The following is an 88,228-nucleotide window of genomic DNA, read 5'->3' as shown; positions in this document are numbered from 1 at the left end:
GCCATGAAGTCTGCACCGATTCGTCCGGCGTGGAAGAAAATCTGCCTGACCTGTCCTCTTGCGTCAAGTCAGGGCAGGATGTCCGACGGTTTCGGCCCCCAAGAGGTCAGGATGGAACTTCACCCCCAAACGACAAAACACAAGGAAGTACGCCGAGTCGCATTTCAAAGCGATCTGATCCTCGCAAACGGCCGCGCGGAGGGCGAAGAACGTCCCTGACGAGCGATATGACGAGCGAATCGCGCCCAACAGAGCCTGGCCCCCATGCGGTCAGGAAAGCCCCAACCGGTCAGGTTGCATCCCCCGATCGGTCAGGAATTAGCCCCCACAAGGGCAGGCAAAATCCCCCGTCAGGTCAGGATAGGCTTGCTCAAGCCCGCAGAAACGCTGGGCTTTCGGCTTCCCGAATCTGAATCCTTTTGAATCGGAAAAGCTTCCGCTGCGAGCAGCGGCGTTTTGATATTTTTATTTTGAGAAAGAGATTGGCGCTGCGCTTGAAGCAAACATTCAATCCCCCTGTCTGGAGGGATACGCGAAGTTGGCCCTCCACGATAGGCTTCCTCGCCAAAGGACGTCACGAATGGAGGGTGCATGATCAACTTCGCGAAGTTCGAGATCATCGGCCGGATCGGCGAAATCGATGCGCGACCGAAAGTCACCCTGCTGTCGGTCTGCGCGAATCACCGCCGCAAGGGTGACGATGACGAATGGCAGGAAGACAGTCACTGGAACCGCGTGAGCGTCTTCAGCGAGGGCCAGCGCAAGCATATCGCCGACCGAGCCCAAGTCGGGGATCTGGTGCGGATTGCCGGGCGGCTCAAGGACAGCTCCTATGAACGCGACGGCGTGACCCATTACACAACCGATCGCATCGTCGAGGAATTCGGTATCCTCGCAGCCAAGGGCATGCCTGGCTGAATTGGCGGAGAGGGGAGGGCGCAACCGGCAGCGGCGCTCCACCACTTTGCAAGGATTAGTTGATGCCCCTAGCTGTTTCCCATCGCGCCAAAGCCATTGTCGAAGCCCTCGGCGGAACGTGGCGCGGGACGCGCGGCGAATGCCGTTGCCCGGCTCATGACGATCATGGCCCCAGCCTGTCAGTGCGCCTGGGCGAACGGGCGATCTTGTTCCACTGCTTTGCTGGCTGCGATACGCGCGACGTTCTGACTGCCCTGCGCCGGCGCAAACTTCACGATGCGGTGCCGCTCACCATGCCGCGCCCGAAGGCGATGGCCGACCATCGCGCTCTCGCGCTTCGGCTATGGAAGGCAAGCCAGCCCATAGCCGGCTCGCCAGCGGCCGATTACCTTGCCGCACGCGGTCTTGCTCCTCCTTATCCGCGTTGTCTGCGCTACAATCCCCGCACCATTGTCGGGGCAGGTGACCAGCGCCGGTTCTTTCCGGCGATGATCGCTGCGGTCGAGAACGATCTGGGCGTCGTGGCCGTCCAGCGGACCTGCCTCGATCTCGCTGACATCTTGCACAAGCCCCTGTCAAAGCCGAAGATTGCCCTTGGCCTGCTTGGCAACGCGGCCATCCGTCTGGCGCCGGCCGGAGAGGAGCTTGGCCTTGCTGAGGGCATCGAGGACGCCCTTTCGGCAATGGCCTGGTTCGGAACGCCAACCTGGGCGCTGGGCGGCGTCGAACGCCTTGGACTCGTCGCCATCCCCGAACGGGTCAAACGCATCATCGTCTATGGTGATCGCGGTGCCGCCGCTGCCGCCATGCTCAAAAAAGCTCGGCCGCATCTCACAGCCCATGGACGCGAACTGGTGCTCCGCCTCCCGGAACGGCACGCGGATTGGAATGATGCTTGGCGTGTCCGCCGGGCCGCCGAGGCGGCCTGAGAGGGGAGGGGGCCTTCAGGCTGATGACCTGGCGCTGATGCCAGGTGTCAGACCCGGAGATACCCCATGGCCACACAACCCCTCGCGCTCACGCTGCCGCTCGATGATCCCGCCCGGACCGCTGCTCAAGGCATAGCCGACCGGCTGTCCGAAGGCCGTTCGGTTGCACGTAACGACCTCCTTGCCGGGATGACCTCCGCCTTCGGTGGCTCGAGCGCGGATGGCTCATGGTCATTGCGCGACGCCTATGATGTGCTCGAACTCGCGCAGATCCTCCATCTGAAGAACACAACACTCCCGGCAGATGCGAATGTGCGGCTCGCCCAGCTGATCGCCATGACGGCGGCGCTTCCGACGCACAGCGTGCGTAGCGAAACGCAGGTCGCGTTCCAGCAATTCTCGACACCGGCACCGATCGGCTTCCTTGCCGCCAGGGCAGCCGCGATCACGGCACGCGATATCGTGCTCGAGCCCTCGGCCGGGACCGGGCTCTTGGCCGTACACGGTCATTTTGCCGGCGCTCGCCTTCTCCTCAATGAGATCGATGCCTGGCGCGCGCGTTTGCTGCGTCATGCCCTTCCCGAGGGCACATTGAGCACGCATGACGGCGAATTGATCGACGACATGCTCGATCCGCAACTGGTGCCGAGCGTCGTGCTCATCAACCCGCCCTTCTCGCGGAGCCAGGGACGGGGGCGCGACCGCCACGCTGCGCTTCGCCACCTGCGCTCCGCGCTCTTGCGCCTCGCACCAGGCGGGCGCTGCGCCGTCATTCTTCCCGATCGCATCGAGACAGGGGACGCGGATTGGCTGCACGCCACCGCGGGCGCGCATCTCCGGCTGCATCTCGACCTGCCGCCCCATGCTTATGCCAAGCACGGCACCGGGCAAGCGGTTCAGCTCATTCTCCTCGAAAAGGGCGGGGCAGGGGATTGCGTCCCACGCCAGACCTGTACGACGTTCGGCGCTGCGCTCGCGGCCATCGATGCGATGGCGACCCCGTGCGCCCCCACGCCGCAACCGATCTCCCGCCCCAGCGGATTGTTCCGGAGCCTCACGCGGCGGACCCGCCCCGTAAGCTCGCGTGTGGCGGTGACCCTGCCCACGACCCGCGCGGTCGTCTATCACCGTCTCGACGCGCCGGCGCCCGCGGGCGAACCGCAAGGGATTTACCTGCCCTATCGGCCGAGCCGTCTGCTAATTGCCGATGCCCGTGAGCACCCAAGCGCGCTGGTCGAATCGCAGGCAATGGGATCGATTCCCGCACCCCCGGTCGCTTATGAACCCGTGCTGCCGGCCAGGATCTTGGACGACGGCCTGCTCTCGGACGCGCAGCTCGAAACGCTGATCTACGCTGGCGCGGCGTTCGAGCGCGACCTTCCGGGCCGGTTCGTATCTAGCGAGGAGGGTCTTTCGCTGTCGCCGGCAGAGGCCGGTAACGCCTATCGGACCGGCTTTTTCCTTGGCGATGGCACGGGCGCCGGCAAGGGGCGGCAGGTGGCGGGCGTCATCCTCGACCAGTGGTTGCGCGGCAACCGCCGCCACCTCTGGATATCCAAGAGCGAGACGCTGATCGAAGACGCTCGCCGCGACTGGTCGGCGCTTGGCGGCTTGCCGCTCGACATCCAGCATCTCAACCAGTGGAAGCTCGGCACCCCGATCGCGCTGGGCGATGGGATCCTCTTCCTGACCTATGCCACCCTGCGCTCCAACCGCGGTGACAGGGGCACGCGGCTGCGCCAGCTGATCGAATGGATGGGTGAGGATTTCAGCGGCGTCATCGTCTTCGACGAGGCGCATGAGATGGCCGGGGTGGCCGGTGGCGAGGGCCGGTTCGGCGCCACGAAAGGGTCGGAACAGGGCATCGCCGGCGTCCGCCTGCAAAATCTCGCTCCGCGCGCCCGGATTCTCTACGCCTCGGCGACGGGCGCCTCGGACGTCAACAACCTCGCTTATGCGACACGCCTCGGATTGTGGGGACCGCAGACGGCCTTCGCCGACCGGCGGGCCTTCGTGGAATCGCTTCGCCGCGGCGGCATCGCAGCGATGGAGTTGATCGCCCGCGACCTCAAGGCGCAGGGCCTCTATGCCGCGCGGGCGCTCAGCTTCGCCGGCGTCGAATATGACATCCTCGAGCATCGGCTCAGCGAAGAACAGATCGCCGTCTACAATGCCTATGCCGATGCCTGGGCGATCATTCACAACAATCTGCAGGCCGCGCTCGCCGCCACGCGCGTCACCGACGGCTTCAGCGGTGCCACCTATAATAGCGGCGCGAAGGCCGCGGCATTGTCGATCTTCGAATCGACCAAGCAACGCTTCTTCGGCCAGATCCTGCTGTCGATGAAGCTGCCGTCGCTGATCCCGGCGATCGCCGCCGATCTCGCGCGCGGCGACTGCGCCGTCGTCCAGCTCGTGTCGACGGCGGAAGCCATGCTCGACCGTGCCCTTGCCAACCTGTCCCCCGAGGAGCGCGCCTGGCTCGACATCGAGCTGTCTCCGCGCGAATTCCTGGTCGACTATCTGACAGCGGCCTTTCCGGTGCGCCAGATGCGCATCTATACCGACGATAGCGGCACGGTGCGCTCGGAACCGATGATTGACGAGGCGGGACAGCCTGTGCTGTGCCGGGAAGCGATCGCCATGCGCGACCAGCTCCTCGAGCAGCTTTGTGCGCTACCGGTGATCGGCTCGGCGCTCGATCACATCATCGGGCATTTCGGGACGGAGGCAGTGGCCGAGGTTACGGGTCGCAGCCGGCGGATCATCGTCGATGCCGACGGCCGTCAGCGGATCGAACGGCGCAGCGCGCGCACGAACCTCGCGGAGACCGACATCTTCATGCGCGGCGAAAAGCGCATTCTGATCTTTTCCGACGCCGGCGGGACGGGGCGGAGCTACCACGCCAGCCTCGACACGCCCAATCAGAGCCGCCGCATCCACTATCTGCTCGAGCCCGGTTGGCGCGCGGACGCGGCGATCCAGGGGCTAGGCCGCACGCATCGAACCCACCAAGCCTGCCCGCCCCTGTTTCGGCCCGTTTCCACCGATTGCCGCGGCGAACGGCGGTTCATCTCGACCATCGCCCGGCGCCTCGACAGCTTGGGCGCCCTGACCCGCGGCCAACGCCAGACCGGCGGGCAGGGACTTTTCGACCCCCGCGACAATCTGGAGTCCGACTTCGCGCGGGAATCGCTCGACCAGTGGTTTCGCCTACTGTTCCAGGGAAAGCTCCAATCGGTGCGCTTTGATCAATTCCAGTCGCTCACCGGTTTGAACCTGGCCGGGGAGGGTGGGGGGCTCACTGAGACCTTGCCCACGATCCAGCGGTGGTTGAACCGCATCCTGGCACTGCGCATCGACCTGCAGAACGCGATCTTCGACGAATATCTGGGCTTGATCGAAGCACGGGTGGAAAAGGCCCGCGAGGCTGGCACCCTCGATCTTGGCGTCGAAACGATCGCGGCCGACCGAATTTCGATCCTCGACCGCACGGTGATCCGGCGCGATCCCGTGAGCGGCGCCGAAACCGAGATCCTGCGTATCGAAACCGAGGAACGATATCGGCCGCTGACCCTGGAACGAGCGCATTGGCTTCTGGCCGACCCGGAAGCGCGCGGGTTGATCAACCCGCGTTCCGGCAAGGCCGCCATTTGCCGGCCGACCTTCTCGCTGACGGACGAAGAGGGGCGGACCGTGCGCCGCTACGAGCTGGTGCGTCCAACGCGCACCGAACGGCACCGGCAGGACCTCTTCGCCGAAACCCATTGGACCGACGTGGACCGCGCGAGCTTCGACGAAGCCTGGCAGGCCGAATGCGACGCGATGGCCGCGCAGACGCGTACGCAGATCATCTATCTGGTCACGGGCCTGCTGCTCCCGGTCTGGGGAAAGCTGCCCGACGATCATGTCCAGGTCTGGCGGTTGACGAGCGATGACGGCCAGTCGCTTCTCGGGCGTCTTATTCCGGCGCCGCTGGTGGAGCGGATCGCCAGCGCATTCGGCATCGCCGCCCATGTCGCGATCGATCTAGGCGCGCGGGTCGAGCACGTTCGCACCTCGGGCGAGATCATGCCGATCGGGTCGCTCCGGCTGAAGCGGGCCTTGGTCGCCGGCGACCAACGCCTCGAATTGCTCGACTGGAAGTCCGACGCCCTTCCTCGTCTCAAGGCGGCGGGCTGCTTCACCGAGATCATCCAACACCGCACGCGGCTCTTCGTCCCACCGAGCCGCGCCGTCGAGATCCTTGGCGAGATAGCAGGCTGAGCAGCGGCAGCGTCAAGCGATCGAAGAGAGGGGAGGGGGCCTTCGGCCGGGTGGGCCTGAGTGGCTCAAGCCGGCCGACGACGTCGGCGCAACCCTCGAAGGAGACAACCGATGATCCAGTCCGTGAAGGTCAAGAACCTCTCGCTCTCCAAGGATAATGTCCGCAAATCCAATCGCGATGCCGACCTCGACAGTCTGGCCGAGAATATCGCTGCGCATGGCCTGTTGCAGAATCTCGTGGTCACGCCGCTAAAAAAAGCGGGGCACTTCACCGTCAAGGCGGGCGGCCGCCGCTTGCGGGCGCTCCAACGCCTGATTGAGACGAACCGGCTTGCCGCGGACCATGAGGTTCAGGTGCTGGTGCTCGAGGATGATGCCGGATCGGCCGAAGCGAGCCTTGCCGAGAATTTCCATCGCGTCGCGATGAACCCGGCGGATGAATGCTCGGCCTTCAAGCACTTCCTCGACCGGGGGGCGAGCGGCGAGGATGTGGCGAAACGCTTCGGGGTCACGACCCGCTTCGTCGAGCAGCGGGTCCGGCTTGCCGAACTGGCTCCCGTCGTCTTCGCGGCGCTTGCCGCAGGCGAGATCACGCTCGGGGTCGCGCAGGCTTATGCCGTCACGCCCGATGTCGACCGCCAGGCGCGTGTGTTCGAGAGCATGAGCCGGTCCTATTATGGTGACAATCCCGACAATGTCCGTCGTGCGCTCCTCAACGGGACGGTGAAGGCGACCGATGCGAAGGCGCGGTTCGTTGGCCGCGATGCCTATGTCGGTGCGGGCGGCCGGATCGAGCGCGACCTGTTCGGCGATGATGCGGACGAGAGCTGGATCGACGTGGAGATCATCGAGCAGCTTGCCGCCCAGAAGCTCGAAGCAGCGGCACAAACACTCGCTGCCGAGCAGAAGCTGGCATTCGTGACACCGGTCCTCGCGACCCACGTGCCCTATGACATGGAGTGCCAGCTCTACGAATATCATCCGGCGCTGCGCGAATTGCGCGAGGACGAGCAGGATCGCGTCGACAGTCTTTCCGATGAGGGCGATGCGCTCATCCGTGAACTGGAAACCGAACTTGAGGACGGCACACCAGAGGCCGAGGCGGCTTCGGTGCGGCTCGCCGACATCGAGCGGGAACTCGATGCGATCGAGGCGGCGCGCACGATGGTCGACGATGCGGTCAAGGACCAGCTGGGCACCTTCATCTATCTTGCCCCTGACGGCACCCCGCGGGTGCACAGCCGCATGTTCAGCGAGCGCGCCATTCGTCAGGCGGGAGAGGACGGCGAACCCGAGGCGCCGTCCGGCAAGGTCGCGACCTCCCGGCTCAGCGCGACGCTGGTCGACGAACTCGCGACGCAGCGGCGGCAGATCCTGGCGTCCCATGTCGCCTCGGACGCGGGGTTCGCGCTCGACCTCGCGATATTCCTGATCGCGCACCGGACCGTGTTCGCCAGCGGCTATGTCCGGGACCACTCGACGCTGCAAGCGGCCGCCGCGAGCTTCCCGATCGTCGGCTTCCGCGACGAAGGCAGCGCGGCCAGCAACGTCCTGGCCGAACAGCGCCAGGGGCTCGATGTGAGCTGGGCAGGCGGGAACACGCTGTCGTCGCGTTTCGATGCCTTCCGGCAACTGGATGAACAGGCGCGCGCCGATTGGCTTGCCCATGTCGTGGCGCAGACGCTCGAACCGACGCTCAACGTCGACGATGGCGGGCGCCGCAACGGCTTCCACGATCATCTCGGACGTCTGCTCGACATTGATGTCGCGCAATGGTGGCGGCCCGATGCCCAGAACTTTTTCGGACGCGTGAAGAAGGACGTCATGCTCGAAGCGCTTGAAGAGATCGGCGGGCCAGTACTGCGCGGCCGCTACAAGGACGCCAAGAAGGGTGACCTTGCCAATGCCTGCGCGGCGCTCTGTTCCGGGCAGGGCATCGTCGAGGCCGAAGTCCGGGAAAAGGCGCTCTGCTGGCTGCCCGATGAGATGCGGTTTGGCGCGGTGGAGAAGCCCGAAAGCTTCCGTAGCTATTCCGCCTTCCTCAGCGACGAAGACGACAGCGACGGCGGGGCAGGGGAGATCGCCCCCGATGGCGATGCTGATGACCTCGACGAGGCGGCCTGAGACCAACGCGTAATGGCGGGCGGCGCTCTTGCGTCGCCCGCAGTCCTTCATCGGCGGCGCTGGCCGCCGCTCTTTCGTGGAGTATCCACCATGACTCGATGACTCGATCATCGGGCCGGCCCTCGCCGGCCGAGACCATCACGTGCGCCATCATCGACCGGCTCGATGCCGGTGTGCGACCCTGGGTGCGGCCCTGGCGTTCGTGTGCGGCGCAGGGGCGTCCGCTGCGGGCCAATGGCGAGCCGTATCGCGGCATGAACACCTTTTGGCTGTGGCTGGCTGCCGAGCAATGCGGCTATCGGTCACGGCATTGGATGACCTACCGCCAGGCGCAGACCCTTGGCGGGCAGGTCCGTGCCGGTGAGCAGGCGCAATTTGCAATCTTCTACAAGGCCTATTCGAAGAAGGTCGATTCCAGCGAACGTCCCGGCGAGCTGGTCGATGAGCATCGCCGGGTGATGCGGTCCTATGCGGTCTTCAATGCAGACCAGATCGACGCGCTGCCGTCCGATTTCTATCCAGAACCGCTATCGCTCGTCCCACCGGGCGACCGGCTCGGTGCGCGGGCACAACGCTTCGTCGATCGCCTGCCGGCGCGGCTGCGGACTGGAGGCGATCGCGCCTATTATAACCTGCGCGCAGACCTCATCACGATGGCGCCCGTCGAACAGTTCGACACGCGTGCTGCATGGGCGGCCACGCTCGCGCATGAGGCTGGTCATTGGACGGGTCATCCAGACCGGCTTGCCCGATCCTTCGGCAAGCGCTTCGGCGATCAGGCCTATGCGTTCGAGGAGTTGGTCGCCGAACTGTCGGCAGTGAAGCGCCCCGGCTTTTCAGGAGGCAGTTTCCATTGGGCTATGCAGCCATATCGAGGTTCTCGAGGGCTGCATAGTAATTGTCTTCAGCCTCAGCGGGCGGGATGTGCCCGATAGGGCCGAAGAGCCGGTGATTGTTGTACCAATCGACCCAGCGCAGCGTTGCCATTTCCACGGCCGAAACGCTTGGCCATGACCGCTGCCGCCAGATGACCTCGGCCTTGTAAAGGCCGTTGATCGTCTCGGCCAAGGCGTTGTCGTAGCTGTCGCCGACGCTACCAACCGAGGGAACGAGCTTGGCCTCGGCCAAGCGCTGAGTATAGTTCATCGCGAGGTATTGAACTCCCCTGTCGCTATGGTGGATCAGCCCGTCATCGGGGCCTGGCCTGCGGGCATGAATTGCCTGCTCCAGGGCATCCAGAACGAAGCCTGCAGTGGCTGATGTGCTGACCTTCCACCCCACAATCCGCCGAGCAAAAGCGTCAATCACGAAGGCGACGTAGACGAAGCCCGCCCAGGTATGCACGTAGGTGAAATCGACAACCCACAGAGCGTTGGGCCGGCTGACGCGAAACTCCCGATTGACCTTGTCCAGCGGACACTGCGCCTTCGGGTTGCTGATGGTGGTGATCGTCTTCTTTCCACGCCGGACGCCCGCCAGCCCCATGGCGCGCATCAGCCGTTCCACCGTGCATTTCGCCACCATGATGCCTTCACGCCGCATCTGGTGCCAGACCTTGCGTGCGCCATAAAGGCCGAAGCTGGCCTCATGGACCCGCTTGATCTGTTCCCTGATCTCCTCATCGCGCCGGGCACGTGCCGGACGCCTTCCGGGATCGGCACGGCGCGCGGCATGTTCACGATAAGAGGAAGGGGCGATTGCCAGCTCGCGGCAGATCGGCTCGATCCCCAAATCCTCGCGATGGGCGTCGATAAACGCCATCATCATCTCCCGGGGCGGTCGAGCTCCGCCATCGCAAAATATGCTGATGCCTTGCGCAAAATCTCGTTGGCCCTGCGCAGTTCCTTCACTTCGCGCTCAAGCAATCTCAGGCGTTCCCGGTCATCAGCGGCAAGCGCCGCTGGCCCCGCTCGTCGGCTCGCCTCCTCGCGGCACCAGCGGCGCAGCGTCTCCAGCGAGCAGCCGATCTTCGCCGCGATCGACTTCATCACTTCCCACTCCGAGCCATACTCAGCTCGCTGCTCCGCCACCATACGAACCGCCCGCTCGCGAACTTCAGGTGAAAATTTGTTGGTCGTCTTGCTCATATCGGATGCTCCTTCTCACAAGTTGGAGCCTCCGGAAAAGCCGGGGCGCTTCACAGCGCTGGTTGGCGCCGATGTGGGTCTCCCAACCACCCATCTCGACGATCATGCGGCCTATATCGGTTCCTGGCTTTCGATCCTGCGCAGGGATAATCGTGCTCTGCTCACGGCGGCGGCGCGGGCAGAGGAGGCCGCAGGCTACTTGCTGCGCGCAACGGGTCTTGCCCGCGAGGATGTGGATGAGCAGGCCGCCGCTTGAGCCGGTCGATAGTATTGCCTGTTCATGTGATCATCGCGATGACGGATCCAATGACCACAGTCCGCGTCTTTCCGGGAGGGGTCGGCAAACGCCAGATGTCTGCTCCCGACCAAACTCAGTCATCCACTCGAACCGGCGCGAACGCCTGAGTCGGAGCGGAGCCGCCATTCGGCGAAAGCATGCCCATGCGCGGAAATAAGCGATGGCGCGGTGGGCGATAGGGAGAGGCAGCGTTCTGTTTTGGGATGAGCGAGTCAGAACTGCGTTTTGGAGAAACGGTGCAATCTGTCTCAATCGCGTTGGGTGGTCCCGCTGATCGACCACACGGCGAGCACATCGCCCGTCTTTGGATTTTCGACGCGCAACTCAGCAAAGTCGCCGACGATCATACATTGTGGTCTTTGCTGCCATCCCGTTCGCTGAAGACATTGTACCGGCCCGCCCGCCTCGACCGACTGCATGCGTCCGATGATCCTCAGCGCAAAGCCGCGCGCCGGATCAAAATCACCCGGCTCCATCCGCTTGACGATCTCGAGCCTGCGCGCACTTTTATCCGCGTCGCCTTCAATGAAGCGCGCGATCGCAACCTCGCCTTGAGACTGGCTGGGTACGGCGACGTGCGCCGCACCGCCCGGCGCGGACGCCGGACAATGTGTTGCCTTCGACCAGGGCCTGGCGATCCAGAAGCCTTCGAGCGCGGCCTTGTCTGCCTCGGTCTCTGCCGAGAACCATGCGCTGCGTGCCCATCGCGTGGGATTAATCCACACGCGTAGCGTGGTCTTTGCTGCGTCATATTGCCATCCGAACGGCGCCGTCCGGTCGCTATCGACGAGCCCCTCGCAGCCGAACGGGAGCACCAGATCGAAGCGCCGGCCCGCCGCTGATCGTACTGCCTCCGGCAGAGGACGTGAAGCACTGGCAGCATCTACTGCGTCGGCGACTAGGTCGATCAAGCCTGCGCGTTCCAGAGTCGGTGGCGGCGCTATGGCTGCTGGCGGCGGCGGCGGCGGCGGTGCGGGCTGGGGCGTCGTAGCGGTCGACGTTGGAGCGGGGGGCTTAGGCGCCGTTGTGCGGCCGATCAAAAAGCCACCGCCGCCCACGAGCAGCAGCGCGATGAGCCCGCCGGCCAACGCCAATCGACTGGAATGAGGGGTCGGCTCCTGCATAGGACCCTCCTAGCAAAGCATCCGCTGCTCTCCCACCCCGAAGACCTGTTGGCGCGTCTTCCGTTGACAGACGGCGACCTTGGACCGAGGCAGAGACGCAATGACGCTCGATCAACTTCTTACTCTCCTGGTTCTGGCCACGGTCGTTGCCGCGCTCATCTGGGACAAGGTGCGTGCGGACGTAGTAGCGCTGAGCGGCGCGGCCTTTTTGCTGATTACCGGGGTGGTGAGGCCGGTCGAGGTGCAGAGCGCTTTCGCCAGCCCAGCAATCATGGCGCTCGCCTCGCTCTTTGTCATCGCTTACGCGCTGGAGCTTAGCGGCCTGCTCGACCGGGCGATCGCTTTAGGGGTGAGCCTGTGCAAGCGCATGGGGTCTAAGGGGATCTGGCTGCTCCTGAGCATGATTGGCTGCGCCTCATGCTTTCTTAACTCGACGCCCATTGTTGTGCTGGGCGCTCCTGTTATCCGCGATATCGCCCAGTCGCTGGGTCAGTCGCCCAAGCGCTATCTGATGCCGCTTTCCTATATCACCGTGCTGACCGGTTGCTGCACGTTGATTGGTACCTCCACCAACCTGCTTGTCGACGACATGGCGCGCGTCGCGGGACAGCCGCGCTTCGGCTTCTTCGAGATCACCCCTGTGGGACTGCCCGTTGCGATCGTCGGCGGTCTCTATCTTCTCCTGGTGAGCGGGCGCATGCTTGCCCGGCCCGAAGAGGAAACGCCGATACGCCCCAAGGCGATCGACCCGCATGCGATCCACAGCGCGCAGATCGGAGACGCCACTCTATTCGCAGAGCCGCGCGCCTTGCAACCACGCAAGGCCGCACTGGCGGCCGGTATATTCGTAGCCGTGATCACGCTTGCGGCCGTCAACATTGCACCGATCGCCGCAACGGCGCTTACAGGCGCTGTCGCGCTCATCCTGCTTCGCGTGATCAGCCCGGATGAAGCCTATGCTGGTCTCAAACCGGAAATCCTTATCCTGATCGCCGGGATGGTCGTGCTGGGCATAGCCATGGACCAGAGCGGATTGGCATCGCAGGCCTCGCGACTGCTTATCGCCAGCGTTGAGGGGCTGAGCCCGCTCGTTGCACTCATCGTGCTCTACGGCGTCACCATGGTGCTGACCGAACTGCTCTCCAACGCCACGGTCGCGGTGTTGGTGACGCCTGTTGCTGTTGCGCTGGCCGACAGTCTGGGGGTCAGTCCACGTCCGTTTCTTATTGCCGTCATGATGGCGGCCAGCGCGGCGTTCGCGACACCCTTTGGTTATCAGACCAATGTCATCGTCTACCAGATGGCGGGCTACCGCTATATGGACTTCGTCCGCGTCGGGCTACCGCTCAATCTGATCACGTTTGCAGTGGCGATCCTAGCGATCCAGGCGGCCTTTCCTTTTTAATGCCGCTCTCTTGAGCCGCTTAGGCTTCGAAAGGCCAAGCAGCTCAACTTGTGCGCTCACGCCATGGATGCAATAGCGTCCCTGGGTGTTCGCCCCCGATAAGGGACGGGCAGGACTTCGTGCTGGTCGGGCCGCCAGCACGATAGCTGTGCCTGGAGCCCCGTCTCATGAAGACTTTCCGTGTCTTACACCCCAGCGCCATTCGCGCCTTTCTCAACAGCCAGTCTTCTGCGGGCCTGGTGTTGATGGCGGCCGCTGCGCTGGCACTCATCATCGCGAACTCGCCCTTGCGCTCCGGATATGAGGCGGTCCTTCATTCAAACCTCGGTCCGCTTTCGCTGGCGCACTGGATCAACGATGGCCTGATGGCCCTCTTCTTCCTGCTCGTCGGGCTGGAAATTAAGCGTGAGATGCTGGACGGCCAGCTATCCACCTGGCCGAGGCGCGTCCTGCCGGGCATCGCTGCCGCCGGCGGCATGGCCGTGCCCGCGCTCGTCTACCTTGCTTTCAACCAGGGGCCAACTGCGGCAGGCTGGGCGATCCCTGCCGCTACCGACATCGCTTTCGCGCTCGGCGTGATCGCGCTCCTGGGCAATCGCGTCCCCGCATCGCTCAGGATATTCCTCGCGGCGCTGGCGATCATCGATGACCTGGGTGCTGTCCTTATCATCGCGCTTTTCTATACCGCTGACCTGTCTCTGCCTGACCTTGCCGGTGCCGGCATATTCACCGGCATGCTTTACGGCCTGAATCGCCTCCGTGTGCGTCGCCTCCTACCCTATCTGATCCTGGGCGGAGCCCTGTGGTTCTTCGTCTATCGCTCGGGCATCCATGCCACGCTCGCCGGGGTTATTCTCGCGTTCACCATCCTTATGGACCGCACACCCGCGCGGCCTGATGGCGACGCGCGCAGTCCACTTCATCGTCTCGAACATGGGCTTCATTTGCCGGTTGGCTACCTGGTCGTGCCGATCTTCGGCTTCGCCAATGCCGGTGTGCCGGTGCTAGCACTCCCGGCGGGCGCCTTTGCCGCACCGGTGACGCTTGGGGCAGCGCTGGGTCTGCTGCTTGGCAAGGTCGCTGGCGTGCTCGGGGTTTCGATACTCGCGATCCGGCTTGGCATCGCGCATATGCCAGCCCATGCGACCCGTTTGCATATGCTCGGCGTCGCTCTCTTATGCGGGATTGGCTTTACGATGAGCATTTTCATCACGCTCCTGGCCTTTCCGGGCGCGCCGATGCTTCAGGCGGAGGCGAAGCTTGGCGTTCTCATTGGATCACTTGTCTCCGGACTCCTGGGGTATGGCGTGCTGGCCCTCGCCATCCGCCGGCAAAAATCCGACGCGGTCTGAGCAGCCCCACCGCATCGCACGCCGCCCGCAGAGGGCATGGGATCGATCTGAAGCCGAGAGGCACCACCAGCGATCACTGGATCGATGAACTCATCGGGTGGTGCAATCTCGCGGCTTGGTGCGGTATTTGAAGGGCCGATGGGCTTGGATCGCTAAGTTGGAAATGACGGGTTTCGGCAAAACCTGTCATCCAAGGACGCGCTTGGGAACGGCAGAAACGTCCCAAGCTCTGCCTGTTCGGGAGGCGTCGATCATGATGCGACGAGATCCAGCATCCGAGATTTGACACGATCGCTGGAAAATCGCTGCTCCTTGATTCCATGAAGCCTCAGCCCCTCGCCAGAGGATGCGCATGCTTGGGCCATCGCGCTGGCTGCCGCAATCCGGGGCCAATCCGGCCGTGTTGGCGCTTGCGCGCCTGCCCGCTCCACCCGGCATTGTCCCGGGTTTCCCTTGGGCTTTGCCCGGCGGTGCTGCCGCCGCTTCCTTCGATGGCCCGGAGGCTGCGCATCCGGCGGATGGGCCGCCGGCCCCAAGTGGAACGAAAGGCAAAGCTCATGACCAGCACTCTCTCGGCGATACTCTCCGCCCTCGAACTTGGTCATCTTGATCACACTGGCGACCTGCGCACCCTGGAGGCGCCGCCCCCCGCCGAAGCCATGGAACAAACCGTCAGCGCTGTCTGGAGCGATCTTTTCGCGCTTTTCCCCTTTAGTGCGCTCGAGCGCGACATCGAGGATCTGGGCTGGGGCCTGGTCAATCTCTTCCACCGCGCCGCCGCCAAGAAGCACCAGATGATCGACCGGCTGACGGACGAGATTCGGCTTCTGCTAGCCGAGCAGGATGGCTCGGAAGTCGCGACCGCCGACCTTGAGGACAAGATCGATCTCGCCCGCAAGATCGAACAGTCCGCCGAGGCCTATGAGACCATGCGCGACACGGCGGCCCGCCATTATCTCCACGAGACGGGCCGTTCCTGGGTGCCGGCGTCGGGCAACCGCATTTCTCTCGGCACGACCGCGGCGATAGTCGATGGCCGGTCCTATCTCCAGGCGCGGCGAGAACGGGTGCGCGATGCCAATATGGTCCATGGTACGCCCGTGATCTTCGCCGGCGGGCGGCTGCGTTTCGCCAGCGACGACGAGGCCAAGCAGTTTGCGGATAACCTGCTGCGAACGCTCAATGCCGTCCGCGAGCGGGTGGGCGACATGTATCTCGTCCATGGCGGTGACATGAAAGGCATTGAGCGCCTGGCCGCGTCCTGGGCCGAGCAGAACGGCATCCAGCAGCTGCGGTTCGGGCTCGATCGCAAGCTCGGCGATCGCGCCGGGTTCCGCCGCAATGAGCAGATGCTATCGGTCAAGCCGCGCTACGTTATCGCCTTCCAAGGCAATGGTGTCACCGAAAGGCTGGTGATCGAGGCCAAGGCGCGGGGCATCCACGTCGTTGATCGCCGCGGACCGCTTGGCACACCGCCAGCGTCGCGACCCTGCGGCTGATCCGCCGCGCCGGCCGCTTTGGCGGCCGGCTTACCCCGTTTCGAAATGCTGCGAATGCCGGAGGGGAGGAGGGCAGGGCGGGTGCGTCCCGTTTCCCGGAGGTTTGCATCATGTTCATGCCCGATCACCCCACGGCGCGCGCGCTCCTTGCCTTTCGCGCGGCGCATGGCCGCCGCTGGAAAGCGAAGCTGCTATTTTTGTGGTCGACCGGCCGCGACGTCGAAGAGGCCAATGGCGCCTGCCTGCGCCAGTTGCGCAACCAAGGCGGCCCGGCATGGCTCGGCCAGCTGTCGCCACGCCGCTGGCGCGCGATCGAGAGATTGGCGGAGCCCGGCGATCGACAGACCGCCTCGATCTTCCTTGATCGCGCGCGCGAGTTTCACGAAGGGGCACGCTTTGGAGCCACCGTTGCTCTTGCTCCCGCGCTGCACCTGCTGGCGATATCCTGCGAGCTGGGGCTCAAAGCCTATCTTATGAGCCGGGGCTGGTCGCACGATGAGGTCGCGCGCGATATTCGTCACGACCTCATCGCCGCCTTCGACGAAGCGCGGCGGCTTGGCCTGCCCACCCGAGGCCGTATTCTCGTCGATTTGCTTACAAGCCTCGGTCCCGCCTATGCCGGGCATCGTATCGACGCGCTGGTGGCGGATGGTTATGTTTGCGATTTCGCGGCCGTGCTGCGCGCGACTGGCTCGTTCCTCGATGCCGTGGCGGCCGGACTGAGCCTGCCGATGCCGACGCCGTAACTGCGCCTTCTTGCCCGTCCCCTAGCATGAGCATGCCATGGTTTGGGTTCCGCCGGACGGCGGCGCGGGATATGGTCCGTTTCGCCGCGCGGCTTGGGCGGCGGGCGGGGCAAAGTCGAGCTTGAGGTTCGCCAAGGCATTGGACCGGCGTGGCCCTATAGGTCGGGGATGCCCGTGATTACCATGAGGGGTTCCTGGCACGGCCAAGCGACGAGCCGTCTTTCTCCTCATCTGACCCCTAAGTCGGCCGTCCGGTCCATCCAACCCGCGATCCTTCGGGCCGAGTTGCCGTGTACCACGGCTGCCCGCACCACCCCTTGTCTCGGGGTTTCCCGGCGCTGCGCCTGCCGGTGGATGATCCGTCCTGTCCGCCTTGGCCGGGGATCAGTCGAAGGGACGGTCCCTTGGACCCAGTTCGAAGGAACTCCAGCCATGCACAATCTCGTCATCCTCGCCGGCAATGTCGGCGCCACGCCCGAAGCCCGCACCACCCAGGGCGGCACCCGCATCACGCATTTCAGCCTCGCCACCTCGCGTCCGAAGCGCGACAGCAACGGCAAGATCCTCCGCGACGACAACAACCGCCGGCTCGAGGATACCGAATGGCACCGGATCACCTGCTTCAACGGGGTCGGCAAGACGGTCGAGCAGTATGTCGACAAAGGCATGAAGGTCATGGTCCGTGGCCGCATTCACTACACCCGCTGGACCGACAACGAGAATATCGAGCGCTACGGCGTCGAGATCATCGCCGATGAGGTGACCTTCCTCACCCGCGCCAAGGCGAACGACAATGCGGGCGGCGGCCACGAGCCCGAGGATGATGAAATCCCATTCTGAAATCGGTCCCATCAGGCCCGGCGGCCTCGCCGCCGGGCCTATTTCCCTGCTCGGGCGGGAAAGGAGGCAAGCGGATCAGCGGGATCGGCATCGCCCTTGGGCATAGCGATCCCAGCGCAGCACGGTGCCGGTGCGGATCATGGCGCAGCTCAGGTCGCCGATAGAGGGCGCGGCGCACCAGGCACCGGTCCTGTTGCCGCGTGCGTTGCCGGTTGAAAGGCAGCGCATGGTGGGACCATCGACCAGAATGTGGCCCGTGCTGGTCCGCCCCTGAGCGCCGCCGAGCAGATTAACAAGAGCGTCACGGGCGGCGAGGGCGCTCGCCTCGGGGCAGGGCTGACCTGGCCGGCAACTGCCGTCCATCTCGCGGGCCGCAATTCCGGCGAGACGGACATGCACACCTTCGCGGCACCAGATCGGCCCGTCTCCATCCCAGACGCGCGTCGGTGTGCAGGTGAAGACTTGGCCATCGGGAATGACGGTGGCGGCAAGCAGGAGTGCGAACAGCATCGCGGCGACGCTAGCCCAGCGGCGCGTGCTTGTCATGCCACCACCGCTCACGGCAGGGATCGTCACCCTAATGGGCTGAGACTTGGAAATCCAAGTCTCAGGGCGAAGCCTAGAGCCCGATCCGGGTTCGCCGGAGCCGCCCGTTCAGCTCTTCACGGTTCTCCGGAAATTGCCGAGAACAGAGCACAGCTTCTGGCTTTTACGCTTCAGATCAGCGAGCCTTTCTTCCGCTTCGGCTTGCTCGCAAAGCAGCATAAGGCGTTCAGCCTGCTGTCCGCGGATCGAGACATGGCGCAAGATCACGATCCATTTGCCGGTTCGCTCAAGCGCGATCTTCGCCTGACCATGGGCAAGAAACGACCGTAGGCCCTCGAGTGTGCGGAGATCCGAAAGGGCCTTGGCGGCCGCCTTTCCTTCTTGAGCGAAAGCGCCTTCTGCCTCGATAAGTTTGCTGAGGTCATCGAACCGCTGACCGATCAAATGCCGCAGCCGTACTGTCTCCCCTCGACCCGGAATGGCCTTGAGAAGGAGCAGCGTTTCGGTGACGGCCGCTTCAGCCGCCGAGAAATGCTGCAAACACGCGCCTCGCCACGCGTTCACATCTTGGATCGCCTGGTTCCACAAGGGATCATCGTTGGCAATTTCGATTGGCGCACCTTCATCCATGCCAAACGCCTAGCGCTGCCGCCTTTATTTTCCTTGAATCAATGACACGCCCTCCATGGCAAAGCCGGGAGCCGTAGGCTCCCGGAGGAGCCATCAGGCGAATGGATCATATTCGGCCACCAGGGCAACGCTGCCGTCCGCATCCTCTGCGGTGATGACCCCATATTGCTGCCCGATCGCGATGACGAAGGTGACCACCATGAGGCTGCGCGAGAGACTGAAGGCGTGACGACGAGCGGTTGCAATGTCGGTGAACATGTCGGGGTTCCTTTGCGCGCCGGCGGGTCCGTCCCGCTCGACTGGCGCCCGATGTGTCCAGCCGGCGGCCGCGATCACTTTTTTGGCGCAGCCCAAAAAGCCGTAGCGCAGCGACCGGACCCCTTGCGGGTTGATCGCAATAGGCCGCCGGTCGGACCAAGGATCGCGCCTGATTGAGAGCGGGTGGACCCGCCGGCCATGACCCCCATGATCCCGCCGACTTTTGCCCCGGCGGTCACCCCGCCCCGCCGGTCCGACGATGGCATACCCATCATTTGCCTGCTGCTTCGGCATTCCCACCGATCTCGAACTTCGGCTTGAGATGGGCGTAATCGAGAGGGTGAGTCTCCTGCAGTCCGAGAGCGCCAATCACACGGGTGCGACACCGGACAGGTGTCCACGCCATTGGGTCCTTTTCCGTTGTCGGCTTCCTGGTCGGCGCGCGGGGCCGAGCAAGCCCGCATAGGCGGGCTTCTCCACTGCGTTGCGACCCTCCGGGTGCACGACCCCGCTATGACGCCGCCCTTTGGGGCGCCTGTCGGAAGGCCCCGATGGGCGGGGCTGATCCAGACCGGAGTCACAGCCATGTCGCAGCCTTCTCAACAATCGGCAGACCGAGCCGAGCGGATCGACCGCATCGCCGCACTGAATGACAGCCTGCGGAGATCTATTTGCAGCCCTGGCCGAAACCAGATCGTCATGACCGCGGGCGTTGCCGCGCTGGTCGGGGATGTGTCCCTCTTCCGCGGATTTCGCAGACGCGCTGAGATCCTGCGCACGGTGCGAAATTATGACAGCTTCAATTCCGACAACGATCCATTGGGCGAGCATGATTTTGGTCGCTTCGAATATGACAGCGCCATTCTCTACTGGAAGATCGATTATTATGATCTCGAGCTTGCCTGGGGCTCACCCGATCCAGCCAATCCCGACGTCACCACTCGGGTTCTGACGATCCTACTCGCCGAAGAATACTGATCGGCACGGCCATCCCCCTGACCGGGGGGATGGCCGTGAAAAGTCTGCTTGAGCAGACTGCGCGCAAAGGATGTCCACGCACCAAGTGCGCTCGGGGAGGGGAGGGTGCACCGGAGCATCGCCCCCGGGCCGGTGCAAAGCCGTGAACCGCCGCGGGATCAGACCATTTGAGGAGTTAACGCCATGTCCGCTTATTTCGCCGCCCATCCCGATCACGCGATCCTCTTTGCGTTCGGCTGTTTTGCGCTCACCGTCTACCTGTTCCGCTATGTCGGTCCGGGCATTGGCGGTGGCGGCGACTGGTCATCGCGTGACCATTATGAGCGCAATCTGCGCGACGGTCCGGAAGACTATTGTTGAGCTGGCCGCCCCGATGAGGACGATCGCTGTGAGCCTTCTCAAGGGCGGGGTAGGCAAGACCTTCCTCGCCACGCATCTCGCCTGGTATCTGGCCGAAGCGGCGGGACGCAGGGTTGTGTTCGTTGACCTGGACCCGCAAGGTAGTTCCTCGCGCCGTCTGGCCGGCGAGCGGCCGGGTGGCTTCGCGGCCGATCTCTTCGATCCATCGGCGGCGCTTGCCGCCGATGGCCAGGTCGGGCTCACTTTGCTCGCTGCCGACCAGCGTTTGCAGATGATCAAGGCGGCACAGGATGTGCGCGACTTTCTCGGCCGCTTTCCTGCGCTCGCGCCTCATTTCGACCTGTGCGTGATCGATACCGGTCCCAAATGGGACGAGCTTACCCTGAGCGCTCTCGCGGTCGCCGACGCAGTGATCGCGCCGGTCCAGGTCGCCGAAGATTCAGTCGAATGCGCCAAGATGCTGCTGACCGCGCTGCGCAAGGCCGAGGCGGCGAGGGCAGGGCGCAAGATCGATTTCCTCGGATTGCTGCCATCAATGGTCAACCCGTTCGACCGGCGCGAAATAGACAATGCCGTCAAGCTCGCCCACGCGGTGGGCGAGCGGCTGATGTTCCCTGCCTTCATCAAGGCGCGACCGACCTATAAGCATGCCGCGGAAAATCATCGACCGGTCTGGATGGAAGGGGGTGGCGGCGCCAAGGCGGCGGCCGAGGAAATTCGGCCGATCCTCGCCGAGATCGAACGGCGACTGGGTTCAGCGCCAGCGGCCGCCGCCTGATGGGTAAGTTCGATGAACGCATCGAGGAGTTTGGCCTGTTGGTCGGCGCGCATGAAATGGCGCGCCGGGTCGAGGATATTCCTTTGGAGCGGGTCATCCCCGACCCCGGCAATCCCCGGCGCAGTTTCGACGACGACGCCCTGGCCGAGCTTGCGGCGTCCATAGCGGCCCGCGGGGTCTTGCAGCCGATCACGGTTGCTCCCGCCGACGCCGCTGGCCTGTATCGCATCCGGTTGGGCGAGCGGCGCTTTCGTGCCTCCGAGCTCGCGGGCCGGGTGACGATCCCGGCGATTATCGTGGCCGAGGGCGAGGGAACCCATCTGCTGGCCGATCAGATCGTTGAAAACGATCAGCGTGCGAACCTGTCTTCGGTCGAGCTCGCTCATGCGATTGCCCGTATGCTCAAGGGCGGCATGAGCCAGGTCGAAATCGCTGCTGCGCTGGGACGCTCCAAGCAGTTCGTCTCGCTCTATGCGGCCTATGGTGACATGCCTGCCTATCTCAGGGAGGCGCTCCCGCGCGCGCCGATCCGGCTGCTCTATGACCTGCATCGCACAGCCAGGGATTATCCTGCGGAAGTCGAGGCCTATGTGGGCGCCTGGGATGAGAGCGGCGCGACATTGGCGGAAGGCGCGCGGTTCATTGCCGGGCTGAAGGGTAAGGCGGACATTCCCAGCATCGAGGCAACGCCGATGCAGGCCGCGGCAGTGACCGTCGCTCGTCCGGAACCGCGGGGAGGGACTGAGCCAGTCGCGCGACCAGGGGAGCAAACGCCAGAGGCCAGCCTTGCCGTTGAAGTTGATGGCCGTCCCGCGCGTCTTGTCCTTGGCCCGCGTGTCGTCGTGATCTTCGGCGATGGTTCTCGGCAAGAGGTGGCGACCGAACGACTTTGCTCCGCGTCTGAGGGACGCCCCGACGCCGCGATGCTCTGACCCTCTTCCTCCGCGTTCGCATATCCTGTTCGTGTGTATGTCGGCCGTGCCCCTTTCGGGGTGCGGCCTTTTGCGCAGGTCCGAGCTGGGGCGGCGCCGTTGGCGCCGCCCTTCGTGGATCAGGCGTGAATGATAGGCGCATTTTCCCAAATATGGTCGAAGTCTGCTCAAGCAGACTATCAGATGAGTTGAGTGAAGGTGAGGGCCGGATAGGCGTGACGCCGGGGATGTATGACAATAGCCTTTGATGCATGCCCGTCTTCACCTTCCGTCTCGACGATGACATCGCCCAGCGCTTCGATGCTGTGGCGGAGAGCGCCGGTGGCCGCTCGGTTTTGCTGCGGCGCCTCGTCATGAATGCAGTGGACGCGGAGGAGGGCGAGAGGTCGGGGCCAGTCCGTCGGCGGGAGCGAGCAACACGGCGGTTTGAGATCCGGCTGACCGATGCGGAAATTGCCGCGCTGGATGCCAAGGCCGATGCTTTGGGTATGAAGCGAACCGACTGGGTGACGAGGCTGGTGCGCTGCCGGCTGCATTCGGCGGCACCGCTGCCGCTTGAAGAACGGGCGGCAGTGGCCCAGGCGTGGCGCGAGCTCAACCGGATCGGCATCAATCTCAATCAGGCGACGCGGGCGCTCAACGCATCGGTGATGGTCGAATCCGGGCTCGATGTCGCGCGCGAGGCGGCGCGGGTGGCAAGCTTTCGCACGGAAATCCGGATGGCGCTTGCCGGTCTCGGCACCGCGCTCAACGGCGATCTTGCCTATTGGGATAGCCTCGATGCTTGAGGAGGAGGGCATCCTGCCGCTGCCCAGCCTCATGGAGGCATGGCGGCCGCCCACCGGCGGTAAACGGACACTGCGGGGGGCCTATGTCCGCATCGGACGCGGCGCACCGGGCCGGGGAGGGCAGGGGCGGTCCGTGCCGCTGAGCCAGGCCGAGGCTCGGGCCAAGCTCGAGCGGATCGTGCGCAAGGCCCCGGAGGTCATGGTCAAGGTCTCGGGCAAGCAATATGGCGCGCATCATCTATCGGAGCATTTCGGCTATGTTGCGCGGCACGGGAAGCTTGCGGTGCGCTCGAGCGAGGGCGAGATCATCGATGATCCCAAACGGCTGAAGGAGATCGCGCAGGACTGGGCCATGCTCGACGAGGCGATGAACGAGCATGGCCGCGACCGGCCGACCTCGCTGTCGCTGGTCCTTTCCATGCCCGGCGGTTCGACCGATCCCGAGACGCTGCAGGATGCCGCCCAGGCGTTCGCCCGCATCCTGTTCGAGGACAATCACGCCTATATGCTGGCGCTCCACACCGATACCGATCATCCGCATATCCATCTGACGGTGGCCACCGAAGGTGCGGACGGTAGGCGGTTCAACCCGCGCAAGGCCGACCTCCATCATATGAGAGAGACATTCGCGCATGAGCTACGGGCGCGCGGCATCGCGGCTGAGGCGACGCCCAGACGCGCACGCGGTCACGTTCAAAAGCGTGTGCGCTCTGCAGCGCTGCATCTCGATGCTCGGATCGGTCAGGAGGGGCGCCGGCTCAATATGGATGAACTCAACGTGCTGCGCGCCCGGGCCTTTGCGCACGCGCGCGATGAGGAACGGCGGCCGCAGGACGTGATGGCGCTGGTTCGCCAGAAGCAGATACGCGGTGCTTATGCGGAGGCGGCGGTGGCGCTTGCACGTACCGGCGAGGCCGACGACCAGGCGCTTTCCGACGAAATTGCGGGTTTCCTGGCGGCTATGCCGCCGGCGGTCTCCCGACGTCTGGCCCTGGCCCGCGAGATGATGCAGGGGCGGCAAGCGACACAGCCGGCGCGCGAGCTGGAGGGTGGAGCTGGTCCCGAGCAGCCAGCGCCGGAGCGTGGGCGGGAGCGTTGATTCGCATGGGGCGGTTGATCTTGCGAAGGGATGCTCCCACTACCATGTGCTAGAATGTCTTGGAAAGTCGAGGGAACTGGCGCTTTCTGTGGTCATAGCTTGTTAGAAAAAACCATCCTATTATCTAACAGACAGGAGCTTGGACATGTCTGCGGTGGCTGATCGGATTATGAAGCGTGTGCGCGGCAAGGGCCGTGGCTGGGTGTTTACGCCCAAGCAGTTCGTTGACTTCGGTACGCGCGGCTCGGTCGACATGGCGCTGTCGCGTCTCGCGCATGCCGGTGACATCCGCCGGATCGGCCGCGGTCTCTACGACTATCCCCGCCAGCATGACAAGCTTGGTGCCCTGAGCCCGGATCTCGGGCAGGTGGCCCAAGCGCTCTCCGCGCAGAGCGGCGATGCGCTCGCGCCGTCGGGAGCGGCGGCGGCCAATAGCCTTGGTCTCTCGACACAGGTGCCCGCCCGGGCGAGCTACGCCACCAGCGGTCGCACCCGCACCGCCAAGGCTGGCGGCCGCAGCGTTACCTTGAAGCACAGCCGCGCGCCGGTGCTCGACGCGCCGGAGTCTGTGAATGCGATCGTCCAGGCGCTCGCGCATCTGGGGAAGGGCAATATCGACGCGGATGCGATCGGGCGCTTCGCCGCGCGCCTCGACGATGCCGATACGCGCGCGCTCGTCGCGGCCCGCTCGGCCATGCCGGGCTGGATGGGCGACATTGTCCTCAAGATCCAGGCGTCGCGGAGAGATAGGTCATGCAGGGAGAAAGGGTAGCGCTGCTGGCGCCACCAGCAAATCTCCAGATGCAGGGTCGGGCACAAGGATGGGTACGGCCGGATAAAGTGTCGGCCATGTCGAATACTTGGCGATCCATGTCGCGGCGCTTGGAGACAGCCAACCCGTCAAGGTCGTGATACTCGCATAGCGCTGCGCGAGCGGAAGCGCGATGATGGGTTCATAGTGGGCGACGCGGTTGCGCAATATACGCAGGTCGCGCAAGTCCCGCGCGATCACACCGCGCTGTACGCCTTTGGCCTGAAAGATGGGTCGCAGGCTTTGCCAGAGGTGGTGTGACTTGGGGCCGAAGAGTGACGCCCAGAAGCCGAAGTTCAACTCCGCTACGATCTGCGGACGGGTCGCTGCCTTCCCGTCTTTCTGCAGCGTTTGCCGTGCTTTTGCGATTGCGCCCGTCTGATAGTTCGTCACAAGGATCGCAGGATCGTCGATCCAGGCGGCGCCATGTTGGGCCGCAAGCCGCGCGTCCGCCATGTTACGCAGCACGACCTCGAGCATGTGTAGAGGGCCATAGAGGGCTGCGGAAAGCTGCACATTATAGGTGTACAGGCGCTCTGCGAGCGTCTGATCGGCTCCGGCCCACTTCAGATAAGTGTCGAAGCGGTCAGCGGACAAGGCATGAACGAATGTTGGCACGGGAACCTTTTCACTTGATTTTTAGGCACCCTTGCGCCATATGAACTGGGTATCCCCCGGCGGTCCCTGCTTTGCAAACCGTCGGGGCACTTTATTTCTAGACATCGTCGATTCGATCTTCAATGCCGTTGCTGGAGCAGCGCAGCGTGAATGAACTCGCGCGCCGCCGGCATGCGAGGAGATTTTGCGTGATCACAGCGAAATACATCCCGTGGGACCCGATTGGCGCGATGCCCGACGACCGAAAAGACCGTCGCCTCATGCTGCTCTGGGAAGGAGATCGCCCCGTAATCGGCCGATGGGATGACGGGCGTAAGGGATGGGAAGATCCGGAAGGCATGCACCTTTTCGAGGAGATCACCTATTGGGCGGATATCAATTCACCGGAATGACCCTTGCTCTTTCAGATGATAAATGATTGATATAAAACGATAAAAGTTTGATAATATATCTTATGTTAAATGGCGCCGAGTCATGTGCTCAGGATCAGTCAGTGTCGATTCCCGAAGATCGGTGGACTCCGACTGTTTCGAGATTGATTTACCCGAGATCACTGGACAAAAATTACCCAAGATCGGTGGATATTTCCCTGAGATCGGTGGACTCGTCTGGCCTGCTGTTCCTTTATTCATGAGAGGACTCGCACTGCTACATTACCACGAACTCCCGGTTTCCGGCCATAGCGTAAGAGCGTGACCGGTGAATTCGACACAGCGCCTGATCACTGAAATTCAACTGTCCAGCAGATAGATGAAAGTGCCGCCTGACTGAAAACCGGTTTTTGCTTCAGTACAGGCCTGTGACCCCAGCGCGATATCGGGCGCGCAGCCGCGGTGGCCAATGCGTTGCTCGCCGATACAATCCATGCCGATAGGCTGGGCGGATGAAATGGATCAGCCATTCCAGTGACCCGCTCCATTGCCGAAATTCTTCGAGGATCGGTCTTTCTTCCAGGCGTTGATCACTCGCCATAACGGCGCAGACATTTGCGTCCCCAATCACCGCCAGAACCGCCGCGATGACCTGTCTGCGCCAATCGGCTGAGAGGCCGCACAGTTTGTGGTGCACGTTCGGAAGATGGAGCCGGGGTCGATAATGGGAGCATGTATCAAAGGCATCGAGCGGAACGTCGCCCCTATGACCGGACGCCGCGCAAAGAACATCGGCAATGTCGCTGACCGCAGCCAGCAATTCAGCCGGCTTGGCCGCGCCGCACCACCTGACGCCCACCGGCTGCCCGGATAGCGCCGCCATTAAATCCTGTTCGAAGGAAAGCTGGACACTCGCGGCAGCGAATGTCCGCAGCGGCTCTTGCCTCGACCGCCGCCTCCCCTGTCCAGCCAGGAGGAGTCCGCATTGGCTGCAGCAAAGTGAGAACGGCGGTGCAAAATTAGACCACGGTGGCGGCGGCGAAGTGCTGCTGCGGGCGGCGTAAAAGTCGTCCACTTTGCCTTCTTTGCGCGAGCAGGGAGGGCGTGGAGATATATACCGTGGATCTTTACCTGAAGGTGCGTCTTGCTTGCGCGGGCGGCATGAGCCAGCGTGAGGCGGCGAAGCATTTCAACGTATCGCGCGACACGGTCCGCAAGATGCTGTCGTATTCGGAGCCCCCCGGTTACCGCCGGACGGCGGCGGTGCGGCGGCCCAAGCTGGAAGCGTTCGTTCCGATCATCGATGCATGGCTTGATGGTGACCGTCAGGTTCCGCGCAAGCAGCGTCATACGGCGAAGCGGGTATTTGACCGCCTTCGCGAAGAGCACGGTTTCACCGGCGGCTACACGATCATCAAGGATTACATCCGACAGCGCGAGCAGCGCAGCCGGGAGATGTTCGTGCCGCTGGCGCATGCGCCCGGCCATGCCCAGGCAGATTTTGGTGAGGCCATGGTCGAGATCGGCGGTGTTGTGCAGAAGGCGCATTTCTTCGTGCTCGATCTACCGCACAGCGACGCCTGCTACGTGCGCGCCTATCCCGCTGCCGTTGCCGAGGCATGGATGGACGGCCACGTGCACGCCTTCGCGTTTTTCGGCGCGGTGCCGCTGTCGATCGTCTACGATAACGACCGCTGCCTGGTCTCGAAGATCCTGCCCGACGGCACGAGGCAGCGCGCCCGGCTGTTCAGCGGCTTCCTGTCGCATTACCTGATCCGCGATCGTTACGGCCGTCCCGGCAGGGGGAACGACAAAGGCAGTGTTGAAGGGCTGGTCGGTTATGCTCGCCGCAACTTCATGGTGCCGATCCCCCGGTTCGCGACGTGGGAGGCGTTCAACCTGTGGCTCGAGGAGCAATGCCGCAAGCGTCAGAACGACCGGCTGCGGGGCGAGAGCGAGACGATCGGCGAGAGGCTGAAGCGCGATCTGGCGGCGATGCAGGAACTGCCGGCTGCCCCGTTCGAGGCTTGTGACCAGACCAGCGGCCAGGTCTCGTCGCAGGCGCTGGTGCGTTACCGGACCAATGATTACTCGGTGCCGGTGCGCTTCGGCCATCAGGAGGTATGGATCCGGGGCTATGTCGGCGAGGTGGTGATCGGCTGCCGGGGCGAGGTCATTGCCCGTCATGTGCGCAGCTACGAGCGCGAGGACGTGATCTTCGATCCCATCCATTACCTTCCCCTGATCGAACAGAAGATCAATGCGCTCGATCAGGCAGCGCCCCTGCAAGGCTGGCACCTGCCCGAAGCGTTTGCAACGCTGCGCCGCCTCATGGAAGCTCGTATGGGCAAGCATGGTCGGCGCGAGTATGTGCAGGTGCTGCGTCTGCTGGAGAGCTTCACGCTTGCCGATCTGCATGCGGCCGTAAAGCAGGCTCTCGATATCGGGGCGATCGGCTTTGATGCCGTGAAGCATCTCCTGCTGTGCCGGGTGGAGCGCCGACCACCCCGATTGGACATGGCGATCTATCCCTATCTGCCCAGAGCCAGGGTGGAGACGACATCGGCGCGCTCCTACATGCAGTTGCTCTCGGGCGATGCGAAGGATGCGGCATGAGCAGTCCGTCCCCCGAGCTGTTACTGGCCAGCCACCTCAAGACGCTCAAGCTACCAACCTTCCTGCGCGAGCATGACAAGCTGGCCCGGCGATGCGCGGCCGAGGGCGCAGATCACGTCCGCTACCTTGCCCGGCTTGTCGAACTGGAGCTGATCGACCGGGAACGCCTGTCAACGGGCACCGAAGATTCCGCAAAAGTGGGCATCTAAAATTCCCTAGTTTGGCGGGAGGGTTTGTGTCGGTGATCAGCCGTGATGGAGATCGGGCTTTTCCTTTGCTGGCGGGCGGCCGCGCCGCTTTGGCAAGGGCGGCGGGTTGTTGGACGGTGCCATGCGCGCATGCTCGGGCAGCAGGTCGGCGTGCTGTCGCATGCGATAGCTGGAGCCCTCGATCTGGATGACCACAGCGTGGTGAAGAAGGCGGTCGAGCAGCGCGGTGGCCACCACCGGATCGCCAAAGACATCACCCCATTCGGCGAAGCCGCGGTTTGACGTCAGGATCATGGCACCCTTTTCATATCGGGCGTTGACGAGCTGGAAGAAGAGATTGCCGCCGCCGGGCGTGACGGGAAGATACCCGATCTCGTCGACGACGAGCAGGGAGGATCGGCATAGGAAGCGGATCTTCTCGCGCAACGTGCCCTCGCGTTCAGCCTTGGTCAGTGAAGCGATCAGATCGGCGAGCGGGATGAAGTAGACGCTCTTGCCCGCCTTCACGGCCTCGACGGCAAGGGCCGTGGCGATATGGCTTTTCCCGGTACCGGGCGGGCCCAGCAGATGCACCACCTCGGCCCGGTTGATGAAGTCCAGGCCAGCGAGCGCCAGGATGCGGTTCCGGTCGAGCGATGGCTGGAAGGAGAAGTCATATCCGTCCAGCGTCTTGATGATCGGCAGCCTTGCCATGCGCAGGGCTGCCTTGATCCTGCGGTTCTCCCGGAGCGACAGTTCTTCGTTCAGCAATATGTCGATGGCCTCGATGCCATCGATTTTGCCCTGCTCTATGCCGCGCAGGGTGGCGTCGAGCATCTCCAGGGCGCGTGGCATTTTGAGATGGACCAGGCTGCGGCGGATATTATCGACGCGGGATGCGGCACCCCCATGGTTCATGGCCGTTCTCCCCGCGCCAGTTGGCTGCCGATCGCTTGATAGATGGCCAGGGAGCGCACGGTGACATGCTCGCCTACACGACCGATGGCGATTACCTCTTTACCATGGATACGGCGCTTGGCGCCGCTGCTGCCTGTCCGGTGCGCAGGATCGATCCTGCACTGCCGGCGCCCCTCAAGAACCGGGTGCTCGGCAATGACCTGGCCCCGGTCTACGATCCGGATCTTGTCGGGCAACTGCTGGATTTCGACGACGCGCCGGGTGCGATCGGGAACGCTGTAGTAATTGCCGCCGACCGAGACCATCCCATCGTGGCTGACGCGGCGCTCCAGCTTCAGAACAGCGTCAAAGCGGCCCGCCGGAAGCAGCTGCAACTCAGGCTGCTCGGCGGCGAAGGCTTCAGCAATAATCCGCTGCGTCGTGCCGTGGACACGGACGTTGGCGACGGTATCGAGCCAGTCGATCAGCTGGACATTGAGATCGTCCAGATTGCGGAAGCTCCGGCCCAGGAAGAAGTCCTTGCGGATATAGCTGAACGGCCGCTCGACCTTTCCCTTGGTCTTGGCCCGATAGGGACGGCAGGCGCGTGGCACGAAGCGATAATGCCCGGCCAGAGCCAGCAATGATCGATTGTAGATGATATGGCCCTGATCATCTTCCCCGGTCACGGCGGTTTTCATGCGATCGTAGAGGATTTCGATCGGGACGCCGCCGAGCGCTTCAAAGGCCTGCATATGACAGCGCAACAGGCTTTGGAGATCCTGATGCATGACGTAGCGCGCAAACAGGAAGCGCGAATGGCCCAGCACCAGGCTGAACAGCCAGACGATCCGGCTGACGCCGGGCTCATCGGTAAATTCGACGACGAACCGGGCAAAGTCGACCTGTGCCTGCACGCCAGGCGGCGTCTCGAAGCGAACCTCGAAGGGCTTGGGGCCGTTTTCCGGTCGGATCGCTGCCAGGAACCGCTTTACCGCGGTATAGGCGCCCATATACCCCAGCTCACGGATTTCCCGCGTCAGACGCGCCGCCGTCAGATCGGGAAAGGCCGTCACTCGTTCACGCAAAAATTCTAGATAGGGTGCCAGTTTGTTCGGTCGGCCAAGCATGCGCGGGCCGTAAACCGGGGCCTCGATGCCCCGTTCGATATATTTTCGGATGGTCTTGGGGTCGCGACCAGTGCGTCGGGCAATGGCGGATATCGATACGCCCTGTCGATGTAGTTCGAGGATCATCATCAATTCTCCAAGTCGGATCATCGGCCCCGTCTCCGCGTCTGCAAAGGAGATGAGGACAATGTCGGCTCATCTCATTCTGCCGGGGCTAGCCCCGGCAGAATGAGATGAAGGGGCCACCAACTAGGGAATTTTCAAAGCCCACTTTTGCGGAGAATTGCACGACCGATGACAACGCCGGATGGTCGAGCGCCGGATCAAGGCTGCGAAGTTCCCGGCCGCCAAGAGCCTCGACAGCTTCGACTTTGCCGCGATCCCCAAGCTCAACAAGATGCAGGTGCTGGAACTGGCACGCTGCGACTGGATCAACCGCCGCGAGAACGTCATAGCCCTTGGTCCCTCGGGAACCGGCAAGACCCATGTGGCGATCGGCCTCGGCCTTGCCGCCTGCCAGAAGGGCCTGACGGTCGGCTTCACCACCGCGTCCGCGCTGGTCAGCGCGATGATGGAGGCACGCGACGAACGCCGCCTTCTGCGCCTCCACAAGCAAATGGCCGGATACAAGCTCCTCATCATCGATGAACTGGGGTTCGTGCCGCTCTCGAAAACCGGCGCGGAACTGCTGTTCGAGCTGATCTCGCAGCGTTACGAGCGCGGCTCGACGCTGATCACCAGCAACTTGCCGTTCGACGAGTGGACCGAAACGTTCGGCTCCGAGCGCCTGACAGGCGCGCTCCTCGACCGGCTTACCCACCACGTCTCCATACTCGAGATGAACGGAGAGAGCTATCGTCTGGCCCAAAGCCAGGCGCGCAAGGCACGCTCCAACCCCTGACAGAAAAGACCATCCGTGTGTTGGCGACCCCCACTCGGGCTACGCCCTCGCGGCGCTCGCCAGCACACGGATCACCCGGCCTGATTTTGCGCCGCCCAATGGCCGACTTTTACTCCGCCGTTGACAGTCGCCACATCGTCGAACACGCGAACCTGCGTTTCTTCGCCATACCGCTCGGTGATACCGGACGAGGTCGAGCTTTCCGGTGTCGCCTGGTCGAAGGCATCGACGCTCGCATTCTCGATCATGGCATCGGTGTAGGGCACCCCCGCGGCCCGCAGCGCCTTGAGGTGCAAGGGCAGATCAGCGAGGCGCAAGGGCGTCCGCGCCAGCCAGGGATAGGCCGGCATATTGGAATCGGGCACCACATCGCGCGGATTGGTCAGATGGGCGACGTGCCAGAAATCGGAATATTTGCCGCCAACGCGGGCGAGGTCGGGTCCGGTGCGCTTCGAACCCCAGAGCATCGGATGGTCATATTTGGATTCGACCGCGAGCGAATAGGGACCATAGCGCTCAACTTCGTCCTGCAGCGTCCGGATCATCTGGCTGTGACAGGCATAGCATCCTTCGCGCACATAGATGTTTCGCCCCGCCAGTTCGAGCGGCGTGTAGAGCCGCATGTCTGGCGCCTCCTCGACCGTCTCGTCGATCGTGAAAAGCGGAGCGATCTCGACGAGGCCGCCGACACTGGCAGCCGCGATGATGGCGAGCACGAAGCCGATCGCCGAACGTTCGAGCTTGCGATGAAACAGTTCCGCCACGGCTCAGGCCCTCCCCGCCGCCGTCGCGGCCTGTAGCGGGACGTCGCCTTCGAACGGCGCCTGGGCCGAGGCGGCGCGAATGGTCCTCCACATATTGTAGGCGCCGATCACAGCACCGATCAGGAACAGGAGGCCGCCGAGCGTACGCGCGATGTAATAGGGATACATGGCTCTGAGCGAATCCAGGAAGGAGTAGGCTAGCGTGCCTTCCTCCGTATAGGTCCGCCACATCAGGCCCTGGATGATGCCCGAGTTCCACATGGCAAAAATGTAGACAAGAGTGCCGGCAAGCGAGAGCCAGAAGTGCCACTCGACCAAGGCGGGCGAATACATCGCCTCGCGCTTCCACAAGGACGGCACCAGCGTGTAGAGCGAGCCGAAGGTGATGAGCGCCACCCAGCCGAGCGCGCCGGCGTGAACATGGCCAACCGTCCAGTCGGTGTAATGCGAAAGCGAATTGACGGGCCGGATGGCGAGGAACGAACCTTCAAAGGTCGAGATGCCATAAAACACCGCCGCGACCATCATGAAGCGGAGCGTCGCATCATCGCGCACGCGGTGCCAGGCGCCGTTCAATGTTAGCAAGGCGTTGCCAGCCGAAGCCCATGACGGCACGAGGAGCATCACCGAGAAGGTCATGCCCAGCGTCTGAACCCAGTGCGGTAGGGCGGTATAATGAAGGTGGTGGGAACCCGCCCACATGTAGAAGAAGGTAATGCCCCAAAAGCTCAGGATCGAGAGACGGTAGGAGAAGATCGGCCGCTGGGCCCGGATGGGCAGGTAGTAATAGAGCATGCCCAGGAAGCCCGCCGTCAGGAAGAAGGCGACGGCGTTATGACCATACCACCACTGCACCATAGCATCCTGGACGCCCGACCAGATGGTGTAGCTCTTCGCATGGCCCAGCGAGACCGGAATCGCGAGATTGTTGATGATATGGAGTATCGCGACGACGAGAATGAAGGCCATGAAGTACCAGTTGGCCACATAAATGTGTGGTTCCTTGCGGCGTGCGAGCGTCCGGATGTAGAGGATGAAGTAGGTCACCCAGACGATCACCAGCCAGATGTCGGCATACCATTCGGCCTCGGCATATTCCTTCGATTGGGTAACCCCGAGCAGATAACCGCTGGCCGCGAGGATGCAGAACAGGTTGTAGCCCACCAGCACGAACCAGGCCGAAAGCTGATCGGGAAGACGCGCCCGCGAGGTCCGCTGCACGACATGCAGCGAGGTGGCGATGAGCGCGTTGCCGCCAAAGCCGAAGATCACGCCGCTGGTGTGCACCGGTCGCAAGCGGCCGAAGCTCGCCCAGGCACTGTCAAACGTCAGGTCAGGGAATGCCAGCAGCGCGGCGACCCAGACCCCCACGAACATCGCCACCACCGCCCAAGCCATGCTGGCGATGATGCCGGCCTTGATGGGCTCGTCATAGTAGCTTTGCAAACGGGATTTTGGCGGTTCCGGTCCCCAGATGCCGCGGATTACGATGATGGCGCAAATGGCGGCAATGGCCAGGATCAGCCAGCCGTGGATTTCCATTGTGTCCTGATTGCCTGCCGCTGCGAGAACGAGGCCGCACAGACCGACGGCAACGGAAATGGCGAGCGCGATCTGGCGTTCGGTCTCGGTCAAGGTCAGTATCATGGCCGATCTATTTCCCCCCTCATCGGTCATCGCCACGGGCTGACAGCGCAGCAGCAGGTTCGCTCCCGATGGGAACACAGCTCGCGCCGAACCAGCAACACGCGGGTCGGACGGAAGTTCCCAACTATTGCCCTGCCGTCTCCCGCGGTAAACACCAAAAAATCAGTGGTCAGCGTCGCTCGCCACGCATCGCGGCCGAATTTGAACCTGTGTTTGGCGACGGCGCAATGGACTTTTGCCGATCAAGCTCTTGGACCGTTAAGCCTGTGTCCAAGACTGGCTCGACCTCCGTCTCCGATCGGTCAGGACTGAGCGGCAGCCGCTCTTCAGCATACTGCGGTCGAATCAGCGTATCGCCGCCAGGTATCGTCCGTCGTCGGCACGGAAGAGCACTGACCCATTGCTGTTGACGGACCATGAGGTCACATCCTGCAGAATGGCCAGGAACCTGGTTTCCTGGTTTCCGAGCGTCGGCACGCAAGCCCGCCGCGTCACGGCGAGCGGCCCAATCCGAAGCGACTGTCCCTCGATCGAGTAGTCGCCGGTGAACCTGTTGCAGCCGGCCGATCCGCTCACTCGGCCGTCTTGCGAAAACTGCACCGTCACATTGGATCTGTCGATCAGACCCGTCTGATTGATATCCTCCACCTTGAATTGCGGGCCGATCAAGCCTGAAGCCGCCGGGCGGTCACCAACGCGAACCATATTGAGCGTCCCGAGATCCTGCTCGAACCGCGTGGGATCGACCGAATGGACCGTATCTGTGGTCCATATCAGCTTGCCCTCGGGATCGGTAATCGTCGCGCGGACTGCGTAACGCATGTTGGTCTTCAAGTCCTGTGTTCCTTCACCCTTATCGAAAATGGCAAAGGAACCTGCTGCCCTGCTATCTCGCGCGTTTCCTCGGCGATGATCGCCGATCTCGCATCGGCGCGCGAAACGTCCAGCAGTCTTACGTTGAATGTCGCGCGGGCAGGCAGAGCGATGCGCTGACGATAGGATGCGTTGCCGGTTACGACCTTGTCTCTCAGCTCGGCGACAGGGGCTTGGCGATCGACGTATCGCGCGTCTGTCGCGCAGCCACCGAGCGTGAGCATGGTCGCCGCCAGTACGGCAATGAAGGGCTTGTTGAACATGGCGTTTTCACTTTGCTGTGCGATTGGAGCGGAAGAGAGCGGGTCAGGCGGATCCCATGGCGTCAGCATAATGGGGGACTTCAAGCGGCTGTCCTGTAGGAATCGACTTCGCATAGGATGGTTCCGAACCATGAAAGTCCGATGGCGGGCGGAAGATTGGGCTGGATTGGCGCGGGCCGCCGGGCGGATATCTGATCCCGTCCTTGGGAGGACAGGCACGAATTTTGGAACCATACGAAAAGCGCAGTCTAGAAACCGTGGCTTCCCGCCACTGCGCCGAGAACCGTGACAACCGCGATACCCAGCAATATTCGGTGAAGGGCCTCCATTCGGGCAAAATCTGCGGCGGGCTTGACCGATGTCATCATTCGGCGGTGGAGAAACAGCGGCTCGATCACGAAAAGCATCGCGGCGAAAATGGCCCACAGCCCAACCATCGCATGCATCCACCAGAACCGAAGATCGAAAATGCGGTCCCACATCTGCGCGCGATAGATCATCCAGAAACCGCTCAGTCCTGCCAACAGCACCCAGAGGCGCGCCTGCGCCGCAAAGCGCCCCTCCAGTCGATGAAAGGCCGCCAGCCGCTCCGCCGGCGGATTGGCGGCGCGCACGGACGGCATCACCACAAGCGTCACGAACGCCACGCCGCCGATCCAGACAAGGACCGCCAGGACATGAATGGCTCGGGCCAGGATGATGTCGTCCATGCCTCCGCTCCCTCAAGCCGCGAGCAGTTCGTCAGCCGGGCCGAAGAACTCATAGTGGATCCTGTCCGACGGCACACCCGCCAGCGACAGGGTCGAGACCGCATGACGCAAGAACGGACGCGGCCCGCAGATGTAATAGTCCGCTTGTGCGACCGGTGTGCTGGCGACCAGCCATTCATCGGTAATTATGCCGGCCACATCGTAGTCGCTGCCCTCTGTTTCATCCTCGAGCGGGGTCTGGTGAAAATCGGTGATCGCGATCGATTGGCCATGGCTCGCCACAGCGCGGACATGGTCGCGCATCGCATGGGTGTCGCGGTCATGCGTGCCGTGGATGTAATGAACCGGCACTTCGGCGCCGTTCTGAACGAGGGCTTCGAGCATCGCCACCATCGGCGTCAGGCCCACGCCGCCCGACAGCAGTACGACCGGCCGTTCGACATGATCGGCAAGGAAGAATTCGCCGGCGGGAGCGGCCACCTTCAGGATCGTCCCGGGTTTCGCCTCGTCGTGCAACCAGCCCGAAGCGAGCCCTTGCGGCTCGCGCTTGACCGAAATGCGGTAGGTTTCGCCATTGGCGGCGGCCGAAATCGAGTAGTTGCGCTTGACCGGCGGATGTCCGGGAATTTCGAGCCAGAAGGTAAGATACTGGCCCGGCTTGTGGCGCATGACGGGGCCGCCGTCGACGGGGCGAAGGACAAAGGAATTGATGACGCTGCTTTCGCGCACAACGTCTTCGACGCGGAAATCGCGCCAGCCGTTCCAGCCGCCGGCCGCGTCCTTCTGTTCGGTATAGACGCGCTGTTCCCGCGCGATCAGGATATTGGCGAGAAACCAATAGGCTTCCCCCCAGGCACCCAAGATTTCATCGGTCGCCGCATCGCCCAGCACCGCCTTGATCGCGCCGAGCAGTGCTTCGGCGACGTGCGGATAGTGCTCCGGCAGTATCTGGAGACCGACATGTTTTTGCGCGATGCGCTCGACCGCCGGCGCAAGCGCGCCGAGATTATCGATATTGCTGGCATAGGCGAGAATGGCGCCAGTGAGCGCCCGCGGCTGCGACCCGGCGTCACCATGATGCGACTGGTTGAAAAGGTCGCGGATCTCCGGGTTCTGGAACATCCTGGAATACATTTCATGCACGATATCCAGGCCATGCGCTTCAAGTGCAGGGACCGTCGCCTTGACGAGCGCGATGGTCTGATCGCTGAGAGGCTGCGACATAAACTTCTCCTTGTTGGAAGGGGTTCGAGTTTCCCGACGATCAGTCGCCGGGCGGCTGATCATAGAAATCGACCCGCATTTTCATGGCGCCGACGGGCGTCACGAAGTGCGGCTGCTGCGGAAGGATCAATCCGGGCCGTTCGGGCGTCAGGACAACCTCCGACGGTGGATCGAGATAGGTCAGCCGAAGTTCACCCTCCAGAACACGGATCAAACCCCAGACACCCGCCTTGGTATCATGGCGTGCCCGCAGGGCGGCCGGGAGCGTGTCCTGATCGAACACCGGCGTCGAACGATAGGGTAGAATGTCAGGCATGGGTGGGTACTCGCCGTTCGCAATGAATGGACCCGGCCTCGCCGTCAGCGACGCTTGGCCGATCGAGCCGAAAAAACATGGCAAGCTGCAGGCTCTCGGCAATCCGCTTCGCTTTCGCCTGCAGAGCCGCAGCTGCGTCGGGCGCCATCATCTCGTTTGTCGTACAGTCCCACAGCGCGAGCCAGCGGTCGAAAAGCGCTGGCGTTATCCTCGACCTGTGCTTCAGGTGCGCTGGCACGGGCTGGCCCTTGTATCGGCCACTGGCGAGCATGACGGATGACCAGAACGCCGCCAGCTTTTCGAGATGTTCCGGCCAGTCATCGATCGCGTCGTTGAAAATCGGCCCCAGGTCGGCATCTGCGCGAACGCGCGCGTAGAAGGCGTCGACAAGCTGCTTGAGCGCCTCATCCTTCAGTTCCAGCTCGGTCATTCGCCCGACTCCAATCATGTATCACGAATGCATCTATACTTTTCCCTGAAAACATGCAAGGTGAATACATCTTAATGCGACGAGCTGAGGAAGAGAGTGGGAACGCCCCATGAAACTGACCCTGTTCACCGACTATTCGATGCGCGTGCTGCTCTATCTGGGCGCGCGGCCTGACCGCCTGTGCTCGATCGGTGAGGTCGCGCAGGCCTACGGAATCTCGCAGAATCACTTGATGAAGGTGGTGAACCAACTCGCACGCAGTGGTGATGTGGAGAGTGTGCGTGGACGGTCGGGCGGCATCCGCCTGGGGCGGCCGCCCGAAGAGATCAACATCGGCGCACTCATACGCCAGACCGAGGACGGCTTCGATCTCGTTGACTGCGGCGGATGCGTGGTCGCGCCTGCATGTGGGCTGACGGGCGTGCTGAAGGAGGCGCTCGGCGCGTTCCTGGCGGTACTTGACCGCTATACGCTTGCAGACCTGCTGACGAAGCGGCGAGATCTCGCGTCGCTCTTCGAGCGTAACGCGGCCGATCGGTTCGAAACCCCTGCGGCGCCAGATGGATGATTGACGTCTTGGCGCATCGAAGCCGAAAAGGAGGAACGTGACATGTTCTGTCCAGAATGTGGTGAACCGGTCGATCCCGCTCCCTTTGACGGTCGTCGCCGCGCGTCGCGGTCATGGATCGCCGCAGGACTCCAAATCGGCGCGCGATGGGTAAAGCTATTGCGCGCTGGACGCTCCAAGCCGGACCGCACGCGGCAGTCCGCTTGCCCGTCTTGCTCCAATCATAAAACCACGAACACGGAAAGGAATTGAACGATATGGCCCTTCACCACGCAGCGCCCGGAGAAGTCGTCGATCTCTTGCCCGAGAACGTGACGACACATGAAGAACATTCCACAGCGATCGTGAAGGCGGACCATTTCGAAACCATCCGGCTGGTGATCCCGAGCGGCACCGAAATGCGCCAGCATCAGGTGCCGGGCAGCATCATGCTGCATTGCCTCGAGGGCCATGTGAAAGTCGAGCTCAGCGCAAGCTCGATCGAACTGCGGCGTAACCAGTGGGTCTATCTCGAAGGAGGCGCGCCGCACTCGGTCAAGGGCGCGGAAAACTCTGTGCTGCTTCTGACGATCCTCTTTCCGCCTGTAGAAGGATCACAGGCAAAAGCCGGCACCGAGACCTTGGCGGTCGAGGCCTATGACGATTGCGACTGTGTCGACCGGTGGGAAGCGGAAGGCGGTCCGGTCGTTCAATCGGATCAGCCTGCCCCCAGGAAGAATTGATCACGGGCGGCATGATGGCACGGCGCGCAGCGCGCTAGTCGCTTTGCTGTACCGCCTCGTAGCCCATAGGGGAGAACCATGGATCGAACACGTCAGCTCTGGATTTGGCTTCTATCATTGCTGGCAGTCTCTTTTGCCGTCCTGCTTCTGGTTGGCCGCGACATCAGCATTCAGGCGCCGCCGCTTCCCGCCAAGGTCGTGACCGCAAACGGCGAAACCGTCTTCACCCGTGCCGAGATGCAGCGTGGCCGCCAGGTCTGGCAATCTATGGGCGGCATGCAACTGGGCTCGATCTGGGGACACGGCGGCTACGTAGCGCCCGATTGGTCAGCCGACTGGTTGCACCGGGAATCACTGGCACTTCTCGATCTCTGGGCACAGCGGGATCTGGGCGGCGCCTTTGAGAGTTTAAACGAGGAACACAAGGCGCTCCTCCAGCGGCGGCTGCAAACGGAAATGCGCCGAAACACGTTTGAAGCGAGCACGGATACCATCACGATCAGCAACGATCGCGCGGTGGCAATCGAGCGGGTGGCAAAGCACTACGTCAATCTGTTCGGCAACGACCCCGCCACCGCCGAGCTGCGCGAAAACTATGCCATGAAGAACGATACGGTCCCCGACGCAGGGCACCGAGCCGCCATGACCTCCTTCTTCTGGTGGACGGCCTGGGCGGCCACAACGGAACGACAAGGGCGGACGACAACGTATACGAACAACTGGCCGAGCGAGCCGCTGGTCGGGAATCGCCCACCATCAAGTACATTCATCTGGTCGGCCTTCAGCGTCACCTTCCTGCTTGCCGGCATCGCGCTGTTGGGTTGGCACCATGCGGTGACGCACGGACGAAGGGAGAAGGAGCACGACCTCCCCGCGAAAGATCCGCTGCGCGAGATCGCGGTGACGCCTTCGATGCGGGCGACAGCCAAATATTTCTGGGTCGTTCTCGCACTGTTTCTCGCGCAGATCATGCTGGGTGCAATGACGGCCCACTATCAGGTCGAGGGGCAGCTGGTTTATAGCTATGAAGCGGCCGAGATCCTGCCCTATTCGATCACCCGCACCTGGCACACGCAGCTTGCCGTGCTGTGGATCGCGACAGCCTGGCTGGGAACGGGCCTCTACATAGCTCCTGCGATCTCGGGCCATGAACCGAGGTTCCAGGCTCTGGGTGCCAACATCCTCTGGGCCTGCCTCCTGATTATCGTCGTGGGCTCCTTTGCCGGGCAATGGCTCGCGGTGATGCAGAAACTGGGACTGGAGAGGAACTTCTGGTTCGGACACCAGGGCTGGGAATATGTCGATATGGGGCGCTTCTGGCAGTGGTTTCTCTTCATCGGCCTGATGCTCTGGCTTGTGCTCGTCGGCCGGGCGCTCTGGCCTGCGCTCAAAGAGAAGTCCGAATCCCGCCACATCACGATGCTGTTTTTCCTATCCGCCGTAGCCATCGGACTCTTCTACGGTGCCGGGCTGTTCTGGAATGAGCATACAGCGCTCTCCATGATTGAATATTGGCGTTGGTGGGTGGTCCATCTGTGGGTCGAAGGCTTTTTCGAGGTGTTCGCCACCGCGGTCATCGCCTTCCTCTTCACGCGCCTCGGCCTCATTCCGACACCCACCGCCACGGTCGCCGTCTTGTTTGCCACGATCATCTTCATGGCAGGCGGAGTGCTGGGAACGTTGCACCATCTCTACTTCGCGGGAACCTCGATCGCGGTGCTGGCGCTTGGCGCGAGCTTCTCAGCGCTCGAGGTCGTGCCGCTCGCCTATATTGGCTTCGAAGCTTATGAACACTGGAAGCTGAGCAGCGCGACACCCTGGATGCAGCGTTATAAATGGCCCGTCATGTTCTTCCTCGCGGTATCCTTCTGGAATCTCGTCGGAGCAGGCCTGTTCGGCTTCCTCATCAATCCGCCGCTGTCGCTCTATTACATGCAGGGTCTCAATCTGACGCCGCTGCACGGACACACCGCATTGTTCGGCGTATACGGCATGTTGGGCGTCGGGCTCGTCCTGTTCTGCCTGCGTGGCATGTTGCCGAACCTGATCTGGAACGAAGGCGTGCTGAAGACGAGCTTTTGGTGCTTCAACATCGGCCTTGCGTTGATGGCGCTCCTGACCTTGCTGCCACTTGGTACGCTTCAGCTGATCGCCGCGATTGACAAGGGCTACTGGTACGCTCGCTCGGCCGAGTTCATGCAGCAACCGGTGGTCGATCTGCTGGTGTGGCTGAGGGTTCCTGGAGATATCGTCTTTTCTGCCGGGGCGGTAGCGCTCGCCTGGTTTGTCGCCAGTCTTTGGCTCAGACCCCGGTCTGACGACAGCGAGGCGCAAATTGCACAGTGATCGATCGAGGAGTCCGATGCCGCACAGTCCCAGCCAACCCTTGCTCGTGGGCTAGCCACGTTCTGTCGACAAACGCCACACTTGGATGCGAGTTTCGGTGAACCTTTTGTCCATGCGCACCAAACTTCTGTTCGCAGGTCTGGCAGCCGGGTCGATGGCTGCTCTATCCTCGCCCGCGATTGCTCAGATGCCGCCCGGCTCACGGGACTGTTCATTCCAGTCGCTATCGCCGGAGGAAAAGTCTCGGTACCAATCCCGTTACCGGCGCCGCGTGCGCGTCGATGGGCAAGCTTTTGCCGATAAATGGCTGTATGAACAGGTGTGCATGACAGCCTCTGAGCGCAAAGCCCTCCGGCGTCCCCGCAAGGGCAAAAACTGCCGCGCCGTTTCGCGCCCCGTCACCAGCTTGGACGGATCCATGACAGTTGGCATCGGGCGCAAATGCGACTGACGCGCTCGATGCCGCACATGGCGATCATGGTGCGTTTCCAGGAGGGGACCAAATCCTACGCTAAGAATTTTGGCCAGCGATATTCTTCGCCGGTCAGGGTTATGTGCTCCGACCTGCCCCCCGAAAGGTCCCTTATTCTGATGTAGAGTCTGCCCACGAGAAGGAGCAGACGCATGAGGAAGAGCCGTTTCACCGAGGCGCAGATCATCGGGATGATCAAGGAACAGGAGGCAGGGCTTCCAACGGTCGAGGTTTGCCGTAAGCACGGCCTGAGCACGGCGACCTTTTACAAGCTGAAGGCGAAGTACGGCGGCATGGAGGTTTCCGATGCCCATCGGTTGCGGCAATTGGAGGACGAGAACGGCAAGCTGAAGCGGCTCCTGGCCGACAGCATGCTGGACAATGCGATCCTGAAAGACCTGCTGGGAAAAGGCTGACGACGCCGGGCCAGCGGCGCGACGTGGCGCTCGGTGTGATGCGGGACTACCAGGTCTCACAGCGCCGGGCCTGCGTGCTGATTGGCGTCGATCCCAAGACGGTCAGGCGTGAACGCCCGCCGGACCACGGAGCCATCCGCGAAGCGATGCGAGAAATCGCAGGGCAGCGCCGTCGGTTCGGCTATCGTCGGATCGGCGTCATGCTGGAGCGCAAGGGCATGAGCATGAACCACAAGAAGCTCTACCGGCTATATCGGGAGGAAGGCTTGTCTGTGCGCCGACGTCGCGGCCGCAAGCGCGCCCGGGGCAGTCGGACACCGGTGCCGGGGGCACTTCGCCCAGGTGACCGCTGGTCGATGGACTTTGTCGCCGATACGTTTGGCGCGTCGCGCAAGTTCAGGATTCTGGCGATCAACGATGATTGCTGCCGGGAGAACCTGTGCTTGGCAGCGGACACCAGCATCTCGGGGGCTCGAGTGGCGCGCGAACTGGATGCGCTGGTTCGCCTCCATGGGAAACCTGCTTGCATCGTCAGTGACAATGGCACTGAATTTACGAGCCGGGCGATCCTGCAGTGGGCCAGCAAGAACAAGGTCGAGTGGCATTACATCGATCCCGCCCAGCCAGGATCGAAGCGCTGCGACTGTCATTGGCCGACGTCACGCAGCCGCAGAAGCGTTCGAGCACGACCTCTTCGACAAGCAGATCAAGCGGTCGATCCTCGACGCGGTGACGTTCGGCGATGCGCCGCGCGGCGGCGGCGACCGCTTCGGGATTGATTGGATCATCATATTCATGCGTCATCGGCCCGCTCCGTATTCGCCTAAACCAAAGCCATCCTGGCCGCAGCGATCAGAACATCGAGCCTCAATCCCGACTACTCATCGCGCCAGATTGAACAAGGTCAGCATACCGCCAATCGCGATACCGAAGACCATCATCATGACGCCGGCGATCCGCAGAATATAGGTAAGCGGATCCTCATCCTCATTTCCCGCTCGCAACCGGCTTGCGGGCGGTTTCGGGCGTCCGATAGCTCGCCTGAAGCTGGCCTGCCGGAACGCCATGTTGAAACCGAGCAACACAAGAAGCAGTCCGAAAAAATCCACGAGCCATACATAACCGGGCACATTTCTCTCCTGAAGTTTCCAGGATTGCCGCGCGCGTTCATCCCGCGCATGCCGCCAATCCCTGATCGAGGCCGGCGATCAGATCTTGTTCGGCTTCGAGGCCAATCGAAAGCCGCAGCAGGCTGTCGCTGATGCCCGCTCTTGAGCGCGCCTCCTCGCCCATATCGGCATGGGTCATGGTCGCCGGATGCGCGACCAGGCTCTCGATCCCACCCAGCGATTCCGCGAGCGTGAAATAGCCGACCGCAGCGACAAACCGCCGAACCGCTTCCACCCCTCCTGCGAGTTCAAAGCTCAACATCGCCCCGAAACCGCGCTGCTGGCGTGAGGCGATCCGGTGGCCGGGATGGGCGACGAGACCTGGATAGTGGACTTGGGACACCGCCGTATGTCGGTCGAGATATTGCGCGACGATCATCGCGTTGCGCTGCTGCTGCTCCATCCGGGCAAATAGCGTGCGAAGGCCCCGTAAGGTTAGCCAGGCATCAAACGGCGCGCCTGTGCTCCCCACGACATTTGCCCAATTACGCAAATCATCGACCTGCACCGGATCAGCCGCGACAACTGCGCCGCCGATCACGTCGGAATGGCCGTTGAGATATTTGGTCGTGGAATGGATGACATAGTCCGCGCCCAGCGCGATCGGTTGCTGGATAGCCGGTGAAAGAAACGTGTTATCGACGGCAACCGCAGCCCCCGCCGAGCGCGATTTTGCGGCAAGCTCTGCGATATCGACGACCCGCATCAAGGGATTGCTCGGCGTCTCGATAAGCACCAGTGCCGGAATATCCTCCAGCGCGGCGGCAAAGGCGCTCTCGTCCCCCTGATCAACGAACCGGACGACGCAATGCCCTCGGTTCGCGCGCGCCTTCAACAGGCGCATCGTACCGCCGTAGCAATCATGCGGTGCGAGGATAAGATCGCCCGGCCCGATTCTCCCGACGAGAAGATCGAGCGCGGCCATGCCGCTCGCCGTGATGACCGCGCCTGCGCCACCTTCAAGCTTCGCCAGTGCCTGCCCGAGAAGATCGCGGGTGGGATTACCCGCCCGACCATAGTCATAGGAGCGCGGTTGATCGTAGCCGGCAAACTCATAGGTGCTCGAAAGATAAAGCGGCGGAGCGACAGCTCCAAAGGCCACATCGCTGGCAACGCCGTGCGCGGCGGCGACTGTCTGAAGGCGAGATGCCTGATCTTTGGGTTCAGTCATTGAAGCAACGCCCCTCTGTTACTTGAAGTACGATGCCAGATCGGCTGAGTGGCCAGTTTGCGGCCCAAATATTTTGTAAGTGACCGGCCTGACCGAACTTCGGAAAGACGCCGGCTGCGGCAGGGGGGGCCGCGAGCCGGCGTCTAACCTGGTGAAGTAGCCGCTAAACCGAGACGCCTGCGCCGCCGTCCAGCGATGCGGCCACATCCTGCACCGATCGCCATACTCCGTCTGCGTCATGCACTTATCCTCGGTTTCTGGCTCCCTTCCCGCGCTCCGGCCTGCTTTCGCAGGATCCTCTCCGGGCGCTGTTGTCGTGAAGCAACTCCACTCTGCAGATCGCGTTGTGCCGGTTAGAATACCATAAGACAAATGAATGTTATTTCTGTTTCAATGCATCATAATTGCATTAAATGCTGCTTGCTCATCCCAATTGTTCGAAAATGCCGGTGAAGACCGGCCGCAAGCGCTGAATTTCCTCGCGATGGACAGCCGACAGGGCGTCGAGCAAGGCATAAGCCTTGGGGGTAAGGCGTAGCAGCGCCCGCCTGCGATCGGTAGCAGCCGCCTCGCGCGTAATAAGCGCCAAGGCTTCGAGGCGATTGATCAGGCCCGTGGCGCTATGCGGCTTTAATATCAGACGTTCGGCGACATGGCCGACGGTGGCTTCATCCGGCGGACAGCCCCGGATCGCGAGGAGAGCCTGGTGCTGTTGCGGCGTCAGCCCGACTTCGATGGCCTTTTCCTCGCTGAACGCCTGGAAGCGGCGAATGGCGTGGCGAAATGAGGCCAGCGCCACATAGTCGGCATCCCCCAGCAATTTATCCTTTTGCCTCAATTGATCCTCACTGATTGAAATACATCGCAATGCGATATAATGGGCTCGAGCTACTTTTGCAGGATAATATCGATTCATGTCGCAGACACCCCCACGTTCCGTTGAAGGCCACCAACTCGCCGACCATAGTGTCGATCGCCGCATGGTCATGCTGGCGGTCATGGCCGTCGTGGTCGGGACGGGCGGTGCCTTCGGCGCATGGGTGCTGGTCAAACTCATTGCGATTGCCACCAATCTCTTCTGGTTCGGTCGACTCTCCGCCGATCACTCCGTGATAACCGACGCATCGGTGGGCTGGCTGGTGGTCGTGATTCCGATCATCGGCAGCCTTATCGTGGGTCTGATGGCGCGTTTCGGATCGGACAAGATTCGCGGCCATGGCATTCCCGAGGCGATCGAAACGATCCTCTTCGGCGAGAGCCGACTGTCGCTCAAGGTGGCGCTGCTCAAACCCCTGTCCTCAGCGATCTCGATCGGCAGTGGCGGACCCTTCGGCGCGGAAGGACCGATCATCATGACGGGCGGGGCCATTGGTTCGCTGTTCGCCCAATGCTTCCATCTCAGCGCGGCCGAGCGCAAGACGCTCCTCGTGGCCGGTGCGGCAGCCGGCATGACCGCCATCTTCGGTACGCCGCTCGCGGCGATCTTGCTGGCCGTCGAAGTGCTCCTGTTCGAGTGGAAACCGCGCAGCTTCGTCCCCGTCCTCGTTGCAGCACTTGTTTCCTTCGCCTGGCGTCCGCTTCTGCTCGGGTCGGGACCGATGTTTCCAATGGCGGCGATGGCTCCGCAGGAAAGCTGGGCCCTGCTCGCTTCCGGCGGGATCGGCCTCGTCGTCGGTCTTGAAGCCGCTCTACTATCGACATCCCTCTACCGTATCGAGGATCTCTTCCATCGCCTGCCATTCCACTGGATGTGGTGGCCGGCGATCGGTGCGGTGGTCGTTGGTCTGGGTGGTCTCATCGATGCACATGTGCTTGGCGCCGGTTATGCGAGCATCGAGGCTCTCCTCAATGGCTCGTTATCGCTCCGGGTCGTTGCTGCGCTCCTCGTCGTGAAGGCCATCGTCTGGTTGGTCGCGCTGGGGTCGGGCACGTCTGGCGGCGTTCTTGCCCCGCTCCTCATCCTGGGCGGCGCAGCCGGCTTCCTGCTCGGGCAGTTCCTGCCCGGTGATCCGGGGTTCTGGGCCATGATCGGCATGGCGGGAATCATGAGCGGCGCGATGCGTGCGCCGATGACCGGCGCGATCTTCGCGGTCGAACTCACCGGGCACTTCAGCGCCATCCCATGCACGATCGCGGCTGCGGGCGGCGCCTATGCCATCAGCGTGCTGCTGATGCGGCGATCGATCCTCACCGAGAAAATCGCGCGGCGCGGACGGCATATCCTGCAGGAATATACGGTCGATCCGCTCGACCTCATCCAGGCCGGTCAGATCATGACGCGCGATCCGGCGACCCTACCGGGCACGATGACCGTGGAGGCGGCGGTATCCTTCTTCGCAACCAAAGCCGTGCATCGCAGCTATCCGGTGACCGACCCGCAAGGAAGATTGCTGGGTCTCGTCTCTCGCACCGATGCCCTGCGCTGGCAGGGCGAGCGCGACGACGATCAAACGCCGCTCATCGACGCCATCTCGGACGCAGCACAGCCCGTTGCCTATCCCGATACGCCCACCGGCGTCGTCGCCGATCTCATCGTCGAATCCGGCATCGGTCGCATTCCGATCATCGAGCCCGGAACCAGGCGCGTGCTCGGCATCCTTTCGCGCCAGGATCTGCTCAAGACCCGCAGCGCAAACCGCCATGCCGAACTTGGTCGCTCACGCCATCTCGGAACAAAACTCCAACCACGCACGCAGTAGAACGGCCTAGGATCGGTCGGTTACGACGTGCAAGGACGGGACCGGGGAACCAACCCGCACCTATTTTCGTTCGTATTGCGATACAAACTCCTGCCGCGGCATCGGAAAAGGAGGAACGGGGGGACGTCGCATGTCGGACGCCAAGGTGCTGCTGCTGGTTGAGGACGAGCGGCTTATCCTGTGGACGCTGCAGGAGATGCTAGAATTCGGCGGATACGTGGTCATCGCCGCGACCTGTGGAGTGGATGCCATCACCATTCTCGATAGCCGTCATCCTGAAATCGCCGGAGTGGTCACCGATGTGAGGCTTGGGGTGGGTCCCAACGGATGGGAGGTATCGTGGCGCGCCCGAGAACTGCAACCGGATATTCCTGTGGTGTATGCATCAGGAGATAGCGCCGCAGAATGGCCGGTTTATGGTGTTCCCAAAAGTATCATGGTTCCCAAGCCATACGGAACGTCGCAAATGCTGACGGCGATCTCGTCCATTCTTATATCGTCGACGCCCTGAGCGTCTCGTCGCCAGTCTTTACAAACGACCTGCGTTTTCGAGATCGAGAGAGCTGAGAAGCGCGGCGGCATCACAACAGATTTCTTGATGGAAAACTTCAATATCTTGCGGTTTTGCGTTGGCTCGATCCCGCTAGAAGGCACAATATGTGTAAACCTCTTCTCGCGCTCGTCGCGCTGCTTTTGATCCCGTCTGAACTCGAGGCGAAGGACGAGGCAAAGCCGTCATTGCAATTCACCGTTCTCGAAGACGACTATCAGTGGAACAATGACATCGAGAAGGCACGCACCACTCTTGCCCGGGAGATTCCGCCAGGCACGTCCTTCTGGAGCGCGCTCGACGTCCTTGAAGAGGCTGGCGCGCATTGCACGGGCGATCGGCAAGATCCCGAGATCGCGCGTTGTGTCTATTCCGACTGGATGATGGTGCATGACTACTACCGAGCCAATTTTTACTGGGCGGCGGTCGTCCACCTCGACGATGGCAAGGTGGGGAGCCTCACGCTCGATCGCACCGTCGAGGAGAAATGAGCGGGAACCGGGTTCGGCATCACCGAATTTGTACTGCGGTCGTCGGTCAGCGAATCCTGGAAGGCTGCGCGCACGCGCCAGCAGCAAACGTGGCAGCCCAGGTTCTGACGGCAGAGGAAATCACATCGCGTTTCAGTTGGTCCAGCCTCCGCCAAGTGTGAGGAACAGCGTAATCTGATCGTCATTGATCGCCGCGCGCGCCTCGGCCGCCGCCTGATCCGCCGCGATCCGATCACGTTCAGCCTCGAGCGCGGGCAACGCGGCGATCTTGCCTCCACGCCGCAACTGACTTATCCGCATCGCTGCTCGCATGGCATCTTCGGATGCACGATCCAGGCTTTCCTGCTGCTCAAGCCCAGCTTGATAATTGGTCAGCGCCGTCTCAACCTCTCGCAACGCCTTGATCACCGCGCCGTCAAACGCGGCGAGGTCGCCGCGACTTTGGGCCTCAGTTGCCACAATGCGGGCGCGAACGGCATGTCGGTTGAGCGTCCAACTGATCAGCGGCCCGAGACCAAAACGGTTGGTAAGCGGTGACAGGAAATCGGCGGCAGCCCCCGTGGAGCCGATCGATGCCCCCAGGCGGATGTCTGGATAGAGATCCGCCGTGGCGACGCCGATCCGCGCCGTCGCCGCGGCGAGCCGGCGCTCGGCCATGCGGATGTCGGGCCGACGCTTGAGCAGCGCGGCACCGTCGCCAACGGGGATCATGCGTGTCAGCGCAAGCGGGGCATGGCACGCCAACAGGCCGGGGTCCGCGTCGCTCGGCATGCGACCGGCCAGCGCTGTGGCACGGAAAAGGGCGTTGCGTTGGCGCGCCACCAATTGTGGGAGCCGGGCCTGGCTCGCTTCGAGCAACGCTTGTCGCCGGTCCAGTTCATAGGGTGCCGCGCGTCCATGCGACACCATGATCCGGGTTAATCGAACACTTTGCTCTAGGACAGCAATCGCACGACCCAACACATCGCGCTGATAGCCCGCGTTACAGATGTCGGCATAGGCGCGCGCCGTCTCGGCCGCGACGGTCACACGCACCAGATCGCGCGCCGCCACGGCAGCGTCGGCATCGGCACTTGCTGCCTCGATCCCGCGCTTTATTCCGCCGAACAGATCGAGATCATAGCTGGCCCCGATGCCCATATTGTAGATTTGCCGCGTCGGCGGCTTCACATGGCTCAACTCGGCTTCCGCCGAGCGCTGGGCCCAGCTTGTTTCGGCGTTCGCGCTGCCCTGAATTTCCCGGCCCGCATTGCGCTGGTCGAGCAAGGCCAGACTGCGTTCGAGATTGGCCTCGGCCACTCGCAGATCCGTATTGGCGGCGAATGCCTGTTCGATCAGCCGGTCGAGGGTCGGGTTCTCGTAGAGCCGCCACCAATGATCGGGCAGCGGTTCCTGCGTCGTGGCCGCGCCTATCGACTGAAACGCGCCTTGCGCCGCAGGTGCCTTCACCATCGCGGCGTCAGGCACATGATAATCGGGTCCGACCACCGTGCAGCCGCCCAGCGCGGCTGCAGCCGCCAGCACCAGCGCGCGCCTTACCATGGCAGGCTCCGGTGTACGCTGCGCCCATCATCGCGCGGATGAACGACAACCGTGGCCGTCTGGCCCGGAATCATCCGTACATTAGGCGGTATTCTATCAATCGTGACACGCACGGGAATGCGCTGCGCGAGGCGAACCCAGGTGAAGGACGGGTTTACATTAGCCAGTTGCCCGTCGGTTCCGGCCCGCTCGCGATCCTCGACACCGCCCGCAATGCTCTGAACATGCCCCTCGATCTCGTCAGCAACGCCCATCAGGTAGATGCTTGCACGGTCGCCGACGCGGATCGCCGGCAATTTTGTTTCCTCAAAATAACCTTCCACCCGGAGCGAGTGGTCATAGACGAGCGCTAACGCGGCTTTGCCGGCCGTCAGATAGACCCCGGGCTGGAGCGACATGTTGGACACGGTCCCGTCCACCGGTGCACGCACGATGGTTCGTTCCAGATTGAAGCGAGCCAGGTCGCGCGCTGCCACCGCCTGACCAATCGTCGCCCGCAGTCCTTCGACCCGCGCCGTGCCTTGTTCGATCACTTCAGCAGCGATCACTTCGGGCATGGCCCGGTTGCGCCGATCCTCACGGACAGCTTGCGCGAGCGCGGTGCGCTGGCTTGCCACGTTGGCCTCGGCCTGTTCCAGCGCAAGCCGGTAGCGCGGACGGTCGATGATGAAGAGTATCTCGCCCTTTCGGACCTTCTGATTGTCGGCGACCTTCACCTCGGTGACGAGCCCACTGACATCGGCGGCCACCGGCACCATGTCCGCGCGCACCTTGCCATCGCGCGTGACCGGCTCGACCTGATAGCGCAGCCACAGTGCATATATCCCCCCCAGAACTACGAGTATGACGAGGAGCGTGGCGAGCGATCGCAGGAGATTTTGTCGGTGCAACATGTCAAGACGCGACCCATCGGTAGAGGACACTATCGGCGAGCGCGCTCAGGCCCCACCACAGCAGAATGAAGAGAGCGAGCTCGAGCAGGCTTGGGTGCCAGAGCAGTCGATAGCCCGGCAGGCGCTGCAGGAGCCCGCGCACAATATAGACGAGCACCGCGGCCAGCACGCCCCAGGCGAGCGCCGCCGGCATATAAACGCCGAGCACATTGATCTCCTCGATCATGCGCTTTCCCCAGCTCTTGATGAAACGATATGGGGCGCAGCGGCAGTCGGGAAGAGATTGCAGCGCATCCCTACCAGCGCCCGCAAGGCAGGCCGGCGATGCTCATCGAGCGGCAGGCTGAGAAGCGCTTCCAAGGCCCGGTCGATCGGATCGAGCAAGCCGGGCGGCGGAGCATCCGCATGGCCATGGCGCCAGCGATCCCCATAAAACACCGCCAGCACGGCAAGTACCGCGCCCAGGCGGTGCCGCACGTTATGCGGGACATGAGACAGCGCCCGGCGGATCGGAATGATGTTGCGGCCGATCCTGAGGTCCGCCAGACCGTCAGCGGCACGGAGTCTATCGCCGGCGGGTGCCACCGCCATGCGTGCAGCCACCTGCCCGAGCCGATCGACCGCTCTTGCCGTCCAGCGGTCCGGACGGAACGGCCGACGAATGTCCGCAAGTAGGGCCAGTTCACCCCAGTTCGCGCGCAGGATACGCCGGGCGGTCCACAGGACATTGGCCGATCGGAACATGCGGGTGACGGCAAGCGTCGCTACAATTCCACCCAGCTGGGCCAACCCCGTGTTGATGAACAGTGCAAAATCCGCCTGAAAACGCGCGAGAAAGCCCATGGCGACAATGAAGCAGGAGAACATCGGCAATGCCTGCGGCGAACGTGCGGGATCGGCCTGGATATAGCCCATCCACAGCAAGGCTGGCGCCAGGGTGACGATCAGCATTTCATAGCCATCGACCCGGGGCAGGATCACGAAAAGATAGAGGGCCGCCAACGGAAAAGTCTTGAGCGTCGCCACGAGATAGCGACCGATCACCGGCGCGGGATCGTCCTGTGCGGCAAAAGAACAGGTAATGAGCGCGGCAAAGGCCGCGGTCGCCGATCCATTAGGCCAGGCGAGCAGGATCCAGACGGCGCAATAGAGCCCGATTGCCGTGGCGGTCGCCAGGCCCGCGAGCGCAGCGACGCCATGATCGCGGGCAAGCGAAAAGGATTCTGCGGCAAGAATTTTAGCGCTGGGCCGACCCGGTGACCCGATCCTGTCCGCCAGCCTTCGACTCGCGGCCAATGCGGTCAGGAACTCGGCGATGCGGATGCAGGCGCTCGCGGTCAGCAGGTCGTTCCAGTCGCCGCGCGCCTCAGCGGCAGCCGCCAGCGCCTCGCACCGCCGCACCAGCGATCCCACCCGGTGCAGCTCGCTTTGCTCATCATCCAGCCAGTCGGTGACGTCGGCCAGCAAAGCTTCGAGCTCCGGGGGGAGATCGCCAGCTTCGCGAAGGCGGTCGAGCCGGTTCGCCGCAGCCGAGGCAAGTGGCAGGACGGTGGCGAGCTGCTGTTGCAAGGCCGTAACCCGTCGCCGAGTCGCGGGAGCCCAGCGCTGATCGAACGGCAAATGGACCGCGATCATGCCGAGTTCGGTGACGTCCGCCGCCAGTGCGCGGCGATGCGCGTCCTCGAGACGGGTATGTTGACTGCCAACCGCCTCTGCCGTCCAGCGGCGGGCGTGACCCAAAAAAGATTGGACACGGGCGCGAATAGCCGGCGTCGCGCTCCAGGGTTGGAGCAGCGCATGAACCGCCGTCACGCACAGGATAGCAACCGTCATCTCCTGCACCCTCGCGGCCGTGGTTTCGAAAATATTCCCCGGATCATCGAGATACGGAAAGCTGATCACCGCTGAGCTGAACGCCGCCATCTGGAACAGGAAAGCACGCGGGGTGCGATCAAGAACCGCAAGATAGATGCAGAAACCTGTCCAGGCCGCGAGGCACAAGACCAGAAGTTCGGGCGAGTTCTGCAAGTTGGGAACGAGCAGGATCGTGACAGCGGCACCGGTTAGTATGCCGCCCAGACGGTAGAGAACCTTGGGCCGAAAGGCACCGGCCATGGGTTGAGCGGTAACGTATACCGTCAACAGAGCCCACCAGGGGCGCGGCAAACTGGCTGAGAAGGCTATGGCCAACGTAGCGGCTGCCGCCAGCAAGCTGCTGAGCGAGAAGAGCAGCTTCTGGGGGTCAACCACCAAGGGAGAGGCTGGCAGGCGTTTCCCGCCTGCAAACGCAACAAGCATCACTGACAACCATGACAAACGGGATTGTCACGATCGACAGCGACCGTGGTCATTACCTCCCATGGATATGAGAAAGCTCTTTAACCGAGCCAGCGCCCTAAACCGTAAATCAAAATATTAATGGATAAGCGCAAATATTTTGCGTTTAATTCTTTCTTGTGGACGCGCGCGAATTGGTGCCCTGGTCTGTCTTGTTCGAACCATCAGACATGTCCTGCCCTTTGCCCGACACAAAGAATGCGGCGATCGGTACGGCGAGGAAAATCAGCAGCATAGTCTGCTCCTCACTGAGGAGGCGATATTCGCTGAGGCAATAGAGAGCAAAGGCGAGCCCAGCGAACAGAAGCGTCCACAGAGCCCGCGACCATGTAAAAACGGCCTGTGTAGCAGGGTCGCCCGACATAAACCTCTTCATGCGGCATCCTCTCCTGTCGATGCTCGCTCGCAACCAGCTATCTTCATGGTTTGATAGAAGCAGGGTGAAAGAATGCGCACTGCGTCGCAAACGAATGTTTTTGCAGGTTAAGCGCAAAAACTCTGAGGTCGCGCAAACGGGGCATCAGCATAGCACGCAGGGGCGTTCGCAAAGCGAGAGTAGGAAGCGCCTATTCGTCCGCTATCAACTGAGGAGTTGGCGCTTTCAAAGCCGCTTCGATCAGGCGACGCACCTTCCCTCGGCGTGCTACGTCCGAACCCCCAGCTGCAGCGGCTTCACGCCGGGCTCGTCGAACGAAACTGCGCATTTCAGCAAAGCTCGGCCGTCTATTCTGGCCTAGAACCGCGATGAGGGCAGGATAGATCCAGATCTGCGTTGCCATCAGTGCTTTCCTTTAGAGAGGGCGGAGCGGCCCGGCTTGGTATCGCGCGAAGATCCTCCATCCCGTTCTTCCCGGCCTACCAGATAGAGCAGGCCTGCCCCAACCAGAGCGAACACGGTGGCCATCTTCACGAACTCACTTTGCCCTAACGCAGCCAGCCAGGTGCCACCGACTATGATGAGCAGAAAAGCCGCGCCCCAGCGCGGATGATGAACGCGGGTGGCCAGCCACCAAGCCAGACAGGACAGCGATATCGCGACCAGCAAGCTGCCCAACGTCAGGCCGACAGCCGTGACCAGGATTTGCAACATCGGCATATCTGCCTCCATCGACATCCCCTCCGCGCCCTTCGTTCCAATATATCGTGTTGCGATATATTTACAAGGACCCCGCTCATCACTTCCAGCATTCAAGGCACGATGGTCTGGTTAATATATGGTGCGCGCGCCAGGTGCCGAACTACCGTCCAAACCAGAGGAAGGAACTGCCTTCATTCCGTGGCGAATTGGGGATGCCGCAGCGCCCAAATCGGTACTCGCCCATCTGTCGCGGACTGATAGACGTCAGGGTAGCGGCTCAGCGCAGCATCGACGGCACCCGGATGAAAGGGGGCGTCGGGCTCGAAGCTGTCGAAGCCGCAACGCCGCATAAAGAATACGAGATCAATGAGCACGTCACCGATCGCGCGGATTTCGCCTGTGTAGCCCGCCTCGCGCAATATGCTTGCGCTGGAAAAACCACGCCCGTCGCGAAACCGCGGAAAGTCGATCTCGACGAGCCGCACGCGGCCAAGTTCGGGTAACAAGGCGCGGACATCATCGCCCGCCTCGAGAAGCACTGAGGTTGCGTCCTTCTGATTGAGAAACGCATCCAGGGAAACTCCCGGCTCATCCGGTGCCGGATCGTCCCGGAAGCGTAACGGATCACCCATAAATAGCCTCCTTGAACGGATCCATGCCAACGCGGCGATAGCAATCGAGAAAGCGTTCACCTGGCTCGCGAATCTCACGATAGCGTTCGATCGTGCGTTCGACGGCATCGACGATCCCGGTCTCGTCGAAGCCCGGCCCGGTGATCTTGGCCTGCGAAACATCCTCGGCCCCGGACCCGCCAAGCAGCAACTGGTAGTTCTCTGTGCCCTTACGATCGACACCAAGGATACCGATATGGGCCGCGTGGTGATGACCGCAGGCGTTGATGCAGCCCGAAATCTTGATCTTGAGTTCGCCGAGGTCGAGCTGACGATCGAGATCGGCAAAGCGCTCTGCGATCTGTTGGGCGACGGGTATCGAACGCGCGTTGGCCAGGCTGCAATAATCGAGTCCGGGACAAGCGATGATGTCCGTGACGAGGCCGAGATTGACGCTTGCCAGCCCCGCCGCGTCCAGCGCCTGCCAGACCGCATGAAGATCCCGCTTGCGCACATGGGGCAGCACGAGATTCTGGACATGCGTCGAGCGCAGGTCATCGAAGCTGTAGCGTTCGGCAAGGTCGGCCACGAGCTCCATCTGCTCGGCTGAAATGTCGCCGGTTATACCCCCGTCGGGTTTGAGGCTGATATTGACGATGGCATAACCGGGCGCCTTATGTGCGGCGACCTGGCGATCGACCCATAGCGCGAAGTCGGGATCGGAGCGGTCGAGCTCCTCGGAAAGCCCGGTCTCGAACGGCGGCGGGTCAAAATGGGCGGCAATCCTGTCATACTCGGCCTGCGGAAAATCCCGGCCCAGCGTCAGGATGTGCTCGAACTCCATCTCCACCTGACGGCGGAACTCTTCTTCCCCCAGTTCATGAACAAGGATCTTCATCCTCTGCTTGTGGATGTTGTCGCGCCGCGCATGCCGGTTCCACACCCGCAGGATCGCCTGGATATAGGAAAAGATCTGGCCTGCCGGACAGAACGTCCTGATCGGGAAAGCGATAATCGGCGTGCGCCCCATACCGCCGCCAGCATAGACCTCGAACCCCTGCTCACCGCTCTCGTTCTTGATGATGCGCAGTGCACAGTCGTGCCAGCGCAGCGCGGCACGGTCTTCCTGCGCGGCGATCACTGCGATCTTGAACTTGCGCGGCAGATAACTGAATTCTGGATGGAACGTCGTGGCCTGGCGGATCAGTTCGGCCCAGGGCCGCGGATCGCATATCTCGTCGGGAGCAGCTCCAGCATAATGATCCGCCGACAGGTTGCGAATGCTCTCGCCGCTCGTCTGGATGGCGTGCATTTCCACCGTCGCGAGCTCAGCGAGGATGTCGGGCGCATCCGCCAGTTTGATCCAGTTATATTGGATGTTCTGTCGTGTCGTGAAATGACCGTAGCCTCGGTCATATTTGCGCGCGATATGCGCCAGCTTGCGCATTTGCCGCGAATTGAGCGTGCCGTAAGGCACCGCTACGCGCAGCATATAAGCGTGCAGTTGCAGGTAGAGCCCATTCTTGAGCCGCAGAGGCTTGAACTGGTCTTCGCTGAGATGGCCTTCGATCCGACGGCGCGTCTGGTCGCGAAACTCTTCGACCCGGGCATCGACCATGGCCTGATCATACTCGTCGTATTTGTACATATCAGCCTCTCACGCCCAAGGGGACATCAGGATGGCATCACGAGCACTCATGCACAAAATGACTTTTAATGCAGCGATACATCAAAATAATTGCTCGATAAGGCCGGTCGCTGCAGGCCAACAACCATGGGCCGATCGTTGCAAGCCGGCTCGAGGGCGATCCCGGCCTTAACATGTCTGTGACATACAGGTATGGTGTTGCAGATTGGTTCTCGGGAGTTCTGCGTGCGGCTGACACGCTACACGGATTATTCACTGCGGGTCTTGATTCACCTGGCCCTTCACGAAGAGCGCCTGTGTTCGATCGGCGAAATCGCGCGGGCTTATGATGTCTCCCACAATCACCTGATGAAGGTCGTCAACGCCCTGGCGCACGACGGCTTCATCGAAACCGTTCGCGGTCGCGCCGGCGGCATGCGTCTCGCCCGACCAGCGGATGAGATGACCGTCGGCGAGGTCGTCCGCCGCACCGAGGAAGGCTTCCAACTCGCAGATTGTTCCGGGTGTGCGCTGTCTCCCGCATGTGGACTGACCGGCGTGCTGGCGCAAGGCATGCAGGCGATGATGGCGGTATTCGATACCTACCGGATTTCCGATCTCCTGTCCGATCGTGAGGCCATGAAGCGGCTGATTAACCGCCAATCACCGCTCGGCGTCGGCATGGACTAAATGATACAGCCTACGGATTTCCGCGCAGGTCAATGCTCCGCTTCAAGATGCGCTGCGGCGCGGTCGATGTTGACGCGATGGCTCTCGAGCATCTCGCGAAGATCGGCATGCAATGCCTCGTCACGAACCCTAGGGGTCAGAGATTCCAGTTTGCGAACCACCCAGGCTTGTCCGCGGTTGAGAAAGGCGAGCCTTTCAAGCGGATCAGGGATTGCCAACGCCTTCTTGTAAAAGGCGCCGGTCTTGCGTGAGGGCGCTGCGCCCAATCGCCTGATCTGCCTCGAGAGCATCGCGCACCAACGTGCTTCGTCGGCACGGACCGATCGCATCAGTTCGGCGTAGTCGGGATCGTTCGCCGACTTGGTGCTGGCGAGGGCGACGCGGGCGCCGGCCCGTTCGGCTTCCAGCAGTTCGTGGAGCGCCGCGAGGATCTCCTCGCGACCGGCAAAGCCCATGTAAATGTCATCGGCTTCGCTGGCGTAACAAACGGGCGAGGATGGTTCGTTCACGGTCATGCTGTAATCGCCGCGGCCGCCTTGAGGCCGGCACGAATGCGGTCCATCACGCCCGGGTCGGCCTTTGTGCTGTGGACGACATAGGCCGAGTACGAAAATTCAGGACTTCCGGGGACGAGAGCGAGGCGGCCTTCCTCGAGATAGGAGCGGATGAAGCCTTTGCGAAAATAGCCGCTACCCCCTGTCGCCAGGATATAATCGAGCGCGAGCGGACCATAGCTGTCAACGGCGGAGTAAAAGTCGGCCATTGGGCGGCGCAAAATCAGGCCGGGTGATCCGTGTGCTGGCGAGCGCCGCGAGGGCGTAGCCCGAGTGGGGGTCGCCAACACACGGATGGTCTTTTCTGTCAGGGGTTGGAGCGTGCCTTGCGCGCCTGGCTTTGGGCCAGACGATAGCTCTCTCCGTTCATCTCGAGTATGGAGACGTGGTGGGTAAGCCGGTCGAGGAGCGCGCCTGTCAGGCGCTCGGAGCCGAACGTTTCGGTCCACTCGTCGAACGGCAAGTTGCTGGTGATCAGCGTCGAGCCGCGCTCGTAACGCTGCGAGATCAGCTCGAACAGCAGTTCCGCGCCGGTTTTCGAGAGCGGCACGAACCCCAGTTCATCGATGATGAGGAGCTTGTATCCGGCCATTTGCTTGTGGAGGCGCAGAAGGCGGCGTTCGTCGCGTGCCTCCATCATCGCGCTGACCAGCGCGGACGCGGTGGTGAAGCCGACCGTCAGGCCCTTCTGGCAGGCGGCAAGGCCGAGGCCGATCGCCACATGGGTCTTGCCGGTTCCCGAGGGACCAAGGGCTATGACGTTCTCGCGGCGGTTGATCCAGTCGCAGCGTGCCAGTTCCAGCACCTGCATCTTGTTGAGCTTGGGGATCGCGGCAAAGTCGAAGCTGTCGAGGCTCTTGGCGGCCGGGAACTTCGCAGCCTTGATCCGGCGCTCGACCATCCGGCGTTCCCGGTCGATCAGCTCCAGTTCGACAAGCCGGGCAAGGTAGCGGACGTGATCTGCGCCCTCGGCCGCGCATCGCCGGGCCAGCTTGTCATGCTCGCGCAGGAAGGTTGGTAGCTTGAGCGTCTTGAGGTGGCTGGCCAGTAACAGCTCGGGGGACGGACTGCTCATGCCGCATCCTTCGCATCGCCCGAGAGCAACTGCATGTAGGAGCGCGCCGATGTCGTCTCCACCCTGGCTCTGGGCAGATAGGGATAGATCGCCATGTCCAATCGGGGTGGTCGGCGCTCCACCCGGCACAGCAGGAGATGCTTCACGGCATCAAAGCCGATCGCCCCGATATCGAGAGCCTGCTTTACGGCCGCATGCAGATCGGCAAGCGTGAAGCTCTCCAGCAGACGCAGCACCTGCACATACTCGCGCCGACCATGCTTGCCCATACGAGCTTCCATGAGGCGGCGCAGCGTTGCAAACGCTTCGGGCAGGTGCCAGCCTTGCAGGGGCGCTGCCTGATCGAGCGCATTGATCTTCTGTTCGATCAGGGGAAGGTAATGGATGGGATCGAAGATCACGTCCTCGCGCTCGTAGCTGCGCACATGACGGGCAATGACCTCGCCCCGGCAGCCGATCACCACCTCGCCGACATAGCCCCGGATCCATACCTCCTGATGGCCGAAGCGCACCGGCACCGAGTAATCATTGGTCCGGTAACGCACCAGCGCCTGCGACGAGACCTGGCCGCTGGTCTGGTCACAAGCCTCGAACGGGGCAGCCGGCAGTTCCTGCATCGCCGCCAGATCGCGCTTCAGCCTCTCGCCGATCGTCTCGCTCTCGCCCCGCAGCCGGTCGTTCTGACGCTTGCGGCATTGCTCCTCGAGCCACAGGTTGAACGCCTCCCACGTCGCGAACCGGGGGATCGGCACCATGAAGTTGCGGCGAGCATAACCGACCAGCCCTTCAACACTGCCTTTGTCGTTCCCCCTGCCGGGACGGCCGTAACGATCGCGGATCAGGTAATGCGACAGGAAGCCGCTGAACAGCCGGGCGCGCTGCCTCGTGCCGTCGGGCAGGATCTTCGAGACCAGGCAGCGGTCGTTATCGTAGACGATCGACAGCGGCACCGCGCCGAAAAACGCGAAGGCGTGCACGTGGCCGTCCATCCATGCCTCGGCAACGGCAGCGGGATAGGCGCGCACGTAGCAGGCGTCGCTGTGCGGTAGATCGAGCACGAAGAAATGCGCCTTCTGCACAACACCGCCGATCTCGACCATGGCCTCACCAAAATCTGCCTGGGCATGGCCGGGCGCATGCGCCAGCGGCACGAACATCTCCCGGCTGCGCTGCTCGCGCTGTCGGATGTAATCCTTGATGATCGTGTAGCCGCCGGTGAAACCGTGCTCTTCGCGAAGGCGGTCAAATACCCGCTTCGCCGTATGACGCTGCTTGCGCGGAACCTGACGGTCACCATCAAGCCATGCATCGATGATCGGAACGAACGCTTCCAGCTTGGGCCGCCGCACCGCCGCCGTCCGGCGGTAACCGGGGGGCTCCGAATACGACAGCATCTTGCGGACCGTGTCGCGCGATACGTTGAAATGCTTCGCCGCCTCACGCTGGCTCATGCCGCCCGCGCAAGCAAGACGCACCTTCAGGTAAAGATCCACGGTATATATCTCCACGCCCTCCCTGCTCGCGCAAAGAAGGCAAAGTGGACGACTTTTACGCCGCCCGCAGCAGCACTTCGCCGCCGCCACCGTGGTCTAATTTTGCACCGCCGTTCTCACCATAGCTTATCGAAACGACGGCGTTAGGCTGATCCGGGAAAGCGGCGTGATAGCTCCCGGCAAACTCCTCACCCCAATCGATCTGAACATGATCTTCCGGTGCGAGAGGGCTGCTGGTTGGCGTGGTCCGCACCAGGACCAACTTTTCCTCGAACAAGAGTTCGGCGATGATCCCCGGACGGCTCGGCGCGGCATAGAGCACCGCCATATCGAGTGAGCCATCCTGGACCTGCTCCATCAGGCGTTCGGATGTGTCGATATGGGTGCTTACCGCGATTTCCGGACATTCCCGACGCATCCAGAGCAGCCAGTGCCGCAGCAAGGGACTCCACAGACTGAGCTCGGCGCCGACCGTTACCACGGTCTCCCGTCCCGGCGGGAGCGCGACGGCGCGGCGCGCCCGATCCCAGACCTGCACCATGGTGGTTGCAAAGCGCAGAAACTGCTCGCCCGCCGGTGTCAGCTTCGCACCTGCCTTGTTGCGGATGAATACTGGCCGATCGAGCAGGTCCTCAAGCACCCGGATGCGGGCACTGACTGCGGTCTGCGTGAGGTGAAGGTTCGACGCAGCGTTCACAAAACTGCCGGTTTTGACGACTTCCAAGAATGTGCGCGCAACATTGATATCCATAAGCCATCATCCTTGCGCTTAATGCGCAATAATATTCATTTGCTTGCTTCATGGTAGCGGGCCGATGATGGGATCACAAGGCAAGACCCGTGTGATCGACCCTGGACAGGCACCAACAACCATAAGGCGTCCAACGGTTTGGGCGAACTTTCAGATGAAACCTTTAGGCCGCTTCACGCCCGAACCGCCGCCGCCGCGGGCCGAAATCTGGAAAGTCAGCTTAGCGCTGGCGTTGCTGGTTTTAGGGATAGGCATAGCACTTTTCAGTTTTTACGACGCTGGTGCGATCAGTGACGATGTCTTCGTTGCCGTGGTGGTCTTCGTGGTCGCGGTTTGTATCGGTGTGATCCTCTCTCTCGATTGGGAACAAACGGCACATCGCCGAGTGCGTCAGCCCTGGCAGGAAGTGCCCCCTCCGTTTGACTTCATTGCGCTGTGGTCATCTGAAGACCGACAGCCGTCGGGTGAAGATGCCCCTAATCTTCAGGAAACCTGCCGCCGCAAACCGCCTCCCTCGTCACGGACAAAGCTGCCGTGAAGGCTGACAACGATGATGACCGACAAGCGCGTGGACCAGAGCGCCCGCCCTCCATGTCCGGGCTCTATCTGATTTTCGCCGCAAGCATCGCCTTCGTCTCGATCCGCCTTTTTGTCGATTTGCTCCGCCAAAACGGCTTCGTCGCCGAAGGGGACGGCAACGGGATAGTGCTGTTCGCCATGCCGATAGCCCTCCTCGTGATCGTGGGGCTCGGACCGGGAACCCGGCGCTAATTTATATCCAATATCTTTGCTGATAAATAATAATAACATTCGTTTGTATGATACTTCGTCCATCTCCACATCAGATCTGCGATATGAAGGAGTTCCCATGGCCATTCAGCTCGGGCAGATCGCCCCCGATTTCGAGCAGGACAGCACGCACGGTCGCATCAGCTTCCACGATTGGCTCGGCGAAAGCTGGGGTGTCCTGTTCAGCCATCCCAAGAATTTTACGCCGGTCTGCACGACGGAACTGGGCGAGGTTGCCAAGCTCCGGTCCGAATGGGACAAACGCAACGTCAAACCCATTGGCCTCTCGGTGGATCCGGTCGAAGCCCATCACAAATGGGAGCTCGACATTCACGAAACCCAAGGGACGAAACTCGACTTCCCGATGATCGCGGATGCCAACACCAAGGTGTCGGCGCTCTACGACATGATCCACCCCGAGAGCGACCCGACGGTCACTGTCCGTTCCGTCTTCGTCATCGATCCGTCACGCAAGGTGCGGCTGATCCTGACCTACCCGCCTTCGACCGGTCGGAATTTTGCCGAGATTCTCCGTGCCATCGACAGCCTTCAACTTACAGATGCCCGTAGCATCGCAACGCCCGTCAACTGGGAACCTGGCGAGCCGGTCGTCATATCGCCGAAGCTGTCGGACGAGGAGGCATCCCGGCAGTTCCCACAAGGCTACAAGACACTGAAGCCCTACCTTCGGGTCGTCGATCTGCAGGCTCCCGGGCAATGAGGCAATTGGAGGAGAGTGGAAAAAGACAGACCGCCGCCGACGGAGCAGACGACGGCGGCCTCTCCGACCTGTTGGCCCGCAACCGCGTATGGGCTGACGCCAAAACCCTGATCGATCCCGGATTCTTTAAACGGCTCGTAGGCCAGCAGCGGCCACGCTACTTCTGGATCGGCTGTTCGGACAGCCGGGTGCCGGCCACCGAAATCGTCGATCTCGATCCCGGCGAGATGTTTGTTCATCGCAACGTCGCCAATCTCGCCACGCCGAGCGATCCTAACTTCGCCGCCGCCTTGGAGTTCGCGGTCGATGTTTTGAAGGTCGAGCACATCATCATCGTGGGCCATTACGGGTGCGGCGGGATTCAAGCGGCAATGGCACCGGACAGGGACGACGCGATCGGGCTTTGGCTCGCACCGGTGCGTGAGCTCTATCAAACAGTCTGCTGCACCCCGGATACCAATGCAGACCGTTTGTGCGAACATAATATCCGCGCCCAGGTGAAAGCACTCGCAGCCAACCCATTGGTTCTTCGGGCCTGGGCGCGGCACGCTGCGCTAACGCTTCACGGTTGGGTCTACGCCATTGGAGACGGCCTTCTCCAACCGGTCTGCTCACCCGTCAGCCGCCACCCCGATGAGGCAGTTCCCAAACTCCGGATTGCAGGCGCGTCATGATCGCCGTGCGCGCCCTGTGCCGCGTGAGGGCGATTGGCCATGACGACAGCCTCGTCGACGCCATCTCCGCCTGCAAGGGCGCGAGTGAACCCGATCGCGACATTGATGCACGGATTGCGCTGGCCGTATTTCCGGCACTGCGCAGCTTGACCGTTATTGCTCCGGGAGTCTGGCTGCAGGACGACGGCAACCACGTTCGGGCACTGCTCTACACGGCGACTTGCCGCGCTGCCGCTATGTTGGTGCCATCCGGCTATTGGATCGAAGCCGGCCCCCAGGGAACCACCGTGGTGGGCGAGCTTGGCCAATGGACAGCCCATCACCCGGTTGAGGCAATCGCCCTGTGCATGGCGGCGCTCGATGCGCGAAGGGCGGAGCTGTCCTATGCACATTGACCGTTCTCACCAAAGACCATTGCAGCGCCCTGTGCGGCTGCATCAGCAATGGTCCCGCAGCGCTCATCATCAGGGCCTTCCTACCGACTTATCTGCGCCGGATGGTGCCGCATCATCACGCCTCGGCCGAAACGATTTCCGGCGCTATTTCTGCTCAAGGAGACAAGCGATGGCTGATCAAAGCCGCAATGCTGTAATAGCTCAATCCGACCTTGAGAGGCTCGTCTTCGAATTGCCTCCCCTGCCCTATGGGACCAAGGATCTCGAGCCCGTCCTCTCGGCGGAAACACTGGAGATCCACCACGGCAAACATCACGCACGCTACGTGGGAACGCTCAATCGGCTGCTGGCCGAGCAGAATTTCTCGGCCCACACGCTCGAGGAAATCATCCGTATCGCGCACGGCAGCGGCGCGAAGGGCGTTTTCAACAATGCAGCCCAGGCATGGAACCATAGCTTCTTTTGGGAGAGCATGGCGCCGAAAACGGTTAAACCTGCCGGGCTGCTCGCCAGCGCCATTTCGTCCGAATTCGGGAGTCTCGAAACGCTCAGACAGCGTTTTTCCGCTGAAGGAACGGGCCATTTCGGATCGGGTTGGGTCTGGCTCATCGCGAAGCGCGACAAGCTCGAGGTGATCTCTACCCACGACGCGGGTAGCCCAATCCTTGAGGAAGGGGTGACGCCGCTGCTTGCTTGCGATGTGTGGGAGCATGCCTACTACATCGATTACCGCCAGGATCGCGCGGGCTGGATCACGTCCTGGTGGAACAGGCTCGCAAATTGGAGCTTCGCCGAAACGCAGTTTGACGCGGCGATCGGCCAGGGCAAGCCGTGGCGCTATCCACCATCACAGACCGCCCGTTGAATAAGGAGGAGAAGTAAATGCTCGTTGACGTTTGGGCTGGCGATAGCAGTTCCCCAGCAGCCCGGGGCAGTTTTCACTTCGCGCGGTCACCCCAGGCAGGCGAAGAGATCGAGATCGACGGAACGGTCGTCGTCGTGACGCGGGCCTGGCATCGGCCCAGCATCTATTACAAGGGTGCCAAGTTCGCGATTCTCGTCGAGGAACCTGTCGCTGACGCCCAAGTGCGTCCAGAAGTCCGAGATCACGCCGACATGGCGGTTTGAGTAGACGCGGAGAAGGGCGATGTCGCCCTTCTCCGCGCTCAGTCAGGCGGCGAGCAATTCGTCCGCCGGACCGAAGAATTCGTAATGAATGCGGTCGGATGGGACGCCAGCCAGCGACAAGGTCGAGACGGCGTGCCGCAGAAACGGGCGTGGTCCGCAGATATAGTAATCGGCCTCACCTACAGGCGTGTTGGCGACCAGCCATTCATCGGTAATGATGCCGGCGACGTCATAATCCCGTCCTGCGACTTCATCTTCGAGCGGGGTCTGATGAAAATCGGTGACGGTGATTGACTTGCCCCGCCCAGCGACAGCGCGAACATGATCACGCATTGCGTGGGTATCGCGGTCATGAGTTCCGTGGACATAGTGCACGGGGACTCCCGCCTCGCCCTCAGCAAGCGTTTCGAGCATCGCCACCATCGGGGTCAGCCCCACGCCGCCCGACAGGAGGATCACCGGGCGTTCGACATGCGCTGCCAGGAAGAATTCGCCTGCAGGCGCGGCAACTTTGAGCACCGTGCCCGGCTTGGCTTCATCATGAAGCCAGCCTGACGCAAGACCAAGCGGCTCACGCTTGACCGAAATGCGATAGGTTTCGCCGTTGGGGGCTGCTGAAATCGAATAGTTGCGCTTGACTGGCGGATGTCCCGGAATTTCAAGCCAGAAGGTCAGATATTGCCCGGGCTTGTGCCGCATGACGGCCCCGCCATCAACGGGGCGCAGAACGAAGGAATTGATGACGCTGCTCTCACGCACGACGTCCTCGACGCGAAAATCGCGCCAGCCATTCCATCCGCCGGTCGCGTCCTTCTGTTCTGAGTAGACTCGCTGCTCGCGGGCGATCAGGATGTTGGCCAGGAACCAGTAGGCTTCGCCCCAGGCAGCGAGAATTTCATCGGTGGCCGCATCCCCCAGCACCGCCTTGATCGCCCCCAGGAGCGCCTCGGCAACGTGCGGATAATGTTCGGGCAGAATTTGCAGGCCAACATGCTTCTGCGCGATCCGCTCGACCGCCGGGGCAAGCGCACCGAGATTTTCGATGTTGCTCGCATAGGCGAGAATGGCGCCGGTCAGTGCCCGCGGCTGCGAACCGGCATCACCATGGTGCGATTGGTTGAAAAGGTCGCGAATGTTCGGGTTCTGGAACATCCGGGAATACATCTCGTTCACGATGTCGAGGCCATGCGCTTCGAGCGCGGGGACGGTCGCCTTGACGAGCGCAATGGTCTGATCGCTGAGGGGCTGCGTCATCAACTTCTCCTTTTTGAATGCGTTGAAAATCCCGGAATGTCAGAGCTTGGGAATGTGATCGTAAAAATCCACCTGCATCTTCATCGGCCCTGTCGGCGTTACGAAATGCGGTTGCTGAGGGAGAATCAAGCCAGGCTGGTCAGGCGTCAGGACGATCTCCGAAGGTGGCTCGAGGTAGGTTAGCCGGAGTTCGCCCTCGAAAACCCGGATCACGCCCCAAACACCAGCCTTCGTGTCATGTCGCGCGCGCAAGGCAGCCGGCAGAGTGTCCTGGTTGAACACCGGCGTGGAACGGTAAGGCAAGATTTCAGCCATGGGTTTGCCCTGGTCGCTCGATGGCATCCTTACGTTCCGCGTTGGCGACCGATGCAGCACTCCGTTCCTCCAGTTGGAAGAACATCGCCAGTTGCAGGCTCTCGGCGATGCGCCGCGCCTTCGCTTGTAGCGCCGCTGCCGCTTCGGGCGTCATCCTGTCATTGGTCGTTTGAACCCAGAGTGCGAACCACCGCTCGAACAGCGCGGGCGTTATCCTGGCCTTATGCTTCAAATGGGCCGGCACCGGTTGCCCCTTGTATCGGCCACTGGTGAGCATGACGGAGGACCAGAACGCAGTCAGCTTCCCAAGATGCTCCGGCCAGTCATCGATCGCATCGTTGAAAATCGGCCCAAGCGCGGGGTCGGCGCGGACCCGCGCGTAAAATTCCTCCACCAAAGGAGTCAGCTCTTCTTCTCTGATTTTCGAGACACCGTCCACGACTCGCGCTCCAATCATGTATATATAATACATCTATCATGATTGCGCATAAACGCAAGGCTAGCGCATATTTCCAGGTCGTCGGTCGCGGCGATGTACACAGCCTGAGAAACTGCTCAGCCCCGCTAGTTTAGCCTTGAATCCGAAACACGAAGGCATAGCATCAGCCAGCGACCCGAAGGAGTCTCGGTAAGACGTAGACACCTTTCCTTGCCCGCCCGTCAAAAGACGGGCGGGTTTTCTTTTCCGATTCCGTCGGACATTCGCTGGAACGCTAATCCGCGTGATCTGGCGCACTCGGAATTTTCAAACACCGTCACAAATACCTAATTATGCGCAGCTCAAGATCTAATCACCCGATTTTCGCGATCAAGCGGCCGGCGGCACCCTGCTCTGCCGCCAGATTGCGATTATAGGCGAGCGGCATCCGGGGACTCTTCCAGCGTAGCGCATCCATGATCCCCGCCAGATCCTCGCCGCTCGCAAACAGATCCTGGTTCAAGCCCACCCGCGTCGAATGCGCGCTCACGCCCTTGAGCAACTGCGCCAGATCATCGGCGGTGAGGTCGCTCAGCGCGCCCTTGTCGAAGGCGCGCCGGATCATTGCCCGCCAGATCGGCCCGATCGAACCCGGGTGCAACGCCCCCTCTCCCACATCATATTCGGTGCGCGCCGGCACCGCCGACTTCGGCAACGTCTTGCGCAGATCCCAGCTTTCGCGGCCAGAAATCGTCTCGATCCGCCGCCCCTTGACCGCAGCCCGCGCCTTGTAGCGGCGCACCTGCACCCGGCGAAACAGGGGGGCACCTCAAGGTTCGTTCGCCAGACAACGCTAAGCCGGAGATGTCTCTGAAACTCTGCAATAACCTTTTTGCATGCCTGCCCCATTGCGCGGGTCTAGCCTGACCGATTGGGGGGTCATTCCGACTCAGGCGGGGTACAACATGGCGCGGCGCAATTTACTGACGCGGGAAGAGCGCGAGCGGCTATTCCTACCAAGAACCGACCACTTCTCGATCATCAGGAACTACACGCTGACGGTCGAAGACCTGGATATCATCGGAAAGCGACGAGGCCCCGTTAATCGGCTCGGTATTGCTGCTCACCTTGCCTTACTGCGGCATCCTGGGTTTGGGCTGCGCACGAACTCGGACATCCCCGATGCTATACTCAACTACCTGTCTGCGCAGCTTGGCGTCGCTCCGGGCACATACGGTGCCTATGGCCAACGTCCGCAAACGCGAACCGACCACAGCTCAATTGCCGCTGATTACCTCGGTCTTAGGCCGTTCACACGCGCGGATGTTGCCCACGCTATTGAACTTGCAGCCCGTGCAGCCATGCGCAGTGACCGCGGAGAAACAATTGCCAGATCCTTGATGGATAACCTGAAGGCGGAGCGCTTTATTCTGCCCCCGCCCGACACCCTCGAGCGGGCCGGGCTTGCCGGGAGAGCACGCGCTCGTAAGCGCGCAGCATCGGAAATCGTCGCCGAACTGGGCGGCAGTACATTGGAGTTGCTCGACGCACTCCTGATCAATGACCCAGCCCTTGGTATGACGCCGCTGGCTTGGTTGCGGGATATGCCCGGATCTCCGTCAACCAAGAACATGAATGCGCTTCTCAAGCGGCTGCGGTTCATACGTGATCTCGGGATTGAACCGGCAATCAGCCTAGCAACCACGGGCTTCCGCTTTGGCCAATTCGTGCGCGAGGGCAGCGTCGCTCCGCCGTTTCTGTTGGCCGACTATTCCCACAATCGCCGCAGAGCGACGCTGGCAGCCGCGGTCGTCAATCTCGAGGTCAAGCTTGCAGATGCCGCAATCCTGATGTTCGAGCGCCTCATTGGCGGGCTGTTCACCCGAGCCAAGCGTGGCCAGGAACGCCGCTATCAGGACACAGCACCTTCGGTCGGCAAGCTCATGCGACTGTTTGGTGCAACGATCGCGGCGCTGGATATGGCAGAGGAAACTGGCGGCGATCCGCTGGTCCTGGTCGATGAGATGGTGGGCTGGCATCGCCTGATGGCAGCCCGTCCGCACGTCGATGCCTTGGCGGATCTCGCTCAGGAGGACACTCTGGTTCTTGCAACCGAGCGATACGCTACACTGCGCCGGTTCTCCCGCAACTTCCTCGACACATTCACGTTCAAGGCCTCGGGCAGCGGGACCAACCTGCTCTCCGCTCTCGATCTCCTCAAGCAGGCCAACGGCAGTTGGGGTACGCAGTTGCCAGCAAACCCGCCGATGCCCTTTTCCAATCGGCATTGGTCCAAATTGATAATGGAGGGAGGAAAGGTCAGCCGTCCGCGCTACGAGACGGCCGTGCTGGCGACACTTCGAGATAAACTGCGAGCGGGCGATGTCTGGGTCGAAGGAACGCGGGCTTACCAGCGTTTCGACGCCTATCTGCTCCCCCGCAAGGCCGCACAATCGGCAATCTCCGAACTGCTGATCAACGTGAATTCCGGAGAATATCTGGCTCATAAGAGCGCCGAACTTGATCGGCGATTGCGTCACTTCGCGCATCAGCTGCGGACCGGCCGCTTGCCTGGCGTGACGCTCGTTCGCGAAAAGCTGAAAGTCGTTCCGCTGCAAGCGGCGACTCCACCAGAAGCGGAAGCTCTTGACCGCAAACTCGATGCCCTACTCCCGCGCGTCCGAATTACCGAACTCCTGCTCGAAGTCGCTGAACGTACCGGATTTCTCTCTGCATTTCGGGATGTCCGCTCGGGCAAGGAGCACGATAAGCCCGCTGCCGTGCTCGCCGCCATTCTGGCGGATGGTACGAATCTCGGCGTCGAACGCATGGCCAACGCCAGCCAGGGCGTCACATATGCGCAGCTCGCCTGGACCCAGAACTGGTATATCTCGCCCGATAACTACGAGGCTGCTCTGGCCCAGATTGTGCGCGAACATCACCGCCTCCCGTTCGCGCGAAACTGGGGCGAAGGTGTCAGTGCATCATCCGACGGCCAGTTCTTCCGCACCGGCCGAATCCGATCGGGCGCAGCCGAGATCAACGCAAAATACGGTCACGAGCCAGGTATCAAAATTTACTCGCACCTTTCCGACCATTTTGCCTCGTTCAGTTCGCGCATCATGTCTGCCACCGCAAACGAAGCCCCATACGTGCTCGACGGCCTGATGCTAGGGGCCCGCGAATTGCCACTGAAGGAGCTGTATACCGATACCGGCGGTGCGTCGGATCACGTCTTTGGCCTGTGCCACCTGCTCGGGTTCCGTTTCGTCCCTCGAATGCGTGATCTTGCAGACCGGCGGCTCGGAACCATCGTATCCGGTGCAAACTACAAAGGCATCGAATGTCTGTTCGGCCAGGCGATCAAGGTCGGCACCATTGAGGCAGAGTGGGATGATCTCGTCCGAATGGCCGCCTCAATTCGGGAAGGAACTGTTGCTCCGTCTATCATCCTGCGCAAGCTTTCCGCCTATCGCCGGCAGAACAAGCTTGACCTTGCCCTTCGCGAACTTGGCCGCATCGAGCGGACGTTGTTCACGCTCGACTGGCTGGAACAGCCTGATTTGCGCCGCGCCTGCCAAGCCGGATTGAACAAGGGAGAGGCCCGGCACGCTCTGGCAGACGCCGTCTACACCAACCGCCAGGGCCGGTTCACCGATCGAACTCTTGAGAACCAGCAATACCGCGCATCTGGGCTCAACTTGCTCATCGCCGCCATTGCATACTGGAATGCCCTCTATCTCGGCCGGGCCGCCGATCACCTGCGGTACTCGGGAATTGAGATCGACGAAACACTGCTAGCGCACGTCTCACCTCTGGGTTGGTCGCATATCGGCCTCACAGGTGACTACCTTTGGGAAGATGCATCTTTCAGCGGCAACCGCGGGTACCGAGCACTCCACGACCCGAACGGCAGACTTCGGCTCGTCGCCTAGGATGTTCTCAGTATTTCCAGCTTAGCGTTGTCTGGCGAACAAATCTTGAGGTGAGGCCTAGAACGGCTCGTATGTCCCCAGCAGGTGCCCGAGCTTTGCGGCTCTGAAGTCGAGCCCGACAGACGCACTTTTGGGCCTCACGCCCCTTTTTGCAGGTAGCGCGTTCAGCCCCGTTGAGGGCGTGTACGTTTTCGGCCGCCGCGTTTTGGGGCGCCCCCCTTCCAGGAGACCAGACGGAGGTGCCCGAACTCCAGTGGTAAGAGCCGCCGTATCGGGGCGATGTCGAGCACCTGCGCCGTTGGAACTGCTGCGGCAATATTTCGGCCTTGACCTTGGACCATGGTCCTGCCCGTAAGAGGCCTCCCCAATAGCGGTGCCTTTGCGGCGCGGCACTCCAGATCGATCCGAGGAGTATGGGGAACAAGCGCGTCGTTCACATCGTCGATGACGAAGAGACAATCCGAAAGGCACTGCGATTCACGTTGCGTACCGCCGGCTTCGCCGTCGAGGCCTACGCTTCGGGGCCGGAGTTTCTGTCGGCCGCGGGTGACGCGAAGAAAGGCTGCGTGATCCTCGACATGCACATGCCGGACATGAACGGCCTTCAGGTCCAGGTGGAGCTGACGCGACGCGGGATTGATATGCCTGTCGTCATGCTCACCGGCAATGGCGATCCCACGCTCGCCGTGCAGGCAATGCAGGCGGGCGCTGCCGACTTTCTCGCCAAACCGGTCGAAAAGGCCGCATTGCTTGGCGCGATCGACCGCGCCTTCAGCTCGCTGGAGAATATAACCGGGCGTGCCGCAGAACAGGCCGACGCGCTGTCGAAAGCCGCGAGACTGACGCAGCGCGAACGGGCCGTTCTTAGAGGGATTGCGCGAGGCTATCCCAATAGCTTTATCGCAGATGAACTCGGTACCACGCCGCGCACGGTCGAGCTGGATCGAGCCAGCCTGATGGTCAAACTGGGAGCCCAAAGTTTGCCCGACTTGCTACGGATCGCGTTTGCTGTGGACCTGAACGGATCGCCTGAGGACGATCGCCATTAGGCTTCACCATCCTGCGACATCGGACGTTATGCGGATCGGCCCGTGGCGAGTTCGGCAATGATCGGACAATCCGGCCGCGCGTCGCCGTGGCAGCGTTCGGCGAGATCGACCAGCGTGTCGCGCAGCGCCGTCAGCGCTGCCGCCTTGCGCTCGAATTCCTCGGCACGGGCCAGCGCAAGCCGCTTCACCTCGCCACTCGCGCGACCCGTATCCGCCCAAAGGCCGAGCAGAGTGCGGATCTCCTCGATCGGAAACCCCAGATCGCGCGCATTGGCGATGAACCGCAGGCGATGAAGATCGCGCTCGTCATAGTCGCGATAGCCCGCACCCCGGCGCGGCGGCGCCGGGATGAGGCCTATCTTCTCATAATGGCGGATCATCCGCTCCGAGACGCCGCTCCGCCGAGACGTCTCGCCGATGTTCACAGCGCCTTCCGGTTGAGTCGCAGCGCGTTGGTGACCACGCTGACCGAGGAGAGCGCCATGGCGGCGGCCGCGATGATCGGCGAGAGCAGGATGCCGAACAGCGGATAGAGCGCGCCCGCCGCCACCGGCACGCCCGCGACATTGTAGATGAAGGCGAAGACGAGGTTCTGGCGGATGTTCGACATGGTCGCCTGGCTGAGCTTACGCGCCCGGACGATGCCGGTGAGGTCGCCCTTGAGCAGGGTCACGCCCGCGCTCTCGATGGCGACGTCGGTGCCCGAGCCCATGGCGATGCCGACATCGGCGGCGGCCAGCGCGGGGGCGTCGTTGACACCGTCGCCGGCCATGGCGACCACCCGCCCCTCGCGCTTGAACTTGGCGACCACGGCGCTTTTCTGATCGGGCAGCACCTCGGCTTCGACCTCGTCGATGCCCAGGCGCCGGGCGACCGCTTCCGCTGTCGTGCGGTTGTCGCCGGTCAGCATGACCACGCGAATACCCTCCGCCTTGAGCGCGGCGAGCGCTTCTGGCGTCGTGGCCTTCACCGGATCGGCGATGGCGAAGGCACCGCCGACGGTGCCGTCGATTCCGATGAAGATTGCGGTGGCGCCATCGCGTCGCAGTGCGTCGGCCTGGCCGGCGAGCGCCTCGGTGGCGACGCCCTCGTCGGCGAGGAACCGCGCATTGCCGAGGACGATGCGCCGCCCTTCGACCGTACCGAGCGCGCCGCGCCCGGTCGGCGAGTCGAAGTCGGTGACGTCGCTCGTGGCGATGGCGCGATCCTTCGCAGCCTCGACGATCGCCAGCGCGAGCGGATGTTCGGAAGCCCGTTCGACCGAGGCGGCAAGCCGCAGCAACTCGGCTTCGTCGAAGCCGGGCGCCGGCACGACCTGGGTGACGGCAGGGCGGCCTTCGGTCAGCGTGCCTGTCTTGTCGACGACGAGCGTGTCGACCTTCTCCATATGCTCGAGCGCTTCGGCATTCTTGATAAGGACGCCGAGTCCGGCGCCGCGGCCGACGCCCACCATGATCGACATCGGCGTGGCGAGACCCAGTGCACAGGGACAGGCGATGATCAGCACGGCGACCGCCGCCACCAGCCCATAGGCGAAGCGCGGCTCGGGGCCCCAGATACCCCAGGCGATAAACGCGACCACCGCAACCGCGATGACCACGGGCACGAACCAGCCCGACACCTGATCGGCCATGCGCTGGATCGGCGCGCGCGAGCGCTGCGCCTCGGCGACCATCTGGACAATCCGCGCAAGCATGGTGTCGCGTCCGACCTTGTCGGCGACGATCACCAGCGCACCGGTCTGGTTGAGCGTGCCGCCGATCACCGTGTCGGCCTTGGCCTTGGTGACGGGCATGGATTCACCGGTGACCATCGACTCGTCGAGCGAGGAGCGGCCGTCCTCGACTACGCCGTCGACCGGCACCTTCTCGCCCGGCCGCACGCGCAGGCGGTCGCCGACCGCGACCAGATCGAGACTGATCTCCTCTTCGCTCCCGTCGGCGGCGATCCGGCGCGCGGTCTTGGGCGCGAGGTTGAGCAGCGCCTTGATCGCGCCCGAGGTCCGCTCACGCGCGCGCAGTTCGAGCACCTGGCCGAGCAGCACGAGAACGGTGATCACCGCGGCGGCCTCGAAATAGACGGCAACCATGCCGTCCTCGCCGCGGAAGGCAGGCGGGAACAGCTGAGGCGCGAGCGTCGCGACGACGCTGTAGATCCAGGCGACCCCCGTCCCCATCGCGATCAGGGTGAACATGTTGAGGTTGCGGGTCTTGAGCGAGGCCCAGCCACGCTCGAAGAACGGCCAGCCCGCCCAGAGCACGACAGGCGTCGCCAGCACGAACTGGATCCATACCGAGGTCGACATCGGCACGAGGCGATGGATCACAGGAAACAGGTGCGCCCCCATCTCGAGGATCAGCACCGGCAGGGCCAGCACCAGGCCAACCCAGAAACGCCGCGTGAAATCGACCAGCTCGTGGCTGGGACCGCTGTCGGCGGTCACGGTCGCGGGTTCGAGCGCCATGCCGCAGATCGGACAGGACCCGGGATGGTCCTGCCGGATCTCGGGATGCATAGGGCAGGTCCAGATCGTGCCCACGGGCGCTGCGAACGGCGGTGCCGGCGGGCCGAGATAGCGCTCGGGATCGGCGATGAACTTTGCCCGGCAGCCCGCGCTGCAGAAATGATAGCGTTCACCGCCATGATCGGCATGGTGCGCGGTGGTCGCCGGATCGACGGTCATGCCACAGACCGGGTCCTTGATGCCGGTCGCCGCTTTCGCGCCGCCGTGGCCGCCGCAGCAACCGCCGCCATGCGCCGCTCCATGTGTCTCGTTCATCGCCTTGCTCCTTTCGACGCCTGACGATCTAGGGTCTGACACCGTGTCAGGGTCAATACGTAATCGCCTAAGCGGCCAAATCGGCGTACCCGGTCGCTCGGCCGGGATCAGCCAAGGTCGTTCGCAACCGTAAGGCCCTGGGCCTGCGCCGGTCGATGCGCGGTAAGCAATTCGATCGCGCCGGTGATGGTCAAGAGCCGAAACGTCTCGGCCACATGCCTGAAGCCGGCCGCCGCGATCAGGCCGGGGAGCACGCCGTCGGCGTTGGGTCGGGTATCATCGATGCCATCGAGTCGCTGCACGGTCAGGCGAAAGGCGAGCCGCATGAGACCGTGCTGGCGGCCATAATCTGCGATCACCAGGCGGCCACCCGGGCGCAGCATGGCGAACATGGCGCGCAGGGTTGCCGCCTTCTCCCTGACCGGCATCTGATGCAGCACGAGACTCGATACGACAGCGTCGGCGGTGCCCGGGGCCACGTCCCTGGCAAATCCCTGACGCCAGTCGATATCGGCCTGCCGCGCAGCGGCCTTGTGCCGCGCGATGTCGAGCGCCTCGGCATCGGGATCGAGACCGATCACCTGCGTCCTGGGCTCGGCTTGCTTGAGCATCAGCGCGAAGCTGCCGGTGCCACAGCCGACGTCGACGACCGTCTCACCGGCTTTGGGCGCCAGGGCGGCGAGCATGGCGGCACGCCACCGCTTCTCCCGCGTCCACAGGCGGATCGCGCGATCATAGTCTTTCGTCGATCCGGTCCCGAGCGGCGGGGTGTAGGATTGCATTGGCTTCTCCCAACGCGAGGCGTCCGAAACGATAAGCTACATCGACATGGGTGGCGACAGTGTCCCCAGCCAGGCGACCAGCCCGAGAATGACGATCGCAAGACCGCCTTCGACGACGAGGCTCGCGCGCAGCAGCGCCTGCGCCCGTGGCGCGTCCTCTTCCTCGATCGCCTGCGCAAGTGCCGGGGTCAGGCGATAACGGTTGAGCGCGGCCAGGCCCAGCATGCCGGCGAAGAGCAGCAGCTTGGCGATGAGCAGCAGGCCGTAGGTCGACTGCCCGAGAGACGCGATGTTGCCCGGGCCGACCAGGAACCAGCCGTTCACCGTCCCGGTCAGGATCAGCAGGGCGACGATGATCGTGCCGACGAGGGAGAAGCCCCGCAGCGCTTCCTCGGCGAGCATGACCCGGTCCATGTCTTCAGTGGCGAGATCATCGGTTGCGAGCCTGGTAAGAACCAGCGCAAGGAATGCGGCAAGCGCGCCGACCCAGGCGCCCGCGGCGAGCAGATGGATGAGATCGGCCCCCAGTTGCAGCCAGCCCGCCTCGCCTTCGCCGGCCGCGCCATGCCCGCTCCAGGCGAGGGTCGCGAGTGCGACCGCGCCTGCCAGAGTGGAGGCGATGAAGGCAGGACGGGATTGCCGGCGATAGAAGGGGATGGAGAGCAGAAGAACGAGGAGCGCGACGAGGCGCGCCTTCAGCGCCGTTCCCATGGACGTGCCGTTGAACAGCTCTGCGACCATGGAAAGATCAGGCTGGGTGAGCGGCAGCCCGGTCATGGCCGCTGCCTGCAACGCGAACCCCAGCGCCGACAGCAGGAGGGCGAGACAGGCGAGACCGGCCACCATTGCTACCATCGGCAGATGCCGCTGTACCATCCGGCCGCCGCCGGGCGCATAGAGCGCGAACAGCGGCAGGCCGAACAACAGGCCGAGATCGACGTAGAGCGCCCAGCGGACGGCGACGAGTGCCACGTCGTTCATGGCGTCACTTGACGGTAAAGGCGAGATTGCCCTGGATGCGGTGCGTGTCGGTCGAGACGACGTGCCAGGCGACCTGATAGCTGCCCGCCATGAGCGGCTTGGCGAGCGTCAGCACGAGCGTCTTGTCGCCTTCGACGGACGTCTTGAAGCCGGTTACCGCCATGCGGTGGTTGGGCATGCCGGGCATGCCGGTCATCACGATCTCGGCGCCCGACAGCTTCGGCATCAGACCTTCACTGAAGGTGAGCGTTATACGCGACGGCGCCGAGACGCTGGCGTTCGCGGCGGGCGTCGAGGACACAAGCTTGGGATGCGCGTAGGCCGGAGCAGAAACACTCAGGCCGACGGCGGCGATAACTGCGAGAGGCGAAAAGAAACGCATTGGAACATTCTCCTGTAGATCCCATGAGACAATACGCAGCCCGAGCCCCCACCCCTCGCAATTATTCTTTTCAATCTACAGCAAGGGTTCCTGGACCATCGTGCGTATTGATGGATGAAGACGGAGAAGCACCATGGATGAACTTGACCACCTGCTCTCGCGGTTGCGCGATGCGCCTCTCGATCCCAGGCTCGGCGGCCTGGAAAGCCGGGTCATGGCGGAAATAGCGCGCATCCGGGCCATACCAAGCCTTGGCGCTATGACGTTCGGCATCGCGGCCGCAACCGCGCTGTTCATCGGAATTGCCGGCTCGGCAGTTTCGACACGGTCTGCTGATGCCAAACCGCTATCGCCCTTCGATGCTCGGCTCGCGCTTGCGCCCTCGACGCTGCTGAGCTCGCAGTGATGCGCGACCGCCGCCGGCTCCTGCTCCTCGTCCTGGTGACCTTCGCCGCGGCGATCGCTGGCGTTGTCATTGGCCGCGTCTATGTGGTTCCAGTGCGCCCGGTCGAAAATGAGCTGCACGAGCTGCTCCATCGCGATCTGAAGCTGAATTCAGCGCAACACAGCCGACTCGAGACAATCGAGAAGAACTACGCGATCCGGCGTCAAGCGCTGGAGGCCGAATTGCGCGCCGACAATGCGCGTCTCGCGGAAGCGATCGAAGCGGAGCATGGCTATGGCCCGCAAGTCGCAACTGCGGTGGATCGCTCGCACCAGGCCATGGGCGCGCTGCAGAAAGAAACACTTGAGCATATCTTCGCGATGCGGGCCGTGCTGCGCCCGGATCAGACGGACAAATTCGACGACGCCGTGGTGAAAGCGCTGACGGCCAAATCCGAATGACCGCGTGCCTCCCCGACTGCTCGGACGGGGAGCTCGCGGCTCTGGCGCTTGGAGGCCGGCAAGCGGCCTATGGCGAGCTGGTCCGCCGGCATCAAGGTTGGGTTCACCGGCTCGTGCGCAGCCATGTCGGATCTATGGATGAGGCATTGGATGTCACCCAGGCGAGCTTCGTCGCGGCCTTTGCCGCACTCAACCGCTATGACGTAACCCGACCCTTCCAGGTCTGGATGTCCCGGATTGTCATCAACAAATGCCATGACTGGCGGCGTCGGCGAGCGGTTCGAAATTTCTTTGCCCTAGCCCTACCGCTCGGCGAGGCGGACGGCGTCGCCGACGACGCACCGCTGCCCGATCAGGCGATCGGGGCCGAACAGCAGCTCGCGCAAGCAATGAAAGCGATTGCTGCCCTGCCGTCTTCCCTCAAGGACACGCTTATTTTGCGTACGATCGACGAGAAATCGGAAGCTGAAACCGCCGAAATTCTCGGGATCAGCCAGAAGGCGGTCGAAACGCGCCTCTATCGAGCTAGGGCACGCCTTTCGGAAATATTAAAGAAAGTTTGAGGGGGATGAGGCCATGCTGCGTATTCCCAATAGGTACGCCCTCTTTCTTAAAGCTGAGACAACCGAATGATTTCTGCTCTCGACCGCCGCCAGTTCCTCCGCGGCGCGGCCCTCGCCGGCGGCGGCGCAGCATTGTCAGCCTGGCTGCCGGCCTGGGCGCAGACGATCTCGCCGGGGATGCGACCGACGCTGCCGACCGTGTCGGGCGAAGACATTACGCTCACCATCGCCCGGCAGTCGATGACCATCGACGGGCGCAAGTTCCGGGCAATCGGCCTCAACGGCACGGTCCCCGCCCCGCTGATCCGGCTGCGCGAGGGCCAGCGCGTGCGGCTCAACGTCATCAATCAGCTGGAGGAGGACAGCTCGATCCACTGGCACGGGCTGATCCTGCCGGCCAATATGGACGGTGTGCCGGGCGTGTCTTTTCCGGGCATCAAGCCGGGCTCGAACTACCTCTACCAGTTCTCCGTCGTGCAAAGCGGCACCTACTGGTACCACAGCCATTCAGGCCTGCAGGAACAGGAAGGCCATTACGGCCCGATCATCATCGATCCCGCCGGTGCCGATCCGGTCGCCTATGACCGCGAGCATGTCATCGTGCTCGCCGATCACAGCGCGCTCTCGCCGCAGGCGATCTTCCGGCGCCTCAAGGTCAACCCCGGCCATTTCAATTTCCAGCGCCAGACCCTGGCCGGGCTCCTGTCGGGCAAGGATCAGCCGCTCAAGGACCGGCTCGACTGGGGCCAGATGCGGATGGACCCGGCCGACATCTCCGATGTGACCGGATCCACCTACACCTATCTCGTCAACGGCCATGGTCCGATGGACAACTGGACCGCGCTCTTCACCCCGGGCGAACGGGTGCGGCTGCGGGTCATCAATGCGTCGGCGATGACCACCTTCAACGTCCGCATCCCCGGCCTGCCGCTGACCATCGTCCAGGCCGACGGGCAGAATGTGGTGCCGGTCACCGTCGACGAGTTCCAGGTTGGTGTTGCCGAGACCTACGACGTCGTTGTCAGCCCAGGCGATGACAAGGCCTACACCCTTGTCGGCGAGGCGATCGACCGCTCGGGCATGGCGCGTGCCACGCTCGCGCCGCGCGCCGGCATGGCCGGCGAGGTTCCCCCCTTACGCAAACGGCCGCTCGCCGACATGAAGGACATGGGCATGGACATGTCCTCGATGCCGGGCATGGAAGGCATGGACATGTCGGGCGGCGCTATGCGGGGCGTCGATCCGACGGCCGAGAAGAACGCGTCCGCGCGCCTCGCGACCGGCGCGGCGGCAGCGATGGCGACCATGGACAATAGCGCCATGGCAGGCATGGATCATTCGGGGATGGATCATTCCGCGATGAGCGGGATGGACCACGGCGCGATGGGCGCCGATGGCCAGATGGCGGGCATGGACCATGGCGGGCACGCGATGGGGTCGATGAAGATGCGAGACTTCTCGAACGCGCCGCAGGTGAAGCGCGACCCGAGCGTCCAGACCATCTCGCCGATGCCCGTCGACCGCACCGGCGAGCCCGGCCAGGGCCTCGCCGACGTCGGCCACAAGGTGCTTGTCTACAGGGACCTGATGGCGCTCGATCGCAATCCGGACGTGCGCGCGCCGAGCCGCAGCATCGACATTCACCTCACCGGCAACATGGAGCGGTTCATGTGGTCGTTCGACGGCGAAAAAATGTCGGACCATCACGAGCCGATCCCCTTCATCGAAGGCGAGCGGGTGCGCGTCAATCTCATCAACGACACGATGATGGGGCATCCGATCCATATTCACGGGCATTTTTTCGAGCTGGTGACGGGGCATGGCGATCATGCGCCACGCAAGCATACGGTAATCGTCCAGCCCGGCGGCAAGGTGACCTGGGACTTCACCGCCGACGCGGTCGGCGACTGGGCCTTCCACTGTCATCTCCTCTACCACATGCATGCCGGGATGATGCGGGTCGTGAGCGTCCGTCCGAAGGGAGACGCGTAATGACCCGCATCCTCACGCCGCTGGTGAGCGCGATCGCCCTTTTCGCTGCCGCGCCCGCCTTTGCCCAGGATCATTCAATGCACGGCATGCCCGGCATGGCGCCGCCGGGCGAGGTGCCGCCGGCGCAGGAGAAGAAGAAGGACAAGGCCGCCGCCAGGCCGCGCGCTCAGACACCAGCGCCAGACGCCACCTCGGCGATGGACCATTCGCAGCACCAGGCCAGTCCTGCGCCGCAGGGAGATGCGGCCGGTCAGCCGCAACCCGCGTCTCCCGCGATGCCGGACATGCCGGGCATGGACCACTCCCAGCATCAGGACGGCGCGATGCCGGACATGCCCGGGATGGACCATTCGCAGCATGGCCAGACCGCCATGCCCGGCATGCAAATGACCGGCACGGCGCTTCCGGCCGGCAATGCGCCCCCGCCGCCTCCCCCCAGCGACCACTTCGCCGATCGTGATTTTCCCGGCGCCGAGATGGCGCGCTCACGCGACATCATGATGAAGGACAGCGGCGGCAACAATTTCGGGCAGGTGCTGCTCAACCTGTTCGAGTATCAAGCGCATAGCGGTCGCGATGGCTATCGCTGGGATGGCGAAGGCTTTTACGGCGGCGATATCAACCGGCTCTGGCTCAAGAGCGAGGGCGAAGGCGAGTTCGGCCGCGGCATCGACAGCGCGGAGGTGCAGGTGCTCTATAGCCGGGCCATCGACCCCTATTTCAATCTTCAGGGCGGTATCCGCCAGGACTTCGGCCGCGGGCCCGACCGCACTTACGCGACGGTCGGCGTCGAGGGCCTGGCTCCCGGCATGTTCGAAGTCGAAGGCGCGCTGTTCCTCTCGACCAAGGGCGATGTTCTGGGCCGGGTCGAGGGCTATTACGACCAGCGCATTACCCAGCGCCTGATCTTGCAGCCGCGCGCCGAGGTCAATTTCGCCGCGCAGGATATTCCGGAGAACGACATCGGTTCGGGGCTGGTCAACATAGAGCTCGGCGCGCGCCTGCGCTATGAGTTCAGCCGCCAGTTCGCACCCTATATCGGCGTCTCTTATCTGCGCAAAGCCGGCGACACGGCGCGGCTGTCGAGGCTTGCCGGCGAGGACGTCCATGCCACCAGCTTCGTCGCCGGCATCCGCTTCTGGTTCTAGCATCGGGACGGCTGATGGCGGGGGCGAACAGGAGAGCGGGGCGTTACACTGAGACCCAGGTCGGCCTGCGCCGAACGAAGGAGATACGCCATGGATCATTCGTCCCACATGAGCACACGGAAGATGGGCGCCTATTGGAGCCTGGCCTTCCAGACCGTCATCAGCGGCGTCATCATGTATCTGGTGATGTTCGTCATGATCGACGGGCTCGACAGCTTCTACAACAACCTCAACATGCTCTACATGACGCTGATGATGGTCTCACCGATGGTGGTGCTCATGATCCTCGCCATGCGGCACATGTTCCCGTCGAAGGCCGCCAACATCGCGCTGATCGCCGCGTCGCTGGTCGCCTTCTTGGGCAGCTTCGCGTTCATCCGCACGCAGACCACGATCGGCGACACGGCCTTTCTGCGCTCGATGATCCCACACCACTCCGGCGCGATCCTGATGTGCCAGGAAGCAAAGCTGAGCGATCCCGAAGTCATCCGGCTTTGCGAATCGATCAAGCGCTCGCAGCGGCAGGAAATCGACGAGATGAAGGCCATACTCGCGCGGCGCTGAGTGGCACGGTCCGGCTACGCCCGGATACGTGCGCCCGGCCGGGCGTGTGAGCCGGCCGATGGTCTACACGAGGCGCGGGCCCGACGAGATTGCCAGGGAGGTGGCGCGGCTTGCGCCGCTGTTCCTGCGACAGGCTGGCGGCCACGTCCTGACGCTGCTCGATCCTTCCGGGATGGTGCTGAGCTATAATGAAGAAGGCGAGCGTGCCGAATGCTGGCCGCTCGATCGCGTCCTGGGACAGCCCCACGACCTGTTCTACCCGCCCGACGAGATTGCGGCGGGGCGTCCAGGCGCAGACCTGGCGGCCGCCCTTCACGAGGGCACGCTGGAGCGCGAAGCGTGGCGGGTCTGCGAGAACGGCGCGGAATATCTGGCGCGCCTGACGATCTCCGCACTGTTCGAAGGCGACACACATCGCGGCTTCGCCTGCATCAGCCGCGATGTCACCGACGAGGCGGCGGTCCGCGCATCGATCGAGACCCGCGAGCAGCATCTGCAATCGATTCTGGCGACGGTGCCGGATGCGATGATCATCATCGACGAGACCGGCGCCATCACGTCGTTCAGCGCAGCGGCACAACGCCTGTTCGGCTACAGCGAAGCCGAGCTCGTCGGCCGCAACGTCTCCTGCCTTATGCCCCAGCCCGATCGCGACCGTCACGACGAATATCTCGCGCATTATCTGCAGACCGGCGAGCGCCGGATCATCGGCCTCGGTCGCGTCGTGGTCGGCCAGCGCCGCGACGGCTCAACCTTCCCGATGCAGCTGTCGGTCGGCGAGGCCGGTGAAGACGGGCAGCGGTTGTTCACCGGCTTTATCCGGGATCTCACCGCCAAGGAGCAGGATGAGCTCAGGCTCAAGGAACTGCAGGCAGAGCTGGTCCATGTCTCTCGGCTGAGCGCGATGGGCACGATGGCCTCGACGCTCGCGCATGAGCTCAACCAGCCGCTTGCCGCGGTCGCGCTCTATCTCGAGACGATCCGCGACATGCTCGACGAGCGGGACGACGAACCCTTCGTGTCGCTACGGTCGGTGATGGATGATGCGGCACAGGAAACGCTGCGGGCCGGCCATATCGTCCGGCGCCTGCGCGATTTCGTCGCCCGCGGCGAGGTCGACAAGAGCCTCCACGAGCTGCCGCAGGTCATCGCCGAGGCGAGCCAGCTCGCGCTGGTCGGTGCACGCGAGCGCGGCATCCGCAGCTTCTTTGCGGTCGATCCCGCCGCGACGCTGGTCCTCGTCGACAGGGTGCAGATCCAGCAGGTGCTGGTCAACCTGATGCGCAATGCCATCGAGGCGATGGCGGAGTGTCCGGTTCGCGACCTCAAGGTGGCGACCAGGTTGCGCCCTGACGGGCTGATCGAGGTGACCGTGGAGGATACCGGTCCCGGCATCGCGGACGGAATCCGCGAGCAGCTCTTCACGGCGTTCAACTCGACAAAGGCCGACGGCATGGGCCTCGGCCTCTCGATCTGCCGGACCATCATCGAAGCGCATGGCGGCCGTATCTGGATGGAGCGCCCCGACCGCGGCGGCACCCGCTTTCATTTTACCTTGATCCATGCGCGGGCGGAGGAGGAACATGGGGGATAGACGCGTCATCCATCTGGTCGACGACGAGGAGAGCATCCGCAAGGCGGCGAGCTTTGCGCTCAAGACCGCGGGCTACGACGTCGTGACCTATGCCTCGGGCGTGGAGTTTCTCAAGGAGGCGAAGTCGGCGGCCGTCGGCTGCGTCATCCTTGACGTGCGCATGCCCGAGATGGACGGTCTCGAGGTTCAGGCCGCCATGGCAGCACGCGGGGTCAACATGCCGGTCATCGTCCTGACCGGCCATGGCGACGTGTCGGTTGCGGTGCAGGCCATGAAAGGCGGCGCGGTCGACTTTCTCGAGAAGCCCTTCGAGAAAGCGGCCCTGCTCGGCGCCGTCAGCCGCGCGTTCGCGCGTCTCGACGATGTCGACTTTCGCACTCTGGAAACCTCTGAAGCCGGCGTGCGGGTCGCTGCACTGACGCCCCGGGAGCGTGAAGTGCTGGAAGGGCTGGCGAACGGCCTGCCCAATAAGACGATCGCCTATGACCTGGGCTGTTCATCGCGAACGGTCGAGGTCCATCGCGCGAGCCTGATGGCCAAGCTCGAGGTCCGCAATTTGTCCGAAGCCCTGCGGATCGCCTTTGCCGCGGGCATGGGCCGCAAGCCGAAGTGACTGCGACCTCTACGTAGCGACGGGACGAGGCGCGATATGCGATCGATGGTGCAATCGTCACACGGGTGTCCGCTTCTCGCAATGCCATCGGTCCGTTCCACTCAGCATGATGGCAGATACACCATCCTCGTCTCCGACGACGATCCCGGCGTGCGGCGTGGCCTCCAGCTGCTGCTGAGATCGCGCGGCTATGCCGTGTGGGGATATACGACCGGCCACGCGCTGTTGGCCGACCCCCGCGCGAAGGAGGCAGACTGCGTCATCCTCGACTATCGCATGCCCGACATCGACGGATTCGCGATGCTGCGTCACCTTCGCGAGATCGGATGGTCGGGACGCGCCATCATGATCTCAGGCTTTCACGACACGCTGCTGGCCTGGCGGGCCGCCGAGGCGGGCTTCGATCACGTTCTCGCAAAGCCTTTGATCGGCAGGGCTTTGCTCGATGCGTTGGACCGGCACCGCGCCGAGGTTCTGCGAAAGCATTGAGTTATGGCGGCCGGCCCCCGGCAGCCTCAGCCCGGCGCGATGTGGAAAGCCGATCTGCGCCGTCAAAGCCAGTGGCTACGTTTGAACCGGATGTAGAGCCCAATGCAGACCGCAGCGATGACGCCGAGGATGACGAAATATCCCCATTGCGTCTTCAGTTCGGGCATATTCTCGAAATTCATGCCGTAGATTCCGGCAATCGCGGTAGGCACCGCGAGGATCGCGGCCCAGGCGGCAAGCTGACGCGTGATCGCACCCTGGCGCTGCTGTTCGAGCAGGTGACTCGCCTCGAACACCGAGATCAGGATGTCGCGGATGCCGGTGATGGCGCTCTCAACCCTGAGCATGTGATCGAGCAAATCACGGAAATAGGGTTTCCTTCTCACGATCTGGCTTTTGAGCCATTCGAGCATGGAATCTTTTGCCATCATGGGCGTCGTCGTCGCTCTCGGCAGCATCGTCTACCGGGCCAGCATCCGCCGGTCATCAACGTAGGGGTCACGACGGTGGAGCGAGCGGTCGGCTCTTCAAGCCCAACGCGATCGGCTCATTTCTCGCTCACCAGTCGTGAACTAACGGCAAATTTGTCAGAATTTGAGGGTGAAAGTGATTTATGGCCCTCATTTTTGTTTCAAGCAGCGCCTGCCGAATGCATCTCTGCGATTGATGTCTTCTGCAAAAGCTTGTTGGCATCGGATGCTCGCTGATCACACCTAACCCGTAATCGTGCCTCTGGCTGACATACCCGACAAACGTATAAGCTCGCCATGCGCGGGCGTCACCAACCCAATTCCGCGTGCGATCCCAAGCGCACAAGCTGCAAGGTGTCGTCATCGGGCTTGCGGTAAATCAGCACGAGGTCGGGCTTTATGTGGCAATCGCGATGGTCGCGCCAGTCGCCGGTCAGCGCATGGTCGCGGTGGCGCGGTTCAAGCGGCTCGTCGGATGCCAGCGCCTCGATGATCGGGATCAGGTCAGCGTCCAGCGTCTTGGCGTGCTGCCCCTTCTTCTCCCGCTTGTAGTCGCGCTTGAACCGCCCGAAGCGTTCAATCGTCCGCATTGAGGTCGGCCATCAGGTCGACCACCGTGGCGAACCGCTTGCCCTTTCCCTCGCGCGCTTCCTTCATGGCCTCGATCGTCTCGGCATTGGGCACCAGCGGTTCAAACGGCAAGGCCTTGTCGCGGGCAACGCGGGTCAGCATCAGGCGCACGGCATCGGAGACGGTCAGCCCCATAGCAGCCAGCACGGTCGCGGCTTCCTCCTTCACCGCTCCGTCGATCCGGGTCTGCACAAGAGCGTTTGCGGCCATGTCGATTTCCTTTCTGCATGACGATGTAATGCAAGCGAACGCAAAGTGCAATCAGGCAAAGCCCCGGCTATCGACATGGCGACCGGGCTTCGCGTTTTTCACCTTCAATGCTGTGAGTGCCATCGGTTCGGGGCCCTGATCGGGAATGTTGGGGCCGTTCTCACACTTTCGGTGGGCAAACGGTCCCACAATCGTTCCCACATTTTGGGCCAAATTCAGGCAAATCAGGGAGACGACCGCGAACAACTTACAAGACAAATCGTTGCTTTTTCAGTGTAGGTAGGGGTAGGGACGCCATCAGCTCGCTTGACACAAGGTTCTACACTCGACAGCGGGGTCCTCTACCACCGGGCAATTCTGCAGGATGCTGCAAACCGCGCGATATCAATGGCGGGCGAAAATTCGCTGACCGGCGCTGCCGAAGGCCACCACCGTATAGGGTTGGCGGGCAGCGCCTGCCACTTCCATGCCCTCCGAACCGATCGGCATCCCCGCAACCGCAATGCCTTTGACGCCCGCAGGACGGGTCGCCAGCAAGCGCTTGACGTCGGATATCGGGACATGGCCCTCGATCATATAGCCATCGACGATCGCGCTGTGGCAAGATGCCAGCGTCCGGGGCATGCCGGCCTTGCGCTGAAGCTCGCTGCGCGACGCATCGTCACGCATGACGACCTTGCGTCCCAGCTTCGCGCGCACGGCCTGCGCCCACTTCTCGCAACATCCACATCCCGGATCCCGGTGGACGACGATATCACTGGCCGCAAGCGCTACGCCGGGCATGGCGAGGAACAGCAAGGCGACGAATAGGCGGGTCTTCATGAAATGACTCCCGGAAGAACGATAAGCATGGGGCAGAGGCCCCTTCTTTTCTATACGCATCAATGCGCCCCTCCCCTCATCACGCAGATGATTTTACGATGGCGGGCGGCCTCCAGGCTAGCGGCAGGGACACAAGCAGCGCTAGCGATAGACCACCAATCCCCCACAGAACGAGCGGCTGCGCCCCGGGAGCGACGATGGCTATCGCCAGCGGCGCGAGCGCCTGCCCGATGCTGGCGGCGGAATGCTGGAAACCGAGCTTCACGCCTGAAGGGGCCCCGCCGCCGCTGATCCAGAAGCTGGTGACCAATCGAAGGGTTGCCGAGCTCCAGCCGGCAGCAACGATGATCCCACTGAGCTCGGCCATACTCGCGGCGACAGGAAACATGAAAAGTGCCACAGCCAGCAGGCCCAGCGTCAATCCGGCAAGCCGCCTCGGCACAGTGACCAGCCAATCCAGCTTTGCATGGAAGATCTGTGCCGCCAGCATGCCCAATCCGCAGAGACTGAGCATCCAGGCGATCTCTTCGCGGCTCAGCGAAATGGCGCTCCGCGTCACCAGGAGATTGACATGCATCGCCGCCAGCCCGCCGCCCGCGACGATCGTGATAAAAAGCAGGATCAACGTCGCGCCGAGCGTAGGCGCGGGCAGGTCTCCGCCATCGATGCAAGGTGCACACCAGCGCGGCAGACGCACGGCGCAAAGCGCCGCCCCGACGGCACCGATGCCGAGAGCGAGGATCATGAGGGGAGCGCGGGGCAGGATCGCGGCCGAGACCTCCGCCACCAGCGGACCGGCGAGATCGCCCAGAAACACGAAGGCGGTCAGCCAGGTGAAGCGGCGCGCCTGGTCCGCGCGCCCGCTTGCGGCAAAGCTCGCGCAGAGCAAGCCCAACGGTATGATGGCGGCCGACGCCATCCCCGCCACCAGACGCAATGCATAAAGCTCAGGCAACCCGACGAGGCCGATCGGCGCGGTCACCAGCGCGAGGATGACCAGCGCTGCGCGCAACATCGCCCGATAGTCGACCCGGTCCGCGATCCAGCCCCAGAGCGGCGCCGCCAGCAAGGCTGCCAGGGGATGGACCGCAGTCAGGCTCGCGACGTGAAAATCATGAGCGCTTGACGATAGCGCGCCACGAGCCGGGTCGACCAGTGCCGGAAGGAAGGCGAGAATGGCCGTCTGTCCCGCCGACGCCGCAGCCGCCGCGAGCAACAAGACGAAAAAGGAGGCCGGCCAGCGACCGTTGGCTTGCGATCCAGCCTTGTCACGCGGCGCGTTCGCGGTCGATCCCTCGAGTGGCCATCCGCGGATCACCACCAGGCGCGCAAGCCGATCACCAGCCTGTGTTCGGAAGGCCCTTCCCTGCGCAGGCGACGGAAATCGGCCGTGCCGTCAAATGCGCGCTCCCAGACGAAGCCGATATAGGGCGCGAACTTGCGCGACACCTCGTAGCGCAACCGTCCGCTCAGCTCGACATTGCTGAAGCCGCTGCCGAGCTGCCGATCGCTCGACCGCTTCGAATAGATATTGGTTTCCACCTGCGGCGTAAGGATCAACCGATTGGTGAACAGGACCTCATAGGAGGCCTTGGCGCGCGCCGCGAGACGCCCATCGGTTCCTACATAGCCGATGAGCTGGACGTCGAACCAATAGGGCGCCAGTCCCTCGACGCCGGCGGCGAGCCAGGTGGTCGCACCCTTGCCGAGATCC

Annotated in this window: 90 protein-coding genes, 7 pseudogenes and 1 other annotated feature (1 of these 98 cut by a window edge); of the genes and pseudogenes, 49 read left to right on the top strand and 48 right to left on the bottom strand. The window is 62.7% G+C overall.

What is annotated here, in order from left to right; translation table 11 throughout:
* Window positions 1–591 precede the first annotated feature (591 nt).
* The 5 genes from LDB29_RS28195 (at window position 592) to LDB29_RS28175 (ending at window position 9,172) form a co-directional block, all read left to right on the top strand.
* Complete coding sequence (locus LDB29_RS28195; RefSeq protein ID WP_015449217.1) at window positions 592–918, top strand: single-stranded DNA-binding protein; 327 nt, start codon at window positions 592–594, stop codon at window positions 916–918.
* Window positions 919–980: 62 nt separating this feature from the next.
* Window positions 981–1,847: a toprim domain-containing protein gene (locus LDB29_RS28190; RefSeq protein ID WP_137710500.1), complete on the top strand. Its 867-nt coding sequence runs from the start codon at window positions 981–983 to the stop codon at window positions 1,845–1,847.
* Window positions 1,848–1,913: 66 nt separating this feature from the next.
* Complete coding sequence (locus LDB29_RS28185) at window positions 1,914–6,113, top strand: strawberry notch family protein (RefSeq protein WP_171010095.1); 4,200 nt, start codon at window positions 1,914–1,916, stop codon at window positions 6,111–6,113.
* A 111-nt stretch (window positions 6,114–6,224) separates the two neighbouring features.
* Entirely contained in the window at window positions 6,225–8,237 is a 2,013-nt protein-coding gene (locus tag LDB29_RS28180) for a ParB/RepB/Spo0J family partition protein (protein WP_065846519.1), read from the top strand.
* A gap of 98 nt (window positions 8,238–8,335) precedes the next feature.
* Window positions 8,336–9,172, top strand: coding sequence for an ArdC family protein (locus LDB29_RS28175; RefSeq protein WP_257558665.1), 837 nt, complete (start codon window positions 8,336–8,338; stop codon window positions 9,170–9,172).
* Here LDB29_RS28175 and LDB29_RS28170 read toward each other — a convergent pair.
* Window positions 9,096–10,324 (bottom strand): IS3 family transposase gene (locus LDB29_RS28170; RefSeq protein ID WP_128830678.1). Its coding sequence is split into 2 segments (ribosomal slippage): window positions 9,096–10,036 and window positions 10,036–10,324, totalling 1,230 coding nucleotides; the frame shifts between segments, so codons are not numbered across the junction. The two genes, LDB29_RS28175 and LDB29_RS28170, sit on opposite strands and share 77 nt — an antisense overlap.
* Window positions 9,927–10,043 (bottom strand) — a sequence feature (AL1L pseudoknot). (Overlaps the previous gene by 117 nt.)
* A 73-nt stretch (window positions 10,325–10,397) precedes the next feature.
* Here LDB29_RS28170 and LDB29_RS28165 point away from each other — a divergent pair.
* Window positions 10,398–10,580, top strand: a complete 183-nt coding sequence (locus LDB29_RS28165; protein ID WP_021223750.1) for a zincin-like metallopeptidase domain-containing protein — start codon at window positions 10,398–10,400, stop codon at window positions 10,578–10,580.
* A 290-nt stretch (window positions 10,581–10,870) separates the two neighbouring features.
* On the opposite strand, the gene LDB29_RS28160 is transcribed toward LDB29_RS28165, so the two are convergent.
* Window positions 10,871–11,533 (bottom strand): hypothetical protein, encoded by a 663-nt coding sequence (locus LDB29_RS28160; protein WP_253719234.1) that lies wholly within the window; start codon window positions 11,531–11,533, stop codon window positions 10,871–10,873.
* 313 nt (window positions 11,534–11,846) lie between these two features.
* Between LDB29_RS28160 and LDB29_RS28155 the strand changes: the two genes are divergently transcribed.
* The 5 genes from LDB29_RS28155 (at window position 11,847) to LDB29_RS28135 (ending at window position 17,588) form a co-directional block, all read left to right on the top strand.
* Complete coding sequence (locus tag LDB29_RS28155) at window positions 11,847–13,151, top strand: SLC13 family permease (protein ID WP_015449371.1); 1,305 nt, start codon at window positions 11,847–11,849, stop codon at window positions 13,149–13,151.
* Between the two features lie 167 nt (window positions 13,152–13,318).
* Window positions 13,319–14,503 (top strand): Na+/H+ antiporter NhaA, encoded by a 1,185-nt coding sequence (gene nhaA / locus LDB29_RS28150; protein ID WP_015449370.1) that lies wholly within the window; start codon window positions 13,319–13,321, stop codon window positions 14,501–14,503.
* A 557-nt stretch (window positions 14,504–15,060) separates the two neighbouring features.
* A complete protein-coding gene (locus LDB29_RS28145) occupies window positions 15,061–16,002 on the top strand; it encodes a DUF2493 domain-containing protein (RefSeq protein WP_020820493.1) in 942 nt (313 codons plus the stop codon).
* A gap of 110 nt (window positions 16,003–16,112) precedes the next feature.
* Entirely contained in the window at window positions 16,113–16,748 is a 636-nt protein-coding gene (locus LDB29_RS28140) for a hypothetical protein (RefSeq protein ID WP_137710502.1), read from the top strand.
* Window positions 16,749–17,180: 432 nt separating this feature from the next.
* Window positions 17,181–17,588 (top strand): single-stranded DNA-binding protein, encoded by a 408-nt coding sequence (locus tag LDB29_RS28135; protein WP_046765830.1) that lies wholly within the window; start codon window positions 17,181–17,183, stop codon window positions 17,586–17,588.
* Between the two features lie 75 nt (window positions 17,589–17,663).
* Here LDB29_RS28135 and LDB29_RS28130 read toward each other — a convergent pair whose 3' ends face one another.
* The 3 genes from LDB29_RS28130 to LDB29_RS28120 all read right to left on the bottom strand — a co-directional run bounded on the left by LDB29_RS28130 (window position 17,664) and on the right by LDB29_RS28120 (window position 19,022).
* The gene (locus LDB29_RS28130) at window positions 17,664–18,098 is read right to left on the bottom strand and encodes a thermonuclease family protein (protein WP_025546704.1); all 435 of its coding nucleotides are present in this window, start codon (window positions 18,096–18,098) and stop codon (window positions 17,664–17,666) included.
* 144 nt (window positions 18,099–18,242) lie between these two features.
* The gene (locus tag LDB29_RS28125; protein WP_021223781.1) at window positions 18,243–18,764 is read right to left on the bottom strand and encodes a hypothetical protein; all 522 of its coding nucleotides are present in this window, start codon (window positions 18,762–18,764) and stop codon (window positions 18,243–18,245) included.
* A gap of 93 nt (window positions 18,765–18,857) precedes the next feature.
* On the bottom strand, window positions 18,858–19,022 hold the full coding sequence (locus tag LDB29_RS28120; RefSeq protein WP_007682673.1) for a hypothetical protein: 165 nt from the start codon (window positions 19,020–19,022) through the stop codon (window positions 18,858–18,860).
* Between the two features lie 585 nt (window positions 19,023–19,607).
* On the opposite strand from LDB29_RS28120, the gene LDB29_RS28115 reads away from it, so the two are divergent.
* The 7 genes from LDB29_RS28115 to LDB29_RS28085 all read left to right on the top strand — a co-directional run bounded on the left by LDB29_RS28115 (window position 19,608) and on the right by LDB29_RS28085 (window position 24,729).
* Complete coding sequence (locus LDB29_RS28115; RefSeq protein WP_021245272.1) at window positions 19,608–20,000, top strand: DUF3768 domain-containing protein; 393 nt, start codon at window positions 19,608–19,610, stop codon at window positions 19,998–20,000.
* A gap of 183 nt (window positions 20,001–20,183) precedes the next feature.
* A complete protein-coding gene (locus LDB29_RS28110) occupies window positions 20,184–20,360 on the top strand; it encodes a hypothetical protein (RefSeq protein WP_017182162.1) in 177 nt (58 codons plus the stop codon).
* 13 nt (window positions 20,361–20,373) lie between these two features.
* Window positions 20,374–21,138, top strand: coding sequence for a ParA family protein (locus LDB29_RS28105; protein WP_021245271.1), 765 nt, complete (start codon window positions 20,374–20,376; stop codon window positions 21,136–21,138).
* Window positions 21,138–22,070, top strand: a complete 933-nt coding sequence (locus LDB29_RS28100) for a ParB/RepB/Spo0J family partition protein (RefSeq protein ID WP_015449366.1) — start codon at window positions 21,138–21,140, stop codon at window positions 22,068–22,070. Before LDB29_RS28105 ends, LDB29_RS28100 begins: the two co-directional genes overlap by 1 nt.
* Before the next feature lie 251 nt (window positions 22,071–22,321).
* Window positions 22,322–22,858 carry a plasmid mobilization relaxosome protein MobC gene (locus tag LDB29_RS28095; protein WP_015449365.1) on the top strand — a complete coding sequence of 179 codons (537 nt, stop codon included), beginning with the start codon at window positions 22,322–22,324 and terminating at the stop codon, window positions 22,856–22,858.
* Window positions 22,851–23,957, top strand: a complete 1,107-nt coding sequence (locus LDB29_RS28090; RefSeq protein WP_015449364.1) for a relaxase/mobilization nuclease domain-containing protein — start codon at window positions 22,851–22,853, stop codon at window positions 23,955–23,957. Before LDB29_RS28095 ends, LDB29_RS28090 begins: the two co-directional genes overlap by 8 nt.
* A 145-nt stretch (window positions 23,958–24,102) precedes the next feature.
* Entirely contained in the window at window positions 24,103–24,729 is a 627-nt protein-coding gene (locus tag LDB29_RS28085) for a DUF6088 family protein (protein WP_041865604.1), read from the top strand.
* Here the strand turns inward: LDB29_RS28085 and LDB29_RS28080 are convergent.
* Window positions 24,709–25,386, bottom strand: a complete 678-nt coding sequence (locus tag LDB29_RS28080) for a hypothetical protein (protein ID WP_007684587.1) — start codon at window positions 25,384–25,386, stop codon at window positions 24,709–24,711. The two genes, LDB29_RS28085 and LDB29_RS28080, sit on opposite strands and share 21 nt — an antisense overlap.
* Before the next feature lie 146 nt (window positions 25,387–25,532).
* On the opposite strand from LDB29_RS28080, the gene LDB29_RS28075 reads away from it, so the two are divergent.
* A complete protein-coding gene (locus LDB29_RS28075) occupies window positions 25,533–25,778 on the top strand; it encodes a hypothetical protein (protein WP_373886402.1) in 246 nt (81 codons plus the stop codon).
* A gap of 394 nt (window positions 25,779–26,172) precedes the next feature.
* On the opposite strand, the gene LDB29_RS28070 is transcribed toward LDB29_RS28075, so the two are convergent.
* Window positions 26,173–26,640 carry a hypothetical protein gene (locus tag LDB29_RS28070; protein ID WP_257558644.1) on the bottom strand — a complete coding sequence of 156 codons (468 nt, stop codon included), beginning with the start codon at window positions 26,638–26,640 and terminating at the stop codon, window positions 26,173–26,175.
* Window positions 26,641–26,918: 278 nt separating this feature from the next.
* Between LDB29_RS28070 and istA (LDB29_RS28065) the strand changes: the two genes are divergently transcribed.
* Entirely contained in the window at window positions 26,919–28,373 is a 1,455-nt protein-coding gene (gene istA / locus LDB29_RS28065; RefSeq protein WP_218036328.1) for an IS21 family transposase, read from the top strand.
* Window positions 28,370–28,540 (top strand): annotated as a pseudogene (locus LDB29_RS28060) (ATP-binding protein); the annotation flags it as partial. The gene istA (LDB29_RS28065) and the pseudogene LDB29_RS28060, both read left to right, overlap by 4 nt.
* A 78-nt stretch (window positions 28,541–28,618) precedes the next feature.
* On the opposite strand, the gene istB (LDB29_RS28055) reads toward LDB29_RS28060, so the two are convergent.
* Both istB (LDB29_RS28055) and istA (LDB29_RS28050) read right to left on the bottom strand, forming a co-directional pair.
* Window positions 28,619–29,479: an IS21-like element helper ATPase IstB gene (gene istB / locus LDB29_RS28055; protein WP_119750084.1), complete on the bottom strand. Its 861-nt coding sequence runs from the start codon at window positions 29,477–29,479 to the stop codon at window positions 28,619–28,621.
* The gene (gene istA, locus LDB29_RS28050; RefSeq protein ID WP_119750086.1) at window positions 29,476–30,738 is read right to left on the bottom strand and encodes an IS21 family transposase; all 1,263 of its coding nucleotides are present in this window, start codon (window positions 30,736–30,738) and stop codon (window positions 29,476–29,478) included. Before istA (LDB29_RS28050) ends, istB (LDB29_RS28055) begins: the two co-directional genes overlap by 4 nt.
* A 148-nt stretch (window positions 30,739–30,886) precedes the next feature.
* Here istA (LDB29_RS28050) and istB (LDB29_RS28045) point away from each other — a divergent pair.
* Window positions 30,887–31,489: pseudogene (gene istB, locus LDB29_RS28045) on the top strand (IS21-like element helper ATPase IstB); the annotation flags it as partial.
* 71 nt (window positions 31,490–31,560) lie between these two features.
* Here the strand turns inward: istB (LDB29_RS28045) and ccoO are convergent.
* From ccoO to LDB29_RS28005, 8 genes are all read right to left on the bottom strand, one after another.
* Window positions 31,561–32,253, bottom strand: coding sequence for a cytochrome-c oxidase, cbb3-type subunit II (gene ccoO / locus LDB29_RS28040; RefSeq protein WP_257558641.1), 693 nt, complete (start codon window positions 32,251–32,253; stop codon window positions 31,561–31,563).
* A gap of 3 nt (window positions 32,254–32,256) precedes the next feature.
* Window positions 32,257–33,900, bottom strand: coding sequence for a cytochrome-c oxidase, cbb3-type subunit I (gene ccoN / locus LDB29_RS28035; RefSeq protein WP_004212708.1), 1,644 nt, complete (start codon window positions 33,898–33,900; stop codon window positions 32,257–32,259).
* Window positions 33,901–34,245: 345 nt separating this feature from the next.
* Window positions 34,246–34,734, bottom strand: coding sequence for an META domain-containing protein (locus tag LDB29_RS28030; protein WP_140043549.1), 489 nt, complete (start codon window positions 34,732–34,734; stop codon window positions 34,246–34,248).
* Entirely contained in the window at window positions 34,731–35,120 is a 390-nt protein-coding gene (locus tag LDB29_RS28025; protein ID WP_167706876.1) for a YbaY family lipoprotein, read from the bottom strand. Before LDB29_RS28025 ends, LDB29_RS28030 begins: the two co-directional genes overlap by 4 nt.
* A gap of 164 nt (window positions 35,121–35,284) precedes the next feature.
* Complete coding sequence (locus tag LDB29_RS28020) at window positions 35,285–35,746, bottom strand: hypothetical protein (RefSeq protein ID WP_140043547.1); 462 nt, start codon at window positions 35,744–35,746, stop codon at window positions 35,285–35,287.
* Between the two features lie 12 nt (window positions 35,747–35,758).
* Window positions 35,759–36,970 carry an NO-inducible flavohemoprotein gene (gene hmpA / locus LDB29_RS28015; RefSeq protein WP_015449320.1) on the bottom strand — a complete coding sequence of 404 codons (1,212 nt, stop codon included), beginning with the start codon at window positions 36,968–36,970 and terminating at the stop codon, window positions 35,759–35,761.
* 40 nt (window positions 36,971–37,010) lie between these two features.
* Window positions 37,011–37,286 (bottom strand): DUF1971 domain-containing protein, encoded by a 276-nt coding sequence (locus LDB29_RS28010; protein WP_030089514.1) that lies wholly within the window; start codon window positions 37,284–37,286, stop codon window positions 37,011–37,013.
* On the bottom strand, window positions 37,279–37,716 hold the full coding sequence (locus LDB29_RS28005; protein WP_004212701.1) for a group III truncated hemoglobin: 438 nt from the start codon (window positions 37,714–37,716) through the stop codon (window positions 37,279–37,281). The genes LDB29_RS28010 and LDB29_RS28005 overlap by 8 nt, the downstream gene beginning before the upstream one ends.
* Window positions 37,717–37,825: 109 nt before the next feature.
* Here LDB29_RS28005 and LDB29_RS28000 point away from each other — a divergent pair, with 109 nt between their 5' ends.
* The 4 genes and pseudogenes from LDB29_RS28000 to LDB29_RS27985 form a co-directional block, all read left to right on the top strand.
* The gene (locus LDB29_RS28000) at window positions 37,826–38,284 is read left to right on the top strand and encodes an Rrf2 family transcriptional regulator (RefSeq protein ID WP_004212699.1); all 459 of its coding nucleotides are present in this window, start codon (window positions 37,826–37,828) and stop codon (window positions 38,282–38,284) included.
* A 257-nt stretch (window positions 38,285–38,541) separates the two neighbouring features.
* Complete coding sequence (locus LDB29_RS27995) at window positions 38,542–39,006, top strand: cupin domain-containing protein (protein ID WP_015449317.1); 465 nt, start codon at window positions 38,542–38,544, stop codon at window positions 39,004–39,006.
* 78 nt (window positions 39,007–39,084) lie between these two features.
* The gene (locus tag LDB29_RS27990) at window positions 39,085–41,352 is read left to right on the top strand and encodes a nitric-oxide reductase large subunit (protein WP_257558628.1); all 2,268 of its coding nucleotides are present in this window, start codon (window positions 39,085–39,087) and stop codon (window positions 41,350–41,352) included.
* A 624-nt stretch (window positions 41,353–41,976) separates the two neighbouring features.
* A pseudogene (locus LDB29_RS27985) lies at window positions 41,977–42,866 on the top strand (IS3 family transposase); the annotation flags it as partial.
* A gap of 255 nt (window positions 42,867–43,121) precedes the next feature.
* On the opposite strand, the gene LDB29_RS27980 reads toward LDB29_RS27985, so the two are convergent.
* From LDB29_RS27980 to LDB29_RS27970, 3 genes are all read right to left on the bottom strand, one after another.
* On the bottom strand, window positions 43,122–43,370 hold the full coding sequence (locus tag LDB29_RS27980) for a hypothetical protein (protein ID WP_015449313.1): 249 nt from the start codon (window positions 43,368–43,370) through the stop codon (window positions 43,122–43,124).
* 37 nt (window positions 43,371–43,407) lie between these two features.
* Complete coding sequence (metB, locus tag LDB29_RS27975; RefSeq protein WP_015449312.1) at window positions 43,408–44,580, bottom strand: cystathionine gamma-synthase; 1,173 nt, start codon at window positions 44,578–44,580, stop codon at window positions 43,408–43,410.
* A gap of 424 nt (window positions 44,581–45,004) precedes the next feature.
* Window positions 45,005–45,400 carry a MarR family winged helix-turn-helix transcriptional regulator gene (locus tag LDB29_RS27970; RefSeq protein WP_015449310.1) on the bottom strand — a complete coding sequence of 132 codons (396 nt, stop codon included), beginning with the start codon at window positions 45,398–45,400 and terminating at the stop codon, window positions 45,005–45,007.
* Window positions 45,401–45,494: 94 nt separating this feature from the next.
* On the opposite strand from LDB29_RS27970, the gene LDB29_RS27965 reads away from it, so the two are divergent.
* The 3 genes from LDB29_RS27965 to LDB29_RS27955 all read left to right on the top strand — a co-directional run bounded on the left by LDB29_RS27965 (window position 45,495) and on the right by LDB29_RS27955 (window position 48,320).
* Window positions 45,495–47,279, top strand: coding sequence for a chloride channel protein (locus LDB29_RS27965; RefSeq protein ID WP_140043546.1), 1,785 nt, complete (start codon window positions 45,495–45,497; stop codon window positions 47,277–47,279).
* Between the two features lie 130 nt (window positions 47,280–47,409).
* Window positions 47,410–47,790 carry a response regulator gene (locus LDB29_RS27960; RefSeq protein WP_140043545.1) on the top strand — a complete coding sequence of 127 codons (381 nt, stop codon included), beginning with the start codon at window positions 47,410–47,412 and terminating at the stop codon, window positions 47,788–47,790.
* A 146-nt stretch (window positions 47,791–47,936) separates the two neighbouring features.
* Window positions 47,937–48,320 (top strand): hypothetical protein, encoded by a 384-nt coding sequence (locus tag LDB29_RS27955; protein ID WP_140043544.1) that lies wholly within the window; start codon window positions 47,937–47,939, stop codon window positions 48,318–48,320.
* Window positions 48,321–48,452: 132 nt separating this feature from the next.
* On the opposite strand, the gene LDB29_RS27950 is transcribed toward LDB29_RS27955, so the two are convergent.
* The 8 genes from LDB29_RS27950 to LDB29_RS27915 all read right to left on the bottom strand — a co-directional run bounded on the left by LDB29_RS27950 (window position 48,453) and on the right by LDB29_RS27915 (window position 56,429).
* Window positions 48,453–49,862, bottom strand: a complete 1,410-nt coding sequence (locus LDB29_RS27950; RefSeq protein WP_015449302.1) for an efflux transporter outer membrane subunit — start codon at window positions 49,860–49,862, stop codon at window positions 48,453–48,455.
* A complete protein-coding gene (locus LDB29_RS27945) occupies window positions 49,856–50,755 on the bottom strand; it encodes an efflux RND transporter periplasmic adaptor subunit (RefSeq protein ID WP_100239763.1) in 900 nt (299 codons plus the stop codon). Before LDB29_RS27945 ends, LDB29_RS27950 begins: the two co-directional genes overlap by 7 nt.
* A 1-nt stretch (window position 50,756) precedes the next feature.
* Complete coding sequence (locus LDB29_RS27940; RefSeq protein ID WP_015449300.1) at window positions 50,757–50,981, bottom strand: DUF1656 domain-containing protein; 225 nt, start codon at window positions 50,979–50,981, stop codon at window positions 50,757–50,759.
* Complete coding sequence (locus LDB29_RS27935; protein WP_257558627.1) at window positions 50,978–53,053, bottom strand: FUSC family protein; 2,076 nt, start codon at window positions 53,051–53,053, stop codon at window positions 50,978–50,980. Before LDB29_RS27935 ends, LDB29_RS27940 begins: the two co-directional genes overlap by 4 nt.
* Before the next feature lie 145 nt (window positions 53,054–53,198).
* Window positions 53,199–53,468: a hypothetical protein gene (locus tag LDB29_RS27930; RefSeq protein ID WP_100239764.1), complete on the bottom strand. Its 270-nt coding sequence runs from the start codon at window positions 53,466–53,468 to the stop codon at window positions 53,199–53,201.
* Window positions 53,469–53,870: 402 nt separating this feature from the next.
* Window positions 53,871–54,200, bottom strand: a complete 330-nt coding sequence (locus LDB29_RS27925) for an MHYT domain-containing protein (protein WP_235181669.1) — start codon at window positions 54,198–54,200, stop codon at window positions 53,871–53,873.
* A 161-nt stretch (window positions 54,201–54,361) separates the two neighbouring features.
* Complete coding sequence (locus LDB29_RS27920; protein WP_020820542.1) at window positions 54,362–54,802, bottom strand: DUF934 domain-containing protein; 441 nt, start codon at window positions 54,800–54,802, stop codon at window positions 54,362–54,364.
* Window positions 54,795–56,429 (bottom strand): nitrite/sulfite reductase, encoded by a 1,635-nt coding sequence (locus LDB29_RS27915; RefSeq protein ID WP_100239765.1) that lies wholly within the window; start codon window positions 56,427–56,429, stop codon window positions 54,795–54,797. The genes LDB29_RS27920 and LDB29_RS27915 overlap by 8 nt, the downstream gene beginning before the upstream one ends.
* 225 nt (window positions 56,430–56,654) lie before the next feature.
* Here LDB29_RS27915 and LDB29_RS27910 point away from each other — a divergent pair, with 225 nt between their 5' ends.
* Window positions 56,655–57,098: an Rrf2 family transcriptional regulator gene (locus LDB29_RS27910; RefSeq protein ID WP_029986492.1), complete on the top strand. Its 444-nt coding sequence runs from the start codon at window positions 56,655–56,657 to the stop codon at window positions 57,096–57,098.
* A 29-nt stretch (window positions 57,099–57,127) separates the two neighbouring features.
* Here the strand turns inward: LDB29_RS27910 and LDB29_RS27905 are convergent, their stop codons facing one another.
* From LDB29_RS27905 to LDB29_RS27885, 5 genes and pseudogenes are all read right to left on the bottom strand, one after another.
* Window positions 57,128–57,613: a DUF6306 domain-containing protein gene (locus LDB29_RS27905; RefSeq protein ID WP_056379653.1), complete on the bottom strand. Its 486-nt coding sequence runs from the start codon at window positions 57,611–57,613 to the stop codon at window positions 57,128–57,130.
* A pseudogene (locus LDB29_RS27900) lies at window positions 57,610–57,834 on the bottom strand (LysR family transcriptional regulator); the annotation flags it as partial. The gene LDB29_RS27905 and the pseudogene LDB29_RS27900, both read right to left, overlap by 4 nt.
* Window positions 57,835–57,959: 125 nt before the next feature.
* On the bottom strand, window positions 57,960–58,727 hold the full coding sequence (gene istB, locus LDB29_RS27895) for an IS21-like element helper ATPase IstB (protein ID WP_054944222.1): 768 nt from the start codon (window positions 58,725–58,727) through the stop codon (window positions 57,960–57,962).
* Entirely contained in the window at window positions 58,724–60,178 is a 1,455-nt protein-coding gene (istA, locus tag LDB29_RS27890) for an IS21 family transposase (protein WP_218036328.1), read from the bottom strand. The genes istB (LDB29_RS27895) and istA (LDB29_RS27890) overlap by 4 nt, the downstream gene beginning before the upstream one ends.
* A gap of 160 nt (window positions 60,179–60,338) precedes the next feature.
* Window positions 60,339–60,971: pseudogene (locus LDB29_RS27885) on the bottom strand (LysR family transcriptional regulator); the annotation flags it as partial.
* Window positions 60,972–61,062: 91 nt separating this feature from the next.
* Between LDB29_RS27885 and LDB29_RS27880 the strand changes: the two are divergent.
* The 8 genes from LDB29_RS27880 to LDB29_RS27845 all read left to right on the top strand — a co-directional run bounded on the left by LDB29_RS27880 (window position 61,063) and on the right by LDB29_RS27845 (window position 64,678).
* Complete coding sequence (locus tag LDB29_RS27880) at window positions 61,063–61,509, top strand: hypothetical protein (protein WP_257558617.1); 447 nt, start codon at window positions 61,063–61,065, stop codon at window positions 61,507–61,509.
* Window positions 61,506–61,742, top strand: a complete 237-nt coding sequence (locus LDB29_RS27875) for a hypothetical protein (protein WP_129926611.1) — start codon at window positions 61,506–61,508, stop codon at window positions 61,740–61,742. The genes LDB29_RS27880 and LDB29_RS27875 overlap by 4 nt, the downstream gene beginning before the upstream one ends.
* A 97-nt stretch (window positions 61,743–61,839) precedes the next feature.
* Window positions 61,840–62,481 carry a peroxiredoxin gene (locus LDB29_RS27870; protein ID WP_257558610.1) on the top strand — a complete coding sequence of 214 codons (642 nt, stop codon included), beginning with the start codon at window positions 61,840–61,842 and terminating at the stop codon, window positions 62,479–62,481.
* The gene (locus LDB29_RS27865) at window positions 62,478–63,155 is read left to right on the top strand and encodes a carbonic anhydrase (RefSeq protein ID WP_207212391.1); all 678 of its coding nucleotides are present in this window, start codon (window positions 62,478–62,480) and stop codon (window positions 63,153–63,155) included. The genes LDB29_RS27870 and LDB29_RS27865 overlap by 4 nt, the downstream gene beginning before the upstream one ends.
* Complete coding sequence (locus tag LDB29_RS27860; RefSeq protein ID WP_020820534.1) at window positions 63,152–63,550, top strand: hypothetical protein; 399 nt, start codon at window positions 63,152–63,154, stop codon at window positions 63,548–63,550. Before LDB29_RS27865 ends, LDB29_RS27860 begins: the two co-directional genes overlap by 4 nt.
* Complete coding sequence (locus tag LDB29_RS27855) at window positions 63,547–63,747, top strand: hypothetical protein (protein ID WP_021318857.1); 201 nt, start codon at window positions 63,547–63,549, stop codon at window positions 63,745–63,747. Before LDB29_RS27860 ends, LDB29_RS27855 begins: the two co-directional genes overlap by 4 nt.
* Window positions 63,720–64,415: a superoxide dismutase gene (locus tag LDB29_RS27850; protein ID WP_257558603.1), complete on the top strand. Its 696-nt coding sequence runs from the start codon at window positions 63,720–63,722 to the stop codon at window positions 64,413–64,415. Before LDB29_RS27855 ends, LDB29_RS27850 begins: the two co-directional genes overlap by 28 nt.
* A gap of 17 nt (window positions 64,416–64,432) precedes the next feature.
* Window positions 64,433–64,678 carry a hypothetical protein gene (locus LDB29_RS27845; RefSeq protein WP_257558601.1) on the top strand — a complete coding sequence of 82 codons (246 nt, stop codon included), beginning with the start codon at window positions 64,433–64,435 and terminating at the stop codon, window positions 64,676–64,678.
* A 42-nt stretch (window positions 64,679–64,720) separates the two neighbouring features.
* Here LDB29_RS27845 and hmpA (LDB29_RS27840) read toward each other — a convergent pair whose 3' ends face one another.
* From hmpA (LDB29_RS27840) to LDB29_RS27825, 4 genes and pseudogenes are all read right to left on the bottom strand, one after another.
* Complete coding sequence (hmpA, locus tag LDB29_RS27840) at window positions 64,721–65,932, bottom strand: NO-inducible flavohemoprotein (RefSeq protein ID WP_004206960.1); 1,212 nt, start codon at window positions 65,930–65,932, stop codon at window positions 64,721–64,723.
* 39 nt (window positions 65,933–65,971) lie between these two features.
* Window positions 65,972–66,247 carry a DUF1971 domain-containing protein gene (locus LDB29_RS27835; RefSeq protein ID WP_020820531.1) on the bottom strand — a complete coding sequence of 92 codons (276 nt, stop codon included), beginning with the start codon at window positions 66,245–66,247 and terminating at the stop codon, window positions 65,972–65,974.
* A complete protein-coding gene (locus tag LDB29_RS27830) occupies window positions 66,240–66,719 on the bottom strand; it encodes a group III truncated hemoglobin (protein WP_020820530.1) in 480 nt (159 codons plus the stop codon). Before LDB29_RS27830 ends, LDB29_RS27835 begins: the two co-directional genes overlap by 8 nt.
* Before the next feature lie 319 nt (window positions 66,720–67,038).
* Window positions 67,039–67,488: pseudogene (locus LDB29_RS27825) on the bottom strand (integrase); the annotation flags it as partial.
* A 142-nt stretch (window positions 67,489–67,630) separates the two neighbouring features.
* On the opposite strand from LDB29_RS27825, the gene LDB29_RS27820 reads away from it, so the two are divergent.
* The gene (locus LDB29_RS27820; RefSeq protein ID WP_257558589.1) at window positions 67,631–70,600 is read left to right on the top strand and encodes a Tn3 family transposase; all 2,970 of its coding nucleotides are present in this window, start codon (window positions 67,631–67,633) and stop codon (window positions 70,598–70,600) included.
* 413 nt (window positions 70,601–71,013) lie between these two features.
* Window positions 71,014–71,649 carry a response regulator transcription factor gene (locus tag LDB29_RS27815; RefSeq protein ID WP_020820527.1) on the top strand — a complete coding sequence of 212 codons (636 nt, stop codon included), beginning with the start codon at window positions 71,014–71,016 and terminating at the stop codon, window positions 71,647–71,649.
* A gap of 26 nt (window positions 71,650–71,675) precedes the next feature.
* Here LDB29_RS27815 and cueR read toward each other — a convergent pair whose 3' ends face one another.
* From cueR to copC, 5 genes are all read right to left on the bottom strand, one after another.
* Window positions 71,676–72,074, bottom strand: a complete 399-nt coding sequence (gene cueR / locus LDB29_RS27810) for a Cu(I)-responsive transcriptional regulator (protein WP_020820526.1) — start codon at window positions 72,072–72,074, stop codon at window positions 71,676–71,678.
* Complete coding sequence (locus LDB29_RS27805; RefSeq protein ID WP_020820525.1) at window positions 72,071–74,428, bottom strand: heavy metal translocating P-type ATPase; 2,358 nt, start codon at window positions 74,426–74,428, stop codon at window positions 72,071–72,073. The genes cueR and LDB29_RS27805 overlap by 4 nt, the downstream gene beginning before the upstream one ends.
* A 107-nt stretch (window positions 74,429–74,535) precedes the next feature.
* A complete protein-coding gene (locus LDB29_RS27800) occupies window positions 74,536–75,210 on the bottom strand; it encodes a class I SAM-dependent methyltransferase (RefSeq protein WP_020820524.1) in 675 nt (224 codons plus the stop codon).
* Window positions 75,211–75,246: 36 nt separating this feature from the next.
* Entirely contained in the window at window positions 75,247–76,191 is a 945-nt protein-coding gene (gene copD, locus LDB29_RS27795; protein WP_020820523.1) for a copper homeostasis membrane protein CopD, read from the bottom strand.
* A gap of 4 nt (window positions 76,192–76,195) precedes the next feature.
* Window positions 76,196–76,573, bottom strand: coding sequence for a copper homeostasis periplasmic binding protein CopC (copC, locus tag LDB29_RS27790; protein ID WP_007683372.1), 378 nt, complete (start codon window positions 76,571–76,573; stop codon window positions 76,196–76,198).
* 133 nt (window positions 76,574–76,706) lie between these two features.
* On the opposite strand from copC, the gene LDB29_RS27785 reads away from it, so the two are divergent.
* From LDB29_RS27785 to LDB29_RS27745, 9 genes are all read left to right on the top strand, one after another.
* Window positions 76,707–76,979, top strand: coding sequence for a hypothetical protein (locus tag LDB29_RS27785; RefSeq protein ID WP_007683370.1), 273 nt, complete (start codon window positions 76,707–76,709; stop codon window positions 76,977–76,979).
* Window positions 76,979–77,419 carry a periplasmic heavy metal sensor gene (locus LDB29_RS27780; protein ID WP_007683368.1) on the top strand — a complete coding sequence of 147 codons (441 nt, stop codon included), beginning with the start codon at window positions 76,979–76,981 and terminating at the stop codon, window positions 77,417–77,419. The genes LDB29_RS27785 and LDB29_RS27780 overlap by 1 nt, the downstream gene beginning before the upstream one ends.
* Window positions 77,416–77,982, top strand: coding sequence for an RNA polymerase sigma factor (locus LDB29_RS27775; protein WP_007683367.1), 567 nt, complete (start codon window positions 77,416–77,418; stop codon window positions 77,980–77,982). The genes LDB29_RS27780 and LDB29_RS27775 overlap by 4 nt, the downstream gene beginning before the upstream one ends.
* Before the next feature lie 66 nt (window positions 77,983–78,048).
* Window positions 78,049–79,974: a copper resistance system multicopper oxidase gene (locus LDB29_RS27770; protein ID WP_007683365.1), complete on the top strand. Its 1,926-nt coding sequence runs from the start codon at window positions 78,049–78,051 to the stop codon at window positions 79,972–79,974.
* Window positions 79,974–81,122, top strand: coding sequence for a copper resistance protein B (locus LDB29_RS27765; protein WP_007683363.1), 1,149 nt, complete (start codon window positions 79,974–79,976; stop codon window positions 81,120–81,122). The genes LDB29_RS27770 and LDB29_RS27765 overlap by 1 nt, the downstream gene beginning before the upstream one ends.
* 90 nt (window positions 81,123–81,212) lie before the next feature.
* Window positions 81,213–81,686: a DUF305 domain-containing protein gene (locus LDB29_RS27760; RefSeq protein WP_007683361.1), complete on the top strand. Its 474-nt coding sequence runs from the start codon at window positions 81,213–81,215 to the stop codon at window positions 81,684–81,686.
* A 58-nt stretch (window positions 81,687–81,744) separates the two neighbouring features.
* On the top strand, window positions 81,745–83,280 hold the full coding sequence (locus LDB29_RS27755; protein WP_257558785.1) for a nitrogen regulation protein NR(II): 1,536 nt from the start codon (window positions 81,745–81,747) through the stop codon (window positions 83,278–83,280).
* Complete coding sequence (locus LDB29_RS27750; RefSeq protein WP_007683357.1) at window positions 83,270–83,893, top strand: response regulator transcription factor; 624 nt, start codon at window positions 83,270–83,272, stop codon at window positions 83,891–83,893. Before LDB29_RS27755 ends, LDB29_RS27750 begins: the two co-directional genes overlap by 11 nt.
* A gap of 81 nt (window positions 83,894–83,974) precedes the next feature.
* A complete protein-coding gene (locus tag LDB29_RS27745) occupies window positions 83,975–84,382 on the top strand; it encodes a response regulator (protein ID WP_007683354.1) in 408 nt (135 codons plus the stop codon).
* A 62-nt stretch (window positions 84,383–84,444) separates the two neighbouring features.
* Here the strand turns inward: LDB29_RS27745 and LDB29_RS27740 are convergent.
* From LDB29_RS27740 to LDB29_RS27715, 6 genes and pseudogenes are all read right to left on the bottom strand, one after another.
* Window positions 84,445–84,759 (bottom strand): annotated as a pseudogene (locus LDB29_RS27740) (CorA family divalent cation transporter); the annotation flags it as partial.
* A gap of 401 nt (window positions 84,760–85,160) precedes the next feature.
* On the bottom strand, window positions 85,161–85,442 hold the full coding sequence (locus tag LDB29_RS27735) for a type II toxin-antitoxin system YafQ family toxin (protein ID WP_004212690.1): 282 nt from the start codon (window positions 85,440–85,442) through the stop codon (window positions 85,161–85,163).
* Window positions 85,429–85,692: a type II toxin-antitoxin system RelB/DinJ family antitoxin gene (locus tag LDB29_RS27730; protein ID WP_004212689.1), complete on the bottom strand. Its 264-nt coding sequence runs from the start codon at window positions 85,690–85,692 to the stop codon at window positions 85,429–85,431. The genes LDB29_RS27735 and LDB29_RS27730 overlap by 14 nt, the downstream gene beginning before the upstream one ends.
* A gap of 384 nt (window positions 85,693–86,076) precedes the next feature.
* On the bottom strand, window positions 86,077–86,514 hold the full coding sequence (locus LDB29_RS27725; protein ID WP_007683347.1) for a DUF411 domain-containing protein: 438 nt from the start codon (window positions 86,512–86,514) through the stop codon (window positions 86,077–86,079).
* A 79-nt stretch (window positions 86,515–86,593) separates the two neighbouring features.
* A complete protein-coding gene (locus LDB29_RS27720; RefSeq protein WP_007683345.1) occupies window positions 86,594–87,835 on the bottom strand; it encodes an MFS transporter in 1,242 nt (413 codons plus the stop codon).
* A protein-coding gene (locus LDB29_RS27715) for a copper resistance protein B (protein WP_257558580.1) crosses the window boundary here: on the bottom strand, window positions 87,829–88,228 show its end. 587 nt of this gene lie beyond the right edge of the window; the window shows 400 of its 987 coding nt (coding positions 588–987); the start codon falls outside the window, past its right edge — the gene reads right to left on this strand; the stop codon is at window positions 87,829–87,831. The genes LDB29_RS27720 and LDB29_RS27715 overlap by 7 nt, the downstream gene beginning before the upstream one ends.

The sequence above is a fragment of the Sphingobium sp. CFD-2 genome, from assembly GCF_024611135.1.
Classification (GTDB): domain Bacteria; phylum Pseudomonadota; class Alphaproteobacteria; order Sphingomonadales; family Sphingomonadaceae; genus Sphingobium; species Sphingobium fuliginis.
This window is presented reverse-complemented; position numbering and strand designations above follow the sequence as displayed.

What these genes read in the sequence shown, in the direction of transcription:
- LDB29_RS27945 (WP_100239763.1), bottom strand. Translation starts at nt 50,755, where the DNA reads ATGTTGCACCGACAAAATCTCCTGCGATCGCTCGCCACGCTCCTCGTC.
- LDB29_RS27865 (WP_207212391.1), top strand. Translation starts at nt 62,478, where the DNA reads ATGAGGCAATTGGAGGAGAGTGGAAAAAGACAGACCGCCGCCGACGGA.
- LDB29_RS27955 (WP_140043544.1), top strand. Translation starts at nt 47,937, where the DNA reads ATGTGTAAACCTCTTCTCGCGCTCGTCGCGCTGCTTTTGATCCCGTCT.
- LDB29_RS28190 (WP_137710500.1), top strand. Translation starts at nt 981, where the DNA reads ATGCCCCTAGCTGTTTCCCATCGCGCCAAAGCCATTGTCGAAGCCCTC.
- LDB29_RS27935 (WP_257558627.1), bottom strand. Translation starts at nt 53,053, where the DNA reads ATGCTTGTTGCGTTTGCAGGCGGGAAACGCCTGCCAGCCTCTCCCTTG.
- LDB29_RS27850 (WP_257558603.1), top strand. Translation starts at nt 63,720, where the DNA reads ATGGCTGATCAAAGCCGCAATGCTGTAATAGCTCAATCCGACCTTGAG.
- LDB29_RS28090 (WP_015449364.1), top strand. Translation starts at nt 22,851, where the DNA reads ATGCTTGAGGAGGAGGGCATCCTGCCGCTGCCCAGCCTCATGGAGGCA.
- LDB29_RS27765 (WP_007683363.1), top strand. Translation starts at nt 79,974, where the DNA reads ATGACCCGCATCCTCACGCCGCTGGTGAGCGCGATCGCCCTTTTCGCT.
- LDB29_RS28185 (WP_171010095.1), top strand. Translation starts at nt 1,914, where the DNA reads ATGGCCACACAACCCCTCGCGCTCACGCTGCCGCTCGATGATCCCGCC.
- LDB29_RS28095 (WP_015449365.1), top strand. Translation starts at nt 22,322, where the DNA reads ATGCCCGTCTTCACCTTCCGTCTCGACGATGACATCGCCCAGCGCTTC.
- LDB29_RS28195 (WP_015449217.1), top strand. Translation starts at nt 592, where the DNA reads ATGATCAACTTCGCGAAGTTCGAGATCATCGGCCGGATCGGCGAAATC.
- LDB29_RS27725 (WP_007683347.1), bottom strand. Translation starts at nt 86,514, where the DNA reads ATGAAGACCCGCCTATTCGTCGCCTTGCTGTTCCTCGCCATGCCCGGC.
- LDB29_RS28135 (WP_046765830.1), top strand. Translation starts at nt 17,181, where the DNA reads ATGCACAATCTCGTCATCCTCGCCGGCAATGTCGGCGCCACGCCCGAA.
- copC (WP_007683372.1), bottom strand. Translation starts at nt 76,573, where the DNA reads ATGCGTTTCTTTTCGCCTCTCGCAGTTATCGCCGCCGTCGGCCTGAGT.
- LDB29_RS27730 (WP_004212689.1), bottom strand. Translation starts at nt 85,692, where the DNA reads ATGGCCGCAAACGCTCTTGTGCAGACCCGGATCGACGGAGCGGTGAAG.
- LDB29_RS27870 (WP_257558610.1), top strand. Translation starts at nt 61,840, where the DNA reads ATGGCCATTCAGCTCGGGCAGATCGCCCCCGATTTCGAGCAGGACAGC.
- LDB29_RS28070 (WP_257558644.1), bottom strand. Translation starts at nt 26,640, where the DNA reads ATGGCGGCGCTATCCGGGCAGCCGGTGGGCGTCAGGTGGTGCGGCGCG.
- LDB29_RS27785 (WP_007683370.1), top strand. Translation starts at nt 76,707, where the DNA reads ATGGATGAACTTGACCACCTGCTCTCGCGGTTGCGCGATGCGCCTCTC.
- LDB29_RS28175 (WP_257558665.1), top strand. Translation starts at nt 8,336, where the DNA reads ATGACTCGATCATCGGGCCGGCCCTCGCCGGCCGAGACCATCACGTGC.
- istB (WP_119750084.1), bottom strand. Translation starts at nt 29,479, where the DNA reads ATGAACCATGGGGGTGCCGCATCCCGCGTCGATAATATCCGCCGCAGC.
- LDB29_RS27925 (WP_235181669.1), bottom strand. Translation starts at nt 54,200, where the DNA reads ATGGAGGCAGATATGCCGATGTTGCAAATCCTGGTCACGGCTGTCGGC.
- LDB29_RS27760 (WP_007683361.1), top strand. Translation starts at nt 81,213, where the DNA reads ATGGATCATTCGTCCCACATGAGCACACGGAAGATGGGCGCCTATTGG.
- LDB29_RS27990 (WP_257558628.1), top strand. Translation starts at nt 39,085, where the DNA reads ATGGATCGAACACGTCAGCTCTGGATTTGGCTTCTATCATTGCTGGCA.
- LDB29_RS28110 (WP_017182162.1), top strand. Translation starts at nt 20,184, where the DNA reads ATGTCCGCTTATTTCGCCGCCCATCCCGATCACGCGATCCTCTTTGCG.
- LDB29_RS27960 (WP_140043545.1), top strand. Translation starts at nt 47,410, where the DNA reads ATGTCGGACGCCAAGGTGCTGCTGCTGGTTGAGGACGAGCGGCTTATC.
- LDB29_RS27930 (WP_100239764.1), bottom strand. Translation starts at nt 53,468, where the DNA reads ATGAAGAGGTTTATGTCGGGCGACCCTGCTACACAGGCCGTTTTTACA.
- copD (WP_020820523.1), bottom strand. Translation starts at nt 76,191, where the DNA reads ATGAACGACGTGGCACTCGTCGCCGTCCGCTGGGCGCTCTACGTCGAT.
- metB (WP_015449312.1), bottom strand. Translation starts at nt 44,580, where the DNA reads ATGACTGAACCCAAAGATCAGGCATCTCGCCTTCAGACAGTCGCCGCC.
- LDB29_RS27950 (WP_015449302.1), bottom strand. Translation starts at nt 49,862, where the DNA reads ATGGTAAGGCGCGCGCTGGTGCTGGCGGCTGCAGCCGCGCTGGGCGGC.
- LDB29_RS28155 (WP_015449371.1), top strand. Translation starts at nt 11,847, where the DNA reads ATGACGCTCGATCAACTTCTTACTCTCCTGGTTCTGGCCACGGTCGTT.
- LDB29_RS28000 (WP_004212699.1), top strand. Translation starts at nt 37,826, where the DNA reads ATGAAACTGACCCTGTTCACCGACTATTCGATGCGCGTGCTGCTCTAT.
- LDB29_RS28005 (WP_004212701.1), bottom strand. Translation starts at nt 37,716, where the DNA reads ATGACCGAGCTGGAACTGAAGGATGAGGCGCTCAAGCAGCTTGTCGAC.
- LDB29_RS27965 (WP_140043546.1), top strand. Translation starts at nt 45,495, where the DNA reads ATGTCGCAGACACCCCCACGTTCCGTTGAAGGCCACCAACTCGCCGAC.
- LDB29_RS27915 (WP_100239765.1), bottom strand. Translation starts at nt 56,429, where the DNA reads ATGTACAAATACGACGAGTATGATCAGGCCATGGTCGATGCCCGGGTC.
- hmpA (WP_015449320.1), bottom strand. Translation starts at nt 36,970, where the DNA reads ATGTCGCAGCCTCTCAGCGATCAGACCATCGCGCTCGTCAAGGCGACG.
- LDB29_RS28145 (WP_020820493.1), top strand. Translation starts at nt 15,061, where the DNA reads ATGACCAGCACTCTCTCGGCGATACTCTCCGCCCTCGAACTTGGTCAT.
- LDB29_RS28010 (WP_030089514.1), bottom strand. Translation starts at nt 37,286, where the DNA reads ATGCCTGACATTCTACCCTATCGTTCGACGCCGGTGTTCGATCAGGAC.
- LDB29_RS27835 (WP_020820531.1), bottom strand. Translation starts at nt 66,247, where the DNA reads ATGGCTGAAATCTTGCCTTACCGTTCCACGCCGGTGTTCAACCAGGAC.
- LDB29_RS28100 (WP_015449366.1), top strand. Translation starts at nt 21,138, where the DNA reads ATGGGTAAGTTCGATGAACGCATCGAGGAGTTTGGCCTGTTGGTCGGC.
- LDB29_RS27780 (WP_007683368.1), top strand. Translation starts at nt 76,979, where the DNA reads ATGCGCGACCGCCGCCGGCTCCTGCTCCTCGTCCTGGTGACCTTCGCC.
- LDB29_RS27905 (WP_056379653.1), bottom strand. Translation starts at nt 57,613, where the DNA reads ATGACCGTGAACGAACCATCCTCGCCCGTTTGTTACGCCAGCGAAGCC.
- LDB29_RS28130 (WP_025546704.1), bottom strand. Translation starts at nt 18,098, where the DNA reads ATGCTGTTCGCACTCCTGCTTGCCGCCACCGTCATTCCCGATGGCCAA.
- LDB29_RS27820 (WP_257558589.1), top strand. Translation starts at nt 67,631, where the DNA reads ATGGCGCGGCGCAATTTACTGACGCGGGAAGAGCGCGAGCGGCTATTC.
- istA (WP_218036328.1), top strand. Translation starts at nt 26,919, where the DNA reads ATGAGCCAGCGTGAGGCGGCGAAGCATTTCAACGTATCGCGCGACACG.
- LDB29_RS27845 (WP_257558601.1), top strand. Translation starts at nt 64,433, where the DNA reads ATGCTCGTTGACGTTTGGGCTGGCGATAGCAGTTCCCCAGCAGCCCGG.
- hmpA (WP_004206960.1), bottom strand. Translation starts at nt 65,932, where the DNA reads ATGACGCAGCCCCTCAGCGATCAGACCATTGCGCTCGTCAAGGCGACC.
- LDB29_RS28020 (WP_140043547.1), bottom strand. Translation starts at nt 35,746, where the DNA reads ATGGACGACATCATCCTGGCCCGAGCCATTCATGTCCTGGCGGTCCTT.
- LDB29_RS27755 (WP_257558785.1), top strand. Translation starts at nt 81,745, where the DNA reads ATGGTCTACACGAGGCGCGGGCCCGACGAGATTGCCAGGGAGGTGGCG.
- LDB29_RS27770 (WP_007683365.1), top strand. Translation starts at nt 78,049, where the DNA reads ATGATTTCTGCTCTCGACCGCCGCCAGTTCCTCCGCGGCGCGGCCCTC.
- LDB29_RS28085 (WP_041865604.1), top strand. Translation starts at nt 24,103, where the DNA reads ATGTCTGCGGTGGCTGATCGGATTATGAAGCGTGTGCGCGGCAAGGGC.
- LDB29_RS27805 (WP_020820525.1), bottom strand. Translation starts at nt 74,428, where the DNA reads ATGAACGAGACACATGGAGCGGCGCATGGCGGCGGTTGCTGCGGCGGC.
- LDB29_RS27940 (WP_015449300.1), bottom strand. Translation starts at nt 50,981, where the DNA reads ATGATCGAGGAGATCAATGTGCTCGGCGTTTATATGCCGGCGGCGCTC.
- istA (WP_218036328.1), bottom strand. Translation starts at nt 60,178, where the DNA reads ATGAGCCAGCGTGAGGCGGCGAAGCATTTCAACGTATCGCGCGACACG.
- LDB29_RS28180 (WP_065846519.1), top strand. Translation starts at nt 6,225, where the DNA reads ATGATCCAGTCCGTGAAGGTCAAGAACCTCTCGCTCTCCAAGGATAAT.
- LDB29_RS27860 (WP_020820534.1), top strand. Translation starts at nt 63,152, where the DNA reads ATGATCGCCGTGCGCGCCCTGTGCCGCGTGAGGGCGATTGGCCATGAC.
- LDB29_RS27800 (WP_020820524.1), bottom strand. Translation starts at nt 75,210, where the DNA reads ATGCAATCCTACACCCCGCCGCTCGGGACCGGATCGACGAAAGACTAT.
- LDB29_RS27815 (WP_020820527.1), top strand. Translation starts at nt 71,014, where the DNA reads ATGGGGAACAAGCGCGTCGTTCACATCGTCGATGACGAAGAGACAATC.
- istB (WP_054944222.1), bottom strand. Translation starts at nt 58,727, where the DNA reads ATGAGCAGTCCGTCCCCCGAGCTGTTACTGGCCAGCCACCTCAAGACG.
- ccoN (WP_004212708.1), bottom strand. Translation starts at nt 33,900, where the DNA reads ATGATACTGACCTTGACCGAGACCGAACGCCAGATCGCGCTCGCCATT.
- LDB29_RS28115 (WP_021245272.1), top strand. Translation starts at nt 19,608, where the DNA reads ATGTCGCAGCCTTCTCAACAATCGGCAGACCGAGCCGAGCGGATCGAC.
- LDB29_RS27750 (WP_007683357.1), top strand. Translation starts at nt 83,270, where the DNA reads ATGGGGGATAGACGCGTCATCCATCTGGTCGACGACGAGGAGAGCATC.
- LDB29_RS28125 (WP_021223781.1), bottom strand. Translation starts at nt 18,764, where the DNA reads ATGGATGAAGGTGCGCCAATCGAAATTGCCAACGATGATCCCTTGTGG.
- LDB29_RS28140 (WP_137710502.1), top strand. Translation starts at nt 16,113, where the DNA reads ATGTTCATGCCCGATCACCCCACGGCGCGCGCGCTCCTTGCCTTTCGC.
- LDB29_RS27775 (WP_007683367.1), top strand. Translation starts at nt 77,416, where the DNA reads ATGACCGCGTGCCTCCCCGACTGCTCGGACGGGGAGCTCGCGGCTCTG.
- LDB29_RS27995 (WP_015449317.1), top strand. Translation starts at nt 38,542, where the DNA reads ATGGCCCTTCACCACGCAGCGCCCGGAGAAGTCGTCGATCTCTTGCCC.
- LDB29_RS27735 (WP_004212690.1), bottom strand. Translation starts at nt 85,442, where the DNA reads ATGCGGACGATTGAACGCTTCGGGCGGTTCAAGCGCGACTACAAGCGG.
- nhaA (WP_015449370.1), top strand. Translation starts at nt 13,319, where the DNA reads ATGAAGACTTTCCGTGTCTTACACCCCAGCGCCATTCGCGCCTTTCTC.
- LDB29_RS28105 (WP_021245271.1), top strand. Translation starts at nt 20,374, where the DNA reads ATGAGGACGATCGCTGTGAGCCTTCTCAAGGGCGGGGTAGGCAAGACC.
- LDB29_RS28120 (WP_007682673.1), bottom strand. Translation starts at nt 19,022, where the DNA reads ATGTTCACCGACATTGCAACCGCTCGTCGTCACGCCTTCAGTCTCTCG.
- istA (WP_119750086.1), bottom strand. Translation starts at nt 30,738, where the DNA reads ATGATCCGACTTGGAGAATTGATGATGATCCTCGAACTACATCGACAG.
- LDB29_RS27745 (WP_007683354.1), top strand. Translation starts at nt 83,975, where the DNA reads ATGCCATCGGTCCGTTCCACTCAGCATGATGGCAGATACACCATCCTC.
- LDB29_RS27830 (WP_020820530.1), bottom strand. Translation starts at nt 66,719, where the DNA reads ATGTATTATATATACATGATTGGAGCGCGAGTCGTGGACGGTGTCTCG.
- LDB29_RS27920 (WP_020820542.1), bottom strand. Translation starts at nt 54,802, where the DNA reads ATGGGTGATCCGTTACGCTTCCGGGACGATCCGGCACCGGATGAGCCG.